The sequence below is a fragment of the Tamlana carrageenivorans genome (assembly GCF_002893765.1).
GTDB lineage: Bacteria > Bacteroidota > Bacteroidia > Flavobacteriales > Flavobacteriaceae > Pseudotamlana > Pseudotamlana carrageenivorans.
Genome location: NZ_CP025938.1, coordinates 230,687 through 346,029, shown reverse-complemented (window position 1 = coordinate 346,029; position 115,343 = coordinate 230,687). Strand labels below are relative to the sequence as shown.

The following is a 115,343-nucleotide window of genomic DNA, read 5'->3' as shown; positions in this document are numbered from 1 at the left end:
ATCCCTGTCTAATTCATTTTTAGCTGTTTTTAGAGAATGATTTGAATCCGTAGTTACCACAAATTTCTTATTCATTACACTTCTTAGTCCCATTTCTTTCATAAGTAACCCCACATATGAACGGGAATAAAAAAGCTTTTCTCGTTCAAGTTGTTTTTGAATTCGATAGCTACCATAAATCTGTTTACTATTGTCAAATATAGCTTCGATTCTGTCTTTTAAAAATGATTTAGAGGAATTAACCTTTAAGGTGTCTTTGGTTTTAAGCCAATGGTAATAAGCATTTTTACTAACCTTCATGCATTTGCACATCTTTTCGACAGGATAAGTATTTTTGTTTGATAAAATGAAGTTATACCTTATCTGTCGCTCTTGGAAAAGATGCTCACCGCCTTTTTTAAGATGTCACGTTCCATTTTAACATCTCTTAATTCCTTTTTTAATGCTATAAGTTCTTGATGTTCTTTGGATTTAGGTTCATTTTTAGAAAAATCTCCTCCTTTTAAATCATACTCTTGTTTCCATCTATTAATAACACTTGTATGAACTCCATATTCTTCACTCAGTTGTTTTGTTCGTATACCAGATTTTGATAAATCTAATATCATCGATTTAAACTCGTTGTCATATTTTTTTCCCATAATTCAAATATAGTTTATACTCTATATAAAACCGTCACAACAAAGGTAGACACTTCAACCAAAGATTGCAGCACATGAAAGTATTGCTCCACTTGATCGCTTTGATGCTGTACGGATATGGTAAGTTTGGCAGATCGAATCAAAGATTGTTTTGCTGTTTGATAATCAAATGGAAACTCCAAATCGGAATGCTCCATTAGAATTTTCATAGGCGTAAGAACCGATGAGATATTGAGTACCGTTCTACGGTCGACATTACCGTATTCACTGGTCAGTTCATCCATGACCTCTGAACTTACACCTGGTTCCTCTTTTGAGTAATGTTCTTCAACCAAATACCGAAAATCAAAAACGGAACAAGTAATATTGATAAACTGTAAACTTTCCTCGGCTGCTTTAAATGATTTTAAATCGGAATAGTTCCCCCTGTTGGTATCATCAAATTCGCCCAACAAACTACGGCTACATAAAGCAGGGTCTTGTGTTGGCAAATCCTGACCGCTAATAATTCCCGAACCCCTGGGCTTGGCAATACGTGTTTCGTTGCCTCCCGATTTTACACCTGTCAATTTACCGTTTCGGTCGTCAATACCTTTTAACGCCTCGATGGTATTCTTCTGAATACTGTTCTTGTACTCATTACCCCAAAGCGGATGGTTGGTAGTGGAATCCATACTACGCTGCATACCTGTACTTGTACTCCCTGATGCGAGGTTAATTGCCATATTCCATTGGGGGTTTGCCAAACATATACATGATGCTTCGAGCTGCTGTACTCTTACCTGATTGACGTTTCCCGAAAAGGAACAATAAAGGGAAGTATCCGAAATTGGCTTTGCAGATAAGGTCACTAAAAACGGTTGAAATATAATAAGCAATCAATAATTCGGCATTACCGGGATAAACACTACTCATTGATGTTGCCCATTTCCCGAAGTTCCAATCGCTGCCTTTTATCGGCTTCACATACTTTGAGTTTTCTTTGAATGGATAGTGTCATAAAATGGATTCGACAGGCTCAAAATAACATAGCTTGGTACTTTATTACTAGTCCATAATTTATTTTATTGTGATGCTGGTTTTATTCACCTCTTCTGAAATTTCAAAATGGTTTAAAGTGAGATTTGAGTTTTCAACCAAAATGTTTTTAGTATTCGCTCCTTCTACAAGAATAGCTGTGTCCTCAAAAGCTTTCATGTTTTTAAAACGAAAGTTTTTAGTGTTTTTCAAACTAAAAGCCGCGCCAATCTGATTAAGTACCTGTACGTTGTCTAAGGTAATATCCTGACTTTCGTTGGCTTCAAAGCCTTTTTTAGCTTGAATTAAAACATTTACAAAAGTTACATTTTTAACATTTAAATGGGCATCAACACCACCAACGATGCAAGCTTTTTCAGCGCCATAACAATAAATGTTTTTAAAATGAATGCCATCAAAATCAGGGGCTAAATATTTTGATGCATCAATATCAACAGGAATAGCGGCATTATCTTTATAATTTAAATTGAATGAAATCGCTTCACCAAGTAAATCACTCATAAAAACATCCTCAATAAAAATATTGGTAACTCTACCACCACGGGTAACATCCGATTTAAAACGTAAACCAATATCGGTTAAACTACAACTTAGGTTTTTAACATAAATGTTGTTCATTCGACCATCGGTATTGCTTCCTATTACGAATCCACCATGTGCGTGATATACTTTACAATTTTTGATAACGATATTTTCTAAACGGTATTGATCACCTTTCATGCCGCTTGATTTCATACAAATGCCATCGTCGCCTGTGTTTACAGTACAGTTGTAAAGCAGGACGTTTTGGCAGCGACTTATGTCTAAACCATCGGCATTTTGGTACCACCATTCGTTAAGAACTTTTACATCGTTCATAACCAAACCATTAATACCCCTAAGCATATTGGTGATATGGGGTGAATTCATTAAAGTAAGCCCTTCAACGAGCATGTTTTTTGTGTTTTCAATATTTAAAGTGTAGGGACGTAGCGTGAGGCGAACACGTTCCCAGTCGCTTTTGGTCATTTGCGATGTTTTTAAAGATTTCTTTAAGTCGATAGCTATCTGTGTCCCTTTACGTGGAAACCATAGTTTCCCATCGGAACTGAGTTCTCCTCCGGATTTCACTAAGGCTTTCCACTGTTTTTCAGTACGCTTTTCTTTTTTAATAGGACGCCATTTGTCGCCATTTCCGTTTATAATTCCGTGACCTGTTATGGCAACGTTTTTCAAATGTTCGCCATTTATTAAGGAAGGCATACTGGCTTTACCACTAGAAGAATACACTAACGGGTAATCGATTGCATTATCACTAAACATAAGTATTGCACCGTGTTCTAAATGTAAATTAACATCGCTTGCTAGGGTAATTGGTCCTGTAATAAATAAGCCTTGAGGTATAATGACTTTACCACCTCCTTCCTGCGAACACTTCTTTATTGCATTATTAATTATATTGGTGTTTTTAAATACTCCATCTCCAATGGCTCCATAATCAGTGATGGTATAGGTTTTATTTGGGAAGCTTGGGAGTTTGATGTTAAAAGATTGAAAGGGTAAATTTTGAAGGTGCTGATTCACCTCTTCTTGTGTGATATTTTGTGCGCTTAAAAAGCTAGAAAAAAGAATAAAAGCGAATAGTGTGCTTAATGGTTTCATAAGGTAGCCGATTAAAGGATTTTAGAAAATTATGTAAGTTGTTTTTAGTTGTACAAACGACCTCTAATTTACTTAAATTATGGCAAAGAGATTTGTTTTTGACTAACTATAAACGCTTTAATTTAAAAAGATGGCCATGACTGGATAAAAAAGGAGACTGTTATATAAGCTTAAAAAAAAGAAGCCACCCATGGGGCGGCTTCTTATGCGATCTTAATATTCCTGTTTTTAAGGAATTATTATTCATTAATTAAAACCCATTCGCCTTTAGCTAATAAAGGCTCGGCTTGTTTGTATTTCATGGTTTTGTTTTCACCATTCATAACATTTTTAATCGTTACACGATCATTACGTCCAATTTTTGGAGCCGAGCGTACAACAGTTTCCACAACTTCTGGTTGACGTTTCGTATTACTCGCAGTTCTATTTTGAGCAGAACGTTCGTCTAAATTCGGAATTTCTTCCTTTTGAGTTTGTGTGTTTTCTTTTGTACGTGTTTGTCTCGCTTCCTGAATGGTATTTTGAGTTTCTTGAGGTAATTCTCCTTTAAATAAGAATGAAATCACATCTTTATTGACTTGATCAATCATACTTTTAAACAATTCAAAGGCTTCAAACTTATAAATTAATAACGGATCTTTTTGCTCATGAACTGCTAATTGCACCGACTGTTTCAATTCGTCCATTTTACGTAAATGCGTTTTCCAAGCATCATCAATAATGGCTAAAGCAATGTTCTTTTCAAAATCGGTAATTAATTGTTTACCGTTAGTTTCGTATGCTTTTTCAAGATCGGTAACGACATTTAAAGATTTGATACCATCGGTAAAAGGAACTACGATACGTTTGAATTTATCACGTTGCGTTTCATATACATTTTTAATAACAGGGAAAGCCATATCGGCATTACGTGCCATTTTTTCTTTATAGTGGTTAAAGGCCGCATGGTAAACTTTAGAGGTGATCTCTTGAGCAGATAATTTTCCGAATTCAGCTTCTGATATAGGAGCGCTCATCGAGAAATAACGAATCAACTCGAACTCAAAGTTTTTGTAATCGTTAGCCAATTTATTGTTTTCAGCAATAATTTCCGAAGTATCGAAAAGCATATTGGCTATATCTACACGTAAACGCTCACCGTGTAAGGCGTGGTGACGACGTTTATAAACCACTTCACGTTGCGAGTTCATCACATCATCATACTCTAATAGACGTTTACGAACACCAAAGTTGTTTTCTTCAACTTTTTTCTGTGCGTTTTCTATAGACTTAGAAATCCATGAATGCTGAATAACTTCACCTTCCTTTAAGCCCATTTTATCCATCATTTTGGCAATACGTTCGCTACCAAATAAACGCATCAAGTTATCTTCTAATGATACGTAAAATTGTGAACTTCCTGGATCACCTTGACGACCGGCACGACCACGTAACTGTCTGTCTACACGACGCGAATCGTGACGTTCGGTACCTACAATGGCTAAACCACCAGCTTTTTTTACTTCTTCAGAAAGCTTAATATCGGTACCACGACCAGCCATATTGGTGGCAATGGTTACCTGTCCGGCATTACCTGCTTCGGCAACGATATCGGCTTCTCGTTTATGTTGTTTCGCGTTAAGGACATTATGAGGTATTTTTCTAATGCTAAGCATTTTTCCTAATAATTCACTAATTTCAACAGAGGTTGTACCAATTAATACAGGGCGACCTGCTTGCGATAGTTGGGTAACTTCGTCGATGACAGCATTGTATTTTTCACGTTTTGTTTTAAAAACCAAATCGTCTTTGTCATCACGAGCAATTGGACGGTTTGTTGGAATTTCAACCACATCTAATTTGTAGATTTCCCAGAATTCACCAGCTTCAGTAACCGCAGTACCCGTCATACCAGAAAGTTTGCGGTACATTCTAAAGTAGTTTTGAAGTGTTACTGTTGCAAAAGTTTGGGTGGCATCTTCAATTTTTACATTTTCTTTAGCCTCAATCGCTTGGTGGAGTCCGTCACTATAACGACGTCCATCCATAATACGACCTGTTTGTTCATCAACAATCATAACTTTATTATCCATCACCACATATTGTGTGTCTTTTTCAAATAAAGCATAGGCTTTTAATAATTGATTTAGGGTATGAATACGTTCAGATTTTACACCAAAATCTTTATATAAATCTTCTTTAAGGTTGGCTTCTTCTTCAGGAGATAGCCCTTGATTTTCTATTTTGGCAATTTCTTCGCCAATTTCTGGTAAGATGAAAAAGTCAGGATTATCTTTTCCAGAAATGTAGTCAACCCCTTTGTCTGTTAATTCAACTTGATTATTTTTTTCTTCGATAACATAGTATAGTTCCGCGTCCACCTTAGGCATTTCGCGGTTGTTATCTTGCATGTAGAAATTTTCGGTTTTTTGAAGCAGTTGTTTGATACCATCTTCAGATAAAAACTTAATTAGGGCTTTGTTTTTAGGAATACCACGGTAAACGCGTAACAATTGAAAAGCACCTTCTTTAGTATCACCTTCTTTAATTAATTTTTTAGCTTCAGCTAAAACACCTGTTAAATATTTACGTTGTACCGAAACAATATCGTCAACTTTAGGTTTTAACTCATTAAATTCATGGTGGTCACCTTTAGGAATTGGGCCAGAAATAATTAATGGCGTACGGGCATCATCAACTAATACAGAATCGACCTCATCGACAATGGCGTAGTTGTGTGGACGTTGCACTAAATCTTCAGGAGCGTGTGCCATATTATCACGTAAGTAATCGAAACCAAATTCGTTGTTGGTTCCGTAAGTGATGTCGGCATTATAAGCTTTACGTCTTTCTTCAGAATTTGGCCTGTGGTAGTCAATACAATCGACACTTAAACCATGAAATTGAAAAATAGGTGCCATCCAAGCGCTATCACGTTTTGCTAAGTAATCGTTAACGGTTACTAAGTGTACACCTTTTCCAGCTAAGGCATTTAGGTAAACAGGAAGGGTTGCCACTAATGTTTTACCTTCACCTGTTTGCATTTCGGCAATTTTACCTTGGTGCATGGCAATACCACCAATAAGTTGTACATCGTAATGGATCATATCCCAAGTGATGGCTTTACCAGCAGCATCCCAAGAGTTTGCCCAAACGGCCTGGTCGCCTTCTAGAACAACATAATCTTTTTCACTAGATATTAAACGGTCAAATTCGTTTGCAGTAACCGAAATGGATGTGTTATGCACAAATCGTTTAGCGGTTTCTTTTACCACGGCAAAGGCCTCAGGAAGAATGTCGTTTAAAACTTTTTGAGTGATTTCGTAAGCTTCATCCTTAAGTTTATCGATATCTAGATATAAGTCTTCACGTTTGTCAATGTCTTCGGTGTTTTCGGCCTCTAAAGTAAGATTCGCAATTTGGTTATCAATATCTTTATTAGCCTCAGCAATTTTCGCCTTAAATTCGGCTGTCTTAGCTCTTAATTGGTCGTGAGTAAGTGCTTCTAGAGCTGATTCAAAGGTTTTTATTTTAGAAACTATTGGCGTGATGGCTTTGACATCTTGTTTCGATTTGTCGCCAACAAAAACTTTTAATACAGAATTTAAAAGATTCATGAGAGTTATTTTATGTGTTACACCTAGATCAAACTAGGGTTGTCTATTATATTTTAAATGGTTCTTTAGAAGCATTTTTTAAGTGCTTCCAAAGATACATCTTGTTTAAAGATTTGGATAAAAAAAAAGCCTCAAATTGAGACTTTTTAACTATTCTTTATGTGTTTTTTTAATATTCATCCTCATTCCAAAGATAATCTTCATCTGTAGGATAGTCCGACCAAATTTCTTCAATTGAGTCATAAGAGTCTCCTTCATCTTCGATAGATTGTAAGTTTTCCACAACTTCTAAAGGGGCTCCTGTTCTAATAGCGTAATCTATAAGCTCATCCTTTGTTGCTGGCCAAGGTGCATCACTTAAATAAGATGCGAGTTCTAAAGTCCAATACATTTCTTACGTGTTTAATTTTGTGCAAAAATAAATTTTTAGTTTAAACGAGCAAGAAAAAAATGAATTATTTCATGTTCATTAGGTTTTTTCTTTCTTTTTAAACTTAAAAGAAGGGCAACTTCTATATATTATAGGGTTAAAATGAGTAAAAATCTCATTAAAAATCATCTCAAATTTTTAGTAAGATTTTTTAAAGGCATTTATCATGAATTATAAGAACGTCTTTGTGTTTTACGCAACGCCCATCAAACAAATAAAGGTTGCGATTAAAGCGTTTAATTTAAATCGATTCATTTTCATTTTTTTTGGGAATCCACTTAATTTCTTGAGCTCTTAAATCATAAGACAACTTTCGTGCCAACACAAAAAGGTAGTCAGATAGACGGTTAAGATAGGTTAAAGTATAGGTCTCAATAGCTTCTGTTTCATTAAGTTGTGATACGAGTCGTTCTGCTCTTCGACAAACGCAGCGTGCTATGTGACAGAATGACACAGATTGATTTCCCCCCGGTAAAATAAAATGGGTCATTTCGGGTAAGGCTTCATTCATCATGTCCATTTCATGCTCAAGTCGTTCTATATCTTCAATCGAAATTTTGGGTATAGTTAGCCGCGCTTTACCATTTTTTAAAGTGGACTTTTCGGGATCGGTGGCTAACTCGGCTCCTATAGTGAATAAGCGGTCTTGAATACCAATAATCAAGTCGATATAATCTTGATGAATGGGTTGGTCTCGTATCAAACCTAAATAAGAGTTGAGTTCATCCACTGTGCCATAGCTTTCAATTCTGATATGGTGTTTTGGAACTCTGGTGCCTCCAAATAAAGACGTCGTGCCTTTATCGCCTGTTTTAGTATAAATTTTCATGTTTTTATGTGTTTGATGGCTTTTGTGCCTATCATCTTTATTGAAATAAGAAATAGATTTATGGTTAATAAGTTATGAAATGAAAACGACTTACTATTTTTAATACATATGGTAAATTGACGTTTTACAGAAAATTAGCTTTTTGTTAACACAAATATCCTATTTTAGCCACAAATCAAACAACAAACATTTAAAATTTATGAAAAAAATCACTTTTTTATTATTGACACTTAGTACATCTTTTTACATGTACGGTCAATCTTTTAACGGGTTTCTCACCGATAACTATAGTGGTGTGAATAGTGTAATCTTAAATCCGGCTAATATTGTAGACTCTCGTTTTAAAACCGATATCAATCTTGTAGGTGTCAGCACATTTGTGGGTAACGACTACACAGGTGTTAATTTTATGGATGCCGTAAAAGGGGATTTAGATTTTGATGAGGACGCATACACTTATCCGACGGATAATAACAATGGATTATTAAATGTGGATGTTTTAGGGCCTGCTTTCATGTTTAATTTAACCGAAAACAGTTCTTTAGCCATATTTACAAGGGCTAGAGGTTTTTTTTCAGCTCATAATGTTAACGGAAATCTTATCGATAACTTTGATAGTGATGATAGCGAAGATGTTTTTGTTGATGCTGGAAATTTAATTACCATAGGTCATGCATGGGGCGAGCTGGGTGTTACTTATGCTCAAGTAATTATAAACGATCGTACCAAGTTTTTAAAAGGAGGTTTAACCGTTAAGTATTTGCAAGGTGGTGGATCTGCTCGTATAAATGGCAATAATGTTACCGTTGATTATGATGCCGATGGTGCTGGACCAGATAAAGGAACCATTTCTACAACAGGAGAATTAACTTATGCGGCCTTCGATTTGTCTTTTGACGAAGATGGCTATGACTATGAATTGCCAAAAGCTTCGGGCGTAGGATTCGACCTAGGATTTGTTTACGAATGGCGTAGTAATTATCCTAACTATCAACAAACAAACGCCAAAGGCGAAACACATTATCTAAAAGATAAAAACAAATACAAACTGAAGTTAGGTTTATCTATCACCGATATAGGAGGTATCAATTACAAGGATGGTATTGAAGAAACTTTTGATATTACTAAGGCCAATGTAAATGAAGAAGATTTACAAGACGACTTTGATAATGCTGATAACATGGAAGATTTTTTAAATAGTTACTATACTAATGTGAATTCAACAAGAGGTTATAAAGTAAATTTACCAACGGCCTTACATTTTAATGCCGATTGGAGTTTTACTAATCATTTTTATTTGAATTTAAACACCGATTTATCGCTTGTTTCAAAAGAAAAAGTAAGTGCCACCCGTATAGCTAACACCGTTTCTTTAACACCGCGTTTTGAATCTAAATTTTTTAGTTTTTATCTACCCGTTGGGTTTGTGCAGTATAGTGGATTTCAAGCTGGAGCTGGTCTTAGAGCAGGGCCTTTATATCTTGGTTCAGGATCTGTATTATCGGCATTAGTGAGTGATAATAGCAAGGCGGCCGATGTGTATGCTGGTGTAAAAATTCCTATTTACCAAGGTCGTTCTAAAGATAGCGATAATGATGGTGTTATTGATAAGCTTGATGCATGTCCTAAAATAGCAGGTCCAATTGAAAACAACGGTTGTCCATGGGGTGATGCTGATGCCGATGGTGTTCTTGATAACGTTGACGCTTGTCCTAAAGAGGCTGGTCCAGAAGAGAATAAAGGTTGCCCTTGGGGAGATGCCGATAGTGATACTATTCCTGATAATGAAGATGCGTGTCCATCAGTTGAAGGACCAATTGAAAATAATGGTTGCCCATGGCCTGATAACGATGCCGATGGTGTTTTAGATAACGTTGATAACTGTCCGGAAATAGCCGGAACCGTTGCAAATAATGGGTGTCCGCCACCAGCTCCAAAAGTAACAGATGCTGTATTGAAAACTTTAAACGCTTATGCCAAAACCATCTTATTTCATAATGGTAAAGCAACGGTTTTAGATGAATCTAAATCTGTTTTAGACAACATCGTAGCTATTTTACATGAGTATCCAGACTCTCATTTCTCAATTGATGGTCATACCGATAGTTCAGGGTCTGACGCCTTAAATCAGAGATTATCTGAAGAACGCGCCAGTACAGTAATGACTTACTTCATTGAACATGGTGTGAGTTCCGATCGTTTAACACATAAAGGCTATGGTGAAACCAGACCTATCGATGATAATGCAACTAAAGAAGGAAGACGAAACAATAGAAGGGTAGAAGTGACTCTTGTAAAGTAGTCATCCTTATTAGAATTATATTTTAAAAGCCTGTAAAAATAAATGTTACAGGCTTTTTTTTTGATTTGTATCTACTGAAATATAGGAGGTAACTATTCAATTACTTCTTCAAATTTTTAATCCTTTGCAATAAAGTAGGGTGAGAATAATGCATAAAAACATAAGCAGGATGCGGTGTTAAATTGCTTAAACTGTTTTTTGATAACTTTTTTAATGAAGTTATTAAAGGTTCTGCTTTGAAAGTGTTTTTCGCATAATCATCCGCTTGGTATTCAAATTTTCTTGAAAATAAATTCATAATAAGTCCTGTTGCTTCTGAAATTGGTGCATATAGCAATCCGAAGGCAATTAAACCAATATGAAAGCTTGGGGTTTCTACACCTAAAGCATTTGATAGTAAGGGGTTTGATATGAATAAAGATAAGATGTATAATGTAATGCCTGTTAAAAGGATAGAAGCAAACAAATTAAAAATGATATGTTTCTTTTTATAATGACCTACTTCATGGGCTAAAATAGCAACAATTTCATCTTCTTCTAAATCATTAATTAACGTATCGTACAACGTAACGCGCTTCTCACTACCAAAACCCGAAAAATAAGCATTGGCTTTCGTGCTTCGTTTGGAGCCATCAATAACGAATATTTTATCGAGTTTAAAACCTACGGTTTCAGCGTATTTTGAGATGCGATTTCTTAAACTTCCAGCTGCTAAAGGTGTTTGTTTATTGAATAAAGGCACGATTAATTTTGAATAAAACATATTCATAAATAGGGTGAATATGGCCATAAGGCCCCAGGTATATAACCAAAACTGTGCGTCCGTAACTTGGTAAAACCAGATGATGAGTGCTAAAATACCTCCTCCGAGTATGGTCATCATTAACCAGCCCTTTAGTTTATCTAAAAAGAAAAGCTTTTTAGTGGTTTTATTGAATCCAAACTTTTCTTCAATAACGAAAGTGCTGCAGTAGGAAAACGGTGTGGTTAAAATATCGCTGCTAATCATAATAATGCCGAAGAAAATAAGGGCAATAATGATAGGATTTTCACTAAAACCACGAGCTATTTGGTCTACATATACAAATCCGTCAAGTCCTAAAAAAGCTAAGGTTAAAACAATAGAAAAAGATGAGGTTAATAAATCAAACTTATAGTTGGTGGCTTTATATTTTTGAGATTTTTTGTAGGCCTCTGCGTCATAAACGTCTTCCAGCTCCTTAGGGAGTTTGTCGTTGTAATGTTTGGCATTTAAAGCATCTAAAATTTTATCTACTATAAAATTGATGATAATAATAGCAATAATGATATAAAAAAGGATTTGTGCGGTCATTTAAAGAGGTGATATTAGAGGTAGATTTGTTTCAATGTTTTTGGTGTGGTAAATTGACTATTGGTAGTTGACTGTTGTTATTTTTAACCATATAATCGCAAGATCAAAGTTTTAATTTGTAGTTTTCTTTAAACTGTTAACTGTTAACTGTTAACTGTTCACCGTTCAGTTAAACCCGCGTTGGCGTTTTGCTTCAAAAATTAAAATGCCTGCCGCAACTGAAACGTTCATGGAATCGATAGCACCCTGCATAGGAATAATAATATTTTGAGTTGCATTTTCTCGCCATTCTGCACTAAGGCCAGTTGCCTCGGTGCCTACAACTATAGCTGTGGGTTTTGTGAAATCCTGCGTGTGATAGGGTTCCGACGCTTGTAGTGCAGCACAATAAATGTGAATGCCTTCAGATTTTAAAAACTTAATAATTTCAGAGGTGCTTCCCGTTGCAATGGTATTGGTAAATACACAACCAACGCTAGAGCGAATGATATTCGGGTTGTGTAAATCCGTTTTCGGATTGGCAATAATAACAGCGTCTACGTTTGCTGCATCAGCAGTTCTAAGTATAGCACCAATGTTCCCAGGTTTTTCAGGAGCTTCAGCAATTAAAATTAAAGGACTTTTTGTGTTGAATTTTAAAGCGTCTAGCTGATGTGACTTGGATTTAGCTACAGCTAAAATTCCTTCCGTAGTTTCTCTGTAGGCCAGTTTTTGATACACTTCCTTTGATATTTCTATCAGATCAACGCCTTCAGCGTTAAGCGCTTCTACACGTTCTAAAGGATGTAATTCAGGGTTGAATAGGATGGTATCAATGTCATATCCGCCTTGTAGGGCTAACATAATTTCACGAGCGCCTTCTATTAAAAAAAGACCTGTTTTACGTCGTTCTCGAGACTTTTCTTTTAATTGGAAAAGTTGTTTTACAAACGAATTTTGTATGCTGGTAATGGCTTTCATATTTGAAGAACAAAAGTAAAGGATTTTATGTAATTAATCCGAAATGACCGGGTCAAAACAAGAAACCTATTAAAACATAACATGAAAAAAATTATTTACTTATTTGTAGCACTTGCTTTTTGGAATTGTAAAGATGAGAAAAAAGAAACTGTAGCAACACCTGTAGAGACAGAAACTAAGGAAATAGCTAAAGAAAAGACATATCCTGAAGCTTTAGAAAAAATATTTGAAGTTCACGGAGGCTTAGATCTATGGAAAAGTATGCGATTTCTAGAATTTACCATGTAAAAAATGGTGTTAAAGAGGTGACTTCAACCGATTTATGGAACAGAAAGTCCTTAATTGAAACTCCAGATCACGCTTTGGGTTATGTTGGGAAACAAGTTTGGTTACAGAATAAGCATGATGCCGAATACAAAGGAAAACCTAAATTTTACTATAACTTGATGTTCTACTTTTATACCATGCCCTTTATTTTATCTGATGATGGCATTATTTATAGTGATATCGAACCTTTGGTTTTTGAAGGTAAAACCTATCCAGGGATAAGAATAGGATACCAAAGTGGTGTAGGGGAGTCTCCAGAAGATGAATATGCTATTTACTACAACCCTGAAACTTATAAAATGGAATGGTTAGGTTATACCGTAACTTTCTTTACCCAAGAAAAGGCTAAAGAATGGCATTTTAGAAAATACAGTGAGAGGATGAATGTGGAAGGTTTGTTATTACCTAAAACAATTGTGAGGTATGAATATGAAAACAACTAACCTACAACCGTACATAGCGAAAACCATTTTGAAAACGTAAAAGTTTCAAAAGAAAAACCGAATCAGGAATTATTTGCAATGCCTGAAAATGCTCAAGTTATAGAGTAAATTATAAACTATTTTTCTCAAAATAGTTAACTAAAAGCGCAACGACATAGTTATAACTTTGCATGCCTTTACTTTGTTTGTTGGCTATTAAAAAACCGTTGTAAAAAGTTTTAAAAAGAGGTTCGGCTGGATTTTGGTGTTTCTTCCAAAACTCACGAACCTCTTTGTAGTTTTTAAGAATACCAGGATTTACAGTTTTTTCCATCCTTTCAAAAACATCGGGGTCGCGTCTATAAATCTCATTTAAGCAAAAACGCAGTCCAAAGGTATAACCTGTATATTGAATGTAAGGATCTGGGTGTTTTATAGCTGCCATGCTTCCTATAAAATTGGCTTCATTTTCGGCAGCATAACCTAATTGATGCGCGATTTCGTGCGTGGTAGTTGTCGAAAGTTTATAAATAGGAATGAGTCCGTCTACCTGTGCTTCATTTGTAAACGGATTTAAATACCCGCTAAACCCCATATAGGTTAGAGGGTAGCTGAATAAAGATTGTTTCACGCTTCGTGGATGATAGGCTAAATGAGGAAAAGTTTCCTTTAAATATTTATATCCTTCGGGAGCCTTTTTAAATAATTCCGATTTATTATAAGGCATCTCAACTTTTAAAGTGTCATTATTCGTGATTTTAATATGAATGGCATTCGACTTTTTGATGAGTCTTTCTGTGAAACTTATCAGTTGCTCTGTAGTGTAATCATGTTCAAGTTCTAAGCTTTTGTGAAGCGGTTGTCGGTAGTAGTTTAAGCCCCAAAACACATGAAAAACAAAGTAGAAAATAGAGAGTGTTGCAAAAATATCAATAAGCCAATTTTTGGTGTCTAGGCGTAAACGTTTTCTGTTTAAAACTAACCAGCGTACCCCATAAATTATAGTTAAAGCATAAATCAAATCACCAAATGAAAAAGGAATCCACCCTAAAATATAACGTGATAGTTTGGAGATTAATGTGTAGAACGCTTTGCTGTAGTAGGTCTCAACAAAATCCGGGTAATTGGAAAGTATTCGAATAATGATAATTTGAGGAAATAAAGCAAGTGCTATGATTGTTTTTTTTTCTTTTAGCATCATCAAAAATAGTAAAAAAATAGAGCATTTAATTTTCAATTTTTAAAGTTTTTATAAGGTTAAACTTTGTTAAATCTTAAATATTACAGAATCATTAAGATGCTGAGGTCGCCCCATTTTTCTATCTTTGACGGATAAAATAATCACAAAATGAACACAGAAATAAGACAATTAGAACCTCAAGCCCTTTGGAATAAATTTGCAGATTTAAATGCAGTACCACGACCTTCTAAAAAAGAAGAGAGGGTTATTGCTTTTATGAAAGCTTTTGGTGAAAATTTAGGTCTTGAAACATTGGTTGATGCCGTTGGTAATGTGATTATTAAAAAGCCAGCTACCTCTGGTATGGAAGATCGTGTAACCGTTGTGATGCAATCGCATTTAGATATGGTGCACCAAAAAAATAACGATACCGACTTTGATTTTGATACACAAGGTATTGATATGTATGTTGATGGCGATTGGGTACGTGCTAAAGGCACGACTTTAGGGGCTGATAACGGATTAGGTGTTGCTACCATTATGGCGATTTTAGAAAGTGATTCTATTGCTCATCCAGCGATAGAAGCTCTTTTTACTATTGATGAAGAAACAGGTATGACTGGTGCCATGGGATTAAAAGGCGGGTTACTTTCTGGAGGTATATTGTTGAATTTAGATACCGAAGAAGACGACGAAATTGGAGTAGGTTGTGCTGGTGGAATTGATGTTACCGCGACACGACAGTATGAAGAAGAAGAAACTTCAGAAATAAAAATAGGCTATAAAATTGAAGTGAAAGGTTTGCAGGGTGGTCATTCAGGTATGCAAATTCATGAAGGCTTAGGGAATGCTAATAAATTGATGAATCGTATTTTACACGATAAATTTGAAGCTTTTGGTTTACGTATTTCATCTATTGACGGCGGAAGTTTGCGTAATGCGATTCCTAGAGAAAGTACGGCTTTTGTGGCTATAGATGCTATGAAGGAGGATGATTTTGTTGCCGAGATTCAGACGCTTGAAACCATTATAAAAAAGGAACTTAAAACCATGGAGCCCGATTTAAGTATCACAGCTTCAAAATGTGAAACGCCGGAAAAGGTTATGGATTTAATGACCCAAGAGGGATTCACAAGAGCTATGTATGCGGCAATAAATGGTGTGTATCGTATGAGTGCTGATATTCCAGAACTGGTAGAAACGTCTAATAATATTGCTAGAGTCATTGTTGAAGATGGTGATATGCATATTGGTTGCTTAACTCGATCTTCTGTAGAAAGTTCTAAAATAGATTTAGTAAATGCTTTACAATCAACTTTCGAGTTGATAGGGTGCGAGGTTGAGGCTTCAGGTGATTATCCTGGGTGGACACCCAACATGGATTCGTCCATTTTAAAAGTGATGACTAAAGTATATGAAGATTTAAATGATGAAAAACCTCATGTTGCCGCTTGTCACGCCGGACTGGAATGTGGTATTTTAGGTCAGAATTACCCAGAAATGGATATGATTAGTTTTGGACCAACCATTAAAGGTGCGCACTCTCCTGATGAACGTGCTCAAATTTCTTCAGTTCAAAAGTATTGGAAGTTTGTTTTAGAAGTTTTAAATAATATTCCTAAGAAGTAAGTTTTTAGGGGCAGCAAGTGCCATGAGGCCTTATTAGGCAAAATTTAGTCTAGATTAGTTCATTAATCGTTCTTTAATGTTAGGTAACAATTTATCTAAATATTTAGGAAAATGGTTAGTAACAATAATAGTGTTTTGCTCAATAGTTACTATATGTTGTGGAGTTGAATTATATTTGCTAGTTTCAAATAGACTTATTGAGTCGAAAAAAGACCAATGTTTATTTAGGTTGTCATAACCTAGGCGATATCTTTCTTCAACTTCAGCGTCTGGTACAAAATGACCTCCGTTTTCGAATCTAATAAGAACCCTTTCTTTGGCTATTTGTATGGAGTTAAGACATAAATATACGATTTCAATTCTGTAACCAACGTTCTTAAATTTTTTGGCCCAAAATAGAGGTGTCGAATTAAAATTGGTTTCGTAGCAAAAATTTAAGTTATTTTTAATGGAATGATTTATTGAAGACTCAAGATTTTCTCGAGATAAATTATGAGCCATTACGTCTCTAATATCACTTGGAATCAAAGCGTCGTAATTTGCTTTAAATATCTTATCATAATCATAAGATGTTGTTTCCTTTGGAGTAAAAGCTCTTGAGAATGATGACTTTCCAGATCCATTACACCCTGCAATTATTAATAATTTTGGTTTATCCATTAAATTGAGGGCTAGCTTTAGGATTTTTTGTTGTTTCTCCTTTCGCTAGTTTTTCTTCGTAGACTTTTATTTCCTTAGTGATTCTTGGAAGTTCTTTAGAGAGTCTGCTTTTTAACTCTTCCAAATATTTTAATATGTCTTGTTTTGTGCTCACAGTACAAAGGTAATAAAATTTGATTATTAGCTAAATCAAGTTTTTAGATTTGATAATTGAAATCATTAGTGTCCGATAAAAGATTTAAAAAGCGGGATTTCCAAGATAGGATTTCCCGCTTATTTTGTATCTTGAAGTTATCACACATCCAAGATATGAATAAAAGTAAAAACTTTAGCGGACAACCCATAATCAAACAGGTATTAAATTTCATTTTGCCCAAAGATGTTCATCGGACAGCCAAAAAGCACAACAGCGATCGCTATACCAAAAAGTTTACCACCTATGAGCATTTGGCCACTATGGTATTTACCGTGATCAGTGGCTGTAGCTCACTTCGTGAGGTTTCCAGTATTATGCTTGCCTGCGAGGGAAAGATCAACCATCTAGGACTCACGGACTTTCCAAAACGCAGTGCCTTGTCAGATGCTAACAGGAGAAGAAGCTCTGAAGTATTTGCCGATATTTATCATTTACTCTACAAACGTTACCATCGCTTTTTATCGGACAGCAGACCCTTAGAACCTGCAGTGAAGAACCTTAAAATCGTTGATTCCTCGACCATCCCCCTATTTAGCGACATTCTTAAAGGTGTAGGAAGGAACCCGCTCAACGGCAAAAAGAAAGGAGGTATCAAGATGCATACTATGATAAACGCCATGGAAGACGTTCCTTGTCTGATTAAGTTTTCAAGCGCGGCCACGCACGACCACACCTTTTTAAAAGACCTGGAACTCAAGAAGGGCTCTTATGTGGTTTTTGACAAAGGGTATGTGGATTATGAGCAATACCAAAAATGGACACTGGAAGATGTTTACTTTGTGACTCGGCAAAAGGACAATGCTCGCTATACAAGCCTTGAAGAGTTTGATATCTCCAATAAAGTGGACGATGCTGTCCTAAAGGACGAAAAAATAGGGCTTACGGACAAAAACGGCAACGCTTTTTCCCTGAGGAGAATCGCTTTTTGGCACGAAAAGCACCAAAAAGTTTATGAGTTCATCACTAATAATTATGATCTTGATGCAGACAAAATAGCCGACATCTATAAAAATAGGTGGCAGATTGAGACGATGTTCAAGCGGCTTAAACAGAACTTTCCGCTAAAGTATTTTTTGGGAGACAATCAAAATGCCATCGAAATACAAATCTGGGTCAGTTTGATAATCCAGCTCATTATGCTTGTGATCCAAAGAAAAGCCCAAAGAAACTGGGCTTATTCCAATATGATGTCCGTCATACGATACCATTTGATGACATATATCGATTTGTTCAAATTCCTGAAAAACCCAGAAGCTAATTGGGAAGAGATTACAACCAAAAACATTGGGCAATTAAGCCTTTTTGACCAATAAGGAGGTTCTGTTTTCAAAATAAAGAGTGCGATCAATAAAAAAGGCCAACACCAAAGCTTTTTTAGCTAATTCTGTTTTTTATCGGACAACAATAAATTGAAATAACCCGTTGTGCATTATGATTTAAAAGAAAAAAGTTGTTCATCTTACTGAAAATCAGCAAATTGATTTAACCACAAATCATTAATAATGAACAACTTGAGTGCAAATTACGAAAGAATATTGGAAGTATTAAGAAAAATATCGAAAGAACAACTTTTAAGTTATCAAAGACGACAACCAAAGCTTAGTGATTTAGAACTTATCAGCTTGAGTCTTACTGCCGAATTTATGGGAATAGATAGTGAAAATGACCTTTTTAGAAAACTTCCAGATTCCCTATTATCAAAAATAGAGAGAAGTGTCTACAATAGAAGAAGACGAAAACTAGTTAATAAGCTCAACAGTATCAGGTTAAGCTTAGCTTCCCATTTTAATGATTTGAGATGTAATGGACAAAATGGTTGGTAAATCCTTTCGAAGAGCTTATGTTTATTAGCTTTGAAGCAAATCAAAGGCTTTGAATAAAAAAAATGTAAATTTTGTAATAGCTTACTAACCCATAAATATGGTGTTAGATTAGAAAAACAGCGTTATAAATGTTTGAATTGTAAAAGTGTTTTTACTGGAGGAAAAGAAATTCAAGTAGACTCTCTTTGGGATGAATATACCAGAGGAAAGCAGACCTATTTACAGCTTTCTCAGAAATATGGATGTTCAAAGCGAACTATACAACGTAAACTAGATCTTCATCAAGTAAAGGACGTAGAGATAACACCTAAGAAAGTTATTGTCTTAATGGATACAACATATTGGAGGAGAAGCTTTGGATTAATGCTCTTTAAGGATGCTTACAGCAAGGAGAATCTTCTTTGGTATTACGTCAAATCAGAAACTAACGCTTTGTATATAAAGGGGATTAATGAGCTAAAATCTAAAGGTTTTGAGATTGTTGCTATTGTATGTGATGGTAGAAAAGGCTTGGTTGGTACGTTTAAAGGAATACCTGTCCAGCTCTGTCAATTTCATCAAGTTGCTGCAATAAGAAGATATATAACTAAGAACCCGAAAATGCTTGCTTCAATTGAATTAAAAACGCATGTAGCTATGCTCAAAAATACAGATAAAGAATCTTTCGAAGGAGGATTAAATATGTGGTTTATTAAGTGGGAAAGCTTTTTAAATGAGCGAACTATTAATAATGAAACAGGCAAGAGTCATTTTACCCATAAACGACTTAGGAGTGCGTATAGAAGTCTTAATACGAATATGACATGGTTATTTACATGGTATGATAATTACGATTTAAATATTCCTAATACAACCAATATGATTGATGGGCATTTTTCTGATTTAAAAAACAAACTCAGAAATCATAACGGATTAACCAAACAAAGAAAAATCAAATTTATTAATGAGTTTTTAAAAGCAAAAATAGACGTAAAAGAATAGGTGTTAAAAGACCAACCATTTTGTCCACATGAAAATTAAAGAGTTAAAAGACCAACCATTTTGTCTATTAGGCCGAATTTGAAGATTATTTTGTAGTAGATAGTATGCCTTTAGAAGTTTGTAAATTATCACGCAGTTCTCGTTCAAAGATTTGTAAAGAAAACACTTATGCATTTCCAGATAAAGGTTATTGTACAGCTCAAAGTTCTAATTATTACGGTTATAAACTGCACGCTGTTTGTTCTGTAAATGGTGTCTTTCAAAGTATCGATTTGAGTCCAGCATCTGTACACGATATTAATTATCTTAAAGATATTAAGATGCAAATAAGCGATTGTACATTAATTGGTGATAAAGGCTATTTATCAACAGAAATACAGCTTAACTTGTTTGAAACCTGTAATATAACGCTAAATACACCTATGAGAAGCAATCAAAAAAATTACAAAGTACAGCCTTATGTATTTAGAAAAAAGAGGAAAAGGATAGAAACATTATTTTCACAACTTTGTGACCAATTTATGATAAGACGCAATTATGCTAAAACTTTTGAAGGTTTTAAAACAAGAATCGTAGCTAAGATAACTGCTTTAACAACTATTCAGTATATCAATAAGTTTATTTTTGGGAGAAACATTAATAATATTAAAATTAGCATTATTTAAAATGCACAACGGGTTGAAATAAATTTCTAGAACAAAAAGTGGCCTGAATAAGATTAGTCACGAAACTTAACTTTAGTTGATGACTCCACAATTACACGGTTGACCAAATCAACAAGTAAAAGCGCAAATTAAGGAACCGGATCATACCCTGAACCACCCCAAGGATGACAACTAAAAATTCGCTTTATAGCCAACCAGCCGCCTTTAAAAAAACCATGTTTGGTTAAAGCTTCCTTGGCATATTGAGAGCATGTAGGGTGGAACCTGCAAGTCGCAGGGGTTAAAGGGGAAATAAGTGTTTGATACACTTTTATTAAAAGTAAAAAAGGCGCTATCAGTATTTTTTTAAGCATGCTTATTTACTTTTAATAAAGTGTTTTCTATATAGATAGATGGTATCTTTTTATTGAATTGAAAAAGTCGTGCCGTCTTTGCCGTCTTTGAGCTGAATACCTACTTCAGCCAGTTCATCACGAATTTTATCTGATAAAGCAAAATCTTTATTTGCTCTAGCTTCTTGTCTGAGTTTAATTAAAACATCGACAGCTCCAGAAAGTTTATCGGTTCCAGAATTGTTGCTAGCGTTGTTTTCCAAACCAAGGACATCAAAAACAAAGGTGTTTAAAGTGTCTTTTAAAATGTTTAAATCTTCAGAAGTGAGGGTTTCACTACCTTCTTTAAGCTGATTGATATATTTCGCGGCTTCAAATAAATGAGCGATTAAAATAGGCGAATTAAAATCATCGTTCATCGCATCATAACATTTTTGTTTCCATGATTCAATGTCTAATGATGATGCTTTTGAAGCTTGTATGCTACCTAGCAAATTCATGGCTTCCATCAATCTGTTAAAGCCTTTTTCACTGGCTAATAATCCGTCATCTGTTAAGTCTAATACACTTCGGTAAGATGATTGTGCAATAAAGAAACGAATCACGCTTGGTGCATAAGCTTTACTGAAAAACGTATTATCTCCTGAAAGTAATTCGTGCGGATTCACGGTATTTCCAGTAGATTTAGACATACGCTGCCCGTTTAACTCTAGCATATTGGCATGCATCCAGTAATTTACAGGCGATTTACCTATAGCTGCTTCATTTTGAGCTATTTCGCATTCGTGGTGTGGGAATTTTAAATCCATTCCACCACCGTGAATGTCAAATTGTTCTCCTAAGTATTTGGTGCTCATAGCGGTACACTCTAAGTGCCACCCAGGAAATCCATCACTCCAAGGTGAAGGCCAACGCATAATGTGCTGCGGTTCGGCTTTTTTCCAAAGCGCAAAATCTTGAGGATTCTTTTTATCGCATTGTCCGTCTAAGGTTCGTGTGTTGTGAATTAAATCGTCAAGTTTACGTTTACTCAGCTTACCGTACTCATTAGTTTCATTAAACTTATGGACATCAAAGTACACCGAGCCGTTTACCACATAAGCAAATCCGTTGTCAATAATGTTTTTTATGAGCTCAATTTGTTCGATAATATGGCCCGTAGCGGTAGGCTCTATACTAGGCGGTAAAAAGTTAAACGTATTTAAAATATTATGAAAATCTACGGTGTATCGTTGTACGACTTCCATAGGTTCAATTTGTTCTAAACGCGCTTTTTTTGTGATTTTATCTTCACCAGCGTCAGCATCATTTTCTAAATGTCCGGCATCGGTAATGTTTCTAACATAGCGCACTTTGTAACCCAAATGCTTCAAATAGCGAAAAATCATGTCAAAAGACATAAATGTTCTCACATTACCTAAGTGTACATTACTATAAACCGTAGGACCACAAACATACATGCCGATATGGCCTTCATTAATTGGTTTAAATGTTTCTTTTTTTCCGGATAATGAATTGTAAATCTTTAGAGATTGCGATTGGTATAGCTGCATGCGTATTTAGATAACAAGTTGTTTTTGATGACTGAATTTAAAAGGTAGTGTCTAATTTTATATAGTCTAAAAATTCACGACGGGTACCCATATCTTTAAATTTTCCTCCAAATTCTGAAGTTACGGTGCTACTTTCAATGTCGCGAATACCTCTAGAATTTACACAGAGGTGTTTGGCGTCAATCACGCAAGCTACATCTTTGGTACCTAATACTCTTTGAAGTTCTCTAACGATTTGAATGGTTAAACGCTCCTGTACCTGTGGACGCTTAGCAAAGTAATCTACCACACGATTCATCTTAGATAAACCAACCACAGTTCCGTTAGATATATAAGCGATATGGGCTCTACCTACTATAGGAAGTAAGTGATGCTCGCAAGTTGAGTAAACAGTTATGTTCTTTTCAACTAACATTTCGCCATATTTGTATTTGTTGTCGAAAGTAGAAGCACTGGGTTTTTTAGAAGGGTCTAGGCCTCCAAAAATTTCTTTAACAAACATTTTTGCTACACGGTTTGGAGTCCCTTTTAAGCTGTCGTCGGTTAAATCTAAACCTAAGGTTTCCATAATATGACGCACGTCATCCTTAATAATGTCTATTTTTTCTTCGTTAGACAGTTTAAAAGCATCATTTCGCATTGGCGTATCTTCTGAAGTACCAATGTGTTCTTCTCCTAAGGCGTCAAAATCGTCTAAATTACTATCGAATTTCATCTGTTAATATCTGTTTTTTTTTCAACAATCACAAAAACCATTCTTTGTTATTGCTTTGTTTATAAGCATCTTATGGTAGAATGAGGTGTGATTTGTATTTCAAAAATTAGTTTGCAAAGATAAGCAATTCCGTTTTGTTATACTTGGTGTTGTTAAAATATTAATTTTTTGCTTTAGTCTAACTAACATCCTATTCATTACAAGATGTTTTTAGTATGGATTATGATTAACGTAAAAGACCATTTGAAAGCACGATATAGTTTCAAATGGTCTATGGTATTATGTTTTTTTATGATATTATATGCTGAATCCGAGAGATATTGTAAAATTTTGGTTTTTTCTGTCAATGGAAGCGAAAGGAGATCCACCTCCGTTAAGATTGTAAAGGTTATTTTGATATGATCTTTCAGCCTGATCATAAGTGAAATCTAATTTTGTGTTTCCAAAATTTAAACCAATACCAAAAGAATAGCCGGTTAAATCACTTACCGTTACTCCGTCTTTATAGGGGCTATCTTCATAGCGGTATCCGCCACGTAAGCTGAGTAGGTTTATGACTCTAAATTCTGCGCCTACACGGTAGGTAGATACATCGGTTAAAGCATTTTGGATAACTACATTTTGATCCATAAGATATGTGTCGTAGGACGGGCCAAATGCTGTGTTGGCTAAATTTTGATTGGAATAATCAAAGCTTATGAGTCCGCGTTTCGCAATAATATAGGCTAAACTAGCGGTTATTTTTGACGGTGTTTGAAGCTGGTATCTTGGTAAAACGTTAATAATTCTAGGGTCTACAATTTGTGTAGTCGGTACACCAGAAACATCTCTTTTGGTACTAATGTATTGTGTTGTTTCTTCGTCTATGGAGTACCAAGTGGGTGAATCGTAAACCAGCCCCATTCTAAGATCTGGAGTAATATTATAAATACCTCCTAACTGAAATGAGAAGCCGGCACCTCTAGTAAGTAAACTGTTTCGAAAATTAATGTGGTTTACCACAGATCCTGTGTTATTGTTGTCCTCTAGTAAAGCAGTAGTGCGTTCATAATTAATGAAATGCGAGTTTAGGTTTAGCCCTAAGGATAGTTTGTCTTCAAACTGCGTGGCAAAGTTAAAGGACATTTTGCCATTATATCCTGTAGCTAAGTAGGTGTAGTCGTGGTTGAAATTTCCTGGCTCTACATTTGAAAAATAGGTGGTATTCTCATCATCATCAAATTCAGGGTCTAGAATGTAAGATTCATATGCTAAGAATGCTTGTTGGTTGCCATACCCAAATTGATTTCCTATTTCTCTGTATGCTCGATCTATAGATTCACCTGGTAAGGCCGAAATATCGGCTAAGCGTTGTCCCTCAGCATAATCATAAAAAAAGCGTGCTATGGAATTGCTAAAATCTCCATCGTCATTGGTATTCAGTCCTCTGGCATTCCAAAAATTATTAAAATTGCTGGTTTTTTCGTAATTAAAAGACAAGGCGAATTTTTTCCATTTCGAATAACTGTTTCTATTAACAAATATTAAAGCGGCTCCTCCTTGGTCGATGCCAAAATGAGAGTCGTTAGTATTTGTGTATTCATTAAAATAATCAGTTTCATTTTTTACATTGGTGTTAGATCCTGTAAACGTAATGTTACTGTGGCTAAAAATAGCAGAACCAGCAGGATTTAAACTTACAGCACTCATATCACCACCAAGGGCGCCAAAAGCACCGCTTAAGGCTCTAAAGCGCGCAGTTCCCCGGGTTTCATTTTGCGAATATCTTAAAGCATCAGTAATATCTTGAGCATAAATACTTGTAAATGTGAAAGCGCTTAAGAGTAGTAAACTAAACTTTTTCATATATGTTATTGATTTAAGAACATGAATTAACCAAATAAACCGATTCGAACCCGGTTTATTTGGTTAATTTGTATTGTTATTTTATGTTATCGTCTTCTTCCTCCCCCAGATGAAGAGCTTCTACTTGAACCACCGGAAGATCTCATGGAGCTTCCACTACTTCGTGAACTCGAATTCGAATTATAATTAGTGCTTCTTGAAGTAGAGCTGTTATTATAGTTCGTAGAATTAGATTTTGAAGGTTGTTTGTAAACCGAACTTGAACTTCTTCTAGTTGTAGCATTCGAAGACCTTCTGGTCGAATTGTTTGAAGGTGTTCGTGTTGTTGTTGAAGATCGTCTTGTTACACCTGTTTGAGAAGGTGTTCTATTGGTATTATAACTCCTTCTGGTCGTTGTTTGTGAATTTCCATTTGCAGTACTACTTCTTCGTGTTGAGTTGTATTTTGAAGTAGTTCCTGCCGAACTGCGTCTTGTGGAGTTAGAAGCATTGATGTTATTTCTTGTGTAAGAACTTCTTCTTGAAGCATTGGTTCCAGAGTAATAATTTCTTCCATAACTGCCTCTACGTGTAGCGCTGTAGGAGTAATACCTGTTGTTTCTGTATCTAGGGTAGCCCCATCCGTAACCAGGATAACCCCATCCGTATCCTGGGTATCCCCAGCCATAACCAGGATAGCCCCATCCGTAGCCAGGATAACCCCAACCATAACCAGGATAACCCCAGCCTCCATAACCATAACCCCATCCAGAGTAAAAACCAAAGCCCCAACCGGTACCCCAGTTATTCCAGCCGTTATCGATGTAGTTTACTGTAACACTGCTGTTGTTTTGTCCCCAGCCTGCATAACCTTGATAATTATCAACTAAGGAGTCGTTTTCTACGTAAGCGGAATTTTCGTAAGCATCAATATCTGTGAAAATAGTAGGGTCTTCATTAAAATTTTCAGCTTCTATAGATTTTGTTTTGAAGTAATTCTCATAATAATTATTATCATTTGGGACTTCATTAGTTCGTTGTTGCGATTGAGCAACAGTGCCACCGTAAATACCATCATTGCTTGCGCCAACATATTCGTAAGAACCGCAAGAAGCCAATACAATGGCTAACCCAAATAGGCTTGCTAACGGTGCTTTTCTTTTTAAGTATTTAATAAATTGCATATCTCTAAATTTTATTGTTGGACATTACAAAAATAGTTAGTTTTGCTGAACTATTTTTATATTTAACTTAGGTACAACATTTGTGCCAAAAAAAACTTATGGGTAAAAAACTTACTAGTAGAGCAGAAGATTATTCGAAATGGTATAACGAATTGGTTGTCAAGGCTGACTTAGCAGAGAACTCTGCAGTTAGAGGATGTATGGTTATCAAACCTTACGGTTATGCAATATGGGAAAAAATGCAAGCAGAATTGGATAAAATGTTTAAGGAAACAGGACATCAAAATGCTTATTTTCCGTTGTTTGTCCCTAAGAGCTTATTTGAAGCAGAAGAAAAAAACGCTGAAGGTTTTGCTAAGGAATGTGCTGTTGTAACCCATTATAGATTACAAAATGACCCAGATAAGCCAGGTAAATTACGCGTAGACCCAGAAGCTAGGCTAGAAGAGGAGCTTGTTGTTAGGCCTACAAGTGAAGCCATAATATGGAATACCTTTAGGGGTTGGGTACAATCGTATAGAGATTTACCTTTATTAATTAACCAATGGGCTAACGTGGTGCGTTGGGAAATGCGAACCCGTTTATTTTTACGTACCGCAGAGTTTTTATGGCAAGAAGGACATACGGCTCACGAAACTAAAAAGGAAGCTTTAGATGAAGCGGCTCTAATGAATAATGTATACGCCACTTTTGCCGAGAAATTTATGGCCATTCCAGTAATTCAAGGTTTGAAAACGGAAAGTGAGCGTTTTGCCGGGGCTGATGAAACCTATTGTATTGAAGCATTAATGCAAGATGGAAAAGCGTTGCAGGCAGGAACGTCACATTTCTTAGGACAGAATTTCGCAAAGGCCTTCGATGTGAAGTTTGCCAATAAAGAAGGGAAGCAAGATTATGTGTGGGCCACATCATGGGGTGTTTCAACTCGATTAATGGGGGCCTTGATCATGACACATAGTGATGATAACGGGTTAGTGTTACCACCAAGTTTAGCGCCAAACCAAGTGGTTATTGTTCCCATATATAAGAGTGAGGAAGATTTAAACAATATCACAGAAGTCGCTAACAGTATTTTAACCGACTTAAGAGCTAAAAATATTACGGTTAAGTATGACAACAGAGATACGCATAGACCGGGAGCAAAATTTGCTCAACATGAGTTGCAAGGCGTACCTATTAGAATTGCTATTGGACCAAAAGATTTAGCCAATGGCACTGTTGAGATTGCCCGTCGTGATACTTTAACTAAGGAGGTTGTTAATCTGAATGTTTTAGCTGAAAAAATAGAAAGCTTATTAAAAGAGATTCAAGATGCTTTATTTAATAAAGCTTTAGATTTTAGAAATAGTCATATCACGGAGGTTGATACATTCGAAGACTTTAAAACTGTTTTAGAAACGAAAACAGGTTTTATTTCGGCACATTGGGATGGAACTACCGAAACAGAGGATAAAATAAAAGAATTAACTAAGGCAACAATTAGGTGTGTTCCTTTAGATGCTAAGGAAGAAACTGGAGTTTGTGTTTATTCCGGTAAACCTTCGGCACGTCGCGTGTTATTTGCAAAAGCTTATTAATCAATACTAAAGCAAGTGCTTGAAATTTTTTTTTAAAAAAAAGTTATTTAGCACTTGCGAAAGTGAAAATTAGTTGTACATTTGCACCCGCAATGGAAACATTGTGACAGTTATTTGAAAAATTATTGAGGAGTAAAAAAAATAAAATTTTAGTTGCAGATTTGTAAATTAGTTTTATCTTTGCGCACTCAAAAAAACAAATGGCCCGTTCGTCTATCGGCTAGGACGCCAGGTTTTCATCCTGGTAAGAGGGGTTCGATTCCCCTACGGGCTACAATATTTTAAAGAAAAAGAAAATGGCAAATCATAAGTCAGCATTAAAAAGAATAAGAAGTAACGAAGCTAAGCGCTTAACTAACAAGTATCATCATAAGACAACTCGTAATGCTATCAAAAAATTACGTGAGTTAAGTGATAAGAATGAGGCTGAGACTTTATATCCTTCTGTAGTTTCTATGCTAGATAAATTAGCAAAGAAAAACATTATACATGCTAACAAAGCTGCTAACCTTAAATCTGGTTTAGCAAAGCACGTTGCAGCTCTATAATTCTTTCGACTTAAGATTTTAAAATATATACGAAAGCTTCTCAGAAATGAGAAGCTTTTTTTTTCGCTATATTGAGCTGATTTTAATGTTACAATAGGGGTAAAAAAAGCAGTCAAAATGGAGTGAATTTTATTTTAATACTCTAAATTTGCAGTAATAAAAGTTAATAACACTCATAATATTACCTCTTTGGAAAATTCAAAAGCAATAAAATTAATAGATAAAATTCTTGTTGATTTAGATAACACAGGAATTAATACGGATACTTTAATAAATGATATTAAAGAATTAAGAGCTTACGCTATAGAAGAAGAAGCGCCTTTAGTGGTTAAAGTATTAAGATATACTTACGAGCATATTGAAGCGCATGATTCATTTCTAATTCCTATGTTAGAAGATGATGATGAGTTATTAACAGAGGATGGTGAAGTTGCAGCCCCTGAAGAAGAAGCTGCTGTTGTAGATCCTATAGAAAGTCTTAAATATGTTATTTCGTTAACTAGAAATCTTAAAAATAAAACGAATATAGCCGATTTAAGAGCATATAAAGAGCTCTTATTAGCGTATTAATTTTGGTTTAAGTTATATAATAATATTAAAAGCCCCTTAACGATTAACGTTGAGGGGCTTTTTTATGATTATACAGTATCTTAGTTTGTTATCAAGATAGGACGGATCAAGCACAAAAGTTGGGGAGTATTTAAAAAAAGAAGATCTTTGAATAAAAATTTTTAATGTCATCAGATTCATTATTAGCCATAGCCAATTTATTACTTCCAGAAATACTTATGAAGTATTTTGATTTGGACAAGCACGAAATTAAAGGAGAAGCACTACATTTTTATTTTACAGAACTAAACACGATTCCCGAAGAATTTAATGGAACTAAACTTCATTCCAAAGGCTTCTTTTCTGAGGCTACCGTTCAAGACTTCCCTATACGAGGTAAAAATGTTTACCTTCATATAAAACGCCGCAGATGGCTGAATAAGCAAACCAATGAAGTGGTTCATAGAGATTGGAATTTAGTAGCACAGGGAACACGGATGACCGCCGAGTTTGCTGATTTTTTAAAAGAAATTAGTCCATACTAAAGCTACGGATTGCCACACCATTGGATTTTTCTACGGTGTTAACGGCAAGAAACTGCAACGCCAGTACAAAGATCACTTAAGTGATTTTAAATCTTGGGATCAAAAAGCCCATGCAAAAGATTGGCTATTGTACCCTGAGAATCTAGGAAGCTACCTATCGCTTGACGAAACCGCTTTTTGCAATGGCGAACTCTACACCATCTTAACCAATAAAGATGCCAAAGGAAAGAAAGGCTCTATAGTAGCTATAGTTAAAGGAACTAAAGCTGAAACAGTGATAAAAATACTTCATGAAATTCCTTTAAAACAAAGAAATAAAGTTAAAGAAGTGACTCTGGATATGGCAGGAAACATGGGACTCATTGTTAAAAAATCATTCCCCAATGCCTGCTTAGTTATAGACCGTTTTCATGTGCAGAAATTAGCATTGGACGCTTTGCAAGAAATAAGAATAAAACACAGGTGGGAAGCCATCGATTTTGAAAATGATGCCATAGAAGACGCTAGAAGTAAATCTTTAAAATACACACCTGAAATACTTCCAAACGGAGATACATTAAAACAACTACTGGCAAGAGGAAGATATTTACTCTATAAGCCAAGCAACAAGTGGACTGAAAACCAAGCTAAAAGATCAGTGATACTATTTAAACACTATCCTGATATAGAAAAAGCATACAAACTATGCCAGAACTTATCTTGGATTTTTAACAATACTCAGGATAAAACTTCCGCACTAACACGATTAGCTAAATGGGATGAAAAAGTTAGACAAGCAGCCTTTAAAAGCTTTAATACTATATCCAGAACCATGTCTGTTCACTATCAAAACATTCTAAACTATTTTGATAATAGAAGTACCAACGCTTCAGCAGAAGCTTTCAATGCTAAAATTAAGGCTTTTAGAGCACAGTTCATAGGCGTAAGAGAGTTTATCCAAAATTTTGTGTTTTTGAAAAATAATTTCAAAATTCATAGGTTAAAATAATATAGATTATAACCTGTTTGGAAAACAAATATACAATTGATTGTAAATTTGGCCCCATTTAAATCGTGTTTTCTTCCATTTTTTGCTGATGCTTTGAGCTGCTAAATATATGGATTTCAGTGCTGCATCATCATGAGGAAAGACTTTTTTGTTGCGTGTATATTTTCTTAAACTGGCATTAAAACTCTCAATGATATTGGTAGTATATATAAGTTTTCTAATCTCTTTTGGGTAGTTTAAAAACGCGGTCAAATTATCCCAATTGTTTTCCCAAGACTGTACGGCAGAGAGGTATTTATCTTCCCAATTTTGTTTAAAGACTTCGAAAGCCTCTAAAGCGAATTTCTCATTATCGGCTTGATAAATAGCTTTAATATCGACCATTATTGATTTACGGTCCTTATAGCTCACATATTTTAAAGAGTTTCTAATTTGATGTACGATACATATTTGACGTATACTACCTGGAAAAATAGCTTCTACAGCTTTATCTAATCCAGAGAGGTTATCCGAACACAGAAAGAAGATATCTTTTACGCCTCTAGAGCGCAGATCGTCTAAAATGGACATCCAAGCAGCTGCCTTTTCTGTCTCCACAATACTCATGCTCAAAATATCTTGTTGCCCTTCGGTATTCACCCCTAAAACTATCATACAGGCTTTAGATATTACCTTGCCTTCTTGACGTATTTTATAATGAATAGCATCTATCCAGACAATGGGATATACGTCTTCTAAAGGTCTATTCTGCCATTGTTTGATGTCTTCCAATAATTGATTGGTGATAATGGATACCTGTGATGTGGAATACTGCACTCCATAGGTACTTTCAATAAAATCAATAATATCGCTATTGCTCATACCTTTGGCGTAAAGCAGTTGAATACAATCTTCTAATTCTTGACTAATCGATTGATGTTTGGGGACAATAACAGGCTCAAAGCTCGCTTGACGATCTCTGGGGATTTTGATGCGTTGTTCGCCGTTATGAGTCTTGATAGTTTTCTCTGAGAAACCATTGCGCTGGTTGTTCTCAATTACAGAACCTCCTTTTTGAAACCCTAAGTGGGCAGTCATTTCTGCTTTTAAAAGTGATTCAATACCACGTTTAAGCAACTGTTCCTTGACCTGGTCAAAGTCCTCCTTGTTGCTGATTTTGCCGATCAAGGCGTCTAATTGTTTTTCTAAGTCTGAGTTCATAAAATAAAAATTTAAAAGTAAATTTTTTGCCTATGAATTTCAAAATCATTTTTAAACTAACTAACAGCAAAAACACAAAATAGTTTACAGTCCCGCGTAAGAAACGTAAAATTCTTCCTCTATAGATTAACTACTATTTTTGCTTAATTCTAAAATCCCCCAACTTTTGCTCTTGATCCGATAGGACTCATTAAATGCTTATAAATGCTGTTTTAGTAGCCAAGAGTACACCGCTTCATTATTGTAAGTTTCGGTCCAACTATCGTGAGTCGCATTTGGGTACAAAGTTAGTTTAGTATTTTGGTTTAGTTTTTTTAAGGTATTATAGGCTTCTTTGGTTTGTTCTACGGGAACAACAGTATCTTTTTCGCCATGAAAAAACCATACTGGAAGGTTTTTAGCCCATTTTAAATAAATCATTGGAATATCTGCCGCACACACCGAAATCATCGCAGCATAGGTTTTAGGGTTGTTCACAGCCATACGCCATATGCCATCACCACCACGACTAAGTCCAGCGAGATAGATGCGTTTTTTGTCAATAGGTAGCGAGTCTGCTAAACTCATAGCCATCTTATGAATCGTTCGATCGTCCCAAAGACCTTTTTTATTGGGGTTAAGTGGAGCAAAAACATAAAAAGGAAAATCTTTACCCTCTGCAATACGTTTTGGTATGCCGTGAGCTTTGGCGACATTTAAATCTGTATCACTTTCTGCACCACCATGTAAAAAAATAACAAGTGGGGACTGCTCGTTATTTTGTGAAGGTGTGTATAGTAAATATTGCATTTCTACTCGGTTAACCGCTTCTTTTTTATGAGAAGATAATTGAGCGAACATGGTCGTTGTGCACGTTAAGGTTAAGAATAGTAAGCGTATTTTATTGGTCATGACTGATATTTTGTTTTAAAGGGAGCTCTAACTTCTATTATGCTATAAGGCGTATAAATTACTTGTGATTTATTGTGCAATTAATCAAGAACATAAAAAAGCCCTAACAGTTTTGTCAGGGCGATACTATTTTATGTTTTTAAAATTTATCCGTTCATAGAAATTAAAAACTCTTCATTGTTTTTAGTCTGTTTGAAGCGTTCGTTAATAAACTCCATGGCTTCAACAGGATTCATGTCGGCAAGATACTTACGCATTACCCACATACGTTGCACTGTGGTGTCATCTAATAAAATATCGTCGCGACGCGTACTTGAAGAGGTTAAATCGATAGCAGGGAAAATTCTACGGTTAGAAATTTTTCTATCCAATTGAAGTTCCATGTTACCAGTTCCTTTAAATTCTTCAAAAATAACCTCATCCATTTTAGAACCTGTTTCGGTAAGTGCGGTAGCGATAATAGTTAAAGAACCACCATTTTCGATATTACGAGCAGCACCAAAGAAACGTTTTGGTTTGTGTAAAGCATTCGCGTCAACACCACCACTTAATATTTTTCCAGATGCTGGTTGTACCGTGTTATAAGCACGAGCTAAACGAGTGATAGAGTCTAATAAAATAACTACATCATGTCCACATTCAACTAAACGTTTTGCCTTTTCTAGTACGATGTTCGCAATTTTTACATGCTCATGTGCTTCCTTGTCGAAAGTAGAAGCAATGACTTCACCACGAACGTTACGCTGCATATCTGTGACTTCTTCAGGACGTTCATCAATTAATAAAATCATTTGATACACCTCAGGATGATTGGCAGCAATGGCATTCGCCACATCCTTCAAAAGCATGGTTTTACCTGTTTTTGGTTGCGAAACAATCATACCACGTTGTCCTTTACCTATAGGTGCAAATAAATCCATAATACGCGTAGAAATGGTACTTTGTTTTTCAGCAATATTGAATTTTTCTTGCGGGAAAAGTGGCGTTAAATGTTCAAATGATACACGGTCTCTAACGACATTTGGATTCTGACCATTAATTTTACTTACCTTAATTAAAGGGAAGTATTTTTCACCTTCTTTAGGCGGTCGCACATGACCTAAAACGGTGTCACCAGTCTTTAAACCAAATAATCTAATTTGTGATTGAGACACATAAATATCATCTGGTGATGATAAATAGTTGTAATCTGAAGAGCGTAAAAAGCCATATCCATCTTGCATGATATCTAAAACACCTTCGCTTTCAATGATAGCATCAAATTCGAAATCAGGCTCACGGTAACGGTTTCTGTTGTCTTTATTGCCTTTATCAACATTACCATTTTTTTGGTTTCTGTGTTGATTTTTATTCTGATTGTTTTGATTTGGGTTATTTTGATTTCTAGAAGCTTGTTTATTACCCGACGTATCGTTTTGCTTTTTTGGTTTCGAACTATTGTCTTGCTTTGAAGCTTCCTTTTGTGGTTTTGGAGCCGTTTCGGTTTTAACTGGTTCTGAAACGGGAGCTTCCACTTTATTATCGGTTGGTGCTGCAGTAGTTTCTTCTGCTTTTTGAGGGGTGTTTTTAACTATTTTCTGAACACGTTGTCTAGGTTTTCTAGCAGCTGGCTTTGCCGTTTTTGTGTCCGTTTCCTCTATATTTTTAGCTGGTTCAATAGGTTCTATTGGTGTTACAGCTGCTTTAACCGCTTTAGGGTCTGCAGCTTGCTGATCTAATATTTGGTATACAAGATCTAATTTTTTTAATGAACGAAATTTAGGAACGTTCAATTTCTTAGCAATTTCCTGTAAATCAGCTAGCTTTTTTTCTTTTAATTGTGAAATTTCAAACATTGATGTTTAATTGAATATGTTGTTATCGAACACTAACTTGTGTTATTTTGAAAAAATGAATTTATTCTGAAGATTTAATCGCTTGTAATTGCGACTGTTGAGAATTATTAATGCAATTATACAACTTTATTTTATTTTATTGCATTAATTCTTTTATTTTTGCCTTTTAGAGTAGAAAAATCATATGTTACAACGTATACAAACCATATATTTATTACTAGCAGCTGGAGTTTCTGGAGGACTAATTTTTGTCTTTAATTTGTGGGAAACTGTCGATGGGGTAAAAGTTTACGCCGATGACACCACATACATTTACTTTATGTTTTTAACCTCAGCGCTTTTTTCTATAACCTCTATCTTGCGTTACAAAAATAGGAAGTCTCAGTTTATGTTGGGACGCCTTAACATCATATTAAACTTTTTTTTATTAGGATTTTTTGTGTATTTATCTCTAAATGTATCTGGAGAAACGGCGGTTTCTGAGAAAGGTATTGGGATGCTTCTCCCTATTGTTTCTATCGTATTTTTAGCTTTAGCCAATAAGGCCATCAAGAAGGATGAAGATCTTGTAAAATCTGTAGATCGATTGCGATAAACCTAACATCTTAGTAATATTAGTGCGTGAACCCAAGGTGAAGATCTTGGGTTTTTTTGTGCGATATATTTTATTTCAATTTAGTCTTTTATCAGATTTTTTTAACTTTCCTCAAGCCTCAAGCCTCAAGCCTCAAGCCTCAAACTAACGCATCTTTTTATTTGCCTCACAAAGTTCTATAATTTTGTTTATTCTTTTCTTTTTGGTGGCTTCTCGCTTAGCACTTTCGAGATAAAATAAATACGATTTTTGGTAGCCCTTAGCGAAGTTTTTATAATTTTTATAGGCTTGTGGATTTTTATTGAATGCGTCTTGAAGTTCTTTTGGAATAACGCCGTTTTGAACATCGTCCATGACGGTACAGGCTCCCGACTCTTTAGCTATTTCAATAGCCTTAAATCCAGATTCCTGCATTAAGTTAGCCTCAATGAGTTCGTTTACTTATTTTTTATTGATAGCACTCCAGCTGCTTTTAGGGTTTCTCTGACAAAAATATTGACGTCTTTTGCCGTCACCTAAGCTTTGTACTTTGGAGTCTATCCAACCAAAGCATAAGGCTACTTTTACAGCCTCTTCCCAACGCATGGTGGGGATGTTGGTTTCTAGTTTGTAAAAAATCAAGTAGACCCCTTTTTCTTTGTTGTGATTTTTAACAAGCCAATCAAACCAATCGGTATCCCTTTCAAAATACGCTTCCTGAATCGCATTCAAAATTTAAAGCTTTTTTGTGTTTACGTAGAAATCTTCATCTACATTAAATGTCGAAATCGGTTTTTCGTTGTTTAAAGTTTTCCATTCCGAATTAGGGTATAGCCACTGTTCCATGTTATTTATGGTAATTTGAAGAGGCATATCAAAGTCTTCAACAATATGGGTCCAACGATATTTTAAGACGCTGTCGTCTATACGGTATTCTAAAGTAGGGATTTGTATGGTTCTTAAATACTGATTAAAGAATGGCGAAAGATCAATGCCAGAATTTTGACTTAAATAGTTTTCAATTTGCAGGGTTGTTACCGTTTGGTGGTAGAAGGTTTTATTCATTCCAACGAGGATTTTTCGCCATTTCTCATCGTCTTCAATAAGTTGTCGAAGGGTGTGAAGCATGTTAGCGCCTTTGTAGTACATGTCGCCAGATCCTTCATTATTTACATGGTATTTGCCAATAATGGGTTTGTCGTTGGAAATATTTCTACGCGTACCAATCATATATTCCGAAGCCGCTTGTTTTCCGTAATAATAGTCTAAAAATAGCGATTCAGAGTATGCGGTAAAACTTTCGTGTATCCACATATCAGCAATATCCTTATTCGTAATGTTATTCGCAAACCATTCGTGACCTGATTCATGAATGATAAGAAAATCAAATTTTAATCCCCAGCCCGTGCCAGATAAGTCACTTCCTAAATAACCTTGTTTGTAGTGATTTCCATAGGTTACAGAACTTTGGTGTTCCATACCCAAATAAGGGACTTCAACAAGTTTGTAACCGTCTTCGTAAAACGGATAAGGCCCAAACCAATGTTCGAAAGCTTTCATCATTTTGGGTGCATCTTTAAAATGAACTTTTGCTTTTTCAAGATTGTCTTTAAGCACATAATAATCCATATCTAATTGGCCTTTTAACCCATTATAAACTTCAGAAAAGTGTGCATAATCGCCCATATTCACATTAACCCCGTAATTATTAATGGGGTTATTTACAAACCAGGTATAGGTTTTTGAACTCCCATGTTGCTCTACTTTTCTTAGTCGCCCATTAGAAACATCCATAAGGTTTTTTGGGACATTTACACTAATAAGCATGCTGTCTACCTCGTCGTACATATGATCTTTGCAGGGCCACCAAACGCTCGCACCTAAACCTTGGCAGGATGTGGCTACAAAATCGTTACCGTTTTTATCCTTTTTCCATGAAAAGCCGCCATCCCAAGGGGCGTTAACGGCTTCTTTTGGATGCCCTTTGTAATGCACCTCTATACTTTCAATACTTCCGGTTTTTTGTTCTTTTTTTAAACTGATGAAATGTGCATTGCCATCCTTTTTTACTTGTAGTTTTTTACCATTTTGAAGTACTTCTGTAATTTTTAAAGGGGCTTGCAAATCGATTTGTATGATTTGGTTCGTCTTTAAAACTTTATACTGTATGGTGTTTTTTCCTGAAATAAATTTAGTGCCTGGATTTACTTTAATATCTAAATGATAATACGTTAAATCCCACCAAGCGCGCTCTGGTGTAATACTTCCTCGTAATGAGTCCTGCCTTGTGAATGTGACATTATCTGAAAAAAGACTTTGCGCTTTCGCGGAAAAAAAAGCTAATAATGAAAAAATATAGATAAGGAATAAACGATTTTTCATGTCGCAATTTTGGTTTAATGATTAAGTTAAAAGGGGGTTTTAGTTTTTAATAATGCTGTTAGGAAATGTAACAACACTTTCAAAACCTTGTTCTCCAACGGAAGCCACCCCAAAATAGAAATTATCGATAACGATACCTTGAAGCATAAATTCAGAAACATCACCCACATAACGACTATAATCCCAAGTAGGCGAGGTGGTATCGCGCCAATATATTTTATAGCCTTTGGCTTCTTTAATTTTATCCCACTTTAATTTAACCGAGGCTTCAACAATACCGCCAATGGCTACATTTTTAGGAGCAGGAGGGGCAGCAGCTAAGCTCGCCATAGTAATAGCATTTACCGCAGTAAGTTTTTTTGCATAACCAAAATTAACATGTTCAATTATATCGCCATATTTAATACCGTTTTCTTCTCTAATATCTTGATGTTGTTGGGTATAGTTTTCATGAGCTTCCATAATTCTTATGCCCGCATAACCTAAATCGTTAAACGGACGATGATGTCCACCACGACCAAAACGATCGAGCCTGTAAACCATCATTGGGTTCATTTCAGGCATGTAGGTTCTTGTTGTTTTATAGATGTATCGTGCTAGTTGGCGTGAAATACCATCTACTTCGCCGCCATAAAATCTTCGTAACGTTCTTTGGCGCTCTGTTTCGGTTGGCGGGACGGGTTCAGAAAATATTCTAAAGGTTCTGTTGTCTATAACGCCATCAATTCCTTTAATATTTCCAATCATGTCGTTATTTAAAACACCAATAATTTCCCAATGCTTATTTTTTGCATATTGCGCTAAACCTGCACCACCAAATAAACCTTGTTCTTCACCAGATAACCCGACATAAACTATACTATTTTCAAACTTATATTCACTTAAAACTCTGGCAGCTTCAATAGTTCCGGCCATTCCAGAAGCATTATCGTTTGCACCAGGCGCATCAGTAGTGAAATTCATAGTGTCGCTAGCTCTCGAGTCGATATCGCCACTCATTATAATGTAGCGGTTAGGATATTTTGTGCCTTTTTGTATCGCCAAAACATTAACAACCCAAGCATCATGTGGTACGCGGCTATTCCCTTTTTTAGTCACAAAATCTTTTTGATAAAAAACATCTAGACAATTATGACATGACTCCGAAATATTTTCAAATTCAGATTTAATCCAACGTCTTGCGGCACCAATTCCTCTGGTATTAGAAATGGTATCGCTAAAGGTATTTCTCGTGCCAAAATTAACTAGTGTTTGAATGTCTTTTTCAATACGTTCTTCAGAAACCGCATCAATTATTTTATATATTTTTTCGGAAGTTTGAGAAAAACCAAGTTGTAAAATACAAAAGAAGCTCAGGGTAAGGAGTCGTTTCATTTTTTTCTTTAAAAATAATCATTAGTGTCCGATAAAAGATTTAAAAAGCGGGATTTCCAAGATAGGATTTCCCGCTTATTTTGTATCTTGAAGTTATCACACATCCAAGATATGAATAAAAGTAAAAACTTTAGCGGACAACCCATAATCAAACAGGTATTAAATTTCATTTTGCCCAAAGATGTTCATCGGACAGCCAAAAAGCACAACAGCGATCGCTATACCAAAAAGTTTACCACCTATGAGCATTTGGCCACTATGGTATTTACCGTGATCAGTGGCTGTAGCTCACTTCGTGAGGTTTCCAGTATTATGCTTGCCTGCGAGGGAAAGATCAACCATCTAGGACTCACGGACTTTCCAAAACGCAGTACCTTGTCAGATGCTAACAGGAGAAGAAGCTCTGAAGTATTTGCCGATATTTATCATTTACTCTACAAACGTTACCATCGCTTTTTATCGGATAGCAGACCCTTAGAACCTGCAGTGAAGAACCTTAAAATCGTTGATTCCTCGACCATCCCCCTATTTAGCGACATTCTTAAAGGTGTAGGAAGGAACCCGCTCAACGGCAAAAAGAAAGGAGGTATCAAGATGCATACTATGATAAACGCCATGGAAGACGTTCCTTGTCTGATTAAGTTTTCAAGCGCGGCCACGCACGACCACACCTTTTTAAAAGACCTGGAACTCAAGAAGGGCTCTTATGTGGTTTTTGACAAAGGGTATGTGGATTATGAGCAATACCAAAAATGGACACTGGAAGATGTTTACTTTGTGACTCGGCAAAAGGACAATGCTCGCTATACAAGCCTTGAAGAGTTTGATATCTCCAATAAAGTGGACGATGCTGTCCTAAAGGACGAAAAAATAGGGCTTACGGACAAAAACGGCAATGCTTTTTCCCTGAGGAGAATCGCTTTTTGGCACGAAAAGCACCAAAAAGTTTATGAGTTCATCACTAATAATTATGATCTTGATGCAGACAAAATAGCCGACATCTATAAAAATAGGTGGCAGATTGAGACGATGTTCAAGCGGCTTAAACAGAACTTTCCGCTAAAGTATTTTTTGGGAGACAATCAAAATGCCATCGAAATACAAATCTGGGTCAGTTTGATAATCCAGCTCATTATGCTTGTGATCCAAAGAAAAGCCCAAAGAAACTGGGCTTATTCCAATATGATGTCCGTCATACGATACCATTTGATGACATATATCGATTTGTTCAAATTCCTGAAAAACCCAGAAGCTAATTGGGAAGAGATTACAACCAAAAACATTGGGCAATTAAGCCTTTTTGACCCATAAGGAGGTTCTGTTTTCAAAATAAAGAATGCGATCAATAAAAAAGGCCAACACCAAAGCTTTTTTAGCTAATTCTGTTTTTTATCGGACAACAATAGTTAAATTTAATTAATACTGTTCTTTCAACTTACCTTTTCTCAAGGATTCTCCAGTAAGGTTTATCCTATGCGATGAATTTACAATACGATCTAGTATCGCATCAGCGATAGTGCTTTCGCCGATAATATCGTACCAAGCGGATACAGGTATTTGTGAAGCTACAATCGTTGCTTTTTTATCATGTCTTTCATCGATTATGTCCATAAGCGCCTCTCTGTCCTGATTGTCGAAGCTCTGTAAACCAAAATCATCAAGGATAAGCAGATCTACTTTTAATAGTTTTGCAAGTTCTTTAAGGTAAGTGCCATCTACTTTACTTAGTTTTAATCGTTTCATCAGTCTAGCAGTATTTGTGTATAGGGTTCTTTTATTCATCATACAAGCTTGATGTCCCAATGCCTGAGCTATATAACTTTTACCCACTCCAGAGGATCCTGTGATAATCAAGTTTTCCTTTTTTTGTACAAAATCTAGAGTAGCCAAACGCTCGAACATATTTCTGTCCAAGCTTCTGTTGTGCAGGTAATTAATATCTGTAAGTGTAGCTCCCTGCTTAAAGGCTGCTTGCGTTGTAAGCCTTTTTATCTTTCTATTCTGAAGGTCTTCCCATTGGTGATCGGTAAGCAATGCTAGATATTGATCTGGCGTAAGACCCTCTATTCGGTTATCACTAAGGTGGTTGTGATGGAGTTCAGCCATAGCTGTTAATCTCATTTTTCTGAGTTTTTCGATGGTGTGATTTGTATTCATATATGTATAAAATTTAAGTGATTTTTTCGTGTTGTTTTTACTTATAATTGGATGCCCCACGGATGTTCGCATGCTTGGGGATATGAGAACCTCGGTCTGTTTCTTCTTGTAGGAATAAGGAGCTTTGATCTAGATTATTCTTCAGTATGTTGGTTATCCTGTTGTAGCTTACAGCATCAGCCTGTATGGCTCTTTTGCAAGCATTATCTAACCTTTGGGAGCCATAAGACTTATGGAGTTGTATAACGCCCATAGCTCTTTTATACCCTGTTTCAGGATAATCCAACGCAGCAATAATCCGCTCGACACATGCTGCAACATAACTACCATGGACAGCTGCCTTGTTCTTAAAGTATTGCGGACTCCACTGGCTGTATTGTTTATGAGAACTACTAAGGTGATCCTTGTTGGTTATGTATGCGCCTTTGGAACCGCTACGTTGGTGTATAGCTATGCGCTGTTGATTATAATACACCTCTACCATGCCTTTGGTATAGTGTAGCGTGGTTTCCTTGCCAATGTAACGATATGGAACGCTGTAGTAAGTCTTATCTGGTGAAAAATAGATATAGCCTATTTTCTGAACCTTAGCTCTTCTATATTCTTTTATCTCGTAGCGTGTACTGCTTAAGGGTTTTAGATACTCTCGTTCGACGCTTTGGAAGAGCTCCAGACGACTAGCTTCTTTGCGTTGGAATAATAGGTTGTTGTAGCACTCTAGCAGAAGTTTTATCTCTTTGTTTAGATCTGCTAAAGAAAAAAAGGTCATTTCCCGAAGGGGATAATAAATCCGTTGATAAGCTAGATGCACCGCGTTTTCCACCAGCGCTTTATCTTGAGGGGAGTAACTACGCGTTGGATTGACCACGCAGTTGTAATGGCGGGCAAAGTCTTTAAAACTACGGTTAACCTGAGCTTCGTATCTACTAGATCTGGTAACGGCTGATTTTAGATTGTCTGATACGATGGCCTTGGGTACTCCCCCCGTAGAAATGAAGGGCGTTTTCGCAACAACTTATAAAATCTTCACGCTTTTGGCTCATACAAGCCTCAACATAGGTATACTGACTGTTAGGGAGGATGGCAACAAAGACCTCTACTGGAAGTATCTCGCCTGTGATTTTGTCTACTATCTGAAGTTTTTTTCCAGCAAAGTCCACGAACATCTCTTTCCCTGCCTCGTGTTCAAGTTTCATAGATCCCTTGATCTTGGCATATTTACGATGGTAATGCTCCATGAATTGAGTGTAACTATAAGGGTCTTTAACCTTTTGACTATATTCTGTGTAGTGGTACAAAAAAGTAAATCCTGGGTGGTTCCGAGCCTTATTAATACTTTCAAAATAAAGCATCAATTCATCATAGCGTTTGTTATTTATGGTTGTATGAGATGTAAAGAGCTTTTCTAGGGTGTGGTTGTCTAGCTTTAATAACTCCTTAAAACTATAACCACTACCTTTAAATAGGTGTATATAGCTATTTATAGTGTTGCGGGAAATGCCAAGTGTGGCTCCAATTTGACGGTTACTATAACCATCTTGTTTTAAGTTGATAATTTGTTTTAGGTCCATTGGATCAAGTGTGTTGGCCATATCGCTTTTTAGAGCAATAAGGTAGTCACAAAGTTGTGAAAATAATGTTTCTATCCTTTTCCTCTTTTTTCTAAATACATAAGGCTGTACTTTGTAATTTTTTTGATTGCTTCTCATAGGTGTATTTAGCGTTATATTACAGGTTTCAAACAAGTTAAGCTGTATTTCTGTTGATAAATAGCCTTTATCACCAATTAATGTACAATCGCTTATTTGCATCTTAATATCTTTAAGATAATTAATATCGTGTACAGATGCTGGACTCAAATCGATACTTTGAAAGACACCATTTACAGAACAAACAGCGTGCAGTTTATAACCGTAATAATTAGAACTTTGAGCTGCACAATAACCTTTATCTGGAAATGCATAAGTGTTTTCTTTACAAATCTTTGAACGAGAACTGCGTGATAATTTACAAACTTCTAAAGGCATACTATCTACTACAAAATAATCTTCAAATTCATTAAAATGGGAAGCTAAGCTTAACCTGATACTGTTGAGCTTATTAACTAGTTTTCGTCTTCTTCTATTGTAGACACTTCTCTCTATTTTTGATAATAGGGAATCTGGAAGTTTTCTAAAAAGGTCATTTTCACTATCTATTCCCATAAATTCGGCAGTAAGACTCAAACTGATAAGTTCTAAATCACTAAGCTTTGGTTGTCGTCTTTGATAACTTAAAAGTTGTTCTTTCGATATTTTTCTTAATACTTCCAATATTCTTTCGTAATTTGCACTCAAGTTGTTCATTATTAATGATTTGTAGTTAAATCAATTTACTGATTTTCAGTAAGATGAACAACTTTTTTCTTTTAAATCATAATGCACAACGGGTTACCCTTTTAAAAAGATATAGAGGAAAGCGCGACCCTTGGGTAACGCCCATAGAAAAACCACCACTTTTACCCTGTTTAAAACTTCGTAAACAAGTAAAATTTCCTTGCTTATATTTTTAGGTAGAAATCCGCTAAAAAACACTAATTTTGTGCTTTCTTTTTTAACTATACAAATAGAGACATAATGATTCATTTCTTTGGAAACGTAACCAGCAAAGTGTTTGCTGTTCAAACAACAAAAGAATTATCAACCGAAACCATTACCAAACTGGAATGGTTGTTTGGCAACCAGCCAAAAATAGAAGAAACAGCGTTGGATGCGTTTTTTGTTGGGCCACGAGCTGCTATGATTACGCCTTGGAGTACGAATGCTGTGGAAATCACTCAAAATATGGGGATTTCGGACATTATTAGAATTGAAGAATTTCAAGCTGTCGCTGAAAACTTTAAAGATTTTGATCCGATGATTTCGGAAAAATTTAAGGGTTTAAATCAGGACTCCTTTACTATTGATATTCAGCCTGAAGCGATTTTAAATATTGAAGATATTGCTGCTTACAATACGCAAGAGGGTTTATCTTTAAGTGATGAAGAGGTGGCTTATCTAGAAGGTGTGGCTAAAAAAATTGGTCGCCCGTTAACCGATTCTGAAGTTTTCGGATTTTCGCAAGTGAACTCAGAGCACTGTCGTCACAAAATTTTTAACGGAACCTTTGTGATTGATGGCGAAGAAAAACCAACCTCTTTATTTAAGTTAATTAAAGAAACATCGAAACAACATCCTAACGATATTGTTTCGGCTTATAAAGATAACGTGGCTTTTATTAAAGGCCCAAAAGTGGAGCAATTTGCACCGAAACGTGCCGATATTCCTGACTTTTACGAAACTAAAGATTTCGACTCTGTGATTTCGCTTAAAGCGGAAACTCATAACTTCCCTACTACTGTTGAGCCTTTTAACGGTGCTGCAACTGGTTCGGGTGGTGAAATTCGTGATAGATTAGCCGGCGGAAAAGGTTCTATTCCTTTAGCTGGAACAGCGGTTTACATGACGTCTTATTCAAGATTAGAAGAAAACAGACCTTGGGAACAAAAGTTTGAAGCTAGAAATTGGCTATACCAAACCCCAATGGATATTTTAATAAAAGCATCCAATGGTGCTTCCGATTTTGGTAACAAATTCGGTCAGCCACTAATTACAGGTTCTGTATTGACTTTCGAGCATAATGAAAACACGTCGGCAAGCGATGCTGCTGCCAGACGTTTAGGTTTTGATAAAGTGATTATGCAAGCGGGTGGTATTGGTTATGGAAAAGCAGACCAAGCCTTAAAAGACACCCCTAAAGCAGGTGATAAAATAGTTATTCTTGGTGGTGAAAATTACCGAATTGGAATGGGTGGTGCTGCGGTATCATCGGCCGATACAGGTGAGTTTGCTTCAGGAATTGAATTAAACGCGGTACAACGTTCGAATCCGGAAATGCAAAAACGTGCTGCTAACGCCGTTCGTGGTATGGTGGAAGGTGATGAAAACTTTATCGTTTCGATTCACGATCACGGTGCAGGCGGACACTTAAACTGTCTTTCGGAATTGGTTGAAGACACCGGTGGAAAAATCGATTTAGATGCGCTTCCAGTTGGCGATCCGACCTTATCAGACAAAGAAATTATTGGCAACGAATCACAAGAGCGTATGGGCTTAGTGATTGCCGAAAAACATATTGAAACCTTACACAAAATTGCCGATCGCGAGCGTTCACCTATGTACACTGTAGGTGATGTTACCGGCGACGACCGTTTTACGTTTCAGTCTAAAACCAAAGGAAATACGCCAATGGATTTACCGCTAGAGGATATGTTTGGTAGTTCTCCAAAAACTGTTTTAACAGACAAAACCGTTACTAGAAAATATAAAAACTCAAGATATAAAACCAAAAACTTACAAATCTACTTAAATCAAGTATTACAACTGGAAGCTGTAGCTTGTAAAGATTGGTTAACAAATAAAGTAGACCGTTGTGTTGGTGGTAAAGTAGCGAAACAACAATGTGTTGGTCCGTTACAAATTCCTTTAAACAACGTGGGCGTTATGGCCTTAGATTTTAAAGGTAAAGAAGGTGTAGCAACAACCATTGGGCACTCCCCTATTTCTGGATTAATCAACCCACAAGCAGGAAGTAGAAACTCGATTACCGAATCGCTTACCAATATGGTTTGGGCGCCATTAAAGGATGGCTTACAATCCATTTCGCTTTCGGCAAACTGGATGTGGCCTTGTAAAAATGAAGGTGAAGATGCACGTTTATATGAAGCTGTTCAAGCAGTTTCGGAATTTGCGATCGACTTAGGTGTGAATGTGCCAACAGGTAAAGATTCGCTTTCAATGAAGCAAAAATACCCTGATGGTGATGTGATTTCTCCTGGTACGGTTATTATTTCTGCAGGAGCTAACTGTAACGATATCACTAAGGTGGTAGAGCCTGTTTTAAAACAAAACGGTGGGAATATTTACTACATTAACATCTCTCAAGATGACTTTAAACTAGGTGGAAGTTCTTTCAACCAAGTATTAAATGCTATTGGTAGCGATGCGCCTGACGTGAAGAATCCTGCTTTTGTTAAAACAGCTTTCAACACCATTCAAGATTTAATTAAAGCGGATAAAATACAAGCGGGGCACGATGTGGCTTCTGGTGGTTTAATTACCACTTTATTAGAGCTTTGTTTTGCTGATGTAAATTTAGGTGCCGATTTAGACCTTTCTGCTTTAAACGAAGAAGATTCTATCAAGGTTTTATTTGCTGAAAACAGCGGATTAGTTTTCCAAGCGGATGCTTCGGTAGAAACGGTTTTAGCCGAAAACAACATTGAGTTCTTCAACATTGGTTCTGCTAATGACACTGGGAACCTTAACATTAAAAATAACGACGATACGTTCACGTTCAACATTGCTGAAACCAGAGACGTTTGGTATAAAACATCTTTCTTATTAGACCAAAAGCAAACAGCAAATGGTTTAGCGCAAGATCGTTTTGATAATTTTAAAAATCAACCGCTACAATACACATTCCCTGAAAACTTTACAGGTATGATGGCAGACATCGTGAAAAGTACAGCGCCAGTTGGCAAACGTCCAAAAGCTGCTATTCTTCGTGAAAAAGGATCTAACTCAGAACGTGAAATGGCGAACGCTATGTTTTTAGCTGGATTTGATGTGAAAGACGTACACATGACCGATTTAATTTCTGGTCGTGAAACTTTAGAAGACATTCAGTTTTTAGGTGCTGTTGGTGGTTTCTCTAACTCCGACGTTTTAGGGTCGGCTAAAGGTTGGGCTGGTGCCATTAAATACAATGAAAAAGCGAATAAAGCGATACAGAATTTCTTTAAAAGAGAAGACACGCTTTCTGTAGGAATCTGTAATGGTTGTCAGTTATTTATGGAACTGGAAGAAATTAATCCAGAACATGACATTCACGGAAAAATGCACCATAACGATTCTCAAAAACACGAGAGTTCGTTTACTTCTGTAAAAATTCAAGAAAACCACTCAGTAATGCTTTCTTGCCTTGCTGGTAGTACTTTAGGGGTTTGGATTTCACATGGAGAAGGGAAATTTAACTTACCTTATGCAGAAGACCAATACCATATTGTAGCTAAATATGGTTATGAAGGTTATCCAAATAACCCTAACGGATCCGATTATAACACAGCCATGCTTTGTGATAAAACAGGTCGTCATTTAGTAACTATGCCACATATTGAGCGTTCTACGTTCCAATGGAACTGGGCAAACTACCCAGATAACAGAAAAGACGAAGTAACCCCATGGTTAGAAGCTTTTGTGAATGCGCGACTTTGGATTGAGAAGAAATAACTAATTACAAATTATAAAAAAGAGAGGCTGAATTCAAGTTGTAAAACACGAATTCAGCCTCTCTTTTATTTCATCAATTAGACGCTTATTTTAAAGCGTCATAAAAGTCCCGGAATACCATATTTATAATGTAGCATTCCAACAGCAAACATAGCCATTAAGCAAATTATAAGAATTGATAGCGGTATAACTAATCGATCTACGACAGATAGCTTTTTAGCTCTTGCTTTATCCCCAATCAATCCATTATTATCTAAAAACATAGCTAATGCCCATGCTAACACTGGGTTAGTAACCATAGCTGCAAAAATACATATACCAGCAGCTTGAGCGCAGGCACTCTCTTTTACCATTTGAATTCCCGCTTCAATCATAGGTAAAAACACACCTACTAACAAAGCTATACAACGTACCGGCGGCCACACAGCTACATCCATTGGTGAGCCTAATATGGCAACACCTATAACCATTAAACCTAATAATATAGCACCGGCTGGAATTGGTCGTTTTGCAATAGCTGCAGGAATCATATAGGTTCCCCATGAAGACGTTATATTTCCTCCACCAACGGCTGTACCTACAATTTGACGGAAAGAACACATGGTCATGGTGTCGTCGACATCCATTAATACTTTTTCCGTTTTTTTCGGATAATTCATTTCTTGAAAAATACGATGCCCTAAAAAGTCAGGCGACCACATCGCCACAGCTAAAATTGCAAAAGGCAATGATGCTACAAAGTGCTGCATATTAGGCATACCTAACATCCAACCATGCTCGGTGCTTCCCCACCAATGTACAGGATTTAAGTTAGGCACTCCCATTTCAGTCGTGAAATGCAAATCGAAACCAGCACCTCCAATTAAAGCGACTAACAAAGCAATTATGGCACAGGCAGGAATAGACAACCATCGTTTTCCTAATCGGGCCAACAAACTATAAACAATTACAGTAACGCCTAAAATGATAAGCCCTAAATACCCCATAGAACCTGGTCCAGACTCAGGATTTGAAAGCCCCATACTCCATGCTTGTATGGTTTCAATCTGCCCTATACCCCCTGTAAAACCGAGAAAAATAAGTAATCCACCTGCAACTCCTTTACTTGTTAAATTCACCAACCTGGAGCCTCCTTTAAAAACACTCAACAAGAGGCCAAAGACTCCAATTAAAATTGCCAAAGCTAAAGGGTGGGCCCCTGCCAATGCTATACTAGCAATAAGCGGAATCATAGGTCCGTGATTCCCTGCTAAGTTTGCTCTCGGATTTAAAAAACCGGATGCTAAAATTACAAACAAAAATGCAGGAATAAGCATTTCAACACGAGTAACCTCAATTGCGAAAGCTTTACCAAGTGTTATATGATCCCAAGCCTCGGTAAGACCTTCGGCCCAGGCCATCATAACCGAAGAATACATAGCAACAATACCAACAGTACCAGCAAAAGCGGGTACTAAATCCTCCCATTCAAATCTAAAATCTCTACCAGGTAAATTTATCCTAAAGCGCCTAGGCTTCATGATTTGCAATTCGTGATTCAAATAATCTGTTCTGCTTGCAAATTCTGAAGCAGGCTTATGTAGTTTTTTATAGGTGCTCATATATGGGTATTTTTTCCGAAACAAAGATAATTTCAGCATAAAAAACATTAACTGATAAATATCAGCTAAACCAGATAAATGATCTTTTTTTACACAAAAAAAACGGTCAACTTTATCGTAAACCGTTTTATATCATCAGAATAAAAGTTTAAATATTTTAATTCACCTTAACTTCTTTAAAATATTGCTTTAAAATATCTACTGCGACACTCAACTCTTCCGAGGTGTTTTCGCGAGCATCTTTCAATTCATAATCCCAACCTAGAGCTTCCCATTTATGAATTCCTAATTTATGGTAAGGCTGAATTTCAATTTTTTCAATCGTTTTATAATCTTTGAAGTATTCCCCTAGAGCATGTAGCAATTCGGGTTTGTTTGTTATTTCAGGAATTAAAACATAACGCAACCACATGGCTTTTCCTGATACTTCACGGTGTTTAGCAAAGGTGAAGGCAGTTTCCAAATTGCGTTGCCCTGTTATGGCTTCGTAACCTTCCTCCGTCATATGCTTAATATCCAACATAACTAAGTCGGTGTAATCATCTAATAAGGTTTTAGCAAACCTGTTTAAAAGTCGGCCATTAGTATCAATATTCGTATGAATACCCTCTTCTTTTAACCGCTTAAAAAATGCTACTAAAGCTTTAGATTGCAATAAGGGCTCGCCACCAGATACGGTAACGCCTCCTTTTTTACCAAAATAAGGCTTCACTTTTAGGACCATGTCTACCAATTCTTCAATCTGATATGGTTTCCCTCCAGAGGTTTCAATGGTATCTGGATTATGACAATACAAACATTTCAGTTTACAACCTTGTAAAAAAACCACGAATCGAATTCCTGGGCCATCATGGGTTCCAAAAGATTCTATAGAATGTACATTTAATATGTTCTCTTTATTTTGTGTCATGTTTCAATTTTAATAAAAAAATAAGCACCTGAAAAATACAGTATTTAAACTAATTCCCAGGTGCTTTTTCAAAATATAAATAAAACTCTACATGGATTCGTGGAAAGAACGTGTAATCACTTCTAATTGCTGTTCTCTTGTTAATCTAACAAAATTTACTGCATATCCAGAAACACGAATTGTTAATTGAGGGTAATCCTCTGGGCGCTCCATAGCATCCATTAACATTTCTCTATCTAACACATTCACATTTAAGTGCTGTGCATTTCTACTGAAATATCCGTCGATAATAGTAGCTAGATTGTCAATTCTATCAGCTTCATCAGAACCTAAAGATTTAGGAACCATTGAGAACGTATTAGAAATACCATCTAACGAATCTTTATAATCGATTTTAGATACTGAGTTTAATGATGCGATGGCACCGTTACAATCACGTCCGTGCATTGGGTTAGCCCCAGGTGCAAATGGTACGCCACTAGCTCTACCGTCTGGAGTAGCTCCTGTTTTCTTACCGTAAGATACGTTTGATGTAATGGTTAACACAGACATTGTTGGCTCTGCATCTTTATAAACTGGTAATTTTTTCAATTCGTTATTAAAATCGGCTACAGCATTTGCAGCTAATGTATCTACACGATCATTATCATTACCATATTTAGGGAACTCACCTTCAATTTTAAAATCTACGGTTAATCCATCCTCATTTCTAATAGGCTTAACTTTAGCGTATTTAATCGCTGAAAGTGAATCCGCTACAATAGATAAACCTGCAATACCGTAGGCAATATTAATACTTGGATTAGTATCAATTAAAGCCATTTGAGCTTTCTCGTAGTAATATTTATCGTGCATGTAGTGGATAATATTCATAGAATCGTTATACACACGAGCCACTTCTTTCATAGCTATTTTGAAGTTAGCCATTACTGCATCGAAATCTAAGTACTCACCATCTAATTCTTTAATACCTTCAACCATAGGTTTTCCAGTATTCTCGCAACGACCACCGTTAACGGCTAATAATAATGTTTTAGCTAAGTTAGTACGTGCACCGAAGAACTGAATAGATTTCCCTAAGCTTTGGTAAGATACACAACAAGCAATTCCGTAATCATCAGAACCACGTTCTGCGCGCATTAAGTTATCATTTTCAAACTGAATTGAAGAGGTGTCAATAGCTACTTTAGCACAGAAATCTTTAAAGTTTTGTGGTAATTCTTGAGACCATAAAACTGTCATATTAGGTTCTGGTGAAGGGCCTAAGTTGTATAATGTGTTTAAGAAACGGAAAGATGTTTTAGTCACCTTAGTTCTTCCATCTTCAAACATACCACCAATAGCTTCGGTTACCCAAGTTGGATCTCCTGCAAAAATCTCATCGTAAGCCGCCATTCTTAAGTGACGTACCATACGTAATTTCATTACGAATTGATCAACATACTCTTGAGCCTCCTCTTCGGTAATTAACCCTGCTTTTAAATCGTTTTCTATATAAATATCTAAGAACGTAGAAACATTACCTAAAGACATTGCTGCCCCGTCTTGTTCCTTAACAGCTGCTAAATAAGCCATATATGTCCATTGTACTGCATCTTTAGCAGTTTCAGCAGGACGACCTAATTCTAAACCGTAATTAGCTCCTAATTGTTGAATTTCTTTTAAAGCTTTTATTTGCTCTGAAACCTCTTCACGTAAACGAATAACAGATTCTGTCATTGGTCCTGTGATATTTTCTAAATCGGCTTTCTTAGCCTCAATTAAAGCAACGATTCCGTAAAGAGCCACACGACGGTAATCCCCAATAATTCTACCTCTAGCGTAGTTATCTGGTAATCCAGTTAAAAACCCTAAAGAACGGAATTTTCTAATTTCAGCATTATAAGCATCAAAAACACCATCATTATGCGTTTTTACATATTTAGAAAATAACTCAGTTAAATTTTCATTCGGTTTTACACCTTGCTCATCTAAAGCTTTTTGCACCACTTTAAAACCACCAAATGGTTTCATAGCACGCTTTAGTAACTCATCTGTTTGTAAACCAACAATAACTTCATTCTCCTTGTCGATGTATCCTGCTTCAAAAGCACTTACTGTAGAAATCACTTCTGTGTCTACCGAACGAACTCCGTTTCTTTGCCTTTCTTCTAGGGTCGCAACTTTACAAACTTCCCATAGCTTTTTAGTTTTCTCGCTTGGTCCAACTAAAAAATCATGAGTACCATGGTACGGGGTAATGTTTTGAAATACAAAATCTCTAACATTAATGGTCTCCGCCCAAATTCCGTTTTTAAACTGTTTTACTTCCATGTTTATTTATATTAATATTTCTAAATATAATTTAGCATCAATGATGTGTATACAAAGGTATGACCTGATGTAAACTAATAAACTGATATTTGTCAGTTTCTATATTAAATTGAGGTTTTAAAATCTCGAAAACGTTTGAAATTCAATTAATAAACTTTAATAAATTCAAACTTTTTCAATTACACAAATAGGAGTCATTAAATTTAAACGAAAGAACCTAATAATTCGCAAATTATCCGCCGTAAAACTAAAAGATTCGCAAAAAACATCATAAATAATTTTTATTTAATTTCGGGCACTTTTAAAAACAGGGGAGTTAGGGTAAATATTAATTAGTAGAAAAATTTAACAAATGTTTATCTTATCTTGTAAATTCTTATTTGAAATTCTTATTTAATTTCATAATTTGCAAGACACCACACTATACTAGAACTATAAAATGACTGAAATCACCAGATTATTTGACTTTCCTTATTTTCAACTTGAAAATAAACCAACTGATTCTGCTTTAGTTACAAAATACAACGGCGAATGGGTTAAAACCTCAACTCAAGAATATATTGAAAAAGCCAATGCGATAAGCCGTGCTTTATTAAAACTGGGGGTTAATAAGAATGATAAAATAGCGGTTATTTCGTCTTCTAATCGTACCGAATGGAATATTGTAGACATTGGTGTATTGCAGGTTGGCGCACAGAATATTCCTATATATCCAACCATTTCTGCCGAGGACTATGAGTATGTATTAAATCATAGTGAATCTATTTATTGCTTTGTTTCTGATGAAGAAGTTTTAGAAAAAGTCAATACGGTTAAACAACGTACTAAATTAAAAGAAATTTATTCCTTTAATATTATCGAGGGCTGTAAACATTATTCTGAATTATTAGACCTTGGGGCAGACACCGGTAATCAAAACGAGGTTGAAGCTAGAAAAGAAAGTGTAAAACCTAACGATCTCGCTACAATCATTTACACCTCCGGGACTACAGGTAAACCCAAAGGTGTTATGCTTTCACACTGGAACATTACAAGCAATGTTTTAAACAGTATTCCCAGGCTACCTATACGGGGAGAAAACACCAGAATTTTAAGCTTTTTACCTATTTGCCATATTTTTGAACGCGTGTTGATTTACATTTATCAGCATGCGGGAGTATCGATTTATTATGCTGAAAGCCTTGACAAAATTGCCGATAACGCTAAAGAAATTAAACCTAACCTTATGAGTGTGGTTCCTAGACTTTTAGAAAAAGTTTACGACAAAATTATGGCTAAAGGCACCGAGCTTACTGGTATTAAAAAAGCACTTTTCTTTTGGGCTGTAGGCCTTGGCGAAATATGGGAACCCTATAAGCAAAATGGCGCTTGGTATGAATTTAAGCTTAGCATTGCCAACAAACTTATATTTAGCAAATGGCGGGAAGCTTTGGGAGGTGAGTTATATACCATGGTCTCTGGGAGCGCTGCGCTACAACCCCGTTTAGCTAGAATATTTTGCGCTTCAGGGATGAAAATTATGGAAGGTTACGGACTTACAGAAACCTCTCCGGTAGTTTCCGTTGGAAAATACGCCAACAACATGTTTAAAATAGGAACTGTTGGAAAACCTATTGATAACGTTGAAGTAAAAATTGCTGAAGATGGCGAAATCCTAATTAAAGGCCCAAACGTCATGATGGGGTATTTTAAAGATTCTGAAAAAACAGCAAGTGTCATGACAGGCGATTATTTTCATACTGGAGATAAAGGTGAAATTGACAGTGATGGCTTTTTAAAAATTACTGGGCGTAAGAAAGAAATGTTCAAAACCTCTGGTGGCAAATACGTAATCCCCACCCTACTTGAAAACGATTTGAAACAATCCCGATTTATTGAACAAATTATGGTGATTGGCGAAGGTGAGAAAATGCCAGCGGCACTTATTCAGCCTAATTTTGAATTTATTAGAGAGTGGATTGCACGCAAAAACCACAATATGGATACCAGCAATACCGCGGCCATGGCTAATTCAGAAATTATCATTAACCGTATTCAAAGAGAAGTCGATACGTGCAATAAAAAATTTGGCAAATGGGAGCAAATAAAATCTTTTAAACTCACTCCCGACGTGTGGTCTATTAAATCTGGACACCTCACACCAACTATGAAAATACGTCGTTCTGTAATTTCTGAAATGTATCACGATCTTATCGAAGATATTTATAGACCGTAGATCATTTTAAAATTTATAATTTCAATAAAGTTATTCTTCAAAATACCACGCTTCTTACTATGCGTGCATAATAAAATTTGTTATATTTGGGAAAATCATCCAAATATAACATGAAAGACAAGACCATTGATTATATATTACGAACGACCTGGTTAACAGTTCAAAAAATGTATAATGAGGAAGCTGCAAAAATAGACAGCACCATGGCTACAGGCTTTACTCTATTGAGTATAGATCCTGAAAAAGGTACCCCTTCAACCGCTTTAGGCCCTAGAATGGGTATGGAAGCCACAAGTTTATCGAGACTATTAAAATCGATGGAAACCAAAGGTTTCATAGAACGGAAACCAAATCCTGAAGATGGTAGAGGTGTTATTATTACCCTCACAGAATTCGGATTAGAAAAAAGGGATATCTCTAAAGAGAAAGTTTTAATCTTTAATGAAGCCATTCGTAAAAACGTCTCCGAAGAACAATTAAATCATTTCTACGAAGTTGCCGAAGTTATTAATCAGATGGTTTGCAACAAAAAAATCTACAAATAAACCCAATAGCTAAACTATAATGAGCAAAAGAAGAATTAATAAAGTAGCCATAATTGGCTCTGGAATCATGGGTAGCGGTATAGCATGTCATTTCGCCAATATTGGTGTTGATGTCCTTTTGCTAGATATCGTTCCTAACGAACTTAATGCTAAAGAAAAAGCACAGGGACTAACGCTTGAAAATAAATCGGTAAGAAACCGTATCGTTAACGAGGCTTTATCCGCTGCATTAAAATCTTCTCCTTCTCCGATTTATCACAAAAGTTTTGCCAGCAGAATTACCACCGGAAATTTAGAAGATGATATTGAAAAAGTGTCACAAGTCGATTGGATTATGGAAGTGGTTGTGGAGCGCCTTGATATCAAAAAACAAGTCTTTGAAAAGCTTGAAAAACACAGAACCCCAGGAACGCTTATTACAAGTAACACCTCTGGAATTCCCATAAAATTTATGAGTGAAGGTCGTAGTGATGATTTTCAAAAACATTTCTGTGGTACACACTTTTTTAATCCTGCGCGTTACTTAAAACTGTTTGAGATCATTCCTGGTCCAAAAACAGCAGATTCTGTCGTAGAATTTTTAAACCAATATGGCGAAAAGTATTTAGGAAAAACATCTGTAATCGCTAAAGACACACCTGCTTTTATTGGAAACCGCATCGGTATTTTCAGTATTATGAGTTTATTCCACATTGTTAAAAGTATGGACTTAACCATCGAAGAAGTTGATAAACTAACTGGTCCTGTAATAGGCAGACCTAAATCGGCAACCTTTCGTACTGTAGATGTTGTGGGCTTAGACACTCTCGTTCATGTAGCAAATGGCATTGCCGAAAATTGTAAAAACGATGAACGTTTGGAATTATTTAAACTTCCTAATTTCATCGACACCATGATGGAAAACAAATGGCTAGGTAGTAAAACAGGTCAGGGTTTTTATAAGAAAATTAAAAATGAAGATGGCCAAAGTGAAATTTTATCTCTAGACCTTAACACTTTAGAATATAGAAAGAAAAAATCGGCGAAATTTGCCACTTTAGAACTCACCAAGCCTATTGAAAAAGTTATTGATAGGTTCAAAATATTAGTGAATGGGAAAGATAAAGCTGGTGAATTCTACCGTAAAACCTTTGCGGCTTTATTTGCTTATGTATCACATAGAATTCCTGAAATTTCAGATGAAATTTACAAAATAGATGATGCCATGAAAGCTGGTTTCGGCTGGGAACACGGTCCTTTTCAAATTTGGGACGCTATTGGTGTTGAAAAAGGTTTAGAACTTATCAAATCTGAAGGTTCAGAACCGGCTTCTTGGGTCAATGACATGGTCGCCTTAGGAAATACATCTTTTTATACAGTGAAAGAAGGCGCTACCTATTTTTATGATGTGCCTTCTAAAACACAACAAAAAATTCCTGGACAGGATGCTTTCATTATTCTAGATAACATCAGAAAATCTAATGAAGTATTCAAAAATTCGGGTGTTGTTATTGAAGATTTAGGTGATGGCATATTAAACTGCGAATTTCAGTCTAAAATGAATACCATTGGCGGCGATGTTTTAGCGGGACTTAATAAAGCTGTAGATATAGCTGAAAAAGATTTCGACGGACTCGTTATAGGAAATCAAGGTGCCAACTTTTCTGTAGGCGCTAATATTGGTATGATTTTCATGATGGCCGTAGAGCAAGAATACGACGAGCTTAATGCCGCGATAAAATATTTCCAAGATACGATGATGCGTATGCGTTATTCGTCAATCCCAACAGTTTCTGCACCTCATGGCATGTCCTTAGGCGGTGCTTGCGAATTATCTATGCACGCCGATAAAGTTGTAGCAGCTGCCGAAACTTATATCGGACTGGTGGAATTTGGCGTGGGTGTGATCCCAGGAGGTGCAGGATCTAAAGAAATGGCCCTTCGTGCTTCAGATAGCTTTAGAAAAGGAGATGTTGAATTGAATGTATTACAGGAATATTTCCTCACTATTGGCATGGCTAAAGTGGCTACTTCGGCTTACGAAGCTTTCGATTTAGGCATACTCCAAAAAGGAAAAGATATTGTGGTAACGAATAAAGATCGTCAAATAGCGACAGCCAAAGCTCATGCCAGAATTATGGCCGATGCAGGCTACACCAAACCCGTAATACGTAAAGATGTAAAAGTTCTAGGCAAGCAAGCTCTTGGTATGTTTTTAGTAGGAACCGATTCTATGGAAGCAGCCAATTTTATAAGCGAACACGATCAAAAAATCGCTAACAAACTAGCCTATGTTATGGCTGGTGGTGACTTATCAGAACCCACTCTAGTTACCGAACAATATTTATTGGACCTAGAGCGCGAGGCTTTCCTAAGTTTATGTACCGAACGTAAAACTTTAGAACGCATTCAGCACATGCTAAAAACAGGAAAACCTCTTAGAAATTAGAAGAGCCCTTACCCCCAAATGGGGGAACGTAAAAACTGGTGCGTGAAAATTTGTAACCATGAAAAATATAATCAGAAATAACTAATAAAATCCTATTGACCCCTAATAGGTATTCCCCTTCGGGGCTAGGGGGCTAATATGAAACAAGCATATATAGTAAAAGCATATAGAACAGCTGTTGGAAAAGCGCCGAAAGGTGTTTTCCGATTCAAACGTACCGACGAATTAGCTGCCGAAACCATTCAGTACATGATGAAAGCCTTACCTCAATTGGATAAAGATCGTATAGACGATGTTATTGTAGGTAACGCCATGCCCGAAGGTTCACAAGGTTTAAATATAGCGCGTTTAATTTCCTTAATGGGATTAAACTCTGTTGAAGTTCCTGGAGTTACGGTCAATCGCTTTTGTTCTTCCGGTATAGAAACCATTGGCATTGCAACCGCTAAAATTCAAGCTGGCATGGCCGATTGCATCATCGCTGGTGGCGCTGAAAGTATGAGTGCTGTTCCTATGACAGGCTACAAACCTGAACTGAATTATGATATCGTAAAAGCTGGACATGAAGATTATTACTGGGGTATGGGAAATACCGCTGAAGCTGTGGCGAATCAATTTAATGTGTCTCGTGAAGACCAAGATGAATTCGCTTACCATTCACATATGAAAGCTTTAAAAGCACAGGCTGAAAACCGTTTTCAAGACCAGATAGTACCCATTGAAGTTCATGAAACCTATATTGATGCCAACGGAAAAAAAGCAAATAAATCATATACAGTTACTAAAGATGAAGGGCCTCGTGCCGGAACAAGTCTAGAAGCACTTGCCAAACTTCGTCCTGTTTTCGCTCAAGGCGGAAGTGTAACCGCAGGGAATTCATCGCAAATGAGTGATGGTGCAGCTTTTGTTATGGTTATGAGCGAAACTATGGTGAAAGAATTAAACTTAGAACCCATCGCTAGACTAGTAAACTATGCTGCGGCAGGTGTTGAACCACGTATTATGGGTATCGGACCAGTAAAAGCCATACCAAAAGCACTTAAACAAGCGGGATTACAACAAAAAGATTTAGAGCTTATAGAACTTAACGAAGCCTTTGCATCGCAAGCCCTTGCTGTAATTCGTGAACTAGACCTCAACCCAGATTTAGTCAATGTTAATGGCGGCGCCATTGCTTTAGGTCATCCTTTAGGTTGTACAGGTGCAAAGCTTTCTGTTCAGTTATTTGACGAAATGCGCAAAAGAAATATGACAGGAAAATACGGAGCCGTCACCATGTGTGTAGGAACTGGTCAAGGCGCTTGTGGGGTTTTTGAGTTTTTGAAATAAGAAAGCAGACTGAAAGAACCAAGAAACAAGACTATGCATAATTTCAAGAAATTAAAAATCTGGAATGTACGTATGATGCTCGTTTCAGAATCTTATAAAATAACGAGAACATTTCCAAAGTTTGAAACTTATGGATTAATGAGTCAGATGAATAGATGCGCTGTTTCAATACCCTCGAACATTTCAGAAGGCACAAGTAAAAGCTCAAATAAACATTTTGCTAATTTTTTAGAACATAGTTTGGGCTCTGCTTTCGAATGGGAAACCCAGTTGAATGTGGCATTTAATGAAAATTATATATCAGAAGAGAAATTTAAAGAATTGGCACAAAAAATAAAGGAAATACAAAAAATGATTTCAAGTTTTAAATCTAGACTACAAGCATCTTGATTCTTGGGTCTTGAACCTTGAATCTATAAAACCACTAAACAAATGAAAGAAATAGAAAAAGACATTTTACGTGGCGGACAATTTCTAGTAAAAGAAATGAACTGCGAAGACATATTCACACCAGAAGATTTTAATGAAGATCAACTCATGATGAAAGAAGCGGTTACTGAGTTTATTGACCGCGAAGTATGGCCAAAAAAGGCTCAATTTGAACAAAAAGATTATGCACTTACCGAATCCTGTATGCGAAAAGCTGCAGACTTAGGTTTTTTAAGTATTTCCGTACCTGAAGCTTATGGAGGCATGGGCATGGGCTTTGTTGACACTATGTTAGTGTGCGACTATATATCTGGGGCCACAGGCTCTTTTAGCACCGCTTTTGGTGCCCATACAGGCATTGGAACCATGCCAATCACCCTTTACGGCACCGAAGAACAAAAGCAAAAATATGTACCTAAATTAGCCTCAGGCGAATGGTTTGGAGCCTATTGTTTAACAGAACCTAGTGCAGGAAGTGATGCTAACTCCGGAAAAACTAAAGCTGTACTTTCCGAGGATGGTAAATCATATAAAATTACAGGCCAAAAGATGTGGATTTCTAACGCAGGGTTCTGTAGCTTAATGATAGTTTTTGCACGTATAGAAGACGACAAAAATATCACAGGTTTTATCGTGGAATACGATCCAGAAAACCCTAACGGCATTACTTTAGGTGAAGAGGAACACAAACTTGGTATTCGTGCTTCTTCTACAAGACAAGTATTTTTTAATGATACCGTTGTTCCTGTAGAAAACATGTTATCCACCCGTGGAAACGGTTTCAAAATTGCGATGAATGCCTTAAATGTAGGCCGTATTAAACTTGCTGCTGCTTGTTTAGATGCTCAGCGCCGTGTTATTACAGAATCGGTAAAATACGCTAACGAACGCATTCAATTTAAAGTACCTATTTCAAGTTTTGGCGCTATGAAACAAAAATTTGCTGAAATGGCCACCAATTGTTGGGTGGGTGAAGCAGCAAGTTATAGAGCTGCAAAAGATATTGAAGATCGCATTGAACTAAGAAAAAACAATGGCAAAGACACCGACCAAGAAGCCGAATTAAAAGGTGTTGAAGAATATGCTATCGAATGTTCCATCTTAAAAGTAGCCGTTTCAGAATTTATACAAAAATGTACCGATGAGGGCATTCAAATATTTGGGGGCATGGGCTTTTCAGAAGACACCCCTATTGAATCGGCTTGGAGAGATGCTCGAATATCCAGAATTTACGAAGGCACCAATGAAATTAACCGTATGCTTTCTATAGGCATGCTTATTAAAAAAGCCATGAAAGGTCACGTAGATTTACTTACTCCTGCCATGGCTGTAAAAGAAGAACTTGTTGGTATCCCTTCATTTGAAATACCAGATTATTCAGAATTATTTTCGGAAGAAAAAAACATCATCAAAAACCTTAAAAAATTATTTTTAATGGTTGCAGGTGCCACACTTCAGAAATACGGTGAAGAAATAGAACATCAACAGCAACTTATGTTAGCTGCTTCAGATATTTTAATTCAAATCTACCTGGCTGAATCGGCTATCCTTCGTGCCGAAAAAATGGCCAAAAAAGAAGGCGAAGAAAACGTAAAAGCACAAATCGCTATGGCAAAACTTAACTTATTTCATGCTATAGATGTGATCGAAACTGCAGGAAAACATTCGATCATATCATTTTCTACTGGCGATGAACAACGCATGATGCTCATGGGACTAAAACGCTACATTAAATACGTGAACATGCCTAACATTATCGAATTACGAAATATCATTGCGGGCAAAGTTATTAAAGAAAATAAATATTGTTTTTAAGAATTATTATTACGAGTGACTAACTCCTTTTTTAAAAGCGCTTCGAATTATTTCGGGGCGCTTTTTTTGTTTATTTTTTATTGTTGTCCGATAAAAAACAGAATTAGCTAAAAAAGCTTTGGTGTTGGCCTTTTTTATTGATCGCACTCTTTATTTTGAAAACAGAACCTCCTTATGGGTCAAAAAGGCTTAATTGCCCAATGTTTTTGGTTGTAATCTCTTCCCAATTAGCTTCTGGGTTTTTCAGGAATTTGAACAAATCGATATATGTCATCAAATGGTATCGTATGACGGACATCATATTGGAATAAGCCCAGTTTCTTTGGGTTTTTCTTTGGATCACAAGCATAATGAGCTGGATTATCAAACTGACCCAGATTTGTATTTCGATGGCATTTTGATTGTCTCCCAAAAAATACTTTAGCGGAAAGTTCTGTTTAAGCCGCTTGAACATCGTCTCAATCTGCCACCTATTTTTATAGATGTCGGCTATTTTGTCTGCATCAAGATCATAATTATTAGTGATGAACTCATAAACTTTTTGGTGCTTTTCGTGCCAAAAAGCGATTCTCCTCAGGGAAAAAGCATTGCCGTTTTTGTCCGTAAGCCCTATTTTTTCGTCCTTTAAGACAGCATCGTCCACTTTATTGGAGATATCAAACTCTTCAAGGCTTGTATAGCGAGCATTGTCCTTTTGCCGAGTCACAAAGTAAACATCTTCCAGTGTCCATTTTTGGTATTGCTCATAATCCACATACCCTTTGTCAAAAACCACATAAGAGCCCTTCTTGAGTTCCAGGTCTTTTAAAAAGGTGTGGTCGTGCGTGGCCGCGCTTGAAAACTTAATCAGACAAGGAACGTCTTCCATGGCGTTTATCATAGTATGCATCTTGATACCTCCTTTCTTTTTGCCGTTGAGCGGGTTCCTTCCTACACCTTTAAGAATGTCACTAAATAGGGGTATGGTCGAGGAATCAACGATTTTAAGGTTCTTCACTGCAGGTTCTAAGGGTCTGCTGTCCGATAAAAAGCGATGGTAACGTTTGTAGAGTAAATGATAAATATCGGCAAATACTTCAGAGCTTCTTCTCCTGTTAGCATCTGACAAGGTACTGCGTTTTGGAAAGTCCGTGAGTCCTAGATGGTTGATCTTTCCCTCGCAGGCAAGCATAATACTGGAAACCTCACGAAGTGAGCTACAGCCACTGATCACGGTAAATACCATAGTGGCCAAATGCTCATAGGTGGTAAACTTTTTGGTATAGCGATCGCTGTTGTGCTTTTTGGCTGTCCGATGAACATCTTCGGGCAAAATGAAATTTAATACCTGTTTGATTATGGGGTGTCCGATAAAGTTTTTACTTTTATTCATATCTTGGATGTGTGATAACTTCAAGATACAAAATAAGCGGGAAATCCTATCTTGGAAATCCCGCTTTTTAAATCTTTTATCGGACACTAATGATAAAAAAACAAAAAACCAAGACTGATATTTAATCAATTCTTGGTTTTTAATATCTGAGTATTACTCAATTGAGCTAAATTCTGAATGCGCCTTTAAAAACTTGAAAAGGACTTTTACAGTGTTTATTTTTGTAAAAATCTAAGCCTTACACTCCAATAAAGCCATATAAAAACCATCAAACCCAGATTTATGAGCCGATACTTTTTTGTCTTTTATTAATGAGAAATTTGCTCCAGCTTCCGATTTTAAGAACTTAGCAACTTGCTCTTGGTTTTCAGAAGGTAGAACCGAACAAGTAGCATATACCATTTGTCCGTCAGCTTTAACCATTTTAGAATACTGTTGTAAAATATCCTGCTGAGTTTTTCTTATTTTATCAAGAAATTCTGGTTGTAACTTCCATTTAGCATCCGGATTTCTACGTAAAACTCCTAAACCAGAACACGGTGCATCAATAACTACACGGTCTGCTTTATCGTAAAGTTTTTTAATCACCTTAGTCGAATCGATAGCACGAGGTTCTATATTGTGAGCGCCATTACGTTTCGCACGACGTTTTAATTCATGAAGTTTATTGGCATAGATATCCATGGCAATAATTTGACCCTTATTTTCCATAAGAGCAGCTAAGTGAAGTGTTTTACCACCGGCGCCAGCACAAGTATCTACCACACGCATACCAGGTTGAACATTAGCAAACTCGGCAACCAGTTGAGAAGAGGCATCTTGAACTTCAAAATGGCCATTTTTAAAAGCTTCAGTAGAAAAAACATTCGCACGTTCCTTTAGCTTTAAAGCGCTTGGATAGCCTTTAATAAATTCGGTTTCTATATTTAGATCGAATAATTCGGCTTGTAATTTTTCTTTAGTCGTTTTTAGAGTATTCACTCTTAGAATAACATCGGCTTGCTCGTTTAGGGCTGCTATTTCTTTAGTCCAAAATTCTGCTCCTAATTCTTTTTCACCAACTTCATCAAGCCAATCTGGAATCGATTCTTTAAATTTTCTTATTTGAGAAAGTTCATCAAAACGTCCTTTAATTTTACGGGTAGGGGTGTTTTCAAAATACTTCCAATCAGGTAAATTAATACCTTTTAAAGTCGCCCAAACGGCAAACATACGCCATAGGTTGTCGCGATCAAAAGGGGCTTTAACTTCTGCAATTTCAGCATATAAGCGTTTCCAGCGAACAATGTCGTAGGTGGTTTCGGCAACAAAACCTCTGTCGCGAGATCCCCAACGTTTATCGCGTTTTAAAAGTTGTTGAATCACCTTATCGGCATATTTCCCTTCGTTAAAAATGAGTGTTAAACCATCAATAACCGCAAAGCTTAAATTTCTGTGTATTCGCATCGTATAATATAATAAGGGTGCAAAGTTACGTTAATTGCTACGAATTCACGACATTTTTAATTTTAACTATTTTATTAAGTAAATGGCTTTAGTTAGTTGGCCTAGATTCCTATTTTTATAAAAAATTTTTAGATGAAACATATTTTACCATTCTTCCTTGTATTGTTTGTGTTAAGTTGTAAAAAAGGTCGTGATACTTCAACCGAATCGTCATTAGAACCTATTGATGAAATGCCTGTTGTGATACACGACGATAGTTTGGCTATTTCACCAATAACCGTCGAAGAACATTTAATTCTTAAAAATGTAAACGTCGTTGAGGTTGAGGGTATTTTTCGTTATGCCGATGTTAGTATCCGAACGCTTGAAATTTTAAAAGATAAAACTTTGGCTTTTGCTGCCAATAATGGGATTTTTGGTATGAATGATCTTAAAACAGGCATGTGGCAAACCTCCATTATAGAGCGCGATACCTTAACTCTAAACTTTAGAGCAACGGCACATACTTCATCGGATTTCTTTATGCTGAGTATTGAAAATCCTGCTTTGCTTTATAAAACGGGTGATAAAGGGCGTATGGTGTTGGTGTATGAAGAACAAGGTGAAGGCGTTTTTTATGATGCGATGACGTTTTGGGACGACAAAGAAGGTATGGCTATTGGAGATAGTGTGAATGGTTGTATCTCGGTTATTATCACCAGAGATGGTGGTACCACTTGGAAAAAACTGGATTGTTCACAATTGCCAGAAACCGAAGCTGGAGAAGGCGCTTTTGCGGCAAGTAACACGAATATAAAAACCTTAGGTGATAAGGCGTGGTTTGGAACGACTCATGGTAATATTTATTATACTGAAGATCGCGGCCAAACCTGGCAGGTTACTAAAACAGTTATTGCTAGTGAAGGAGAAACCCAAGGTATTTACTCGATCGATTTTTATGATGAATTACATGGTTTTGCAATTGGTGGGGACTATAAGCACCCCGAATTGAATGCAGCCAATAAAATTAGAACTTCTGATGGAGGTAAAACATGGGAGTTAGTGGCTCAAAATCAAAAGCCAGGATATAGCAGTTGTGTGCAATATGTGCCAAGAAGTGGTGGCAAGGCTCTAGTAGCAAGCAGCTTTCAAGGTATTTATTATAGCATAGATTCTGGAAATAGTTGGAAAGAGGTTACCGAAGCCGGGTTTTATGCCTTACGCTTTTTAAACGATTCGGTGGCTTATGGTACAGGTCCTGGTAAAATAGCTAAACTAACTTTTAAAGATAGTATCAATTCAACGTACTAACGTTTTTCGCCTCTACGTTTTTTAAACTCTTCAAACATTTTTCTTCTAAAATCTTCTTCCGAAACTTTAAGTAAAATTATTTTTTTCGGAGGAATGATTTTAGCAAGGTCTTTATTAAAATCCATGCGAAGCTGATGTAATTGCATCTCCGCTTTATTTTGTTTATCAATTAAGGTTTTTGCCTGCGCATCGGTCATGGTATCGAAATTCGATTTAATTTCCTTTCGAATTTGTCTTAATTCATCATGTTTAATTTGGCTATATTTTTCTTCGTAAGCGTTGTAAACAGGCCAAAAATTTTGTGCTTCGCTAGGTGTGAAGTCTAGTTTTTCTGTGATATAAGCAACTTTCAAAGCTTTGATATGATCACGTTTGTTATTTTGTGCTGTAACTGAAAGTGAATAGCAAAATAGGAGTATAAGAAGTATCTTTTTCATGTTTTTATTCGGTTAATAAAGTTTCAATATCAGAATAATCAAGGAGGTAATTCTCTATGTTTTCATCGTCTATATGGTCTTCTGAAAATATGCTTGCATTCCATTCTTCATCAGAAAAAAGTGAAGCCAATTCTGAAAAGCTTATGTTTTCATTCAAAATATAATTTTCAACAGATTGAGAATCCAAACTATCAAACGTTGGTTTGCTATTCGTATCAAACAACGATAAATTAAATAGTAATAGTACAGCAGCCGCGATACTTGTAGCGTATAAAATCATTTTTTTATTGAAAAGTGGAATGACTTTAGTTGTAGGTTTGTCACTTTCAATCTGCTTAATAATAGTATCGTCTATAGTTTTAAAATAACCTTTAGGCACTTCAAAACCACTAGTTTTTATAGCCTGTACAGGCGATTCATTTTTTAGCTTGTCGAGGAGTTTGTCATCAAAAGCATCAAAATAATCCAGTGGGGCTTTAAAACCAGAAGACTTAATATTATGTATTTTATTTGTTTTCATCTTATTAATTAGACTTTGTTTTTTTGTAAAGGTTTAATCTTGGGTTAAATAGGTTTCAATTTTTTTTACCGCAATATGGTATGAAGCTTTTAAAGCCCCTTCACTTGTGTTTAATATTTCTGCCATATCCTTATATTTTAGATCTTGAAAGTATTTCATATTAAATACCAATTGTTGTTTTTCTGGAAGGGATGCAATGGCTTGTTGTAATTTTAATTGAATTTGGTCGCCTTCAAAATAAACATCTGAGGTTAAATTATTAATGGAAGCTGTTTGTAGCTCTTCGTTGGTAATTTGTAACTGCTTGGCTTTTTTGTTTAAAAAAGTTAAAGACTCGTTTGTTGCAATGCGGTACATCCATGAAAATAACTTACTGTCCCCTTTAAAATTATGTATGTTTTTATAAATTTTTATAAAGGTGTTCTGTAAAACATCGTCGGCGTCGTCGTGAGATTTAACAATATGACGAATGTGCCAATACAAGCGTTCTTTATATTGGCTTAATAAGGCCTTAAAGGCTTGATCCTTTTGGTGATCAGATTGTAGCTGTTCTATTAGTGTTATTTCGTCGGTCACTAAGTGATGTTTGCATATTGGACTCCTAAAATTACAAAAAGTTTAATGCCCTATGCTTTTTGTTTTTCTCAGATTTTAAATGATTTGTAAATCAATGGATTACAGGTTTTTTTATCGATGAAACGTTCGTAAATAACGATTAACTGTGTTTTTCCTTGCTAAATTAAGACTTGTAGTTTACTTTTGTTTTACAACCTAACTTATGTTGTTAGATGTCCCCAAGTCTGACAGGAACAGAAAAAAGGATAGAAACCCAAATCTCTATCCTTTTTCTAATTCTCTATTAAGTTAGGTTTATTTTTTTCTTCAAATACTAAGATTATTCGAAACTTTGCATAGCCACCAACTTTTGGTAAACGCCTTTTTTGGCGAGAAGTTCACTGTGTTTGCCTTGTTCAACGATTTCTCCTTTGTTTAGAACTACAATTTCATCGGCTTTTTGTATAGTTGAAAGGCGGTGTGCGATAACAATAGAGGTTCTGTTTTTCATCATATTCTCTAAAGCTTCCTGAACTAGTCGTTCGCTTTCGGTATCAAGGGCTGATGTCGCCTCGTCTAAAACCATGATTGGCGGACTCTTAAGTACGGCACGGGCAATACTTAAACGTTGTTTTTGTCCGCCAGACAATTTGTTTCCAGCGTCACCAATATTGGTTTCAATACCTTCAGGAAGTTCTTTAACAAATTCCCAAGCATTAGCAACTTTTAAAGCTTCAATGATGTCTTCATCAGAAGCTTCATCATTCCCTAGTTTTAGGTTGTTTTTTATGGTTTCATTAAAAAGAATGGCATCTTGAGTCACTATGCCCAGTTGATCACGCAAAGATTTCGTTGCTAGATTTTTAATATTAATTCCGTCTATAAGTATTTCCCCTTTGTTCACATCGTAAAAACGGGTGATGAGGTTGGCAATGGTAGATTTTCCACTACCAGATTGCCCTACAAGCGCAACGGTTTTTCCTTTAGGAATGTTTAAACTGAAATTCTTTAAAACGTAATCGTCTTTATACTTAAACCAAATGTTATCAAATTTGATTTCACTATCGAACCTTTCTTTTTCAATGGCGTTTTCAATATCCTTTAATGGGTTAGGCGTATCAATAATTTCCTGGATTCTTTCCGCGGAAGCGCTACCTTGTTTTACATTATAAATACCACGAGAAATTGCTTTTGCAGGCACCATAATATTGTAAGCTAATCCCATAAAAGCAATAAACGAACTACCATCCAACGATTTGTCTATAAGTACCAACTGCCCGCCATACCAAAGTAAAATACCAATAACCAAAATACCTAAAAACTCACTGGTAGGGGATGCTAAATTTTGACGATTTAATAGTTTATTAGAATAATGGTAAGACCGATCTGATGAATCTTGAAATTTTTTGCTGAATTTATCTTCAGCATTAAAACCTTTAATAATTCGTAAGCCTGTTAATGTTTCTTCTAAAATAGAAAGAATAGTACCCTGTTCTCTTTGTACACGATCCGATTTTTTCTTTAGTGTTTTTCCAATTCTAGAAATAATAAATCCAGATATAGGAATAAAAATAAACACAAATAGGGTGAGTTTAGTACTTAAAATAAACATGGTCCCGATGGTGAAAATAATCATTAGAGGTTCTCTAGCGATAAGTTCTAGCATGGGAAGCATCGAGTACTGTAATGTCGATACATCGGAGGTTACTCTAGCCATGATATCACCTTTTTTTTGATCAGAAAAGTAGGCGAGTGGTAGGCTTACTGTTTTTTTGTAAACGGCCGTTCTTAAGTCTCTTACTACGCCATTTCTTAGAAAAACCATGAAGTAGTTGGCCATATACCCAAAAATGTTTTTTAACAAGAATAGGATAATAATTAGGCTAACCACAAGAAATAGGGCTTTTTGAGGATCGCTACCAGCGTGCTGACTAACTTCGTATGCTAGCAAGTCCTTGCCGTAGTCGTCGATATTGCCAAGCCCTTCATAAACGGGCTTTACAGCAGGTGCTGCACTAACTTCCTTAGGCTTAAAAAGAACATCAAGCATGGGAATTAGTGCAACGAACGATAAGGTGCCAAATAGAGCATAAAATATATTTGATATGACATGCCCAATAGCAAACTTTTTATACGGTTTGGCGTATTGTAAAAGGTTATAAAAATTATTCATTAAATAAGGTTCATGTCTTTTAAAATGGCTTCCGCCTTGTTATCGAGTTCCGTTTCGATAGCTTCAAAATCGTTGACATTAGATAAAGCGGTGTTTACACTTACGTAGAACTTAATTTTTGGTTCTGTACCACTTGGTCGTAATGCCACTTGGCTACCGTCTTCGGTATAGTAAATGATTACATTCGATTTAGGGATGTCAATTTTAGTGGTCTCACCGGTTAGCATGTTTTTCGCTTCTGATAAATCGTAATCTTCGATTTTTACCACTTTAGAGCCATTGATAATAGTAAGCGGATTTTCTCTAGCGTCGATCATCATTTGTTTAATTTCTTCGGCGCCTTCAATACCTTTTTTAGTAAGTGACACGAGTTTTTCTTTGTAAAAACCGTGTTCTGTATACAATTGGATAAGTTCTTTAAAGAAAGAACTGCCATTAGATTTCGTTATAGCTGCAATTTCACAGGCTAAAAGGGTAGAGGTTACGGCATCTTTATCGCGAACAAAATCACCTACCATATAGCCAAAACTTTCTTCACCGCCACCAATGAAATCCAATTCTGGGAAATCATGAATAAGTTTGGCAATCCATTTAAATCCGGTTAAAACAATTTTACTTTCTACTTCATATGATGCTGCTAATTTGCTAAGCATTGGGGTAGAAACAATCGTAGAAGCAATAAACTCTTTGCCTTTAATACGGTCTTCGGCTTTCCATTGTTTAAGTAAGAAATCGGTCATCATCACCATAGTTTGATTTCCGTTAAGCAGTTGTAATTCATTTTCGGAATTACGAACGGCAACCCCTAAACGGTCGCAGTCTGGATCGGTACCAATAACGATATCGGCATTAACTTTTTCGGCAAGTTCTAGAGCCATTTTTAAAGCTGCTGGTTCCTCAGGATTTGGTGATTTAACTGTTGGAAAACCACCATCTGGTACTTCTTGCTCTTTTACAATATGTACATTTTTATAACCTCCACGTTTTAAAGTTTCAGGAACAGCAGTAATTGATGTACCGTGAAGCGAAGTGAAAACGATAGTTAGATCATCTTTAGCTTTTTGGGTCGCTCCAACACTACCTTTTTCTACAGAGGCATCGATAAAAACATCGTCAACGACCTTGCCAATAGTATGAATAAGTTGTTCGTTAGCATCAAACTTAATGTTGGCATAATCAACCGTGTTAATCACGTCAATAACACCTTTGTCGTGTGGTGGTACTAATTGTCCGCCATCTTGCCAATACACTTTATAACCATTGTACTCTGGAGGATTGTGTGATGCGGTTAAAACGATACCACAATGACAATTTAAATGTTTTACAGCAAAAGATAATTCTGGTGTTGGACGTAAATCTTCAAATAAATAAACTTCTATGCCGTTTGCTGAAAACACATCGGCAACAACTTTAGCTAAGGATTTACTGTTATGTCTACAATCGTAAGCAATAACAGCTTTTGGGGTTTCATTAGGAAATTGTTGGTGTAAATAATCACTTAAGCCTTGGGTACTTTTACCTAGGGTGTATTTGTTTATTCTATTGGTTCCAACCCCCATAATGCCTCGCATACCACCTGTTCCAAATTCTAAGTCTTTGTAAAAACTTTCTTGGATGTCTTTAGGTTTGTGTGCGATGCTTTCTTTTATAGTGTTTTGGGTTTCTTCATCAAACGTTGGTGTTAACCAGCTGTTTATTCTCTCTAAGATTTTTGGTTCAATGTGTATCATAATGTCGTAAAGTAAAGGGTTACAAAAATAGGTAATTCCTCTTTTTATTTAGTTGTTAATACAGAAAACATAAAGAAATGATTATACTGCATCTTGAAATATTAATTTAAATTTAATGCGCCTTTAATAGTATAGCGTTTTTTGTCTTGTTTGGTTCGTAAAATAATTTCTCCTAAAAAACCAGCAACAAAAAATTGTGTTCCTATAATCATGGTTGAAAGGGAGATGTAGAATTGTGGGCGTTCGGTTATGAGTCTGCCTTCAGGGTTAAACCAAAGTTTGTCTAAACCTAAATAAAAAGCAAATGCAAAACCAATGGTGAACATGACAAAACCTAAAGCTCCAAATAAATGCATAGGGCGTTTGCCAAAACGGGATAAAAACCAAATGGTAATAAGATCTAGAAAACCATGTAAAAACCTATCGATTCCAAATTTAGTAACGCCATATTTTCGAGCCTGGTGTTGTACCACTTTTTCACCAATATTTCTAAAACCTGCGTTTTTAGAAAGCACAGGGATATAGCGGTGCATTTCACCATTGACATCGATGTTTTTTACAACCTCTAGTTTATAAGCTTTTAAGCCGCAGTTAAAATCGTTCAATTTTACACCAGAGGTTTTTCTGGCTGCCCAATTAAACAGTTTAGAAGGTAAGTTTTTAGACAGTACAGAATCATAACGTTTCTTTTTCCATCCCGAAACCAGATCGTAACCTTCTACTTTTATCATATGATAAAGCTCTGGGATTTCATCGGGATTGTCTTGTAAATCGGCGTCCATGGTAATTACCACTTCACCTTGAGCTTTTTCAAAACCAGCATGAAGCGCTTGAGATTTCCCGTAATTTTTTAAAAACCTAATACCTTTTACGTGGATGTCTTGAGAAGCTAAACCGGAAATAACCTTCCAAGAATCATCGGTACTGCCATCGTCAATAAAGATGATTTCATAAGAAAACTGATTGGTAAGCATCACACGTGCAATCCAATCATGAAGTTCGGTTAAAGAGTCCTGTTCGTTAAGTAGTGGAATTACTACAGATATGTTCATTTGAATATTTTCGAAATAATTTTCAAAAATACAGAATTTATTCGGCCTCTGGGTTACTTTTTTTCATGGCTGCTGCAACTATTAAACCTACAATGCTAAAAACCATAAGATAACCAAACAGACCTTTAAGAATGTTACCTATTGAATATTGGTTTTGTGATTCAATTTCAGTAACAGCTTGGTCGATTGCTTCAACAGGTGTATTAAAGCCTTCTAACATGCTTACCGTTTTTTCGATAGTCTTTTGTTTCAATATATCGGTAGCATCTGTGTCAATAAAATTGAATAGAAGGAAAGATACCAAAGTGCTAATTAATAATCCAATTAACACGGTTATAAAGTAAGCTGTAAAGGCTTGTTTAAAAGAGGCAAAGCCTTGCTGAGCCTGTTTTACTTTTGCTACAGAAATAATTCCGAAAACAATAATGGCTATCATAATAAAGACACCAACCCAAGTGTCAACAAGCAATTCTAAATCTATTGCGTAAGCTAAAATAGTGATTAAAGCGAGTAAAGCGCCAAGGTATAGGCCGTAGTTTGCTGCAATTGATTTTAAAGAATTTTCCATAATGTTTTTTGATTAATTAATTTTTAATGACTTCTCTTAGTATTCAAATATATTAAAACGTTACATTTGTTTTGTGAAAAAATTTTGATATTACGATTTGTTTGACAAGGAATTCGTCATGTTCCTAAAACAGAAACAAATAAAAAGTCAAAAAAATATAAAAAGTATTGCAGGTTTGTAAAAAATAACTAAATTTGCACTCCAAAATTGAAAGTAATAAAAAGCATTTAGCGATGAGAAAAGAGATACATCCAGAAAATTATAGAATTGTAGCATTTAAAGATATGTCTAACGACGATGTGTTTTTAACAAAGTCTACAGCAGAAACTAACGAAACTCTTGAAGTTGATGGTGTAGAGTATCCATTAATAAAAATGGAGATTTCTAGAACATCGCACCCGTTCTACACTGGTAAATCTAAATTAGTAGATACAGCTGGTAGAATTGATAAATTCAAAACTAAGTACGCTAAGTTTAAAAAATAATTTTAGCAAAAAAAATATATTTAAAAGCCTTTCTGTTAAAGAGAGGCTTTTTTTATTTACCGAATTAAGCTATTTTTGGATTACAAAACGTGAGTTAGGTGCTTTGGAGAAAAAACCTCGAAGGCCTAACTCTTAATTTTATATCTAAAAATGAACTACATTCTTTTTGATGGCCCTTCCCGTAACAACCTGTTACCTTTTACTTATACAAGACCTGTTGCTGATATTCGTGTTGGTATTTTAACCATTCGAGAGAAGTGGGAATCCTTTTTAGATTGTACCAGTACGACGGTAACGGAAGATTATTTGTCTGATAAGTTTCCAATGGTTGAAATGGAAGACAATGTGATGATTAATGCCTCATATCTTCCAAGTCTAGAGTTGGTAGAAATGATTAAAGAACTTCAAGAGAATCAGGCGATTTTTAATGGTGAGGATGTGATAGCTTTTTTTGTGAAAGAAGAGCAAGAGGATATTGATTTTGATGTTTATGAAGCGATAGAGTTTGAAGCAGAAACCATTCAGATTAATCATACTTGGGACATTTTTTCGAAAAACGGCGAGGCGATTCAGGAAGATTTTGATCTCATTACCGAAGGAAGAAAATCCCAACCCATTCCCTCTAGTAACCATATTATTGCTCCAGAAAATATTTTTATTGAAGATGGTGCACGTCTAGAGTTTGTTACTTTGAACGCCTCTAATGGTCCTATTTATATCGGTAAAAACACCGAAATTATGGAAGGTGCTATTATTAGAGGACCTTTTGCTTTATGCGACCATGCCACAGTGAAAATGGGTGCTAAAATATACGGACCAACAACGGTTGGACCATATAGCAAAGTAGGGGGTGAAATAAATAATTCTGTTTTATTTGGATATTCTAACAAAGGGCATGATGGCTTTTTAGGGAATTCGGTATTAGGGGAATGGTGTAATCTTGGCGCCGATACCAATAATTCTAATTTAAAAAATAATTATGCCGAAGTGCGCTTATGGGACTATCAAACCGAGAGTTTTGCAAAAACAGGATTGCAGTTTTGCGGACTTATGATGGGCGATCACAGTAAATGTGGTATTAATACCATGTTTAATACCGGTACGGTAATAGGAGTGAGCGCTAATATTTTTGGAAGCGGATTTCCAAGAAACTTTGTGCCTAGTTTTAGTTGGGGTGGGAGTAGTGGCTTTACGACTTATTTAACCAAAAAGGCTTTTGAAGTTGCTAAAGTAGTGATGTCCAGAAGAAATATAGACCTTACCGAACAAGACATGGCAATTTTAGAGCATGTATTTGAAGTTTCTAAAAAGTTTAGACGGGATTAGCACCTTTATTTGGTGTTTAAGTTGTAGGAAAAGGTTTTGTTAATGTGTATTCATAAATCAGGGAGCTTATTTAATTAATAGATTAGCATTTTTTTGTATTTTGAGCAGGGTTAAAATGAATGGAGTTTTGTAGTTTTACCCACGTCCCACTTCCCTAATAGAAATGTTATGTTAACCATACTTAAGGATAAAAAAAAGTTCGCCTTGCTTTTTTTCGTAATGCTACTCATCGATACTTTTGTTAAAACGAATTTACCCTGGCCATACCGTTTTATATCAAAACCGCCAACCATATTGCTAATTGTTTTTTATTATTACTACAACTATTCCCCTTCAGAGAATCGTAACTTTTTTTGGGTTATGTTGGCATTATGTAGTTTTTTTATAGCCGATTTACTCATTATTAATAGGGCAAATCAAGTGTTGTTAGTTTCTAGCTTTGTAGTTTATACCTTTGCAAAAATATTTCTCTGCTTTCGGTTTTCACATAAATCCGATTTTAAAGTTAGTCGCTTAATTCCGTTTTCCATCGTAATATTTGTTTACACTGCGCTGTTGATTTTATATATACATGACGGATTAGGGAGTTATTTCATTTTTGCACTTATCAGCTATTTTATATCATTACTCTTGTGTCAGTTTGCTTACCTAAGAATAGAGGTTGTAGATAGAAAGAGTTATCTTTTCGTGTTATCAGGTGTCTTGTGTTATATGGTTTCTGAAGGCATAACGATTATAAATACGTTTAAAACGGATGTGCTCTATCAAGATTTTTCAATTATGTTTTTCTATGCTACGGGAATATATTTAATTGTGCACGGCATGATTATAGAAAAAAGGATAGAGCCAGAAAGTTATTTTTAAATTACTTTCACTAAAGTTATTACTCATTAAAAATAAAATTTATTTCCATAATTTAAACAACAAGATTAGCGTTGTAGGAATGAGTACTTACCATTAAGATTTTGCTTTTGTAATTCACAAAAAAAAATAGAGACTAATATTATTTAGGTTTTATAAAAAAGAGAACGAAATTAAATGTTATGCTGCATATCATACGAGATAAAAATAAATTTGCGATCTTATTCTTTATAGTATTGATAATTGATACGGCTGTGAAAATTAATCTTCCAGCATTTCCCTATCGGTATCTGTCGAAACCCTGGGTTTTAGGGCTTCTTATCGCGTACTATTTTTTTAATAAAAAGGCTGCTTTAAAGCATAATTTTCTTTGGACTATGCTTGCCTTAGTTTGTTTTTTTATAGCCGATTTTTTAATTATCGACCACGAAAACATATTTCTTTTAATAAGTAGCTTGTTTATTTATTCTGTGGCAAAATTGTTTTTATGTTTTCGCTTTTCTCATAAGGCAGACTTTAAAGTACGTCCCTTAATTCCTTTTTCTGTGGTCATTTTTATTTACACCGTTGGATTAGTGAGTTTTATTTATGAAGATTTAGGAGATTTTTTTCTACCTACGTTAATTAGTTATTTTATTTCATTACTACTCTGTCAGTTTGCTTACTTACGTAAAGAGGTGGTCGATCGAAAAAGTTATTTATTGGTGTTTTTTGGTGTGATATGTTATATGATTTCCGAAGGTATTATGGTTATTAAAACCTTTAAAACAGATGTGCCATATAAGGATTTTAGTATCATGTTTTTTTATGCCACAGGTGTTTATTTAATGGTGCACGGGGTGGTTATTGAGAAGCGATTGCAAGATGTTTAGAATGTCTTTTTTACAAATTTAAGGTCGAGTAAATTGATAGGGTTTACATCTAGACCTTCTACATTTTTTCTCGTAAAACGAATCACTTCATCGTAATATAACGGTACCATAAGAGCTTTATCCATAGCTATGGAATCCATAGTCGTGTAAATTCTTTTCCTTTCTTCAATATCGGTTATTGTAAAAGCTTTATTGTACAATTGATCGAATGTGTCATTTTTAAAATGAAAATAATTGGATCCATGAGGAGCAAAGTTTTTACTGTAGAAAATGGATAAGTAGTTTTCGGCATCTAAATAATCGGCTATCCATGAACTTCTAAACATATCCACCTTACCGTTAGACCGCGCCGAACGCAGAGAGGCTTCAGGCATCACATCAACATGTATATTTAATCCTGTTTTTTCCAATTCTCGTTGAATAAATTCACAAAAACTCAGGTAGTTTCTAGTCGTTACTAAGGTTATTTTAGGGTTGGTAATTCCCGTTTCGGCTATAAATTGAGATACTAATTTTTTGGCCTTTTCCGGTTGGTAATTGTAGCCAATTGTTTTGTTATAACCCGGCAAACCCATAGGGATAAAACCGCCGTTGGCAGGAGTACCTATACCGTTTCTTAAATAAACAATCATTTTTTTTCGGTCAAAACCGTAATTTATAGCCTTTCTTATGAGTTCCGATTGTATTTCTGGGGTTTCAGAGTCTAAATAAAAACCTAAATATTCCGTGTTTAAGTAGGGGCCTCGAATCATGTTTACCGATTCGGCATATTGTTTTTGAAGTTTTCCGTTTGCGGTTAATATTTCATCTTTATAAGAGGCGTCTAACCCCGAAACATAATCAATGTTGCCTTGGGCAAACTGCAAAAATTCACTTTGTTTGTCTGGAAGAAAGGTAATGGCCACAGCTTCTAGATATGGCAGTTTTCGGCCTTGTTGGTCGGTTTCAAAGTAATTGTGATTTTTTCTAAAAACAAGTTTGATGTTTTCTTCCCAGCGCTTAAACTTAAAAGGGCCTGTGCCAATGGGGTGACTTCTAAATTCAGAACCATAAAAATCGGCAACTTCATGCGGAATGACCGAGCAGTACTTCATGGTTAAAAGTCCAATAAAAGCAGGGAAAGGTTGCGTTAGTTTAATTTCAAAAATACTGTCGTTAATGGCTTCAAAATTATCAACTTTGTTTAACACCCAACTGCCTGGTGAGGCAATTTTTTCATCTCTAAGTCGATTAAGACTGTATTTGAAATCGTGGGCTACAACTCTTCTTGTGGAGTCTTTGCCGAATAGTTCATGGTTATGAAACCATACATCTTGACGCAGGTTAAATTGGTAGGTCATGCCATCCTCCGAAATGGTCCAGCTTTTAGCAATACAAGGTAGAATATTGAGTTCGTCATCCAGTTGAACCAAGCCGTTAAAAAGCTGATTACAAACCGAGTTATCTTGCAATGTTCTTGAAAAAGCGGGGTCTAAAGTATTGATATTAGCATATTCGTTGTATCGAAATACCAAGTGATCTCTATTGATGTTATGGTCGGTCTTACAAGATAAAAAGAAAAGGGTGAGGTAAGTAATTGATAAATAGCTTGTTATTTGTTTAAGTTTAGGTTTTATCATATAACTAATTAGTTGTAAATTTGCACCCTCATATTTTTTGAACTTTAGTTGTGTCATGCATCGCAATGAATACTTTCTTTTTGTTCTTGTATGAGAAAAGGTAAAGATAATTTTTAAAAGATCTTGAAGCAAATTCAAGGTGACAAAATACCATGAATAAGAAAGTCGCATTTTATACTTTAGGTTGTAAATTAAATTTTTCAGAAACCTCTACCATTGCCAGAGATTTTAGTAAAGAAGGTTTTGATAGGGTTGATTTTTCTGAAAAAGCTGATATTTATGTGATTAACACCTGCTCGGTGACTGAAAATGCCGATAAACGATTTAAAACCATCGTAAAACAAGCGCAAAAGATTAATGAAAATGCCTTTGTAGCAGCTGTTGGTTGTTATGCCCAGTTAAAGCCTCAAGAATTAGCCGATGTTCATGGTGTTGATTTGGTGCTTGGTGCTTCAGAGAAATTTAAAATTACCGATTACCTTAACGATTTGTCTAAAAATGATTTTGGAGAAGTGCATTCTTGCGAAATTGAAGAAGCCGATTTTTATGTGGGGTCCTATTCCGTTGGCGATCGAACCCGAGCTTTTTTAAAAGTTCAAGATGGTTGCGACTATAAATGTACTTATTGTACCATTCCTTTAGCTCGAGGTATTTCTAGAAGTGATACCATGACCAACGTGTTAAAAAATGCACGTGAAATTTCGGAGCAAAATATTAAGGAAATCGTGTTAACTGGTGTTAATATAGGTGACTACGGGAAAGGTGAATTTGGAAATAAAAAACACGAACATACTTTTTTAGATTTGGTTACCGAACTGGATCAGGTAGAAGGTATTGAGCGTTTAAGAATTTCATCTATAGAACCCAATTTACTAAAAAATGAAACCATCGATTTGGTCTCTAAATCTAGAGCTTTTGTACCTCATTTTCATGTGCCTTTGCAGTCTGGTTCTAACGAAATTCTTAAAAAAATGAAACGTCGCTACATGCGTGAATTGTATGTAGATCGTGTCTCAAAAATTAAAGAAGTTATGCCTCATGCTTGTATAGGTGTGGATGTTATTGTTGGTTTTCCAGGAGAAACCGACGAACTCTTTTTAGAAACCTATACTTTTTTAAGTACACTAGATATTTCTTATTTACATGTGTTCACGTATTCAGAGCGTGATAATACCGAGGCTGTAGATATGGATGGTGTGGTACCTAATAATGTGCGATCCAAACGTAGTAAGATGCTTAGAGGGTTATCGGTTAAAAAACGTCGCGCTTTTTATGAAAGTCAGTTAGGGACGCAAAGAACGGTATTGTTTGAAAGTGAAAATAAGGAAGGCTATATTCATGGTTTTACCGAAAATTACGTTAAGGTTAAGGCGCCTTGGAACCCAGAATTGGTAAACACACTTCATGATGTGGTACTTACTGAAATCGATGACGATGGGTTAGTGCGTTTTAATTTTGTTAAGGAGTTAAATAATGTCTAATAAAAAAAGCTGCCTCGGGTTGGAGACAGCTTCTTATTTTATGGCGATTTAAAGATGCTATTAAATTCTTACACCTACGGGAAGCATACGTTTGTACTTTCTGTTACTTCTCATGAATTTAGCGATTTCTGGACTTGTAGGTACCACGCTTAAATTTCGTTCCTGAATTTGATCGAAAACAAGGGCTAAAAATTCTTTTTTAAAATCGTCATTGGTAATGCTTTCGGGAATTACTAATTTGGTTAAAAAAATTTTTCGTTCTTGTAAGGAGTATTCAATTTTCGCCAAATGATCATCAATCTTAAGTTCATATTGACGTAAAAAATCATTGTCAATTAATTCTGCAGCTTCCACCATTTTGTCTAAATTTATATTTCGGATTGTTAGTCTAGCGAGGGAGTTGTTACTGTAACTTTGTGCAAAAGTACGAAAAATTATTGTTAAGTAAAAGTAAATTAAAAGTTAATACCTTATGATTCAGAAGTTAATACCTGTTTACTTCATGCCGGGGATGGCTGCTAGCTCAAAAATTTTTGAGTACATCGACCTGCCAAGCGATACTTTTCAAATGCATTTTTTAGAATGGATATTGCCCTTAAAAGATGAGCCTGTTTCCAATTATGCTTTACGAATGACTAACAACATAAAGCATGAAAATCCGGTTTTAATAGGCGTTTCCTTTGGAGGTGTTTTGGTTCAAGAAATGAGTAAGCATATTCATTTGAGAAAACTTATAATAGTTTCAAGCGTTAAAAGTAAATTTGAATTACCAAAAACCATGCAGTTAGCCCGAACCACGGGGGCTTATAAAATCGTGCCCACCCAATTAGCTGGTAAGATTGATGTTTTAGAAAAATACGCCTTCGGAAAGGAAGTCACCAAGCGTTTGGCCTTGTATAAAAATTATCTTTCGGTTAATGATCCTAAATATTTAAGTTGGGCTATAAAAGAAATGGTGTGTTGGAATCAAGAGTCCTACGATCCAGATTTGATACACATACATGGCGATAACGATCCTGTTTTTCCAATCCAATACATTAACAATTGTGTTAGTATCCCTGAGGGCACACATATCATGATTATTAATAAATACAGGTGGTTTAACATGAATTTACCGAAAATTATATTAGCAGAGTAATTGAAAAATTTCTACCTTTAAGGTAAAATTAGAGCAATGAAAAGATTTCAAAAAGGATTTATATATTTAGGCTTATTATGCTTATGTGCATTTTTTGTTTATGCTGTACAAGATGTGCCTACCGATGAGAATTATGAAAAAGAAAGGATAAATGGCTATAATGTTTATGCTTTACAAATTCCTGAAAATTTAACTTTCGCAAACGAACCAGTACCTTTAAAAAATCCGGATATATACGAGCGCATGGATCGTGAGCTCTTGGTAAACACCTATTGGCAATCTAACGGCTTACTTATGTTTAAGCGTGCTCATAAGTATTTTCCAGTTATCGAGCCTATTTTGAAGAAATATGGTGTTCCAGACGATTTTAAATATTTAGCTGTTATAGAAAGTGGTTTGGTTAATGTGGTATCTCCAGCTGGAGCTCGAGGTATTTGGCAAATTATGCCTGCCACGGCTAAGGAATATGGTTTAGAAGTAAACTCCAATGTTGATGAGCGTTACGATCTGGAGAAATCTACCGAAGCAGCTTGTCAATATTTACTTAAGTCTAAAGAATTATTGGGCTCATGGACGCTTGCAGCAGCAGCATATAACGCAGGGAATACGGGTATTTCTAAACGTTTAAGTGATCAAATGGTTGATGATTATTACGATTTGTTATTAGGAGAGGAAACAGGGCGTTATGTTTTTAGAATTGTGGCTTTAAAAGAAATCCTATCTAATCCTAAGACATACGGATTCAATTTTAGAGAAAAAGACCTATATACTGAAGTGCCAACCTATAAAGTTAAGGTAGACACAGCAGTTATAGATTTTGCGCAGTTTGGGAAAAAATTCGATATCAACTATAAAATATTAAAAATACACAACCCTTGGCTGCGTGAGCCTAAACTTAATAATAGTAGTAGAAAACTATACCATATTACTATTCCTAAAAAAGGAGCTTACCCAAACAAATAAACTCTAATTTAGTTTGCAAAAAAAAGCCTAAAACTCAATATAAGTTTTAGGCTTTTTTTTTAAATATTAGGATATTAACCTCTACGTTTTTGAGCTCTAATCGAACCGCCGGCACCATAATGCTGGTTCGGCATTTGTGCACGTTTCATGTTGTCCTTCATCATCTTAATTTGATCGGTTAACATGCCTTGTTTATCCAGTTTTGTGGCTTCAGTTAGGAGTTTTTGTGCTTCTTGTTTTCTGCGTTTAGAAAAAGCTATTCCGGCTAAATTCAATTTGGCCATGGCTAAATCATGATCCATTGAAAGTCCTAAAGCAATGGCTTTTTTGAAATACTTTTCAGATTCATTCATATTACTTTGAGAAACCATGATGCCATGTAGGTAATTGTAATACCCTTGCTGCTTTTTTACTAAGGCACTTTCGGGGGATTTAATTTTATTGAGCCATTTTTTAGCACCTTCAAAATCTTGCTTACGTAATTTTAAAAAGGCCAATAATATAAACTCATTCTTAAAATAAAGAAAAACAAATATCAATGATAGTAGGATAAGCATAATACCGTTGCCTATATTACTTTCGGTAAATTGATACACAGCATAAGCTATAATCGCTACAGTTAAAACAAGTTTTATATTTTTGTTGAACATAATCTGTATTTTAGAATAATTTTTAGAAGTTGTTTTTAATAAAAACGATGTATTTTTGTCATTTAAGAATGCAAAGAAACTAAAATTTTATCAAATTTAATATATTAAAGGAAGAACAAAATCGAGGTCTTAACCTTAATATATAAAGGACTTACATGCTTTGGGTTACAAAATAAAAATTATTCAATTTTTTTTGTAAATTGGTTTGCGGAAGTAAAAACTCTTTGTATATTTGCCCTCGGTTTTGAAGAAAGGCCAAAGGATTATAAAAAACATACATTTTTCAGAATTAAAGATATAAGACAATGAGTAAAAGAACATTTCAGCCTTCTAAAAGAAAGAGAAGAAACAAACACGGTTTCAGAGAAAGAATGGCTTCTGCTAACGGTAGAAAGGTATTAGCGCGTAGAAGAGCTAAAGGAAGAAAAAAATTGTCTGTATCATCTGAAGCTAGACATAAAAAATAATTAATGAACAATTGTTTATAATATAAAAGGTGTTACTTAAGTGTAACGCCTTTTTTTATATCATCTTATTATTATTTTTGTAAAACATTAACATTCAATATTATAACTAGATCATAAAATGCCTAAAAATCCAAAACTAAAATCGATACTTATTATAGGATCTGGACCAATTGTAATTGGACAAGCATGTGAGTTTGACTATTCAGGTTCACAGTCTTTAAGATCTTTAAGAGAAGATGGAATTGAAACCATTTTAATTAATTCGAACCCTGCAACTATCATGACCGATCCATCTATGGCCGATCATGTGTACTTGTTACCATTAACTACAAAGTCGATTATTAAAATTTTAGAAGAACACCCTCAAATTGATGCTGTTTTACCAACTATGGGAGGTCAAACGGCATTAAATTTATGTATCGAAGCCGATGAAAAGGGGATTTGGAAAGATTTTGGAGTAAAATTAATAGGTGTTGATATCAACGCGATTAATATTACAGAAGACAGAGAGCAATTTAGAGAGTTGATGAATAAAATTGGTGTGGCTATGGCACCTCAAGCTACAGCAACATCATTTTTAAAAGGTAAAGAAATTGCACAAGAATTTGGTTTTCCATTATGTATTCGTTCTTCATTTACCTTAGGTGGTGCTGGAGCTGCGATTGTTTACGAAGAGAAAGATTTTGATAAACTTTTAAGACATGGTCTTGAAGTTTCTCCAATTCACGAAGTTATGATCGATAAGGCCATGATGGGCTGGAAAGAATATGAGCTAGAGCTACTTCGTGATAGAAACGATAACGTAGTTATTATCTGTTCTATCGAAAATATGGACCCTATGGGGATTCATACAGGAGATTCCATTACCGTGGCACCAGCCATGACATTAAGCGATACCACCTTCCAGAAAATGCGTGATATGGCTATTAAAATGATGCGTAGTATTGGTGATTTCGAAGGTGGATGTAATGTACAGTTTGCTGTAAGTCCAGACGAGAAAGAAGAAATTATTGCCATTGAAATTAACCCTCGTGTTTCACGTTCATCGGCATTAGCAAGTAAAGCTACAGGATATCCTATTGCTAAAATTGCTACTAAATTAGCTATTGGTTACACTTTAGATGAATTAGATAACCAAATTACAAAATCTACTTCAGCTTTATTTGAGCCGACTTTAGATTACGTTATCGTAAAAATACCTCGTTGGAACTTTGATAAATTTGAAGGATCTGATCGTACTTTAGGTCTTCAAATGAAAGCCGTAGGTGAGGTTATGGGTATTGGACGTTCGTTCCAAGAAGCACTTCATAAAGCCACACAGTCTTTAGAAATTAAACGTAATGGTTTAGGTGCCGATGGTAAAGGATATACCGATTATAACCAAATCATCGATAAATTAACCAATGCAAGTTGGGATCGTGTATTCGTAATTTACGATGCCATTGCCATGGGAATTCCTTTAAGTCAGATTTACGATATCACTAAAATTGATATGTGGTACTTAAAACAGTACGAGGAATTATTCCAATTAGAAAAAGAAATTTCTACATACACTATCGATACTTTAGATCGCGATTTACTTTTAGAAGCGAAGCAAAAAGGATATGGTGACCGTCAAATAGCACACATGTTGGGCTGTTTAGAAAGTCAGGTGTATAATAAAAGAGAAGAACTTAACATTCAACGTGTGTTTAAGTTAGTAGATACCTGTGCTGCAGAGTTTACTGCTAAAACACCATATTATTATTCAACTTTCGAAAATACGATTGAAAGTGCCGAAGGCGAAACATACGTACATAACGAAAGTGTGGTAAGCGATAAAAAGAAGATTGTTGTTTTAGGTTCTGGACCAAACCGAATCGGACAAGGTATCGAGTTTGATTACTGTTGTGTGCATGGGGTTTTAGCTGCTGCCGAGTGTGGTTACGAAACCATCATGATTAACTGTAACCCTGAAACGGTTTCTACCGATTTCGATACGGCCGATAAATTATACTTCGAGCCAGTATTCTGGGAGCATATCTACGACATCATCCGTCATGAAAACCCAGAAGGTGTTATCGTGCAATTAGGTGGTCAAACCGCTTTAAAATTAGCTGAGAAACTAACTAAATACGGTATCAAAATTATAGGAACAAGTTTTGAGGCTTTAGATTTAGCTGAAGACCGTGGCAGTTTCTCTAAACTATTAAAGGAGCACAATATTCCTTACCCAGAATTTGGAGTAGCTGAGAATGCTGATGAAGCTTTAAAATTAGCTGAAGAATTGGATTTCCCAATCTTAGTACGTCCTTCGTATGTATTAGGAGGTCAGGGGATGAAAATTGTTATCAATAAAGAAGAATTAGTAGAGCATGTTGTTGATTTGTTAAGAAAAATCCCGAACAATAAACTGTTATTAGATCACTACTTAGATGGTGCTATTGAAGCTGAATCTGATGCTATTTGTGATGCTGACGGAAATGTGTATATAATTGGTATCATGGAGCATATCGAACCTTGTGGGGTGCACTCAGGAGATTCTAATGCGACCTTACCAGCTTTCAATATTGGCGACTTGGTCATGCAACAAATTATAGACCATACCCATACCATTGCTAGAGCACTAAATACGGTAGGTTTAATTAACATCCAGTTTGCTGTTAAAGATGATAAAGTATACATTATCGAAGCCAACCCAAGAGCTTCTAGAACTGTACCATTTATAGCCAAAGCTTACAAAGAGCCGTATGTAAATTACGCGACTAAAGTGATGTTAGGTGAGAAAAAGGTAACCGATTTTAACTTTAACCCTCAACTTGAAGGTTATGCAATCAAACAACCCGTATTCTCTTTTAATAAATTTCCGAATGTAGATAAGCGTTTAGGGCCTGAAATGAAGAGTACAGGTGAAAGTATCTTATTTATTGATAGCTTAAAAGATGATCAGTTTTACGACTTATATGCAAGACGTAAAATGTACTTGAGTAAATAGTTTAAAGGATTATAAATTTAAAAAGAGGTCGTTTGAAACTTGTTTCATACGACCTCTTTTATTTTTTGTGACATTTCATACTTTATTGATTAGGCAGTTTTTATTAAATTTTTAAGTAAATCATCGAAATATAAGTGTAGTTATTACATTTATTAAAAAAATATTCTTATATTCACAAATGTAAAAACAACACTTATCAACTAAATTATGAAAACAAAATTACTTGTATCAAGCATTTTTTGTGGTGCTTTATCTTTATTTTCAAGTCGTTTAATGGCACAAGGTGATTCTACTTATAGCTGGACTGGTTCTGCCGGAAGTAACTTTTATAGTACTTCCAACTGGACCAGTACTGTTGGAGCTGTACAATTTGATAACAACGGTTTTAAGGTAGTAAGAACTTCAACTCAAGGATCATCTCCTTCTATTGATAGTTTTATCGACTGGCAACCAGGTATCTTTGATAACCTAGACAATGTAAATCTGACTGTGAATGCCGATTTTAATGTTTTTTTTAATGATTGGCTAAATGGAACAGTTACTGTTAATACAGGGGCAACTTTTACTTGTCGCAATATCTTTAGAGTTGGTCGTGAAGGTGTTGGAACTGTAAATATAGAAGGAGGAACACTTCAAGCTAACGACCCTACAAACTGGCAAGCCGTATTTGTTGGAGCATTAAACAACGGTGATGGTACTGTAAATGTAAATAACAACGGAACCATTAATGGTGGCTACCAAGTTGAAATTGGCACAAGAGATTTTTACCCATTGGGTGAATTAAATGTAAACACTGGTGGCACATCGCTAGCGTATTGGGCAACAAAAATAGGACCTAACGGAATACTTAACGTAAACGGTGGTACTGTAAATACAGGACGAGATTTATTTGTAGGAGATTTATTCTTAGATAATGCAGGAAATATAGGTTCACTTACACTTACAGCAGATACAGGAAACTTAAATATAAACTCTGGAACGGTAACTGTAAATCATAATAATTTAGATACGCCTACATTTAGTGTGCATGCCGATGCTAAAATTTATATAGATAATGGAACACTTGTGATAAATAATAATGCCTACGATTATACCACTGATATAAACACTATGGTAGCCAACGGACAAATTGTTCCTGCTTCAGGCAAAGTCATTAAAGTTTCAAATGATGGATTAGCCACTACCGTAACTGCAGAAAATGCTTTAAGTATAACAGACCATGATTTTGCAAGTCAGATTAGTGTATATCCAAACCCTTCAAATGGGATCATAAACATAAAAACTTCACAAAACTACTCTGAAGCATTAAGTCTTAAAGTATTCAACACTGTTGGAAAACTGATATTTAAGGCGCCTTTAAAAAATATTGTTTTAAATACTTATTCGTTTGATACAAAAAATATACTGAAAAAAGGAATGTATGTATTACAGATTACAAGTTCTAATAATCAAAGTTATTATACTAAACTAGTAAGAAAATAAAGATGTAAAATGGATTGTGGGACAGGTTGTTTGAAAGGTCAACTTCTATAAGCTAAGTTGTCAAATTACTTAAATGTGAGTTAAATTAGTAAGGGGTCGACAAGCTTAATGTTTTTAAATGTAGAATGATGATTCTTTAAGATAGCTTCATAAAAAAGCCGCATTTAGCGGCTTTTTTTATAATGCTATTTTAGCATTTTGATTTTTTAACAAGGTGAGGTGTTCTTCCATGATAAACTCTGATGCTTTAAATGTAGAGGTTCTAGATTTTGACTGCTCTTGCCTAGCAATACTTCTAGCAAAGCGTCGTATGCTTTGTTTATCGTCTAAGATGAGTCCTGGTACAGGAACATTGTTTCCTTGATCATCTTTTGCCACCATGGTGAAATATGAGGAGTTACAATGTTTTACAACCCCTGTTTGAATATTTTGAGATTCAACCCTTAGTCCAACGACCATAGAAGTATGCCCTGTATAATTTACCGAAGCTTTTAACGTGACCAATTCACCAACTTCAATGGGATTTAAAAAATCGACACGGTTTACCGATGCCGTAACACAATAATGCCTAGAGTGTTTTGAAGCACAGGCAAAAGCAATTTGGTCCATGAGACCTAGAATATGTCCGCCATGAATTTTACCACTAAAATTAGAGTGTGATGGTAGCATGAGCTGTGTTATGGAAACTTGTGATTCTGATGCGTGTTTAAACATTAAATAATTATTTATTGATTTTGTTTATGGTTTTCACTTTTTTCAACTTTAGTAATAAAGTATTTGGTGTGACCTAGCCAAAATAAAGGTTTGTAGCGTTCAAAATAATGAAGTTTTACAAATTCACCTTGGTACTTTTTAAGGTCTTCAATGACCGCTTTTTCTTTGTTTTCAACAGAAAATTCAAAAAACAAAGATTCGGAAACACCTTGACTTATTTGGCCTTCCCAAGTTTTAATAATGACACCTTTTTGAGAAAATTTAATAAGTTCTCCAGCTCTAACACCTGTGCTGTAATGCACAAAGTATACAAAACTAAAGTAACCAGCGATAATAATTAATAGGGCGATCGTAAGTTTTAAAAGTATTTTCATCATAATAAATTTTTTAAATGGCGTCTTCCTCGGCGCGTTTTACAATGGCTTGTGGAAGTGCTTTTTTAGCTTTTGCTCCCATTTTTTTTAGCTTTTCAATGCTTGTAATGATATTTCCCCTTCCGTCTACTAATTTATTCATAGCTGCCGAATAATCACTCTTTGCAGCATCTATTTTTTTGCCTACACCTGTTAAATCGGTAACTAGACCTTCAAATTTATCATAAAGTGCACCGGCTTGTCTGGCAATTTCTAAGGCATTACGTTGCTGCTTCTCGTTATTCCACATGGTATCGATGGTGCGTAATGTGGCTAGGAGGGTAGATGGTGTTACAATAACAATATTCTTTTCAAAAGCTTTGTTGTATATCGTATTATCTTCATGTACAACCACAGCAAAGGCAGGTTCTATCGGGATAAACATCAATACGAAATCCGGAGATTCCATATCGTATAAATCTTGATAGTTCTTTTCTGAAAGTTGATCGACATGGCGCTTAATAGAATTGACATGAGCTTTTAAATGAATGGCTTTGTCTTCGTCCTCCGCATTTACTAAGCGTTCGTAATCGGTTAGTGACACCTTACTATCAATAATCATTTTTTTGCCGTCTGGAAGGCTTAATACCACATCGGGTAATACTCTTGTACCATCGGCTTTGGTGAAACTTTGCTGTACAAAATACTCACGATCTTTTTCTAAGCCCGATTTTTCCAATACGCGCTCTAATACCAATTCACCCCAGTTTCCTTGCATTTTGCTATCACCTTTTAAGGCACGGGTTAAATTGGTGGTTTCTTTGGTCATTTGTAGGTTTAAATCCTTCAAGCCTAGCAACTGTTCTTTAAGTGCTGAATGCATGATGAGGCTTTCTTTTTGAGAGCTATCTACTTTTTCTTCAAAAGTTTTAATTTTCTCTTGAAGCGGATTTAAAATATTCTTGATGTTTTCCTTATTCTGAATGGTAAATTTCTCAGATTTTTCATCTAGAATTTTATTGGCAAGATTTTCAAACTCTTTGGTGAATTTTTCCTGAAGTTTTGAAACTTCAGCCTTTTGTTCATTATTTTTAATTTGAAGATTTTCAAATTCAGAATTTTTACGCGTTAATTCGGTGTTTAAAAAATCTTTTTCACGTCGAATGGCTTCACGCTCGGTTTCAATTTTTGAAATGGTCTCTTTTAAGGCATCCAACTGATTGTTGAAGTGATTGATATCCTTTTGTTTGTCACATTCTGTTTGATGCTTAAAATCCGCCAATTGTTGTTGTAAATTGTTATTGCGTTCTTCTAAAGTGCTTTTTTCGCTTTTACTTTTAAGGTTTGTAATGAGTTTGCCAATATAAGCGCCCATGGCAGCAGCAAGGAGAATAGAGATTATTAAAATGAGATTGTCGTTCATTTAAAAAGGAAATATATTCAAATATATATTTTTTAGATTTAAGAATTAATCTCAAAATTCAATTTAATAACATTTTTAGGAATTCCAGATTTTCTTTAAATTATTAAATAAATTACATACTTAAAGGAGGTTTTACTTATAAAATTGAATTGTTAATGGTAATGTCTGCATCCTTCCAAGCGTTATCAAACTCTACTTTTATAGTTTGTGCTTCCTTGGTTTTATTTTGAGCCATTAAACTATTGTATAAGCCCATTAACGACCAACCATTTTGTCTTAATATGCTTAAATCTTCTTTATAAATGTGTTCGGCTTCATTATATTTTTTTGCTTTCATTAAAATGGCGCCTAAATTTTGACGTGTAGGTATGTGCCAAGCTGCGGGTTCGGTGTAAACTAGGGCATCTTCATAAACAACAGCTTTTTTTAAATGAGAAATGGCCTGATTTAAATTCCCTTTTGCAGCCTCGAGCTCGCCTGCAACAACTTCAAAAGCAATATTAGCTGAATGTTTGGAAGCATTATTAGCTGTGGCCACCAAGGTTTCTAATTCAGGATCATTTTTCAGAATTTCAATTTTATCTAACTCTATTTGAGCTTTATCTATATTTCCTTTTCTTATAAATGCTATACCTCGCGCATAATGTCGCATTAGGTTAAGGTGTTTGATTTTTGAACTAGGCGCAGGTATGGTTAAAATGTCGTTCCACTTACCAAATCGCGTGTAGGCCAGTAGCGGAGTGGATGCAAAATCTTGCAGGAAGGGCATGTCTAAAAATTCACCCATAGGTACTTTTTCGGCTGTTTTTTTGGCGGCATCAATGGCAATATCGCTGGCGCCTAATAAACTGGCCGACGACCATAAAAAATGAATGTTATGCGGATAATAACCAAGCGGGTATAGGCCTTGCGAAAAACATTGTGAAATATAGTTTTCATCGGCCAATATGGCTTTTTGGTTTGTCGTTACAGCATCTTTGTATCTGCCAACGCGAATATAAATATGAGAAGGCATGTGTACAATATGTCCGGCTCCAGGCATTAACGAAGCAAGTTTATCGGCACTTGCCACGCCCATATCGGGATAAGGAAGTTCAACCATATGGATGAAATAATGGTGGGCTCCGGGATTTTCTGGTTCAAGTGTCATGGCTTTCTCTAAGGCTGCTTTAGCTTCTTTGATATTTGGTGAAGGCTCTCCATTTTTATCCCAATAATGCCATGGTACGGTATTCATAACCGAGGCTGCATATAGAATTTGAATATTAGCATCTTCAGGAAACTGTTTCAATACGGTTTCCATAGCTTTCATGTAAGCCATGTTGAGGGCGTCTGGATTCGCTTTGAAATCGGTGCTATACCTTAGCGAAAGCGCTTTTATGAGCTCTTGCTCTTTCTTACTGGCATTTGGTTTTAATAAAAGCGCTTTGGTAATGGCTTTATTAATTTTTGTTTTGCGCTCATCGGTTGGTGTAGGGTCATTTATATTGGGCCCTAAAGCAAAAGCTTGTCCCCAAAATGCCATAGCCATATCAGGGTCTAAGCGTGCCGCTTCCATAAAGGAACGGTGTGATTCGGCATGATTAAAGGCATACGATAATTTCACTCCTTGATTAAAGAAAGCTTGAGCTCTTTTGTTTTTGGTGGTCACTTCAAAATGGAGTTTTCCTAAATTATTAAATAAGGGTGAAATTTGTTTGGTGGTATCTACAGGTTCCAACATATATTTTGCAGGCGTGCATGATATATTACTCATCACCAGTTTTGGTGGTTTTGGGGTTGCTTCAGATAAAGAAAAAGTTATTGCGCCATAGACCAAAACCAGTAATAGGGTGCCGCTAATAGTAATTACGAATCTAGATTTCATTTGATTGAAAATTATAAGTTATCAATGCCATTTTTTATCCCGATGCATGGCATAAAAATTTAGGTCTGCTTTTAATTTTCTTAAAGAGAGAGTTTTGTAATATTCAGTAAATCAGATATTTAAAGGTAGTTAATTTTGTTTAAAGCTGAAAACATTATTTTTTCACCCTAAAACTACCGGTATTCGCATCAAAAGCAATTAAGTCTTCAGGGAACAAGGTATCGAATGTCCCTTTTGAAATTAAGTTACAAGGTTGATCTGAAACTACGGCGCCGTCAGTCATCACAATTAATTTGTCACAGAGTTGGATGGCTAAATCGATTTCATGTGAGGAAAATAAAATGGTTTTTTGGGTGTCTTTAGCCAAATTTTGAAGTAGTTTCAAAATATAGGCTTTGTGATACATGTCTAAATGTGTAGTAGGTTCATCTAGAATAATTAAATCGGTATCTTGAGCTAGGGCTCGAGCTATCATGACTTTTTGAAGCTGACCATCACTCAATTCAAAACATTTTTTGTTTATCAGGTTTTCAATTTTAATGTGTGATAAAGCTTCATGAATCTTGGTTTTATCGTTTTTAGAAAAATTCCCAATCCAATTGGTATAAGGTTGCCTACCTAAGGCCACAAGTTCAAAAACCGTTAAGTTTTTAGACGCTAGTTTCTCAGTTAGTACCAAGCTTAAAACTTTAGCAAGTTCTAAATTTGAATAGCTGTTTAAATTTTTATCATTTATAGCGATACTTCCAGATAGGGCAGGTTGTACGTTGGTTATTGAGCGTAAAAGTGTCGATTTTCCAATGCCATTGGCGCCAATTAAGCCTACCAATTCCCCTTTGTGTAACTCAATATTGATGTTTGAAGCGATAATATGATGTTCTTTTTTAGAGGTATAACCAATGGAAAGGTCCTCGGCTTTTAAAACGATATGTGTAGCAGGCCTAGTCATTAAAACATCATTTTTCTTTTTCGAACCAATAACCAAATAACCACAGGGGCTCCTATTAGAGAAGTAATAGCGTTAATGGGTAAGGTATAATCGCTAGTAGGTAGTTGGGCTATGCTATCGCAAATTAACATGATTATTGCACCGAATAAAAATACGGCAGGTAATAATATTTTGTGATTTGAGGTGCTAAAAACCTGTCTGGTTATATGCGGTATGGCGAGTCCGATAAAAGCAATGGGACCTGCAAAAGCTGTAATGGTTCCCGCTAATAAACTCGTAGAAGTTATAATGAGGAGCCTACTTTTTTTAATGTTTAACCCCAGACTTTTAGCGTAATTTTCGCCTAGTAATAATGAATTTAAACTCTTAATAGCAGCTAAGCTTAAAAGGATGCCTAATGCATAAAGTACAAAAAGAATAAGGAGCTCTTGCCACGATAAGTTGCCTAAACTACCAAAGCCCCAAAAGAAATACTGTTGCAATTCTTCGGCCGAACTGAAATAGGATAGGACGTTAACCACTGCAGCCGAAATACTACCAAACATAAGACCAATAATAAGAATGGCCATGGCATCACGAACCTTAGTCGATACAATTAAAACGGTGAGTAACACTAAAAAACTTCCTAATGTGGCGGCCATAACCAAAGTCCATTTTGAGGCTAAAACACCAAGAAGCACTCCGCCAAAAAGGGAAGCACCCATGGTAACAATGGCCACACCTAAACTGGCACCAGAAGTAATCCCCAAAACAAAAGGTCCTGCTAAAGGGTTTCTAAATAAAGTTTGCATCATCAAGCCCGAAATACCCAGACCAGAGCCTACAATCATGGCGGTAAAAGCTTTTGGAAGTCTGTAATTTATAATGATATGATGCCAAGATACATTGTCGCTTGTTCCAAAAATGGTTTTAATAATCGCTCTATTGGGTATTGAAATAGACCCCAAACTGATGTTTGTAAAAAAACAAACAATGAGTAGCAGGGTAAGAGCTAAAAATATAAGTTGATATTTTTTAGGATTTTGCAACTAGTCTAAACGTTTAAAAAAGTAGTTTTCGTAATCTTTTAATAAATGAGGATGCGAAATATTGATGATATCTTTTAAAATAAGATCGGGGCGTAAAGGACCTAATTCATAATACAATAAACCGCCTTTTGGACCAATTTTTTTGGTATATGTGTAAATGTTTTTGTTTTTGAAAGCATCAAAATAGCTATAGCCTTTATGGCTGTTTTTCATGTCTTCCAGCGATTGAAACGACCCTGCGCCAATCCAAAATTCCGCTTGACGGGCACGGTTTAAAACATTTTCAAAATTGAGTTGGATGCTCCCGTTAGAGGTGTTGTCTTTCCAAATATAATTGGTGTTAGCATCTTCGAAATACTTAGCGATATAACTTTTACCTCCAGGCACATTCCATACGTCGTTAAACATGGATCCTGATAATACAACGGGTTTTTCCTTGATCTTTAAAGCTAATGCTTTAGCCTCTAAATAATCGGTTTCAATGGATTCAAAAATGGCATTTGCTTCATCTTGTTTGTTGAAAAGCGCTCCGATAAATTTGATCCATTCGGCACGCCCTAAAGGATGTTCTTCTGTCCACGATCCGTCTAAAACCACCGGGTAGCCAAATTTTTCTATTTGGTTTAAAGATTTATTGATTCCGTTTACAGAAAAGCCAATCACTAAGTCTGGCTGCAACTCCAAAAACAATTCCATATTAATTTCTAAATCATTATTCAAATCTTTGATATGCCCATTATCGATGAGGGCTCTGGTTTTCTCTGATGAAATATATTTGGTTGAAGGGAAACCAACCAAGCGGTCTTCTACATTCAAATATTCCAAAGCAGGAATATTGGTTGTAGACATGGCCACAATTTTAGTGATAGGACGTTTAATGATAACAGCAGACTCACGAAATTCAGGGATATCTTCATCGTTATCTACTAAAAGATATCTAAAAGCGTCTTGACTCCCAGGCCAAGGTGAGGTGACAATAATTTCGGTGTAATTTTTATAATTGGTGATACTAAACCCCTTGGCATACTTGATTTTTTCGGCTGTTGAAACGATTTCAGGGTTTGAAGGGTGGTTCTTTTTTTCATCCTTACATGAGGTAAAAAAAAGAAAACTAAGGGAAAGTAGAATTAAAAAACGCATGGATTATAATTGAAATTCAAAGGTCATTATTTTTTTTGTATTACGGCATACTTAAGTTTACTTTTGAACAAATTAAATAAAATAATATGAGATTTTTGTGTTCATGGAGTGGTGGTAAGGATAGTTGTTACGCCTTTTATAAGGCTACAAAACTTGGTTTTGAGCCAACGGTATTATTAAATGTTATGAATGAATTTGAAGACAGATCGCGGTCTCACGGTATTCCTAAAGACATTTTACAAGCGCAAGCTGAAGCCTTAGGCTTGCCTATCCATTTTTTTAGTAGCACATGGACAGATTATGAGGTTAAATACATTGAAAATTTAAAGAAAATCACCCAGTCTTATCCCATAACTCATGCTGTTTTTGGAGATATTGATATTGAATCGCATCGGGCTTGGGAAGAAAAAGTTTCAGCAGCAGCAGAGTTAGAGGCTATTTTGCCTTTATGGCAAGGACATAGAAAACAGTTGGTTTTAGAGATGATTGATGCTGGCATTGAAGCCATTATTGTGTCTTGTAACCAAGAGTTAGGTCCCGATTATCTTGGAAGGACAATAACATCTGATTTAGTGGAAGAGCTTGAAAATAAAGGAATTGATGCCTGTGGTGAAAATGGTGAGTTCCATACCTTGGTGGTTAATGCACCGTTTTTCAAGCATAAAATTGATGTTGACATAGAAAGCAAAGCTGTTTCAAGTAACTATAATTTTGCCAATTTGAATTTGAAGAAGTAATTGATATGAAAAAGGTAAAAGCAAACAGCGAACATTATAAATGGGGAGATGGTTGTAGCGGTTGGCACTTAGTAAAAACAGATAGTTTAAGTGTTATCGAGGAAATGATGCCTCCTAAAACAAAAGAGGTTACTCATTATCATAATAATGCTCAACAATTTTTTAGAATTTTAAAAGGGAAAGCAACTTTTCAAATCGAAAATGAAATCTTAGAAGTTGAATCGGGAAGTGGGATTCATATTCCTTCAAAAACAATACATAGTATACGAAATGATCAATCTGAAAACTTAGAATTTATTGTGATTTCGGAACCCACAACTCGTGGCGATAGAGTAGATTTGATAGTCCAATAAAGCTATAATAGTGAAAATATGAACGAATAGACTTTTAACAACTGAAATTTAAATAACTGATATTGATGTGTTTTTGATGATATATCAGAAACTTGAAGGGTCGGCGCTACCGTTTGTTTGTAACTAGTGGTTGTAATTGAAAGTTATATTGGTAATTATAGAATTAAGCAATAGTTCATCAAAACAGTGAGACTATAAACTGTGCTAAATTACGATTGGAAAGACCTTTCAGGTTTTTAAAACCGGAAAGGTCTCCGTTATTAAAAAAATGTTTTTTAGGAATTAGCTCCTACCTCTGTTAGCAATTCAAATGACTTACCCTGTAAACGGAGATGAAACACATCGCCATAATTTATTTTTATTTTGAATGAATCTTTTAAAGGGATATCTAAAACCTGGGCAAGAAACGCACGAATTGGACCTGCGTGCGATACAATAACGACGTTCTTCTGGGTTTTTAAAATTAATAAGGCTTGAAAAAAAGATCGTACTCGTGACGCTAGTTCTGTGTAAGATTCTCCATTGGGAACGGCGGTGCTTACGAAGTCTTCCATCCATGGATTTATTTCAGTTTCAGGAATGTCGTTCCACGGTTTTAGTTCCCATTCACCAAAATTGAGTTCCTTCAAGCGGTTGTCTAAAATGACTTGATTACTTAAGGTATCAGCTAATTGAGTACAACGTTTCAACGGACTAGAAAACACGCTGATATTTTCGTTTTGAGGAAGTTTAGAAGTGACAGTTTCAAATTCAGATTGAAAATTTTCAATTAAATCCAAATCGGTTTGTCCGTAACAAATACCTTTCTCAACTTGTGGCGTGGTGTGTCTAATTAGATAAATTTCCATAAAGCCAAAATACTTAAATAAAAAATAACTTCTGAAAATTGCTGAACCGCTCCTGCACAATCGCCCGTTTGTCCGCCAAGCCATTTTTTAAATTTGGCTGCCAGATACATTTTGGCTAAATAACAGGGGATTATGGTTAAGAAAACCCACCAGGTTTTAAAAAATAAAAGCGGTAAAATGCCAAAAAATGCACTGCTGGCTAGCATACCTAAACTCATACTCTTTGCTGCAGGCTTAGCCTTGCTATCTTCGGTATCGCGAACGTAAGGATGCGTGTAAATAAGGGTCGTAGCTATAAATCGGCTTAGGCTATGTCCAGAAATAATGATGAGCGGAATGAGGTGTATCGGCATATCAGTTAGCGCTAAAAATTTAATAACCAAAATTAATCCTAGCCCTGCTGCACCATAAGTGCCCAATCGAGAATCTTTCATAATGAGTAAGATCTTCTCCTTGGTCCAGCCACCGCCAAGTCCGTCGCAAACATCGGCAAAGCCATCTTCATGAAAGGCTCCTGTAGCATAAATTGTGGAAACCATACTTAGGGCGATAGCAATTTCAGTAGAAAACACGTAAGTGGCGGCATAGTAAACTAAGGCACCGATAGCCCCTACAATAATGCCAACTAAAGAAAAATATTTGGAACTCTTGGTTAAAAATTCAGGTTCATGATTTACCCACTTCGGACAAGGGATTCTCGTAAAAAACATGATGGCGGTAAGGAATATTTGGAGCTCTCTTTTCATGTGTTTATATGTATTGTTTTTAAATGGGTGCTTCGTGATTTTAATTTTCAGATTCGCCACTAACGCCAGCGCTTTCAAAGCTGGCCATGTTGTTTAAAAAATCTACAGAAGCTCTTAAAAGCGGAATAGCTAGAGCTGCTCCGGTACCTTCTCCTAATCGCAAACCTAGGTCTAAAAGAGGTTCAGCCTTTAAAAACGCTAACATGGTTTTATGGCCTTGCTCATTGGAGTTATGGGCAAAAACAGCATGATCAATCACCTCGGGGTTTATGGCTTTAGCTACTAAAAGTGCTGAGGTTACAATAAAGCCATCAATAACTACAACCATGTTTAATGCGCTGGCTTTTATAATAGCCGCACAAATCATGGCGATTTCAAATCCGCCGAAAGTTGCTAAAGCTTCTTTAGGGGATTGCGGGGTATATTTTTGAAAAACGCTTTCAAGAATTTTAGCTTTTTTTGAGATACCTTGGGTGTCTAAACTAGTACCAGAGCCCACACAATCTTTAATTGGGGTTTTTGTGAAGTAACTCATTAACAAGGCTGCCGATGAGGTATTACTAATACCCATTTCACCAAAACCTATGGTGTTACAACCATTTTTATGAAGGTTCTCAACAATGGTTTCAGCCTTTTTAAACGCTTCTTCACACTGTTCCAATGTCATGGCTGGCTCATTTTGGTAATTCTTAGTACCAAAATCAATCTTGGCGTCAATAATACCTGTTTCGCTATCAAACGTATGATTAACGCCAGCATCAACAACTTTTAAATCGATGTCGTTTGTTTTACTAAAAACATTGATTGCTGCACCGCCGTTTACAAAATTATAAACCATTTGTGCCGTTACTTCCTGCGGAAAAGGATTCACTTCACCTTTGGCAGCAATACCATGGTCTCCAGCAAAAACAACGATGGTTGGATTCGTGATTTTTGGGGTTTCAGTATTTTGAATACAGCCTATTTTAAAGGCTAGATTTTCTAATTTTCCTAAGGCACCAAGCGGTTTTGTTTTAGTGTCTATTTTGTGTTGAAGGGCTTGTTGTAAATCGGTTTTAACCATGATTAATTATTTTAGCGTTAGTGGTATTCCTGAAATCATTACAGTGGCTTTATCGGAGTTTTTGGCTATATGCTGATTCATCCAACCTTGCAATTCGGTGAATTTGCGACCAATTTCGGTTTGAGCATGCACGCCCATACCAATTTCATTGGAAATGATGATGATGGTAGCATCCAAATCTAAAAGTTTGTTGAATTCTACTTTAGCCAATTCTAAAGCTTTTTCAATATCATTTTTTGTATCGATAAAATAATTGGTAAGCCATAAGGTTACGCAGTCTATAACAACAACATCTTTTGGGTTGATGTGATTAGAAACATCTTTTTCCTCTTCAATGGAAGTCCAGCGCTCATCACGATCGGCTTGATGTCGCTCTATGCGTTTTCTGTGATCACCGTCCCAAATTCGTGACGTTGCAATATATTTTGGACTGTTAGAAAAGGATAAAGCCAAGTTTTGGGCGTAACTGCTTTTACCTGAACGTTCGCCTCCTGTGATGTAGTAAATCATAATTCGATCTGATGTTAAGTAGCAAAGGTTAAAAACATTTCTTAAACAGGAAAGCTATATTAAAAGTATGTATTTTTGTTTTTTAATATTTGAAAATTATGATTGTTTCTTCTTTTTTACCTGCAGTAACTCAAATGATTTATGACATGGGACTCCAAGATATGTTGGAGGGAATAACCTTCGAATGCCCTGCCCAAGCTTTAAATGAAAAGACACCTGTTGTAAGATGTGTTTTGGAAGGTAAAAATTATACGAGTAAGGAAATCGATACGTTATTTTCGAATAGTAAAAATAAAGGTGAAAGTTTATACTATGTCGATCAAGAAAAGTTAGAGCAGATTTTACCCGATGTCATTTTTACCCAAGATGTTTGTGAAGTATGCCAAATAGATACCGAATGTACTGCCGCTGCAGTTTCAATGTTGGAAAAAACACCAGAAATTATTGCTATTACACCACAGTCTTTAGATGATGTTTTTGATTCTGTTTTAACTATAGCAAAAGTACTTGGCCAAGAAAAAATAGGTAGAGCGCATGTTGATGCCTTAATGCAGCGCATAGATGACGTTATTGATATTCAAAGAAAAAATAGATTGCAACCTAAAAGTGTTTTGCTGTTAGAGTGGATAGACCCTTTATTTAATTGCGGGCACTGGATTCCTCATCAAATTGCTTATGCCGGAGGTATTGATATGATGTCACATCCATCAGGAGATAGTATTGTTATCCCTTGGGATAAAATTGTAAAATATAATCCTGAAGTTTTGGTTATCGCTCCATGTGGCTATACGGTAGCAAGAACATTAGAAGACATGAAGTTTTTGGAAGAAATGCCAGAATGGAACAGTTTAAGAGCCGTTCAAAATAATCAAGTATACATTGCAGACTTTGATATGTTTACACAACCTTCGGCGAGTACTTTGGTAAATGGTATTGAAAGTTTAGCAAAAATGATTCATCCAGACTACTATAAAACATCACCAGAACTCAATTCAAAATTTTATAATTATAAGGATCTATTAGTATCCAAATTATAAATAAAATACTATACATTTGCAGCGAATTTTGGTTCGATAGCAAATTTAGTATGCTTCACAATGAATAAGACTACTATCATTATCGATTAAAAGGGAATCTGGTTAAAATCCAGAACTGTTCCCGCAACTGTAAGCTTAGTACCCAATTTAATTGGGTATCTCTTTAAAAGAGATTCGTGTTACACTTTAATGTCACTGAGGTAAGAGATTGCCAAAGCAAATATAATTTGCTTCGCTATGATAACTTTGGGAAGACCAACACGGAGACGCAAGTCAGGAGACCTGCCATTTTCATAACAAAAAAATAAAACTTTCGGGATAAAGGTTTAGTTATTATGAAAAAAATCTTTTTTAAAACATTATTGTTTTTTGTCTGTTTTCATGGTGTTGCTCAAAACGATAGCCTGGTTAATCGTTTAGGTGAGGTCGTTATCGTATCAGATAGAAAATTAACAAATCATTCAGCAGGTTATAAAGTTGAAACATTAAACGATTCCATAATTGTAAATAATTTAGAATCCTTTAGCGCTTTGTTGCGTTTTAATTCTCCATTATACATCAAAGAATATGGGGCAGGAGGAACCAGTACGGCTAGTTTTAGGGGTACTAGCGCTTCCAACACTGCTGTTATTTGGAATGGTATTAATATTAACTCCATTAACAATGGGCAAACAGGGTTTAATTCTTTAACGGTTAGTTTATTTGATGCCATTGATATACGAAGTGGCGGTGGAAGTTTAGAATATGGTTCTGGAGCCATAGGTGGTACGATTCATTTGAACGATAATTTGAAATTTTCAAATGATGAGTTTGTCAGCAATCAGTTTATAGCTTCATTGGGGAGTTATGATACTTATAACGGCTTGTATAAATTAAAAATTTCAAATTCTAAATGGACTATAAACGCAGGACTATCCTATAATCAATCGGAAAATGATTATCCGTTATTAGGTACAGATTATAAAAACACGAATGGCGCATACGAAAACTTGGGTTTTAATGTTAGTGGTTCTTTCTTGCTAACGAAGTTTTCTAAACTAAATTTTTATAGTTCAAACTATTTTGGAGAGCGTTTGTTTTCGGGAGAATTACCAAATCCGACGTCTGCTAATGATAAGTATCAAGATATTAATTACAGGAATTTATTGGTATACACTTTTGACAATAAAAGGTTAAGCCATGAAGCCAAATTGGCTTACTTATTTCAAGAATATAGGTATTTTGATGATAAAGCTTCTGAGACCTTCAATTTTGGGTTATCAGATCGGTATTTGTTAAATTATAATGTGAGTTATCGTTTACCCAAGTGGCATGCAACCGTATCTTCTTATTCTGAATATGAATCTGCTTTTGGAAAAACAGATCAAATAACAGAGCGAAACAGAAAACAGTTTTCTCAGTCTTTTATTTACGACCAGCATATCAACCGAATCCTATATTTTGATGCTAAAATTAGAAAGGACTTTAACTCCGATTATCAAGTGCCGTTTACTTATGCTTTAGGATTAAAAGTAAAACCATTAAATCATTTTTTTATTAGAGCCAATGGGTCTAAAAATTATAGAGTGCCCACTTACAACGATTTATATTGGCCAGGTCAAGGGAACCTAGATTTAATTCCCGAAAGTGCTTTGCAATCAGAAGTGGGAGTGGGGTATAAAAACAACCAGTTTTCAATAGATGTTGGTGCCTTCTATATCCAGGCAAAAGATAAAATAATTTGGACGCCTAATGGCGATGCAAATAGACCAGGCGTTTGGGTGCCCATAAACTTATCGGAAGTCACTAATAAAGGGCTTGAGGTCGTTATGTCTTATAAAAAGAATCTTAATAAGCATCAATTAGTATTAAATGCCAATTATAATTACACCCTTGCCATTGATGGTGCCACCGATCTTCAGGTCATATTTGTGCCAAAGAATTTATTTAATGGAAATTTAGGCTACAACTACGAAAGATTCAGCTTTTTTTATCAGCAGTTGTTTAATGGTAAAGTGTATACTACAGCAAGTAATTCTGAAGATTTTGTAATACCTCATTACTTTGTTGCTAATACAGGTATAGATTTTAAGCTTTTAAATACTCAAAATCAGCAATTAAAAATGGGGATTAAGGTAAATAATGTATTTAATAAATACTATGTAACCCAGCCAAGACGCCCGATGCCAAATAGAAACTTTAATTTTAATATAAACTATATTTTTTAAATTATGAAAATCAATAAATTATTATCAGCACTTTTTATTTTTAGTGTTTTACTTTTTAATTCATGTTCTAACGACGATGATGGGAGTGACAACTTACCAAAAGGAGCATACGAAAATGGTATTTTAATTAGCGGTGAAGGTAGCGGAGCTGGAACCGGTTCTGTGTCTTTTGTTTCAGAAGATTTATCGTTTTCTGAAAATTTAATTTTTAAGAAAAATAACAACGATCTTGAACTAGGAACTTTTTTGCAATCTATAGCTTTTAATGATTCTAAAGCGTTTATAGTTGTAGATAATACCAATACCATTACAGTAGTGGACCGATATACTTTTGAATATGAAGGTGAAATTACAGAAGGTTTATCGGCGCCTAGATTTATGACTATTGTTGGAAACAAAGGTTATGTAACGAACTGGGGATCTACTTCGGATGATACTGACGATTTTGTGGCTGTAGTCGATTTAAGTACTTACGCTGTTGAAGGTACTATTAGTGTTGGTAATGGACCTGAAAGAATTATTGCAAAAGGCGGGAAGTTATTTGTGTCTCATAAAGGTGCATATACTACTAATAATATTGTTTCAGTTATTGATATAGCAACTGAAAACCTTCAAGAGATTACTGTAAAAGATAATCCTGATGAATTAGAGTTTAACAGTGCAGGTAATTTAGTTGTTTTATCTGAAGGAAGAACCATTTATGATGCCGACTGGAATGTGATTGGTAACACTGAAGGAAGTATTTCTACTATTAATACAAGCTCATTAGAAGTAGATTCAGAGATCGTTTTCGCAGAAGGTGAACATCCTTCATTAATGGTTGTTAATAATGGTGATATTTATTATGCTTCAAATGGAAAAGTGTATACTATTGATGAAAACGCTGGTTCTCTATCTACGACATCAATTGTGGAATCTCAAGGCTATTTATATGGATTAGAAGTAGAAAATGATAATATTTATTTGCTTGATGCTAATTTTTCAGATTTAAGTGAATTACATGTTTACGATTTAGGAACTCAAGCTAAAATAGAAACAGTAAGCGTGGCTTTAGGAGCTTCTAAAATATATTTTAATTAATATCATTTAGGTGTAAACCTTACTAATTAGAGGTTTTCTTAAAAGTTAAAACAAACGTCATTCTGTACGCGATACAGAATCTCCTGATATTGAAATTCAATGGTTATGAGAATCTGAAATAAATTCAGATTGACGTAAAATCGACTTCTAAGAAAGCCTCTTTTTTATGGAATCAAATCACAATACCAAACACCATATTTTTCCGAATCACTTTTGCAGATGTTATCATCGTCATCATCTGTTTTAGGTCGGTTATATTCTCGTAATACTTTTTCACCAATGGTAAAGGGTATTGGTTTATTAAAAATTGGTCCTTCGAAGCAAAAGGTATGAAACTCGCCATTTTCCCCGCAAGGGTCAACCCCTTCAGGGAGATTATCTATAAAGTCTTTGTCGATAACGGTACCAACAAAATCCTCACCAAAATATTTAGAGTTGGCACAAACAATAATGGTTTTAAAACCTAAATCTAAAAACTCATTTAAAAGGGCTTTGGTATCGCGTTTCCAAATAGGAAAAACAGCTTTAAACCCTTGTTTAGCCAATTGGTTTTCGCGGTAAACACGTAAATCTTCTAAAAAAATATCCCCAAAAGCACTATGTGTAAAGCCGTCATTTTTTAACTGCGTAACCATGTCTAACATTTTGGCTTCATATACTTCCATGCTTGGCATTTCAGGTAATTCTATGAGGCGCGCCGGAATGTTTATGGCATCGGTTTGAGCTTTAAGTAATTCTTTGCGTAGTCCGTGCATCGATACACGGTTGTAATGGCTGTTTACGGTAGTGATTAAGGCATCAACCGTATAATTTTTATCTTGTAATAAATGATATAATGCTAAAGCCGAGTCTTTTCCAGAGCTCCAATTGAAATAGGTTTTATGTGTATTCAAAATTTAAAATTTATTTGAGTATAGAAGACAATGGTTTATTCACATGCATACCTGGTTGAATGGTTTTAAAAGCGTTACTGCTATTAATTATTTCAAGCGGATAGGTTTTAAACGTTCCTTTTTTAGCTGTTCCTGTGATTGTGGATAGGGCAGCAGCTAGTAAGGGTTCGTTAACATCGCCTAAAACCCCCATATTATTTACCTGTTCCCCCAATTCTAAAGCAGGGGCAAGGCCGTTAAAATAATCGGTTTCACCATCTGCGTTTAAGGATTTGTATATCAAAGGTTGCATGGCATAGGTATGACTGGGATTTGCTCCTTGTCGACCAAAATCTGAAGAGTCATATAGCGTAGTGGATGCTTGATATTTCCCTGCTGTTGTTGTTCCTATTTGAATGACTTGGATGTATGGTTTTAAACCATTTATCACCAATTCACTTGCCGAAGCACTTCTACCAGTGGTAAGCACATACACCTTAGAAAGGTTTAAACTATTAAGTGAAGCGCCGTTAAGACTGTTTACAAAACGGTTGATAAGTTGTTCTGGGGCTTCCTGCTCTAAAGTAGCTTGGATTTCAGAATTCCACTGCTCGGTACAGAAAATGTCGCCATTAAATTGTCCTGTAATCAAGCTGGCAAGTAAAATGGCGCTATTTACAGAGCCACCCGAATTGTAGCGTAAATCTAAAACTAAATCGGTTACAGCTGCATTTTTAAAATCACCAAAAGTTCGATTTAAGGCCTGATTATAAGCTTCTGTTCCTGTAAAGGCATTATACATTAAGTAAGCTATTTTTTTCTGGTTGTGTTCCAAAACCTCATGAATATAAATAGGATTTTCATCATACTGGGCCTTCGTTAGTGCGATGCTTTTGTTTATCGGGGTAATGCTATCATCCGAGGTGTCGTCTGTATCATTAGTGTTATATTCACCAAGATCTATGGTGTAACTTGACTGACTTAAAAGCTGTGTATAGTTGTCGATATTAAGACTGGTGCCATCAACAGCATAAAAAATATCACCTCGGGTAATCCCTTGATTTTGGGCATGGGTATTAGGAAGCACGTAAGTTACCAGTCCAAAAAGTGCTGAATTGCCACTTGAAAAGCGATACAACTGAAATTCCATACCATTGGTAATACTCACCCCTTTAAAGGACTCTTCTAAAGCAATAAAATCATCTACAATCCAGCTAAAACGATCTATGGTTGGTCGTTCATAAATTAAGCTTTCAAAAAGAGATTCAGGTCTAGAAAATCCATTTAGATAATTACTGTAAGCTTCTTGATTTGCAAATCGGTTGTTGGCTAAATCTGGAACATCATCTTTGTACAAATAAAAGAGATTCATGCCGCTCCAAATAAAATCGTTTATGTCATTTGTGGTAATAGGTTGATCATCTAAATCTTCAAAACAACTTACCGTTATAAGGGCGACTATAAATAAAATTAGAAAGCCTTTTATTTGCTTCATATATTATGTGTGTGTTACTTGGTTTTTAATGTGGTATACATGCCTTTTCCTAAAGGTTTGAAGTCATTGCTCTCTGCAATATGCTCCACTTGAATCCCTTTAATCGCTTTAAGTTTTTCGTATGATTTTGTGGTGGTTCCACTAATTAAAGAAAGCGCTTTGGCTAAAAACGGATCTGTATCTTCCCCAAGAACACCTAAATTTTGGATGTTTTCACCTTCATAACTTACACCTGAATTGGTTTGGTACGTTATGATATGATCTGGGGCTAATCCGTTATCGTAATCAGAGACTCCATTTATATTTGAAGACTTATATACAAGAGGTTGCATAGCGTAGGTGTGGTTGGGATTTGCATTACCTCTGCTAAAATCTGGCGCATCATATAATGTAATCGATGCGGTATATTTACCAGCTGTGTTTGCACCTATTTGTACAACATCGATGTATGGGTCTAATCCATTTAAAATAAGTTCACTGGCAGATGCCGACCCTCCAGTAGTAAGTACATAAACTTTATTTAGGTTTAATGAAGTTATTGGACTACCGTCTGTAAGTGCATTAGGAAAACGGTTAATTAAAAAATCTGGATCTACCTGTTCAAAATATGTTTGGTATTTTGGGTTCCATTGTTCGGTAATAATTATGTCGTTTTCAAATTGTCCCGTAATCATGGAACATAATGCTAGGGCTGAACTCACACGACCTCCTGGGTTATATCTTAAATCTAAAACCAATTCTGTAATCCCTTGAGATTTTAATTCGGCAATGCTATTGTTTAATTCTGAATCAAAATTAGCAATAAAACTATTATACATTAAATAGCCTACTTTAGTACCGTTAAGTTCAATAACTTTATTAATATGAATAGGGTTTTCTGTGAAATTTGTTTTCGTTAAAGTGACGTTTTTATTGGTTAATTCAATTTGGCTATTACTTATCGTAGCCATTCCAAGGGTGTAACTGCTGTTATTTCCAAACAATAGGTCGTAGTAGTTAGAAACAGTGAGTTGTTGACTATCAACAGTCATAAAAAACTCACCTCTTTTAATGTCTTTTGTTGAAGAATCCGATCCATTGGCTACATACCTCACATACCCTAAAACATCGTTAGTATTCCCTATGCGTACGAGTCCGAAATCCAAACCATTACTTAAGGTAGTCCCTTGAAAGGAGTTTTCTAAAGCAATATAATCATTAACTAAAAAGCTAAATCGGTCAACCTCTCCTCTTTGATAAAGTAGGCTTTCAAATAAATTTTCTGGACTATCATAAGTATTTAAGAAGGCGTAATAATCGTCGGTATTACTAAATTTATTATCTGCTAAATACGGAACCTCGTTCTGCCATAAATAAACTTCATTCAAACCTAGCCAAATAAAGTCATTAACTTCATTTTTTAAAACTACAGGACCTTCTTTTTCTTCTTCAGTAGGAATTTCTTGTTCTGGCTCGGGAGTAGGAGGGGTGTCTTCTTTAGAGCAACTAGTAAGTGACAAATTAAAGCATACAATAAATATGAACAGGTGGGGTAAGTGTTTCAAGATTTTCATAAAATTTGCAAATTGGGTAGTTCGTTAATAAAGGCTAAATTAAACACAAAAAAGAGGAATAAAAAATATAATAACGTAGTCGCTTAAAATAATGTGGTAAAATACAAAAAAAAAGGCTATTTAAATGAAACCTATAATAGTGTTACTTATTGTTTAGGTTATCATATATTTTAGCACGACTTTTTTTTCATGTAACAAAACGAATGTTTGTTCGTCGTAATTACAGATAGCATGAAAAAAGCTATTTGTTGATAACGAAAATCCAAAATGAACCAAAAAGAATTCTTAGAACTAGTATCACCGTTTAAGGATAAGCTGTTTCGATTAGCAAAACGCTTATTGGTTTCTACCGAAGAAGCCGAAGATGCCACTCAAGAAGTTCTTATCAAATTATGGAATAATAAGGCTAAAATCCCAACGTATAAAAATGTTGAGGCTTTTTCGATGACGATGACTAAAAATTATTGTTATGATAAGTTGAAATCGAAGCAGTCGCAAAATCTAAAAATTGTGCATAGCAATTACGAAGACAAGCAGGTTGGGGTTCAAAAGCAAGTGGAGTTGAATGATAGTCTGCAATGGGTTGAAAAAATTATGGAACAACTACCAGAGCAACAACGTTTAATCGTTCAGCTACGGGATATTGAAGCATACGATTTTGATGAAATTTCTAAAATACTGGATATGAACCCCACAGCAATACGTGTGGCTTTATCGAGAGCAAGAAAAACAATTAGAGAAAAACTGACTAATACGCATAATTATGGTATTAAATAATATAGAAAAGTTAATAGAAAAATATGAAAATGGCGAAACCTCTATAGCTGAAGAGCAGGAGTTGAAACGTTATTTTTCCGAATCTGAAGTTCCCGAACATTTGGAGGGTTATAAATCACTTTTCACCTATTTTTCGGTAAAACAGCAGGAAACTTTTAACAAAGCCTTGCCTTTAAAAAAGGCTCCAGCTATGCCTTATAAATGGCTAACAGCTGTTGCTGCTACGGTAGTATTGCTTTTAGGTTTTTATCTGGGGAATCGAACTGAAAATCAAGATTTAGGCACTATTAACGATCCTGAGTTGGCCTTCATGGAAGTGTCAAAGTCCTTAGAAATGATTTCAACAAAGTTTAATCAAGGCGCCTCAACAGTAGGTTATTTAGATGAAGTCAATAAAGGGGCTTCAACTTTAAATTATCTGAATGAAATGGAAAATGCCACACAAATAATATTTAAAAAAGAGAAAAAATGAAAACTTCAAATCACATAAATACAAAAACTATGAAAAATAAATTTTTAGTACTGCTACTTGCGGTAGTGTTATGGCCATTATCAGGATGGGCGCAGAGCGATATTTTTGAAAAATATAGCGATAATACAGAGGTGACCTATGTTTCAATTAAGCCAAAAATGTTTCAGATGATTGCAAAAATGGGTATTAACGTCGATGACCCCGAGGCCGAAGCATACATGGATATGGTTAAAAGTATCACCAGTTTTAAAACCATTGTAACAGCTAATAAAGGAATTGCTAGTGATATCTCTAAATGGGTGTCTTCAAGATCAAACAGTTTAGAAGAACTCATGGAAGTAAAGGACGAAGGTACCGATGTTAAATTCTATGTTAAGGAAGGTAAAGATTCAGACCATGTTAAAGAGCTTCTAATTTTTGTAAATGGCGTGGATAAAGTGCTTAAGAATCAAGGAGTAGAAGTTAATGGTGAAAACCGAGATATTGAAACTGTAGTGGTTTCGCTTACAGGTGATATCGATTTAAAGCAAATATCTAAGCTTACCGATAAAATGAATATACCTGCAGGGAAACATTTAGAAAAGAAAAAATAATTGTAAATACCATGACCATGAAAAACATATTCAGAAACATCATGCCTTTGCTTTTAATTGCGGTTTTATTTACGAGCTGTAATAATAGTGAAAGTTTACAGCGCTATTTTGTAGAGCATCAAGAAGCTAAAGGTTTTGTGTCGCAGGATTTTCCTTTATCGATGATCGAGGTTGATCAATCCAATTTCACCGAAAAGCAGCAAGAGGCTTATCAATCTGTTCAAAAACTAAACTTTTTAGGTTTTAAAGTAGATCCAGAAAATCAGTCGGTTTACGAAACGGAGCTCGCTAAGGTTAAAACCATTTTAAGTAACGAAAAATACAATGAGTTGATCGACTTAAGCGATAAAGGCAAACATCTTTCCGTAAAGTATCTGGGTGAAAATGATGAAGCCGATGAGTTTATCTTGTTTGGATATGCCAAAGAAAGAGGTTTCGCCGTAGTACGGGTTTTAGGTCATGATATGACGCCCAAAAAAATGATTAGTTTGGTTGAAGCTATGAAAAACGCGAATATCGATGAAACGCAGTTTCAAAAAATTGGTGATTTTTTTAGGTAATCAATGTTATAGGCTATAAGCTAGATGCTTTATACTAAAAAAGCTGTCTAAAAGTATGGCGATCTGTGTTTAACAAGATGCTACTTTTAGACAGCTTTTTTATTTTATGACAAGCTGAAATTACTTCTTCTGTTTGCGTCGTGATTTTGTTTTCATGTAAATGATGTTAATCACAACGGCAGAAAAAATAAGTGTCATTATAGTTAAAACAATAAAATTATCTAGGATGTCTAGAATTCCGAATGAAAAAATTCCAGCTACCATCAACATGGTTAACCCTAATGATTGTTTATCGCTTAACATAAATATTATTAAATTCCAGTATAGTTACTAGGAGTAATACGTTTTAATTCAGCTTTTATTGTGTCAGACACCTCTAAAGTATCAATAAAACTAGAAATGGACTCTTGATTTATTTTGGAGTTTGTTCTTGTTAACCCTTTTAAAGCTTCATATGGATTCGGATAAGCCTCACGACGTAAAATCGTTTGAATAGCTTCAGCAACCACAGCCCAGTTATTTTCTAAATCTTCAGCAAATTTACCTTCATTTAAAAGTAATTTATTCAATCCTTTTAAAGTCGATTTAAAACCAATAAGTGTATGTCCGAAAGGCACACCTACATTTCGTAAAACGGTACTGTCGGTTAAATCACGTTGTAATCTAGAAATAGGTAATTTAGCTGCAAGGTGTTCAAATACGGCGTTTGCAATACCTAAGTTACCTTCAGAGTTTTCAAAATCGATAGGATTTACTTTATGTGGCATCGCCGAGCTTCCTACTTCTCCAGCTTTAATTTTTTGCTTGAAATAATCATTAGATACGTATGTCCAGATATCTCTATTCAAATCGATAATAATCGTGTTAATACGTTTTAAGGCATCAAATAAAGCGGCCATAAAATCGTAATGCTCAATTTGAGTTGTTGGAAACGAGTGGTGTAAACCTAGTTTTTCTTCAACAAAATGACTTCCAAAAGCTTTCCAGTCATTATTTGGATAAGCCACATGATGCGCGTTAAAATTACCTGTAGCACCACCAAATTTAGCGGCGTTAGGAATGGTTTTTAAAACCTCAAATTGTGCTTCTAAACGCACTACAAAAACTTCAATTTCTTTCCCTAAACGTGTTGGAGATGCTGGCTGACCATGCGTTCTAGCTAACATAGAAATGGCAGACCAATCTTTCGATAATTCTTTTAATTTATCTACAACCGTCGTGTATTCTGGAATATAAACATCGTTTATAGCTTCCTTAATACTTAACGGAATAGCGGTATTGTTAATATCTTGAGAGGTTAAACCAAAGTGAATAAACTCTTTGTATTCAGACAATCCTAAGGCGTCAAATTTTTCTTTAATGAAATATTCAACTGCTTTAACATCGTGGTTGGTAACACTTTCAATTTTTTTTATGGCAAGGGCATCTTCCGAAGAAAAATCTTTGTAAATCGCTCGTAAACTATCAAAAAGCGAAGCATCAACCGATTTTAATTGTGGTAACGGAATTTCGCAAAGTGCAATAAAGTATTCTATTTCTACTAAAACGCGGTATTTGATTAAAGCTTCCTCCGAAAAATAAGGCGCTAATTCGCTAACTTTACTTCTATAACGACCATCAATTGGTGAGATGGCATTTAATGCTGATAGTGACATAAATTTTTGATTTTAAGAAGTCGCAAAGATAGGTTTTTTAACGCGAATACAGAATATGAGAAGCTTAAGTTTTTGATTGTTGTTTTAAAATAAAGCTTGTGACTTAAGATGAAAAGACCGTTTCACTAAAAGGCATAAGACTAAAGACTTGAATCTGCGTAAATGCAAAATAGAATTAATTAATTATTGTTTTTTAAGAAGTCAAGCAGGAAAAACTTTGAACCTTAGGAATGTGATTTAAAATAAGCTTTTATGAGAAATTAGGTTGGTAATGATGAACAATTATGATTGTAGTTACAATGTTTTATTCTTCAATATTGTTTAAATTATCAGAGCTAGCTTTGGTGCAAACGACGTTTAAAATATAAGCAACTCATTTGACTTCTTTATAGAGAATTTTATAATCTCTAACCACAATCCTTCGATATTCAGGGAAAATGTCATCTTTTTGGTATTGCTTTGAAAATACTATTTGCTTTGAAGCATCTATTATAGCTTTTCTCAAAATACTTCTTGCCGATGGCAGATTTTTATAGCGATAATCTAAAATTTCAGTGAGGGATTCTCTTGCTTGACGTGTCCAAGCAACTTTGCTAACCTTATCTAGCATTTAAAGGTCTTCTTGTTCAAATTCTTCTGCAGAGATATAATCGCCTTTAGTTATTTGCAATTCAGCGATGTCTAAGGCTTTTTTGTAGTCATGACGAGACATAGGGGAGCCGTCAGGGTGATAAGCTACAGTTTCATTTTTAATGTAGCCTTCATATAAAGCATCAACCAACTGTAAAAAACGATCATCGACCGTTTTAATAGATTTCTTCCACTTTTCTCTTAATTCGAATGCTTCCATAACAATAACGATTGCAATTAATATCTAATGCTGACTGAAAAGTCAATAATGTTTATCAGTAAGTTGAAAATATATCAACAAGCTCAATCTGACAGCATTTATGTTTTTCAGAGAAACTCTGACATAAACAGGAATAAAGATACAACAATTGCAGTAAAAAGACTAAAATCTAACCTTGAACATCATGTGGTTTATCTTTAGAAAATGGGCTTATATAAAAATGGTCTCTTAATAATTGTTAACTGTGGGGTGTTGATATTTAGTGCTTTAGCTTTTTCAAAATATGACGAGCACGCGCTTTAAAAGCAGCACTTTGACTAGCAAAATCACGAACTAAAATGATTTTTAATTCGGGGTGTACCCAATCGTATTCTTTGCCTAGCAAAAAAAGTGTTGTCATGCCATAGGCTTTAGAGGCTACTTTTTCGTCGTTAATCATGTAGTCAAAACAGGTTTCTATAATCCGTTCTTTGTGGGTTGCTGTTAATGCTGTTTTAACGGTATGCGGTTCTTTCCCCGTATAACTCAAGGCTATAAGTTCGCATATTTTCGCCACCGGACGCACCGCTGAGTCGATATGTACTTTATGAATATTTTCTGTAAATAGATTCAAGTAGGGCAGAAGCGGCTCTAAACTTAATCTGCACACAGCCTCCAATACCCAACCTGCTTTAGGTGAGATTTTGTCGTCAACCACAAAAAGTACTTCTAAGAGTTTTGGTACCAGTTCGGGGTTGGCTAAAATTAAATGGGCATAGTGTAAACGCTTTTCCTTGGAGTGGTTTACCTTATTTAATTCCTCGTAAAGTTGAGAGGTAGTCAAATGCTTTTCTTATTTTTAAGGCCTAAAATTAATCAAAAATGAAGATATTAAAAAAGATCCTGTTAGCCTTATTGGTATTATTTGTTATCGCTCAGTTTTTTGGGCCTGAAAAAAATGAAGGTGATTTAAAATCTATAGAACCTTTTTTAGCAGAGACCAATCCGCCAGCAGATGTAAAACGTATTTTGGAAGAAACTTGCTACGATTGTCATAGTGATGTAACCCGTTACCCTTGGTATAACAACATCACGCCTGTAAATTATTGGTTGGCAAGTCATGTTAAAGACGGAAAAAAACATTTTAATTTTTCTGATTGGGTGGATAATTCAACAAAGCGTAAAGACCACAAATTTGAGGAGCTTATAGAAATGGTTGAAGAAAAAGAAATGCCTTTACCTTCTTACACATGGACCCATTCTGAAGCTAAACTTAGCGACGCACAAATAGCATCAGTAATTAACTGGGCTAAAGTGGTTCGTATTAAATATGGTTTAGAGCCGAAAGCGGAATAATAGTTAATAATTAACAGTTAATGGTTGTTTGTAATTTAACGCAACCAAACTTGAAATTAAATATCTAGTAAGAAATTGAGTTATGAAATATTTTAAACAGATATGCCTTTTCCTTCTTGCAATAACATTTTTTTCTTGTAGTTCAGATGATGAAAGTAGACCATCCGAATATGAGTTTGTAAAGGAATATTCTACTACAGTAACTGTTGGTGGTTTCGTAGGAATAGCTCAGCGGAATTTTCAAATTGGAGAAGTGTATAAAGGAACAAAACAAGGTAATGGGACAATCTCAATAAGGATTGCGGAACATTCAGAATTAAATGATGACTGTCCAAACAGTTGGTGTTATCAAGAGCTATTGGATGTGCCGCAAGAGTTTTTAAAATCAGTAGAATAATTGATTATAGTTAATAATTAATAATGAAAAGTGAATAATGAATAATTAACATGTAATAGTTAATAATGAAAAGTGAACAGTGTTTCTTTTTATAGGATAACGACATTTTTTGTTAGTAAGTTGTTTTTTCTTTCTTCACCTTTTGTTTGGTATTTATATTGTGTTTGCCAAATTTTTAGTCAATAGTCAATAGTCAATAGTCAATAGTCAATAGTCAATAGTCAATAACCAATTGTCCAAACAACTACTCATCATCGGATTCGTATGGCCAGAACCTAAAAGTTCTGCGGCTGGTAGTAGGATGATGCAGCTTATTGAGGCTTTTCAAAAAGCGGATTATAGCATCACTTTTGCAAGTCCATGTGCTAAAAGTGATAACGCGTTTAATTTAGATGGTATCGGTGTTTCACAAGTGGCTATAGCCCTTAATAATTCAAGTTTTGATGAATTTATAGCCGATTTAAATCCGGATGTGGTCTTATTCGATCGCTTTATGATGGAGGAGCAATTTGGATGGCGGGTGACTGAAAATTGTCCGAATGCCATTAAGTTATTAGATACTGAAGATTTACATTGCTTAAGAAAGGGGCGTCAACAAGCTTTTAAGGATAAACAGGTTTTTGATACGTCCTATTTATTTAACGATGTGGCGAAACGAGAAATTGCTAGTATTTACAGGTGCGATTTGAGTTTAATGATTTCGGAAGTGGAGATGGATATTCTGAAGAATCGGTTTAAGGTTGATGACTCACTCTTAGTTTATCTGCCATTTTTATTAGAGCCAATTTCCGCGGAAGCGATAAAAAAACTACCAAAATTCGAAAACCGCGACCATTTTATAACCATTGGTAACTTTTTACATGAACCCAATTATAACGGCGTTTTGTATTTAAAGGAAACTATTTGGCCGCTTATAAAAAAACAACTACCACAAGCCGAACTTCATATTTACGGGGCTTATGCTTCTCAAAAAGTGACCCAATTGCATAACGAAAAACAGGGCTTTTTCATAAAGGGTTTTGCTGAAGACGTTCATGAGGTCATGCAAAAAGCCAAAGTGTGTTTGGCGCCTTTACGTTTTGGTGCTGGCTTAAAAGGGAAACTCATTGATGCCATGCAAAATGGTACGCCTTGTGTGATGTCTAGCATTGCTGCGGAAGGCATGTTTGGTGATTTTGAATACAATGGTTTTATAGCAGATGAAGTTCAGGCGTTTGTAGATAAAGCTGTTCAACTCTATGAAAATGAAACACTTTGGACTGAAAAACAACGCCATGGTTTTCCGGTAATCAATGAACGGTTTAATAAGCAGCAACACGTTAACCAGTTTTTTGAAGTTTTAGAAAACACATTAATACACCTTCACGACAAACGCTTGCATAATTTTACCGGACAGATGTTACAACATCATACCATGCAAAGCACCAAGTTTATGAGTAAGTGGATTGAAGCAAAAAATGCTTAATAATCCTTATCCTTTTTATTTATTAAAAATGTATGTATTCATTTTTTTAGTTCACTCGTATTATTTTAAATGAATGAGTTCGTGAATCTCCTATGTCGATTTTATTGATGAAAAAACGAATCAAAAAAATCTAGGCTTACGAACCTTTATCTAAATTTTTCGTTCGACACCTAAATTTCAGGAACTCGCAATAAAAATCAGTGGTAAGTTTGAAAGTTCGTTTAGCTCAAACAGCCTGAAATTTCACGGTGTTTTCACTTCAAATTTCACGATAAATTTTCGATAGGCCATAAAAGCCTTCGTATAAATATTAATTCTAAAATCGTTGATTTTTAATAGTTTATGTTGAATATGAGCTCTTGGTAGATTATATGCAAATCTTGTTTATTCCTTATCTGGAGGGGTGCCAGGACCTACAGTTGTTTCTTTAAACCACACTTCGGTATAAGCACCGTTTTGATATTGTTTCGCGATATCACCATTATAATGATCGGATCCTGTGCTCCAAACCATATTGTCTTCCGGGTTTTTACCATTCGATTGGTTGTAAGCTCCTTGTTTAAAATATTGTATTTCGTTTGAGTAAGCCGTTTCACGCTCGACACCATCACGACCAATACTAGCGTATAAAGTCCATATTTGTTCAGGAATATCGGCTTTTGTAGCAAAATCTGATTTTGTTAAATCCTTAGTGAATTTCACCGTTTCATGGCCTTCGCTTGTAAAGGTTAAATACATGATGCCTTGATAAACGTTGATTTCGTATGTAAAGGTTTCCCCTAAAGCAATACCGTCCTTTGGTTCTTCGGGGAAGGTGGTTGGGGTTTCACCAACAATCGACATGTCGTAACCCCAAACCGCGGTAGAATAATCCCATCGCTTTGAGTTATCACCCTTTGTATTGATTTCATAGTTCCAAAAAACAGACCCTTTCGTGTGGCCAGGGAATTTCTTGTAGAATATTTTTATAGGTTCATTCTCGTGCCCTTCATCACTATGAATTTGTCCTACTACAGTCGAAAATGAAGC

Annotated in this window: 102 protein-coding genes, 1 tRNA gene, 5 pseudogenes and 1 riboswitch (2 of these 109 running past the window's edge); of the genes and pseudogenes, 46 read left to right on the top strand and 62 right to left on the bottom strand. The window is 35.6% G+C overall.

All coding sequences use genetic code 11. The features are described from left to right. The 7 genes and pseudogenes from C1A40_RS01605 to C1A40_RS01575 all read right to left on the bottom strand — a co-directional run. Positions 1-641, bottom strand: a pseudogene (locus C1A40_RS01605) (IS3 family transposase) (it extends 522 nt beyond the left edge of the window). A 14-nt stretch (positions 642-655) separates the two neighbouring features. After that, positions 656-1,366: a hypothetical protein gene (locus tag C1A40_RS01600; protein WP_102994365.1), complete on the bottom strand. Its 711-nt coding sequence runs from the start codon at positions 1,364-1,366 to the stop codon at positions 656-658. Beyond that, a complete protein-coding gene (locus tag C1A40_RS01595) occupies positions 1,356-1,607 on the bottom strand; it encodes a hypothetical protein (protein ID WP_102994364.1) in 252 nt (83 codons plus the stop codon). Before C1A40_RS01595 ends, C1A40_RS01600 begins: the two co-directional genes overlap by 11 nt. A 93-nt stretch (positions 1,608-1,700) precedes the next feature. After that, positions 1,701-3,320 carry a glycoside hydrolase family 28 protein gene (locus tag C1A40_RS01590; RefSeq protein ID WP_102994363.1) on the bottom strand — a complete coding sequence of 540 codons (1,620 nt, stop codon included), beginning with the start codon at positions 3,318-3,320 and terminating at the stop codon, positions 1,701-1,703. A gap of 239 nt (positions 3,321-3,559) precedes the next feature. Further along, positions 3,560-6,916, bottom strand: coding sequence for a preprotein translocase subunit SecA (gene secA, locus C1A40_RS01585; protein WP_102994362.1), 3,357 nt, complete (start codon positions 6,914-6,916; stop codon positions 3,560-3,562). 169 nt (positions 6,917-7,085) lie between these two features. Continuing rightward, entirely contained in the window at positions 7,086-7,307 is a 222-nt protein-coding gene (locus tag C1A40_RS01580; protein ID WP_019387375.1) for a DUF2795 domain-containing protein, read from the bottom strand. 280 nt (positions 7,308-7,587) lie between these two features. Beyond that, positions 7,588-8,175: a cob(I)yrinic acid a,c-diamide adenosyltransferase gene (locus C1A40_RS01575; RefSeq protein ID WP_102994361.1), complete on the bottom strand. Its 588-nt coding sequence runs from the start codon at positions 8,173-8,175 to the stop codon at positions 7,588-7,590. 199 nt (positions 8,176-8,374) lie between these two features. On the opposite strand from C1A40_RS01575, the gene C1A40_RS01570 reads away from it, so the two are divergent. After that, the gene (locus C1A40_RS01570) at positions 8,375-10,477 is read left to right on the top strand and encodes a DUF5723 family protein (protein WP_102994360.1); all 2,103 of its coding nucleotides are present in this window, start codon (positions 8,375-8,377) and stop codon (positions 10,475-10,477) included. Between the two features lie 100 nt (positions 10,478-10,577). Here the strand turns inward: C1A40_RS01570 and C1A40_RS01565 are convergent, their stop codons facing one another. Together C1A40_RS01565 and C1A40_RS01560 are read right to left on the bottom strand one after the other, a co-directional pair. Then, entirely contained in the window at positions 10,578-11,810 is a 1,233-nt protein-coding gene (locus C1A40_RS01565; RefSeq protein ID WP_102994359.1) for a M48 family metallopeptidase, read from the bottom strand. A gap of 165 nt (positions 11,811-11,975) precedes the next feature. Continuing rightward, positions 11,976-12,770, bottom strand: a complete 795-nt coding sequence (locus tag C1A40_RS01560; protein WP_102994358.1) for a TrmH family RNA methyltransferase — start codon at positions 12,768-12,770, stop codon at positions 11,976-11,978. An 81-nt stretch (positions 12,771-12,851) separates the two neighbouring features. Between C1A40_RS01560 and C1A40_RS01555 the strand changes: the two genes are divergently transcribed. Continuing rightward, positions 12,852-13,058, top strand: a complete 207-nt coding sequence (locus C1A40_RS01555; protein WP_102994357.1) for a hypothetical protein — start codon at positions 12,852-12,854, stop codon at positions 13,056-13,058. Further along, positions 13,022-13,540, top strand: a complete 519-nt coding sequence (locus C1A40_RS01550; RefSeq protein ID WP_102994356.1) for a DUF6503 family protein — start codon at positions 13,022-13,024, stop codon at positions 13,538-13,540. The genes C1A40_RS01555 and C1A40_RS01550 overlap by 37 nt, the downstream gene beginning before the upstream one ends. Before the next feature lie 109 nt (positions 13,541-13,649). Here the strand turns inward: C1A40_RS01550 and C1A40_RS01545 are convergent, their stop codons facing one another. Then, positions 13,650-14,756 (bottom strand): DUF3810 domain-containing protein, encoded by a 1,107-nt coding sequence (locus C1A40_RS01545; protein ID WP_338418068.1) that lies wholly within the window; start codon positions 14,754-14,756, stop codon positions 13,650-13,652. A 111-nt stretch (positions 14,757-14,867) separates the two neighbouring features. Between C1A40_RS01545 and C1A40_RS01540 the strand changes: the two genes are divergently transcribed. Continuing rightward, a complete protein-coding gene (locus tag C1A40_RS01540) occupies positions 14,868-16,328 on the top strand; it encodes an aminoacyl-histidine dipeptidase (RefSeq protein WP_102994354.1) in 1,461 nt (486 codons plus the stop codon). Positions 16,329-16,382: 54 nt separating this feature from the next. Here the strand turns inward: C1A40_RS01540 and C1A40_RS01535 are convergent, their stop codons facing one another. Next, entirely contained in the window at positions 16,383-16,988 is a 606-nt protein-coding gene (locus tag C1A40_RS01535) for an ATPase (RefSeq protein ID WP_102994353.1), read from the bottom strand. After that, positions 16,981-17,142: a hypothetical protein gene (locus tag C1A40_RS18055; protein ID WP_158651238.1), complete on the bottom strand. Its 162-nt coding sequence runs from the start codon at positions 17,140-17,142 to the stop codon at positions 16,981-16,983. The genes C1A40_RS01535 and C1A40_RS18055 overlap by 8 nt, the downstream gene beginning before the upstream one ends. A 155-nt stretch (positions 17,143-17,297) precedes the next feature. Here C1A40_RS18055 and C1A40_RS01530 point away from each other — a divergent pair, with 155 nt between their 5' ends. From C1A40_RS01530 to C1A40_RS01515, 4 genes and pseudogenes are all read left to right on the top strand, one after another. Continuing rightward, the gene (locus tag C1A40_RS01530) at positions 17,298-18,497 is read left to right on the top strand and encodes an IS4 family transposase (protein WP_102994352.1); all 1,200 of its coding nucleotides are present in this window, start codon (positions 17,298-17,300) and stop codon (positions 18,495-18,497) included. Between the two features lie 189 nt (positions 18,498-18,686). Beyond that, positions 18,687-18,977: pseudogene (locus tag C1A40_RS01525) on the top strand (IS982 family transposase); the annotation flags it as partial. 102 nt (positions 18,978-19,079) lie between these two features. Next, a pseudogene (locus C1A40_RS01520) lies at positions 19,080-19,988 on the top strand (IS256 family transposase, variant Zn-binding type); the annotation flags it as partial. Between the two features lie 74 nt (positions 19,989-20,062). Further along, positions 20,063-20,653 (top strand): annotated as a pseudogene (locus C1A40_RS01515) (IS982 family transposase); the annotation flags it as partial. 128 nt (positions 20,654-20,781) lie between these two features. On the opposite strand, the gene yidD reads toward C1A40_RS01515, so the two are convergent. From yidD to C1A40_RS18050, 5 genes are all read right to left on the bottom strand, one after another. Then, positions 20,782-21,006, bottom strand: coding sequence for a membrane protein insertion efficiency factor YidD (gene yidD / locus C1A40_RS01510; RefSeq protein ID WP_067148653.1), 225 nt, complete (start codon positions 21,004-21,006; stop codon positions 20,782-20,784). Between the two features lie 50 nt (positions 21,007-21,056). After that, entirely contained in the window at positions 21,057-22,538 is a 1,482-nt protein-coding gene (cysS, locus tag C1A40_RS01505) for a cysteine--tRNA ligase (RefSeq protein ID WP_102994350.1), read from the bottom strand. Positions 22,539-22,575: 37 nt separating this feature from the next. Further along, complete coding sequence (gene folE, locus C1A40_RS01500; protein WP_068603024.1) at positions 22,576-23,253, bottom strand: GTP cyclohydrolase I FolE; 678 nt, start codon at positions 23,251-23,253, stop codon at positions 22,576-22,578. Between the two features lie 297 nt (positions 23,254-23,550). After that, positions 23,551-25,098 carry an OmpP1/FadL family transporter gene (locus tag C1A40_RS01495; protein WP_102994349.1) on the bottom strand — a complete coding sequence of 516 codons (1,548 nt, stop codon included), beginning with the start codon at positions 25,096-25,098 and terminating at the stop codon, positions 23,551-23,553. 86 nt (positions 25,099-25,184) lie between these two features. Continuing rightward, on the bottom strand, positions 25,185-26,261 hold the full coding sequence (locus C1A40_RS18050) for a hypothetical protein (RefSeq protein ID WP_158651237.1): 1,077 nt from the start codon (positions 26,259-26,261) through the stop codon (positions 25,185-25,187). A gap of 98 nt (positions 26,262-26,359) precedes the next feature. Between C1A40_RS18050 and proS the strand changes: the two genes are divergently transcribed. From proS to C1A40_RS01460, 6 genes are all read left to right on the top strand, one after another. Then, positions 26,360-27,838, top strand: coding sequence for a proline--tRNA ligase (gene proS, locus C1A40_RS01485; RefSeq protein ID WP_102994347.1), 1,479 nt, complete (start codon positions 26,360-26,362; stop codon positions 27,836-27,838). A gap of 202 nt (positions 27,839-28,040) precedes the next feature. Further along, positions 28,041-28,112: transfer RNA gene (locus tag C1A40_RS01480), tRNA-Glu, on the top strand. A 22-nt stretch (positions 28,113-28,134) separates the two neighbouring features. After that, complete coding sequence (gene rpsT, locus C1A40_RS01475; protein WP_067148634.1) at positions 28,135-28,386, top strand: 30S ribosomal protein S20; 252 nt, start codon at positions 28,135-28,137, stop codon at positions 28,384-28,386. Positions 28,387-28,575: 189 nt separating this feature from the next. Continuing rightward, complete coding sequence (locus C1A40_RS01470) at positions 28,576-28,956, top strand: hypothetical protein (protein ID WP_102994346.1); 381 nt, start codon at positions 28,576-28,578, stop codon at positions 28,954-28,956. A gap of 164 nt (positions 28,957-29,120) precedes the next feature. Next, on the top strand, positions 29,121-29,480 hold the full coding sequence (locus C1A40_RS01465) for an ISAon1 family transposase N-terminal region protein (RefSeq protein ID WP_102994345.1): 360 nt from the start codon (positions 29,121-29,123) through the stop codon (positions 29,478-29,480). Positions 29,481-29,499: 19 nt separating this feature from the next. Next, complete coding sequence (locus C1A40_RS01460; protein ID WP_102994344.1) at positions 29,500-30,468, top strand: ISAon1 family transposase; 969 nt, start codon at positions 29,500-29,502, stop codon at positions 30,466-30,468. Between the two features lie 6 nt (positions 30,469-30,474). Here C1A40_RS01460 and C1A40_RS01455 read toward each other — a convergent pair whose 3' ends face one another. From C1A40_RS01455 to rho, 3 genes are all read right to left on the bottom strand, one after another. Then, complete coding sequence (locus C1A40_RS01455; RefSeq protein WP_102994202.1) at positions 30,475-31,668, bottom strand: IS256 family transposase; 1,194 nt, start codon at positions 31,666-31,668, stop codon at positions 30,475-30,477. Positions 31,669-31,866: 198 nt separating this feature from the next. Next, entirely contained in the window at positions 31,867-32,559 is a 693-nt protein-coding gene (locus tag C1A40_RS01450) for a carboxylesterase family protein (protein ID WP_102994343.1), read from the bottom strand. Between the two features lie 146 nt (positions 32,560-32,705). Beyond that, entirely contained in the window at positions 32,706-34,394 is a 1,689-nt protein-coding gene (gene rho / locus C1A40_RS01445; RefSeq protein WP_102994342.1) for a transcription termination factor Rho, read from the bottom strand. 184 nt (positions 34,395-34,578) lie between these two features. On the opposite strand from rho, the gene C1A40_RS01440 reads away from it, so the two are divergent. Continuing rightward, entirely contained in the window at positions 34,579-34,989 is a 411-nt protein-coding gene (locus tag C1A40_RS01440; RefSeq protein WP_102994341.1) for a DUF4293 domain-containing protein, read from the top strand. A gap of 144 nt (positions 34,990-35,133) precedes the next feature. On the opposite strand, the gene C1A40_RS18715 is transcribed toward C1A40_RS01440, so the two are convergent. Genes C1A40_RS18715 through C1A40_RS01425 form a run of 4 tightly spaced genes read right to left on the bottom strand, consistent with a single transcriptional unit; the run spans position 35,134 to position 38,724 of the window. Beyond that, positions 35,134-35,403, bottom strand: coding sequence for a YdeI/OmpD-associated family protein (locus tag C1A40_RS18715; protein WP_338418067.1), 270 nt, complete (start codon positions 35,401-35,403; stop codon positions 35,134-35,136). Positions 35,404-35,430: 27 nt separating this feature from the next. Further along, positions 35,431-35,700, bottom strand: coding sequence for a YdeI/OmpD-associated family protein (locus tag C1A40_RS18710; RefSeq protein ID WP_338418066.1), 270 nt, complete (start codon positions 35,698-35,700; stop codon positions 35,431-35,433). A gap of 3 nt (positions 35,701-35,703) precedes the next feature. Next, a complete protein-coding gene (locus C1A40_RS01430) occupies positions 35,704-37,350 on the bottom strand; it encodes a M1 family metallopeptidase (protein ID WP_102994340.1) in 1,647 nt (548 codons plus the stop codon). A 39-nt stretch (positions 37,351-37,389) separates the two neighbouring features. Continuing rightward, positions 37,390-38,724, bottom strand: coding sequence for a M28 family peptidase (locus C1A40_RS01425; protein ID WP_102994339.1), 1,335 nt, complete (start codon positions 38,722-38,724; stop codon positions 37,390-37,392). Between the two features lie 111 nt (positions 38,725-38,835). Between C1A40_RS01425 and C1A40_RS01420 the strand changes: the two genes are divergently transcribed. Continuing rightward, positions 38,836-40,035, top strand: a complete 1,200-nt coding sequence (locus tag C1A40_RS01420; protein ID WP_102994338.1) for an IS4 family transposase — start codon at positions 38,836-38,838, stop codon at positions 40,033-40,035. A 105-nt stretch (positions 40,036-40,140) separates the two neighbouring features. On the opposite strand, the gene istB is transcribed toward C1A40_RS01420, so the two are convergent. From istB to C1A40_RS18390, 3 genes and pseudogenes are all read right to left on the bottom strand, one after another. Continuing rightward, the gene (istB, locus tag C1A40_RS01415; RefSeq protein ID WP_102994337.1) at positions 40,141-40,881 is read right to left on the bottom strand and encodes an IS21-like element helper ATPase IstB; all 741 of its coding nucleotides are present in this window, start codon (positions 40,879-40,881) and stop codon (positions 40,141-40,143) included. Positions 40,882-40,918: 37 nt separating this feature from the next. After that, a complete protein-coding gene (locus tag C1A40_RS18265; RefSeq protein WP_241910428.1) occupies positions 40,919-41,749 on the bottom strand; it encodes a Mu transposase domain-containing protein in 831 nt (276 codons plus the stop codon). Between the two features lie 592 nt (positions 41,750-42,341). Continuing rightward, positions 42,342-43,226 (bottom strand): annotated as a pseudogene (locus tag C1A40_RS18390) (IS982 family transposase); the annotation flags it as partial. A gap of 270 nt (positions 43,227-43,496) precedes the next feature. On the opposite strand from C1A40_RS18390, the gene purL reads away from it, so the two are divergent. Further along, positions 43,497-47,189: a phosphoribosylformylglycinamidine synthase gene (gene purL, locus C1A40_RS01400; protein WP_102994336.1), complete on the top strand. Its 3,693-nt coding sequence runs from the start codon at positions 43,497-43,499 to the stop codon at positions 47,187-47,189. Positions 47,190-47,287: 98 nt separating this feature from the next. On the opposite strand, the gene C1A40_RS01395 is transcribed toward purL, so the two are convergent. The 3 genes from C1A40_RS01395 to pflB all read right to left on the bottom strand — a co-directional run bounded on the left by C1A40_RS01395 (position 47,288) and on the right by pflB (position 52,013). Then, entirely contained in the window at positions 47,288-48,790 is a 1,503-nt protein-coding gene (locus C1A40_RS01395; RefSeq protein ID WP_102994335.1) for a DUF3360 family protein, read from the bottom strand. A gap of 157 nt (positions 48,791-48,947) precedes the next feature. After that, on the bottom strand, positions 48,948-49,700 hold the full coding sequence (gene pflA, locus C1A40_RS01390; protein WP_102994334.1) for a pyruvate formate-lyase-activating protein: 753 nt from the start codon (positions 49,698-49,700) through the stop codon (positions 48,948-48,950). An 87-nt stretch (positions 49,701-49,787) separates the two neighbouring features. Continuing rightward, positions 49,788-52,013, bottom strand: a complete 2,226-nt coding sequence (gene pflB / locus C1A40_RS01385) for a formate C-acetyltransferase (RefSeq protein WP_102994333.1) — start codon at positions 52,011-52,013, stop codon at positions 49,788-49,790. Between the two features lie 439 nt (positions 52,014-52,452). On the opposite strand from pflB, the gene C1A40_RS01380 reads away from it, so the two are divergent. From C1A40_RS01380 to C1A40_RS01355, 6 genes are all read left to right on the top strand, one after another. Further along, entirely contained in the window at positions 52,453-54,228 is a 1,776-nt protein-coding gene (locus C1A40_RS01380) for an AMP-dependent synthetase/ligase (protein WP_102994332.1), read from the top strand. Between the two features lie 110 nt (positions 54,229-54,338). Further along, positions 54,339-54,773, top strand: a complete 435-nt coding sequence (locus C1A40_RS01375) for a MarR family winged helix-turn-helix transcriptional regulator (RefSeq protein WP_102994331.1) — start codon at positions 54,339-54,341, stop codon at positions 54,771-54,773. Between the two features lie 19 nt (positions 54,774-54,792). Further along, positions 54,793-57,201 (top strand): 3-hydroxyacyl-CoA dehydrogenase/enoyl-CoA hydratase family protein, encoded by a 2,409-nt coding sequence (locus C1A40_RS01370; protein WP_102994330.1) that lies wholly within the window; start codon positions 54,793-54,795, stop codon positions 57,199-57,201. Positions 57,202-57,339: 138 nt separating this feature from the next. Then, positions 57,340-58,530: an acetyl-CoA C-acyltransferase gene (locus C1A40_RS01365; RefSeq protein WP_102994329.1), complete on the top strand. Its 1,191-nt coding sequence runs from the start codon at positions 57,340-57,342 to the stop codon at positions 58,528-58,530. Positions 58,531-58,563: 33 nt separating this feature from the next. Further along, positions 58,564-58,920 (top strand): four helix bundle protein, encoded by a 357-nt coding sequence (locus tag C1A40_RS01360; RefSeq protein WP_102994328.1) that lies wholly within the window; start codon positions 58,564-58,566, stop codon positions 58,918-58,920. 42 nt (positions 58,921-58,962) lie between these two features. Then, a complete protein-coding gene (locus C1A40_RS01355) occupies positions 58,963-60,774 on the top strand; it encodes an acyl-CoA dehydrogenase family protein (protein WP_102994327.1) in 1,812 nt (603 codons plus the stop codon). Positions 60,775-60,946: 172 nt separating this feature from the next. Here C1A40_RS01355 and C1A40_RS01350 read toward each other — a convergent pair whose 3' ends face one another. Further along, positions 60,947-62,146, bottom strand: a complete 1,200-nt coding sequence (locus tag C1A40_RS01350; RefSeq protein ID WP_102994326.1) for an IS4 family transposase — start codon at positions 62,144-62,146, stop codon at positions 60,947-60,949. 231 nt (positions 62,147-62,377) lie between these two features. After that, the gene (locus C1A40_RS01345) at positions 62,378-63,592 is read right to left on the bottom strand and encodes an RsmB/NOP family class I SAM-dependent RNA methyltransferase (RefSeq protein WP_102994325.1); all 1,215 of its coding nucleotides are present in this window, start codon (positions 63,590-63,592) and stop codon (positions 62,378-62,380) included. Positions 63,593-63,724: 132 nt separating this feature from the next. Between C1A40_RS01345 and C1A40_RS01340 the strand changes: the two genes are divergently transcribed. Next, positions 63,725-64,882: a beta propeller repeat protein gene (locus C1A40_RS01340; RefSeq protein ID WP_102994324.1), complete on the top strand. Its 1,158-nt coding sequence runs from the start codon at positions 63,725-63,727 to the stop codon at positions 64,880-64,882. On the opposite strand, the gene C1A40_RS01335 is transcribed toward C1A40_RS01340, so the two are convergent. The 7 genes from C1A40_RS01335 to C1A40_RS01305 all read right to left on the bottom strand — a co-directional run bounded on the left by C1A40_RS01335 (position 64,879) and on the right by C1A40_RS01305 (position 71,917). Then, positions 64,879-65,319 carry a sensor of ECF-type sigma factor gene (locus tag C1A40_RS01335; protein ID WP_102994323.1) on the bottom strand — a complete coding sequence of 147 codons (441 nt, stop codon included), beginning with the start codon at positions 65,317-65,319 and terminating at the stop codon, positions 64,879-64,881. The genes C1A40_RS01340 and C1A40_RS01335 overlap by 4 nt on opposite strands. Positions 65,320-65,323: 4 nt before the next feature. After that, positions 65,324-65,839 carry a hypothetical protein gene (locus tag C1A40_RS01330; protein WP_102994322.1) on the bottom strand — a complete coding sequence of 172 codons (516 nt, stop codon included), beginning with the start codon at positions 65,837-65,839 and terminating at the stop codon, positions 65,324-65,326. Between the two features lie 33 nt (positions 65,840-65,872). Then, positions 65,873-66,415, bottom strand: coding sequence for an RNA polymerase sigma factor (locus tag C1A40_RS01325; RefSeq protein WP_102994321.1), 543 nt, complete (start codon positions 66,413-66,415; stop codon positions 65,873-65,875). Between the two features lie 319 nt (positions 66,416-66,734). Continuing rightward, complete coding sequence (locus C1A40_RS01320) at positions 66,735-68,567, bottom strand: ABC transporter ATP-binding protein (protein ID WP_102994320.1); 1,833 nt, start codon at positions 68,565-68,567, stop codon at positions 66,735-66,737. Continuing rightward, a complete protein-coding gene (locus C1A40_RS01315; protein WP_199287731.1) occupies positions 68,567-70,297 on the bottom strand; it encodes a phospho-sugar mutase in 1,731 nt (576 codons plus the stop codon). Before C1A40_RS01315 ends, C1A40_RS01320 begins: the two co-directional genes overlap by 1 nt. Before the next feature lie 101 nt (positions 70,298-70,398). Beyond that, positions 70,399-71,349, bottom strand: a complete 951-nt coding sequence (locus tag C1A40_RS01310; RefSeq protein ID WP_102994319.1) for a glycosyltransferase family 2 protein — start codon at positions 71,347-71,349, stop codon at positions 70,399-70,401. Between the two features lie 37 nt (positions 71,350-71,386). After that, on the bottom strand, positions 71,387-71,917 hold the full coding sequence (locus tag C1A40_RS01305) for a DUF4199 domain-containing protein (protein ID WP_102994318.1): 531 nt from the start codon (positions 71,915-71,917) through the stop codon (positions 71,387-71,389). 233 nt (positions 71,918-72,150) lie between these two features. Here C1A40_RS01305 and C1A40_RS01300 point away from each other — a divergent pair, with 233 nt between their 5' ends. From C1A40_RS01300 to C1A40_RS01285, 4 genes are all read left to right on the top strand, one after another. Further along, positions 72,151-72,402, top strand: a complete 252-nt coding sequence (locus C1A40_RS01300) for a type B 50S ribosomal protein L31 (protein ID WP_102994317.1) — start codon at positions 72,151-72,153, stop codon at positions 72,400-72,402. A gap of 150 nt (positions 72,403-72,552) precedes the next feature. Further along, on the top strand, positions 72,553-73,728 hold the full coding sequence (locus C1A40_RS01295; protein ID WP_102994316.1) for a GlmU family protein: 1,176 nt from the start codon (positions 72,553-72,555) through the stop codon (positions 73,726-73,728). A 168-nt stretch (positions 73,729-73,896) separates the two neighbouring features. Next, positions 73,897-74,592: a lysoplasmalogenase family protein gene (locus tag C1A40_RS18750; RefSeq protein WP_102994315.1), complete on the top strand. Its 696-nt coding sequence runs from the start codon at positions 73,897-73,899 to the stop codon at positions 74,590-74,592. A gap of 179 nt (positions 74,593-74,771) precedes the next feature. Then, positions 74,772-75,461 (top strand): lysoplasmalogenase family protein, encoded by a 690-nt coding sequence (locus C1A40_RS01285; protein WP_102994314.1) that lies wholly within the window; start codon positions 74,772-74,774, stop codon positions 75,459-75,461. Here C1A40_RS01285 and C1A40_RS01280 read toward each other — a convergent pair. Beyond that, complete coding sequence (locus C1A40_RS01280; RefSeq protein WP_102997105.1) at positions 75,458-77,080, bottom strand: ABC transporter substrate-binding protein; 1,623 nt, start codon at positions 77,078-77,080, stop codon at positions 75,458-75,460. The two genes, C1A40_RS01285 and C1A40_RS01280, sit on opposite strands and share 4 nt — an antisense overlap. A gap of 152 nt (positions 77,081-77,232) precedes the next feature. On the opposite strand from C1A40_RS01280, the gene mtaB reads away from it, so the two are divergent. Continuing rightward, a complete protein-coding gene (gene mtaB, locus C1A40_RS01275; RefSeq protein WP_102994313.1) occupies positions 77,233-78,561 on the top strand; it encodes a tRNA (N(6)-L-threonylcarbamoyladenosine(37)-C(2))-methylthiotransferase MtaB in 1,329 nt (442 codons plus the stop codon). 60 nt (positions 78,562-78,621) lie between these two features. On the opposite strand, the gene C1A40_RS01270 is transcribed toward mtaB, so the two are convergent. Then, positions 78,622-78,918, bottom strand: coding sequence for an N-acetyltransferase (locus C1A40_RS01270; protein ID WP_102994312.1), 297 nt, complete (start codon positions 78,916-78,918; stop codon positions 78,622-78,624). 115 nt (positions 78,919-79,033) lie between these two features. Between C1A40_RS01270 and C1A40_RS01265 the strand changes: the two genes are divergently transcribed. Next, entirely contained in the window at positions 79,034-79,699 is a 666-nt protein-coding gene (locus C1A40_RS01265) for an alpha/beta hydrolase family protein (protein ID WP_102994311.1), read from the top strand. Positions 79,700-79,735: 36 nt separating this feature from the next. Further along, positions 79,736-80,662: a lytic transglycosylase domain-containing protein gene (locus C1A40_RS01260; protein ID WP_102994310.1), complete on the top strand. Its 927-nt coding sequence runs from the start codon at positions 79,736-79,738 to the stop codon at positions 80,660-80,662. Between the two features lie 74 nt (positions 80,663-80,736). Here C1A40_RS01260 and C1A40_RS01255 read toward each other — a convergent pair whose 3' ends face one another. Continuing rightward, a complete protein-coding gene (locus tag C1A40_RS01255; protein ID WP_102994309.1) occupies positions 80,737-81,312 on the bottom strand; it encodes a hypothetical protein in 576 nt (191 codons plus the stop codon). A 305-nt stretch (positions 81,313-81,617) separates the two neighbouring features. Between C1A40_RS01255 and rpmH the strand changes: the two genes are divergently transcribed. From rpmH to C1A40_RS01240, 3 genes are all read left to right on the top strand, one after another. Continuing rightward, positions 81,618-81,779 carry a 50S ribosomal protein L34 gene (gene rpmH, locus C1A40_RS01250; protein ID WP_076700048.1) on the top strand — a complete coding sequence of 54 codons (162 nt, stop codon included), beginning with the start codon at positions 81,618-81,620 and terminating at the stop codon, positions 81,777-81,779. A 118-nt stretch (positions 81,780-81,897) separates the two neighbouring features. Then, a complete protein-coding gene (gene carB, locus C1A40_RS01245) occupies positions 81,898-84,753 on the top strand; it encodes a carbamoyl-phosphate synthase large subunit (RefSeq protein WP_102994308.1) in 2,856 nt (951 codons plus the stop codon). A 207-nt stretch (positions 84,754-84,960) separates the two neighbouring features. After that, positions 84,961-86,235 (top strand): T9SS type A sorting domain-containing protein, encoded by a 1,275-nt coding sequence (locus C1A40_RS01240; protein WP_102994307.1) that lies wholly within the window; start codon positions 84,961-84,963, stop codon positions 86,233-86,235. A 177-nt stretch (positions 86,236-86,412) separates the two neighbouring features. Here the strand turns inward: C1A40_RS01240 and C1A40_RS01235 are convergent, their stop codons facing one another. From C1A40_RS01235 to C1A40_RS01205, 7 genes are all read right to left on the bottom strand, one after another. After that, the gene (locus C1A40_RS01235; RefSeq protein ID WP_102994306.1) at positions 86,413-86,949 is read right to left on the bottom strand and encodes an acyl-CoA thioesterase; all 537 of its coding nucleotides are present in this window, start codon (positions 86,947-86,949) and stop codon (positions 86,413-86,415) included. 11 nt (positions 86,950-86,960) lie between these two features. Next, the gene (locus tag C1A40_RS01230) at positions 86,961-87,326 is read right to left on the bottom strand and encodes a 6-phosphogluconate dehydrogenase (RefSeq protein ID WP_199287730.1); all 366 of its coding nucleotides are present in this window, start codon (positions 87,324-87,326) and stop codon (positions 86,961-86,963) included. 10 nt (positions 87,327-87,336) lie between these two features. Beyond that, the gene (locus tag C1A40_RS01225) at positions 87,337-88,725 is read right to left on the bottom strand and encodes a DNA recombination protein RmuC (protein WP_102994304.1); all 1,389 of its coding nucleotides are present in this window, start codon (positions 88,723-88,725) and stop codon (positions 87,337-87,339) included. Positions 88,726-88,861: 136 nt separating this feature from the next. Beyond that, positions 88,862-90,592 (bottom strand): tetratricopeptide repeat protein, encoded by a 1,731-nt coding sequence (locus tag C1A40_RS01220; protein WP_102994303.1) that lies wholly within the window; start codon positions 90,590-90,592, stop codon positions 88,862-88,864. Between the two features lie 154 nt (positions 90,593-90,746). Next, positions 90,747-91,541, bottom strand: coding sequence for an ABC transporter ATP-binding protein (locus C1A40_RS01215; protein ID WP_102997104.1), 795 nt, complete (start codon positions 91,539-91,541; stop codon positions 90,747-90,749). After that, positions 91,541-92,569, bottom strand: a complete 1,029-nt coding sequence (locus tag C1A40_RS01210) for a FecCD family ABC transporter permease (RefSeq protein ID WP_102994302.1) — start codon at positions 92,567-92,569, stop codon at positions 91,541-91,543. The genes C1A40_RS01215 and C1A40_RS01210 overlap by 1 nt, the downstream gene beginning before the upstream one ends. After that, entirely contained in the window at positions 92,570-93,709 is a 1,140-nt protein-coding gene (locus C1A40_RS01205; protein ID WP_102994301.1) for an ABC transporter substrate-binding protein, read from the bottom strand. It lies immediately after the preceding gene. An 86-nt stretch (positions 93,710-93,795) separates the two neighbouring features. Here C1A40_RS01205 and C1A40_RS01200 point away from each other — a divergent pair, with 86 nt between their 5' ends. Both C1A40_RS01200 and C1A40_RS01195 read left to right on the top strand, forming a co-directional pair. Continuing rightward, positions 93,796-94,446, top strand: a complete 651-nt coding sequence (locus C1A40_RS01200; protein WP_102994300.1) for a Dph6-related ATP pyrophosphatase — start codon at positions 93,796-93,798, stop codon at positions 94,444-94,446. A 5-nt stretch (positions 94,447-94,451) separates the two neighbouring features. Next, positions 94,452-94,799, top strand: a complete 348-nt coding sequence (locus tag C1A40_RS01195; RefSeq protein WP_102994299.1) for a cupin domain-containing protein — start codon at positions 94,452-94,454, stop codon at positions 94,797-94,799. A 275-nt stretch (positions 94,800-95,074) separates the two neighbouring features. Here the strand turns inward: C1A40_RS01195 and cobC are convergent, their stop codons facing one another. From cobC to C1A40_RS01175, 4 genes are read right to left on the bottom strand one after another with little or no spacing between them, the layout of a single operon-like run. Beyond that, positions 95,075-95,647 carry an alpha-ribazole phosphatase gene (gene cobC, locus C1A40_RS01190; protein WP_102994298.1) on the bottom strand — a complete coding sequence of 191 codons (573 nt, stop codon included), beginning with the start codon at positions 95,645-95,647 and terminating at the stop codon, positions 95,075-95,077. Beyond that, entirely contained in the window at positions 95,632-96,393 is a 762-nt protein-coding gene (locus C1A40_RS01185; protein WP_102994297.1) for an adenosylcobinamide-GDP ribazoletransferase, read from the bottom strand. The genes cobC and C1A40_RS01185 overlap by 16 nt, the downstream gene beginning before the upstream one ends. Before the next feature lie 40 nt (positions 96,394-96,433). Then, positions 96,434-97,456 carry a nicotinate-nucleotide--dimethylbenzimidazole phosphoribosyltransferase gene (cobT, locus tag C1A40_RS01180; RefSeq protein ID WP_102994296.1) on the bottom strand — a complete coding sequence of 341 codons (1,023 nt, stop codon included), beginning with the start codon at positions 97,454-97,456 and terminating at the stop codon, positions 96,434-96,436. A gap of 6 nt (positions 97,457-97,462) precedes the next feature. Continuing rightward, positions 97,463-97,966 carry a bifunctional adenosylcobinamide kinase/adenosylcobinamide-phosphate guanylyltransferase gene (locus C1A40_RS01175; RefSeq protein WP_102994295.1) on the bottom strand — a complete coding sequence of 168 codons (504 nt, stop codon included), beginning with the start codon at positions 97,964-97,966 and terminating at the stop codon, positions 97,463-97,465. A 98-nt stretch (positions 97,967-98,064) separates the two neighbouring features. On the opposite strand from C1A40_RS01175, the gene C1A40_RS01170 reads away from it, so the two are divergent. The 3 genes from C1A40_RS01170 (at position 98,065) to C1A40_RS01160 (ending at position 102,290) form a co-directional block, all read left to right on the top strand. Further along, positions 98,065-99,003 (top strand): ABC transporter substrate-binding protein, encoded by a 939-nt coding sequence (locus C1A40_RS01170; RefSeq protein WP_102994294.1) that lies wholly within the window; start codon positions 98,065-98,067, stop codon positions 99,001-99,003. 29 nt (positions 99,004-99,032) lie between these two features. Continuing rightward, positions 99,033-99,291: riboswitch (cobalamin riboswitch) on the top strand. 47 nt (positions 99,292-99,338) lie between these two features. Then, positions 99,339-101,210 carry a TonB-dependent receptor plug domain-containing protein gene (locus C1A40_RS01165; RefSeq protein ID WP_102994293.1) on the top strand — a complete coding sequence of 624 codons (1,872 nt, stop codon included), beginning with the start codon at positions 99,339-99,341 and terminating at the stop codon, positions 101,208-101,210. Positions 101,211-101,213: 3 nt separating this feature from the next. Next, positions 101,214-102,290, top strand: coding sequence for a YncE family protein (locus tag C1A40_RS01160; protein WP_102994292.1), 1,077 nt, complete (start codon positions 101,214-101,216; stop codon positions 102,288-102,290). A gap of 164 nt (positions 102,291-102,454) precedes the next feature. Here the strand turns inward: C1A40_RS01160 and C1A40_RS01155 are convergent, their stop codons facing one another. From C1A40_RS01155 to C1A40_RS01145, 3 genes are read right to left on the bottom strand one after another with little or no spacing between them, the layout of a single operon-like run. After that, positions 102,455-103,183, bottom strand: coding sequence for a Dph6-related ATP pyrophosphatase (locus C1A40_RS01155; RefSeq protein WP_102994291.1), 729 nt, complete (start codon positions 103,181-103,183; stop codon positions 102,455-102,457). Between the two features lie 10 nt (positions 103,184-103,193). Next, the gene (locus C1A40_RS01150) at positions 103,194-104,657 is read right to left on the bottom strand and encodes a S41 family peptidase (RefSeq protein ID WP_102994290.1); all 1,464 of its coding nucleotides are present in this window, start codon (positions 104,655-104,657) and stop codon (positions 103,194-103,196) included. Positions 104,658-104,671: 14 nt separating this feature from the next. Continuing rightward, positions 104,672-106,156: a S41 family peptidase gene (locus C1A40_RS01145; protein ID WP_158651236.1), complete on the bottom strand. Its 1,485-nt coding sequence runs from the start codon at positions 106,154-106,156 to the stop codon at positions 104,672-104,674. 321 nt (positions 106,157-106,477) lie between these two features. On the opposite strand from C1A40_RS01145, the gene C1A40_RS01140 reads away from it, so the two are divergent. From C1A40_RS01140 to C1A40_RS01125, 4 genes are read left to right on the top strand one after another with little or no spacing between them, the layout of a single operon-like run. Continuing rightward, the gene (locus tag C1A40_RS01140; RefSeq protein ID WP_102994288.1) at positions 106,478-106,987 is read left to right on the top strand and encodes an RNA polymerase sigma factor; all 510 of its coding nucleotides are present in this window, start codon (positions 106,478-106,480) and stop codon (positions 106,985-106,987) included. Next, on the top strand, positions 106,974-107,459 hold the full coding sequence (locus tag C1A40_RS01135) for a hypothetical protein (protein ID WP_102994287.1): 486 nt from the start codon (positions 106,974-106,976) through the stop codon (positions 107,457-107,459). The genes C1A40_RS01140 and C1A40_RS01135 overlap by 14 nt, the downstream gene beginning before the upstream one ends. 29 nt (positions 107,460-107,488) lie before the next feature. After that, positions 107,489-108,052, top strand: coding sequence for a DUF4252 domain-containing protein (locus C1A40_RS01130; RefSeq protein ID WP_102997103.1), 564 nt, complete (start codon positions 107,489-107,491; stop codon positions 108,050-108,052). Positions 108,053-108,069: 17 nt separating this feature from the next. Beyond that, positions 108,070-108,612 (top strand): DUF4252 domain-containing protein, encoded by a 543-nt coding sequence (locus C1A40_RS01125; protein ID WP_241910465.1) that lies wholly within the window; start codon positions 108,070-108,072, stop codon positions 108,610-108,612. A gap of 120 nt (positions 108,613-108,732) precedes the next feature. Here C1A40_RS01125 and C1A40_RS01120 read toward each other — a convergent pair whose 3' ends face one another. The 5 genes from C1A40_RS01120 to C1A40_RS01100 all read right to left on the bottom strand — a co-directional run bounded on the left by C1A40_RS01120 (position 108,733) and on the right by C1A40_RS01100 (position 111,940). Then, positions 108,733-108,915, bottom strand: coding sequence for a hypothetical protein (locus C1A40_RS01120; protein WP_102994286.1), 183 nt, complete (start codon positions 108,913-108,915; stop codon positions 108,733-108,735). 8 nt (positions 108,916-108,923) lie between these two features. Next, entirely contained in the window at positions 108,924-110,267 is a 1,344-nt protein-coding gene (gene purB / locus C1A40_RS01115) for an adenylosuccinate lyase (RefSeq protein ID WP_102994285.1), read from the bottom strand. Positions 110,268-110,640: 373 nt separating this feature from the next. Continuing rightward, complete coding sequence (locus tag C1A40_RS01110; protein ID WP_102994284.1) at positions 110,641-110,877, bottom strand: type II toxin-antitoxin system RelE/ParE family toxin; 237 nt, start codon at positions 110,875-110,877, stop codon at positions 110,641-110,643. Beyond that, a complete protein-coding gene (locus tag C1A40_RS01105; protein WP_102994283.1) occupies positions 110,878-111,117 on the bottom strand; it encodes a hypothetical protein in 240 nt (79 codons plus the stop codon). Between the two features lie 259 nt (positions 111,118-111,376). Next, a complete protein-coding gene (locus tag C1A40_RS01100; RefSeq protein ID WP_102994282.1) occupies positions 111,377-111,940 on the bottom strand; it encodes an adenylosuccinate lyase in 564 nt (187 codons plus the stop codon). Between the two features lie 38 nt (positions 111,941-111,978). Here C1A40_RS01100 and C1A40_RS01095 point away from each other — a divergent pair, with 38 nt between their 5' ends. From C1A40_RS01095 to C1A40_RS01085, 3 genes are all read left to right on the top strand, one after another. Further along, entirely contained in the window at positions 111,979-112,452 is a 474-nt protein-coding gene (locus C1A40_RS01095) for a heme-binding domain-containing protein (RefSeq protein WP_102994281.1), read from the top strand. Between the two features lie 82 nt (positions 112,453-112,534). Then, the gene (locus C1A40_RS01090) at positions 112,535-112,849 is read left to right on the top strand and encodes a hypothetical protein (RefSeq protein ID WP_102994280.1); all 315 of its coding nucleotides are present in this window, start codon (positions 112,535-112,537) and stop codon (positions 112,847-112,849) included. Between the two features lie 232 nt (positions 112,850-113,081). After that, complete coding sequence (locus C1A40_RS01085; protein ID WP_102994279.1) at positions 113,082-114,314, top strand: glycosyltransferase family 4 protein; 1,233 nt, start codon at positions 113,082-113,084, stop codon at positions 114,312-114,314. A gap of 384 nt (positions 114,315-114,698) precedes the next feature. On the opposite strand, the gene C1A40_RS01080 is transcribed toward C1A40_RS01085, so the two are convergent. Beyond that, positions 114,699-115,343 carry the 3' portion of a polysaccharide lyase family 7 protein gene (locus tag C1A40_RS01080; protein ID WP_102994278.1) on the bottom strand. The gene runs 270 nt beyond the window's last position, so only the last 645 of its 915 coding nucleotides appear in the window; its start codon lies off the right edge, out of view; its stop codon occupies positions 114,699-114,701.

Excerpts from the sequence above, each read along its gene's own strand:
- C1A40_RS18715 (WP_338418067.1), bottom strand. The coding sequence starts at position 35,403 with ATGCAGGAATCTGGATTTAAGGCTATTGAAATAGCTAAAGAGTCGGGA.
- C1A40_RS01440 (WP_102994341.1), top strand. The coding sequence starts at position 34,579 with ATGTTACAACGTATACAAACCATATATTTATTACTAGCAGCTGGAGTT.
- C1A40_RS01550 (WP_102994356.1), top strand. The coding sequence starts at position 13,022 with ATGGAAAAGTATGCGATTTCTAGAATTTACCATGTAAAAAATGGTGTT.
- proS (WP_102994347.1), top strand. The coding sequence starts at position 26,360 with ATGGGTAAAAAACTTACTAGTAGAGCAGAAGATTATTCGAAATGGTAT.
- C1A40_RS01285 (WP_102994314.1), top strand. The coding sequence starts at position 74,772 with ATGCTGCATATCATACGAGATAAAAATAAATTTGCGATCTTATTCTTT.
- C1A40_RS01335 (WP_102994323.1), bottom strand. The coding sequence starts at position 65,319 with ATGAAAAAGATACTTCTTATACTCCTATTTTGCTATTCACTTTCAGTT.
- carB (WP_102994308.1), top strand. The coding sequence starts at position 81,898 with ATGCCTAAAAATCCAAAACTAAAATCGATACTTATTATAGGATCTGGA.
- C1A40_RS01195 (WP_102994299.1), top strand. The coding sequence starts at position 94,452 with ATGAAAAAGGTAAAAGCAAACAGCGAACATTATAAATGGGGAGATGGT.
- C1A40_RS01540 (WP_102994354.1), top strand. The coding sequence starts at position 14,868 with ATGAACACAGAAATAAGACAATTAGAACCTCAAGCCCTTTGGAATAAA.
- C1A40_RS01185 (WP_102994297.1), bottom strand. The coding sequence starts at position 96,393 with ATGAAAAGAGAGCTCCAAATATTCCTTACCGCCATCATGTTTTTTACG.
- C1A40_RS01090 (WP_102994280.1), top strand. The coding sequence starts at position 112,535 with ATGAAATATTTTAAACAGATATGCCTTTTCCTTCTTGCAATAACATTT.
- C1A40_RS01225 (WP_102994304.1), bottom strand. The coding sequence starts at position 88,725 with ATGAACGACAATCTCATTTTAATAATCTCTATTCTCCTTGCTGCTGCC.
- secA (WP_102994362.1), bottom strand. The coding sequence starts at position 6,916 with ATGAATCTTTTAAATTCTGTATTAAAAGTTTTTGTTGGCGACAAATCG.
- C1A40_RS01345 (WP_102994325.1), bottom strand. The coding sequence starts at position 63,592 with ATGCGAATACACAGAAATTTAAGCTTTGCGGTTATTGATGGTTTAACA.
- C1A40_RS01360 (WP_102994328.1), top strand. The coding sequence starts at position 58,564 with ATGCATAATTTCAAGAAATTAAAAATCTGGAATGTACGTATGATGCTC.
- C1A40_RS01255 (WP_102994309.1), bottom strand. The coding sequence starts at position 81,312 with ATGTTCAACAAAAATATAAAACTTGTTTTAACTGTAGCGATTATAGCT.
- C1A40_RS01395 (WP_102994335.1), bottom strand. The coding sequence starts at position 48,790 with ATGAGCACCTATAAAAAACTACATAAGCCTGCTTCAGAATTTGCAAGC.
- C1A40_RS01465 (WP_102994345.1), top strand. The coding sequence starts at position 29,121 with ATGTCATCAGATTCATTATTAGCCATAGCCAATTTATTACTTCCAGAA.
- C1A40_RS18050 (WP_158651237.1), bottom strand. The coding sequence starts at position 26,261 with ATGCAATTTATTAAATACTTAAAAAGAAAAGCACCGTTAGCAAGCCTA.
- cobC (WP_102994298.1), bottom strand. The coding sequence starts at position 95,647 with ATGGAAATTTATCTAATTAGACACACCACGCCACAAGTTGAGAAAGGT.
- C1A40_RS01240 (WP_102994307.1), top strand. The coding sequence starts at position 84,961 with ATGAAAACAAAATTACTTGTATCAAGCATTTTTTGTGGTGCTTTATCT.
- C1A40_RS01110 (WP_102994284.1), bottom strand. The coding sequence starts at position 110,877 with ATGCTAGATAAGGTTAGCAAAGTTGCTTGGACACGTCAAGCAAGAGAA.
- C1A40_RS01235 (WP_102994306.1), bottom strand. The coding sequence starts at position 86,949 with ATGTTTAAACACGCATCAGAATCACAAGTTTCCATAACACAGCTCATG.
- cysS (WP_102994350.1), bottom strand. The coding sequence starts at position 22,538 with ATGCAGCTATACCAATCGCAATCTCTAAAGATTTACAATTCATTATCC.
- C1A40_RS01170 (WP_102994294.1), top strand. The coding sequence starts at position 98,065 with ATGATTGTTTCTTCTTTTTTACCTGCAGTAACTCAAATGATTTATGAC.
- C1A40_RS01130 (WP_102997103.1), top strand. The coding sequence starts at position 107,489 with ATGAAAAATAAATTTTTAGTACTGCTACTTGCGGTAGTGTTATGGCCA.
- C1A40_RS01300 (WP_102994317.1), top strand. The coding sequence starts at position 72,151 with ATGAGAAAAGAGATACATCCAGAAAATTATAGAATTGTAGCATTTAAA.
- purB (WP_102994285.1), bottom strand. The coding sequence starts at position 110,267 with ATGTCACTATCAGCATTAAATGCCATCTCACCAATTGATGGTCGTTAT.
- C1A40_RS01095 (WP_102994281.1), top strand. The coding sequence starts at position 111,979 with ATGAAGATATTAAAAAAGATCCTGTTAGCCTTATTGGTATTATTTGTT.
- C1A40_RS01565 (WP_102994359.1), bottom strand. The coding sequence starts at position 11,810 with ATGACCGCACAAATCCTTTTTTATATCATTATTGCTATTATTATCATC.
- folE (WP_068603024.1), bottom strand. The coding sequence starts at position 23,253 with ATGAAATTCGATAGTAATTTAGACGATTTTGACGCCTTAGGAGAAGAA.
- pflA (WP_102994334.1), bottom strand. The coding sequence starts at position 49,700 with ATGACACAAAATAAAGAGAACATATTAAATGTACATTCTATAGAATCT.
- C1A40_RS01125 (WP_241910465.1), top strand. The coding sequence starts at position 108,070 with ATGAAAAACATATTCAGAAACATCATGCCTTTGCTTTTAATTGCGGTT.
- C1A40_RS01310 (WP_102994319.1), bottom strand. The coding sequence starts at position 71,349 with ATGAACATATCTGTAGTAATTCCACTACTTAACGAACAGGACTCTTTA.
- rpmH (WP_076700048.1), top strand. The coding sequence starts at position 81,618 with ATGAGTAAAAGAACATTTCAGCCTTCTAAAAGAAAGAGAAGAAACAAA.
- C1A40_RS01355 (WP_102994327.1), top strand. The coding sequence starts at position 58,963 with ATGAAAGAAATAGAAAAAGACATTTTACGTGGCGGACAATTTCTAGTA.
- C1A40_RS01215 (WP_102997104.1), bottom strand. The coding sequence starts at position 91,541 with ATGACTAGGCCTGCTACACATATCGTTTTAAAAGCCGAGGACCTTTCC.
- C1A40_RS01430 (WP_102994340.1), bottom strand. The coding sequence starts at position 37,350 with ATGAAAAATCGTTTATTCCTTATCTATATTTTTTCATTATTAGCTTTT.
- istB (WP_102994337.1), bottom strand. The coding sequence starts at position 40,881 with ATGAATACAAATCACACCATCGAAAAACTCAGAAAAATGAGATTAACA.
- C1A40_RS01280 (WP_102997105.1), bottom strand. The coding sequence starts at position 77,080 with ATGATAAAACCTAAACTTAAACAAATAACAAGCTATTTATCAATTACT.
- C1A40_RS01575 (WP_102994361.1), bottom strand. The coding sequence starts at position 8,175 with ATGAAAATTTATACTAAAACAGGCGATAAAGGCACGACGTCTTTATTT.
- C1A40_RS01535 (WP_102994353.1), bottom strand. The coding sequence starts at position 16,988 with ATGGATAAACCAAAATTATTAATAATTGCAGGGTGTAATGGATCTGGA.
- C1A40_RS01220 (WP_102994303.1), bottom strand. The coding sequence starts at position 90,592 with ATGAAATCTAGATTCGTAATTACTATTAGCGGCACCCTATTACTGGTT.
- rho (WP_102994342.1), bottom strand. The coding sequence starts at position 34,394 with ATGTTTGAAATTTCACAATTAAAAGAAAAAAAGCTAGCTGATTTACAG.
- C1A40_RS01265 (WP_102994311.1), top strand. The coding sequence starts at position 79,034 with ATGATTCAGAAGTTAATACCTGTTTACTTCATGCCGGGGATGGCTGCT.
- C1A40_RS01205 (WP_102994301.1), bottom strand. The coding sequence starts at position 93,709 with ATGCGTTTTTTAATTCTACTTTCCCTTAGTTTTCTTTTTTTTACCTCA.
- C1A40_RS01600 (WP_102994365.1), bottom strand. The coding sequence starts at position 1,366 with ATGGCAATTAACCTCGCATCAGGGAGTACAAGTACAGGTATGCAGCGT.
- C1A40_RS01570 (WP_102994360.1), top strand. The coding sequence starts at position 8,375 with ATGAAAAAAATCACTTTTTTATTATTGACACTTAGTACATCTTTTTAC.
- C1A40_RS01450 (WP_102994343.1), bottom strand. The coding sequence starts at position 32,559 with ATGACCAATAAAATACGCTTACTATTCTTAACCTTAACGTGCACAACG.
- C1A40_RS01165 (WP_102994293.1), top strand. The coding sequence starts at position 99,339 with ATGAAAAAAATCTTTTTTAAAACATTATTGTTTTTTGTCTGTTTTCAT.
- C1A40_RS01590 (WP_102994363.1), bottom strand. The coding sequence starts at position 3,320 with ATGAAACCATTAAGCACACTATTCGCTTTTATTCTTTTTTCTAGCTTT.
- C1A40_RS01160 (WP_102994292.1), top strand. The coding sequence starts at position 101,214 with ATGAAAATCAATAAATTATTATCAGCACTTTTTATTTTTAGTGTTTTA.
- cobT (WP_102994296.1), bottom strand. The coding sequence starts at position 97,456 with ATGGTTAAAACCGATTTACAACAAGCCCTTCAACACAAAATAGACACT.
- C1A40_RS01320 (WP_102994320.1), bottom strand. The coding sequence starts at position 68,567 with ATGAATAATTTTTATAACCTTTTACAATACGCCAAACCGTATAAAAAG.
- C1A40_RS01330 (WP_102994322.1), bottom strand. The coding sequence starts at position 65,839 with ATGAAAACAAATAAAATACATAATATTAAGTCTTCTGGTTTTAAAGCC.
- C1A40_RS01140 (WP_102994288.1), top strand. The coding sequence starts at position 106,478 with ATGAACCAAAAAGAATTCTTAGAACTAGTATCACCGTTTAAGGATAAG.
- C1A40_RS01120 (WP_102994286.1), bottom strand. The coding sequence starts at position 108,915 with ATGTTAAGCGATAAACAATCATTAGGGTTAACCATGTTGATGGTAGCT.
- C1A40_RS01230 (WP_199287730.1), bottom strand. The coding sequence starts at position 87,326 with ATGATGAAAATACTTTTAAAACTTACGATCGCCCTATTAATTATTATC.
- C1A40_RS01580 (WP_019387375.1), bottom strand. The coding sequence starts at position 7,307 with ATGTATTGGACTTTAGAACTCGCATCTTATTTAAGTGATGCACCTTGG.
- C1A40_RS01425 (WP_102994339.1), bottom strand. The coding sequence starts at position 38,724 with ATGAAACGACTCCTTACCCTGAGCTTCTTTTGTATTTTACAACTTGGT.
- yidD (WP_067148653.1), bottom strand. The coding sequence starts at position 21,006 with ATGCTTAAAAAAATACTGATAGCGCCTTTTTTACTTTTAATAAAAGTG.
- C1A40_RS01365 (WP_102994329.1), top strand. The coding sequence starts at position 57,340 with ATGAAACAAGCATATATAGTAAAAGCATATAGAACAGCTGTTGGAAAA.
- C1A40_RS01150 (WP_102994290.1), bottom strand. The coding sequence starts at position 104,657 with ATGAAGCAAATAAAAGGCTTTCTAATTTTATTTATAGTCGCCCTTATA.
- pflB (WP_102994333.1), bottom strand. The coding sequence starts at position 52,013 with ATGGAAGTAAAACAGTTTAAAAACGGAATTTGGGCGGAGACCATTAAT.
- C1A40_RS01530 (WP_102994352.1), top strand. The coding sequence starts at position 17,298 with ATGAATAAAAGTAAAAACTTTAGCGGACAACCCATAATCAAACAGGTA.
- C1A40_RS01495 (WP_102994349.1), bottom strand. The coding sequence starts at position 25,098 with ATGAAAAAGTTTAGTTTACTACTCTTAAGCGCTTTCACATTTACAAGT.
- C1A40_RS01555 (WP_102994357.1), top strand. The coding sequence starts at position 12,852 with ATGAAAAAAATTATTTACTTATTTGTAGCACTTGCTTTTTGGAATTGT.
- C1A40_RS01315 (WP_199287731.1), bottom strand. The coding sequence starts at position 70,297 with ATGATACACATTGAACCAAAAATCTTAGAGAGAATAAACAGCTGGTTA.
- C1A40_RS01340 (WP_102994324.1), top strand. The coding sequence starts at position 63,725 with ATGAAACATATTTTACCATTCTTCCTTGTATTGTTTGTGTTAAGTTGT.
- C1A40_RS01105 (WP_102994283.1), bottom strand. The coding sequence starts at position 111,117 with ATGGAAGCATTCGAATTAAGAGAAAAGTGGAAGAAATCTATTAAAACG.
- C1A40_RS01370 (WP_102994330.1), top strand. The coding sequence starts at position 54,793 with ATGAGCAAAAGAAGAATTAATAAAGTAGCCATAATTGGCTCTGGAATC.
- C1A40_RS01135 (WP_102994287.1), top strand. The coding sequence starts at position 106,974 with ATGGTATTAAATAATATAGAAAAGTTAATAGAAAAATATGAAAATGGC.
- C1A40_RS01350 (WP_102994326.1), bottom strand. The coding sequence starts at position 62,146 with ATGAATAAAAGTAAAAACTTTATCGGACACCCCATAATCAAACAGGTA.
- C1A40_RS01560 (WP_102994358.1), bottom strand. The coding sequence starts at position 12,770 with ATGAAAGCCATTACCAGCATACAAAATTCGTTTGTAAAACAACTTTTC.
- C1A40_RS01380 (WP_102994332.1), top strand. The coding sequence starts at position 52,453 with ATGACTGAAATCACCAGATTATTTGACTTTCCTTATTTTCAACTTGAA.
- C1A40_RS18750 (WP_102994315.1), top strand. The coding sequence starts at position 73,897 with ATGTTAACCATACTTAAGGATAAAAAAAAGTTCGCCTTGCTTTTTTTC.
- C1A40_RS01375 (WP_102994331.1), top strand. The coding sequence starts at position 54,339 with ATGAAAGACAAGACCATTGATTATATATTACGAACGACCTGGTTAACA.
- C1A40_RS01270 (WP_102994312.1), bottom strand. The coding sequence starts at position 78,918 with ATGGTGGAAGCTGCAGAATTAATTGACAATGATTTTTTACGTCAATAT.
- C1A40_RS01420 (WP_102994338.1), top strand. The coding sequence starts at position 38,836 with ATGAATAAAAGTAAAAACTTTAGCGGACAACCCATAATCAAACAGGTA.
- C1A40_RS01175 (WP_102994295.1), bottom strand. The coding sequence starts at position 97,966 with ATGATTTACTACATCACAGGAGGCGAACGTTCAGGTAAAAGCAGTTAC.
- C1A40_RS01260 (WP_102994310.1), top strand. The coding sequence starts at position 79,736 with ATGAAAAGATTTCAAAAAGGATTTATATATTTAGGCTTATTATGCTTA.
- mtaB (WP_102994313.1), top strand. The coding sequence starts at position 77,233 with ATGAATAAGAAAGTCGCATTTTATACTTTAGGTTGTAAATTAAATTTT.
- C1A40_RS01305 (WP_102994318.1), bottom strand. The coding sequence starts at position 71,917 with ATGGAAAATTCTTTAAAATCAATTGCAGCAAACTACGGCCTATACCTT.
- C1A40_RS01200 (WP_102994300.1), top strand. The coding sequence starts at position 93,796 with ATGAGATTTTTGTGTTCATGGAGTGGTGGTAAGGATAGTTGTTACGCC.
- C1A40_RS01455 (WP_102994202.1), bottom strand. The coding sequence starts at position 31,668 with ATGAACTCAGACTTAGAAAAACAATTAGACGCCTTGATCGGCAAAATC.
- C1A40_RS01295 (WP_102994316.1), top strand. The coding sequence starts at position 72,553 with ATGAACTACATTCTTTTTGATGGCCCTTCCCGTAACAACCTGTTACCT.
- purL (WP_102994336.1), top strand. The coding sequence starts at position 43,497 with ATGATTCATTTCTTTGGAAACGTAACCAGCAAAGTGTTTGCTGTTCAA.
- rpsT (WP_067148634.1), top strand. The coding sequence starts at position 28,135 with ATGGCAAATCATAAGTCAGCATTAAAAAGAATAAGAAGTAACGAAGCT.